At 60.4% G+C, this 109425-nt stretch carries 111 protein-coding genes (2 of these 111 running past the window's edge); 61 read left to right on the forward strand and 50 right to left on the reverse strand.

The window, feature by feature from the left end:
* Nucleotides 1-68: the beginning of a MarR family winged helix-turn-helix transcriptional regulator gene (locus tag GA0061103_RS09410; protein ID WP_092710032.1), read on the reverse strand. The gene continues 382 nt to the left of window position 1, outside the view; 68 of the gene's 450 nt are visible here — the first part of the coding sequence; its start codon is at nt 66-68; its stop codon lies beyond the left edge, outside the window.
* A 153-nt stretch (nt 69-221) separates the two neighbouring features.
* Between GA0061103_RS09410 and GA0061103_RS09415 the strand changes: the two genes are divergently transcribed.
* The 3 genes from GA0061103_RS09415 (at nt 222) to GA0061103_RS09425 (ending at nt 1895) form a co-directional block, all read left to right on the forward strand.
* A complete protein-coding gene (locus tag GA0061103_RS09415; RefSeq protein ID WP_069613858.1) occupies nt 222-644 on the forward strand; it encodes an organic hydroperoxide resistance protein in 423 nt (140 codons plus the stop codon).
* Between the two features lie 137 nt (nt 645-781).
* Nucleotides 782-1165 (forward strand): MbcA/ParS/Xre antitoxin family protein, encoded by a 384-nt coding sequence (locus GA0061103_RS09420; RefSeq protein ID WP_092710036.1) that lies wholly within the window; start codon nt 782-784, stop codon nt 1163-1165.
* Nucleotides 1125-1895 carry an RES family NAD+ phosphorylase gene (locus GA0061103_RS09425; protein WP_092710041.1) on the forward strand — a complete coding sequence of 257 codons (771 nt, stop codon included), beginning with the start codon at nt 1125-1127 and terminating at the stop codon, nt 1893-1895. Before GA0061103_RS09420 ends, GA0061103_RS09425 begins: the two co-directional genes overlap by 41 nt.
* On the opposite strand, the gene GA0061103_RS09430 is transcribed toward GA0061103_RS09425, so the two are convergent.
* Nucleotides 1882-2328 (reverse strand): MarR family winged helix-turn-helix transcriptional regulator, encoded by a 447-nt coding sequence (locus tag GA0061103_RS09430; RefSeq protein WP_092710047.1) that lies wholly within the window; start codon nt 2326-2328, stop codon nt 1882-1884. The genes GA0061103_RS09425 and GA0061103_RS09430 overlap by 14 nt on opposite strands.
* 71 nt (nt 2329-2399) lie before the next feature.
* Between GA0061103_RS09430 and GA0061103_RS09435 the strand changes: the two genes are divergently transcribed.
* Complete coding sequence (locus GA0061103_RS09435; RefSeq protein ID WP_092710052.1) at nt 2400-3125, forward strand: DUF899 domain-containing protein; 726 nt, start codon at nt 2400-2402, stop codon at nt 3123-3125.
* A 216-nt stretch (nt 3126-3341) separates the two neighbouring features.
* Nucleotides 3342-4118 (forward strand): VOC family protein, encoded by a 777-nt coding sequence (locus GA0061103_RS09440; RefSeq protein WP_092710056.1) that lies wholly within the window; start codon nt 3342-3344, stop codon nt 4116-4118.
* A 129-nt stretch (nt 4119-4247) separates the two neighbouring features.
* Here GA0061103_RS09440 and GA0061103_RS09445 read toward each other — a convergent pair whose 3' ends face one another.
* Nucleotides 4248-5759: a helicase HerA-like C-terminal domain-containing protein gene (locus GA0061103_RS09445; protein ID WP_092710059.1), complete on the reverse strand. Its 1512-nt coding sequence runs from the start codon at nt 5757-5759 to the stop codon at nt 4248-4250.
* Nucleotides 5760-6087: 328 nt separating this feature from the next.
* Here GA0061103_RS09445 and GA0061103_RS09450 point away from each other — a divergent pair, with 328 nt between their 5' ends.
* Nucleotides 6088-6486, forward strand: a complete 399-nt coding sequence (locus GA0061103_RS09450) for a hypothetical protein (protein ID WP_092710064.1) — start codon at nt 6088-6090, stop codon at nt 6484-6486.
* A gap of 258 nt (nt 6487-6744) precedes the next feature.
* Nucleotides 6745-8007, forward strand: coding sequence for a metallophosphoesterase family protein (locus GA0061103_RS09455; protein ID WP_245304714.1), 1263 nt, complete (start codon nt 6745-6747; stop codon nt 8005-8007).
* A 31-nt stretch (nt 8008-8038) separates the two neighbouring features.
* On the opposite strand, the gene zwf is transcribed toward GA0061103_RS09455, so the two are convergent.
* From zwf to GA0061103_RS09475, 4 genes are all read right to left on the reverse strand, one after another.
* The gene (gene zwf, locus GA0061103_RS09460) at nt 8039-9559 is read right to left on the reverse strand and encodes a glucose-6-phosphate dehydrogenase (RefSeq protein WP_092710073.1); all 1521 of its coding nucleotides are present in this window, start codon (nt 9557-9559) and stop codon (nt 8039-8041) included.
* Between the two features lie 274 nt (nt 9560-9833).
* A complete protein-coding gene (tam, locus tag GA0061103_RS09465; protein WP_092710076.1) occupies nt 9834-10604 on the reverse strand; it encodes a trans-aconitate 2-methyltransferase in 771 nt (256 codons plus the stop codon).
* Nucleotides 10605-10619: 15 nt separating this feature from the next.
* Nucleotides 10620-12179, reverse strand: coding sequence for a TerC family protein (locus tag GA0061103_RS09470; RefSeq protein ID WP_092710080.1), 1560 nt, complete (start codon nt 12177-12179; stop codon nt 10620-10622).
* A 335-nt stretch (nt 12180-12514) separates the two neighbouring features.
* Nucleotides 12515-13555: a zinc-dependent alcohol dehydrogenase family protein gene (locus GA0061103_RS09475; protein WP_092710083.1), complete on the reverse strand. Its 1041-nt coding sequence runs from the start codon at nt 13553-13555 to the stop codon at nt 12515-12517.
* 309 nt (nt 13556-13864) lie between these two features.
* Here GA0061103_RS09475 and GA0061103_RS09485 point away from each other — a divergent pair, with 309 nt between their 5' ends.
* Entirely contained in the window at nt 13865-14752 is an 888-nt protein-coding gene (locus GA0061103_RS09485; protein ID WP_092710089.1) for a branched-chain amino acid aminotransferase, read from the forward strand.
* Here the strand turns inward: GA0061103_RS09485 and GA0061103_RS09490 are convergent.
* Nucleotides 14710-15285 (reverse strand): GNAT family N-acetyltransferase, encoded by a 576-nt coding sequence (locus GA0061103_RS09490; RefSeq protein ID WP_092710092.1) that lies wholly within the window; start codon nt 15283-15285, stop codon nt 14710-14712. The genes GA0061103_RS09485 and GA0061103_RS09490 overlap by 43 nt on opposite strands.
* Nucleotides 15286-15427: 142 nt before the next feature.
* Here GA0061103_RS09490 and GA0061103_RS35560 point away from each other — a divergent pair, with 142 nt between their 5' ends.
* Both GA0061103_RS35560 and GA0061103_RS09495 read left to right on the forward strand, forming a co-directional pair.
* Entirely contained in the window at nt 15428-15550 is a 123-nt protein-coding gene (locus tag GA0061103_RS35560) for a hypothetical protein (protein ID WP_280949797.1), read from the forward strand.
* Between the two features lie 70 nt (nt 15551-15620).
* Nucleotides 15621-15872 (forward strand): DUF1488 family protein, encoded by a 252-nt coding sequence (locus tag GA0061103_RS09495; protein WP_092710095.1) that lies wholly within the window; start codon nt 15621-15623, stop codon nt 15870-15872.
* Nucleotides 15873-15877: 5 nt separating this feature from the next.
* On the opposite strand, the gene GA0061103_RS09500 is transcribed toward GA0061103_RS09495, so the two are convergent.
* From GA0061103_RS09500 to GA0061103_RS09510, 3 genes are all read right to left on the reverse strand, one after another.
* Complete coding sequence (locus tag GA0061103_RS09500) at nt 15878-17107, reverse strand: MFS transporter (RefSeq protein ID WP_092710098.1); 1230 nt, start codon at nt 17105-17107, stop codon at nt 15878-15880.
* Nucleotides 17104-17790: a YbhB/YbcL family Raf kinase inhibitor-like protein gene (locus tag GA0061103_RS09505; RefSeq protein WP_092710101.1), complete on the reverse strand. Its 687-nt coding sequence runs from the start codon at nt 17788-17790 to the stop codon at nt 17104-17106. The genes GA0061103_RS09500 and GA0061103_RS09505 overlap by 4 nt, the downstream gene beginning before the upstream one ends.
* A gap of 107 nt (nt 17791-17897) precedes the next feature.
* Nucleotides 17898-18713: a helix-turn-helix domain-containing protein gene (locus GA0061103_RS09510; RefSeq protein ID WP_092711216.1), complete on the reverse strand. Its 816-nt coding sequence runs from the start codon at nt 18711-18713 to the stop codon at nt 17898-17900.
* A 178-nt stretch (nt 18714-18891) separates the two neighbouring features.
* Between GA0061103_RS09510 and GA0061103_RS09515 the strand changes: the two genes are divergently transcribed.
* Nucleotides 18892-19236, forward strand: coding sequence for a nuclear transport factor 2 family protein (locus tag GA0061103_RS09515; protein ID WP_092711218.1), 345 nt, complete (start codon nt 18892-18894; stop codon nt 19234-19236).
* Between the two features lie 3 nt (nt 19237-19239).
* Here the strand turns inward: GA0061103_RS09515 and GA0061103_RS09520 are convergent, their stop codons facing one another.
* A complete protein-coding gene (locus tag GA0061103_RS09520; RefSeq protein ID WP_092710103.1) occupies nt 19240-19887 on the reverse strand; it encodes an aspartate/glutamate racemase family protein in 648 nt (215 codons plus the stop codon).
* Between the two features lie 270 nt (nt 19888-20157).
* On the opposite strand from GA0061103_RS09520, the gene GA0061103_RS09525 reads away from it, so the two are divergent.
* The 3 genes from GA0061103_RS09525 (at nt 20158) to GA0061103_RS09535 (ending at nt 22325) form a co-directional block, all read left to right on the forward strand.
* Nucleotides 20158-20760, forward strand: a complete 603-nt coding sequence (locus GA0061103_RS09525) for a superoxide dismutase (protein WP_047627512.1) — start codon at nt 20158-20160, stop codon at nt 20758-20760.
* Between the two features lie 127 nt (nt 20761-20887).
* Entirely contained in the window at nt 20888-21736 is an 849-nt protein-coding gene (locus tag GA0061103_RS09530) for a metallophosphoesterase (protein ID WP_092710106.1), read from the forward strand.
* An 82-nt stretch (nt 21737-21818) separates the two neighbouring features.
* Nucleotides 21819-22325, forward strand: coding sequence for an anthrone oxygenase family protein (locus GA0061103_RS09535; RefSeq protein ID WP_092710109.1), 507 nt, complete (start codon nt 21819-21821; stop codon nt 22323-22325).
* Nucleotides 22326-22354: 29 nt separating this feature from the next.
* Here the strand turns inward: GA0061103_RS09535 and GA0061103_RS09540 are convergent, their stop codons facing one another.
* The gene (locus GA0061103_RS09540) at nt 22355-23251 is read right to left on the reverse strand and encodes an AraC family transcriptional regulator (RefSeq protein ID WP_092710112.1); all 897 of its coding nucleotides are present in this window, start codon (nt 23249-23251) and stop codon (nt 22355-22357) included.
* A 163-nt stretch (nt 23252-23414) separates the two neighbouring features.
* On the opposite strand from GA0061103_RS09540, the gene GA0061103_RS09545 reads away from it, so the two are divergent.
* Nucleotides 23415-24197 carry an SDR family NAD(P)-dependent oxidoreductase gene (locus GA0061103_RS09545; protein ID WP_092710115.1) on the forward strand — a complete coding sequence of 261 codons (783 nt, stop codon included), beginning with the start codon at nt 23415-23417 and terminating at the stop codon, nt 24195-24197.
* Between the two features lie 34 nt (nt 24198-24231).
* Here the strand turns inward: GA0061103_RS09545 and GA0061103_RS09550 are convergent, their stop codons facing one another.
* Complete coding sequence (locus tag GA0061103_RS09550) at nt 24232-24933, reverse strand: helix-turn-helix transcriptional regulator (protein ID WP_092710118.1); 702 nt, start codon at nt 24931-24933, stop codon at nt 24232-24234.
* Between the two features lie 128 nt (nt 24934-25061).
* On the opposite strand from GA0061103_RS09550, the gene GA0061103_RS09555 reads away from it, so the two are divergent.
* The 3 genes from GA0061103_RS09555 (at nt 25062) to GA0061103_RS09565 (ending at nt 27411) form a co-directional block, all read left to right on the forward strand.
* Complete coding sequence (locus GA0061103_RS09555) at nt 25062-25697, forward strand: LysE family translocator (RefSeq protein ID WP_092710122.1); 636 nt, start codon at nt 25062-25064, stop codon at nt 25695-25697.
* A gap of 265 nt (nt 25698-25962) precedes the next feature.
* On the forward strand, nt 25963-26406 hold the full coding sequence (locus tag GA0061103_RS09560) for a c-type cytochrome (RefSeq protein WP_092710125.1): 444 nt from the start codon (nt 25963-25965) through the stop codon (nt 26404-26406).
* 90 nt (nt 26407-26496) lie between these two features.
* A complete protein-coding gene (locus GA0061103_RS09565) occupies nt 26497-27411 on the forward strand; it encodes a cytochrome c (RefSeq protein WP_092710130.1) in 915 nt (304 codons plus the stop codon).
* A 3-nt stretch (nt 27412-27414) separates the two neighbouring features.
* Here the strand turns inward: GA0061103_RS09565 and GA0061103_RS09570 are convergent, their stop codons facing one another.
* On the reverse strand, nt 27415-28194 hold the full coding sequence (locus GA0061103_RS09570; RefSeq protein WP_092710133.1) for a class I SAM-dependent methyltransferase: 780 nt from the start codon (nt 28192-28194) through the stop codon (nt 27415-27417).
* A gap of 75 nt (nt 28195-28269) precedes the next feature.
* Between GA0061103_RS09570 and GA0061103_RS09575 the strand changes: the two genes are divergently transcribed.
* Nucleotides 28270-28920 (forward strand): C39 family peptidase, encoded by a 651-nt coding sequence (locus GA0061103_RS09575; RefSeq protein ID WP_092710136.1) that lies wholly within the window; start codon nt 28270-28272, stop codon nt 28918-28920.
* Nucleotides 28921-28956: 36 nt separating this feature from the next.
* Here the strand turns inward: GA0061103_RS09575 and GA0061103_RS09580 are convergent, their stop codons facing one another.
* Complete coding sequence (locus tag GA0061103_RS09580) at nt 28957-29445, reverse strand: GNAT family N-acetyltransferase (RefSeq protein ID WP_069616046.1); 489 nt, start codon at nt 29443-29445, stop codon at nt 28957-28959.
* Between the two features lie 199 nt (nt 29446-29644).
* On the reverse strand, nt 29645-30058 hold the full coding sequence (locus tag GA0061103_RS09585) for a MerR family transcriptional regulator (RefSeq protein WP_092710140.1): 414 nt from the start codon (nt 30056-30058) through the stop codon (nt 29645-29647).
* 197 nt (nt 30059-30255) lie between these two features.
* Between GA0061103_RS09585 and dmeR the strand changes: the two genes are divergently transcribed.
* The 3 genes from dmeR (at nt 30256) to bla (ending at nt 32744) form a co-directional block, all read left to right on the forward strand.
* Complete coding sequence (dmeR, locus tag GA0061103_RS09590; protein ID WP_092710145.1) at nt 30256-30528, forward strand: Ni(II)/Co(II)-sensing transcriptional repressor DmeR; 273 nt, start codon at nt 30256-30258, stop codon at nt 30526-30528.
* A 139-nt stretch (nt 30529-30667) separates the two neighbouring features.
* Nucleotides 30668-31660, forward strand: a complete 993-nt coding sequence (gene dmeF, locus GA0061103_RS09595; RefSeq protein ID WP_092710149.1) for a CDF family Co(II)/Ni(II) efflux transporter DmeF — start codon at nt 30668-30670, stop codon at nt 31658-31660.
* 85 nt (nt 31661-31745) lie between these two features.
* Nucleotides 31746-32744, forward strand: a complete 999-nt coding sequence (gene bla, locus GA0061103_RS09600; RefSeq protein ID WP_092710152.1) for a class A beta-lactamase — start codon at nt 31746-31748, stop codon at nt 32742-32744.
* Between the two features lie 127 nt (nt 32745-32871).
* Here the strand turns inward: bla and GA0061103_RS09605 are convergent, their stop codons facing one another.
* Together GA0061103_RS09605 and GA0061103_RS09610 are read right to left on the reverse strand one after the other, a co-directional pair.
* Nucleotides 32872-33402 (reverse strand): hypothetical protein, encoded by a 531-nt coding sequence (locus tag GA0061103_RS09605; RefSeq protein WP_092710155.1) that lies wholly within the window; start codon nt 33400-33402, stop codon nt 32872-32874.
* 75 nt (nt 33403-33477) lie between these two features.
* On the reverse strand, nt 33478-34983 hold the full coding sequence (locus GA0061103_RS09610; RefSeq protein ID WP_092710159.1) for a protein adenylyltransferase SelO: 1506 nt from the start codon (nt 34981-34983) through the stop codon (nt 33478-33480).
* A gap of 95 nt (nt 34984-35078) precedes the next feature.
* Here GA0061103_RS09610 and GA0061103_RS09615 point away from each other — a divergent pair, with 95 nt between their 5' ends.
* Nucleotides 35079-35339 (forward strand): type II toxin-antitoxin system ParD family antitoxin, encoded by a 261-nt coding sequence (locus tag GA0061103_RS09615; protein WP_092710164.1) that lies wholly within the window; start codon nt 35079-35081, stop codon nt 35337-35339.
* Between the two features lie 4 nt (nt 35340-35343).
* A complete protein-coding gene (locus GA0061103_RS09620) occupies nt 35344-35655 on the forward strand; it encodes a type II toxin-antitoxin system RelE/ParE family toxin (protein ID WP_092710169.1) in 312 nt (103 codons plus the stop codon).
* On the opposite strand, the gene GA0061103_RS09625 is transcribed toward GA0061103_RS09620, so the two are convergent.
* Nucleotides 35652-36173, reverse strand: a complete 522-nt coding sequence (locus tag GA0061103_RS09625; RefSeq protein WP_092710172.1) for a DUF1697 domain-containing protein — start codon at nt 36171-36173, stop codon at nt 35652-35654. The genes GA0061103_RS09620 and GA0061103_RS09625 overlap by 4 nt on opposite strands.
* Nucleotides 36174-36194: 21 nt before the next feature.
* A complete protein-coding gene (locus tag GA0061103_RS09630; protein ID WP_092710176.1) occupies nt 36195-38288 on the reverse strand; it encodes a S9 family peptidase in 2094 nt (697 codons plus the stop codon).
* Between the two features lie 287 nt (nt 38289-38575).
* On the opposite strand from GA0061103_RS09630, the gene GA0061103_RS09635 reads away from it, so the two are divergent.
* Nucleotides 38576-38965 carry a DUF930 domain-containing protein gene (locus tag GA0061103_RS09635; RefSeq protein ID WP_092710180.1) on the forward strand — a complete coding sequence of 130 codons (390 nt, stop codon included), beginning with the start codon at nt 38576-38578 and terminating at the stop codon, nt 38963-38965.
* Between the two features lie 43 nt (nt 38966-39008).
* Here the strand turns inward: GA0061103_RS09635 and GA0061103_RS09640 are convergent, their stop codons facing one another.
* Both GA0061103_RS09640 and GA0061103_RS09645 read right to left on the reverse strand, forming a co-directional pair.
* A complete protein-coding gene (locus tag GA0061103_RS09640) occupies nt 39009-39341 on the reverse strand; it encodes a chaperone modulator CbpM (protein WP_092710185.1) in 333 nt (110 codons plus the stop codon).
* 3 nt (nt 39342-39344) lie between these two features.
* Nucleotides 39345-40256: a DnaJ C-terminal domain-containing protein gene (locus tag GA0061103_RS09645; protein WP_092710188.1), complete on the reverse strand. Its 912-nt coding sequence runs from the start codon at nt 40254-40256 to the stop codon at nt 39345-39347.
* A gap of 261 nt (nt 40257-40517) precedes the next feature.
* Here GA0061103_RS09645 and GA0061103_RS09650 point away from each other — a divergent pair, with 261 nt between their 5' ends.
* Nucleotides 40518-41318 carry a polysaccharide deacetylase family protein gene (locus tag GA0061103_RS09650; RefSeq protein WP_092711220.1) on the forward strand — a complete coding sequence of 267 codons (801 nt, stop codon included), beginning with the start codon at nt 40518-40520 and terminating at the stop codon, nt 41316-41318.
* 11 nt (nt 41319-41329) lie between these two features.
* Here GA0061103_RS09650 and GA0061103_RS09655 read toward each other — a convergent pair whose 3' ends face one another.
* Nucleotides 41330-42502 (reverse strand): AI-2E family transporter, encoded by a 1173-nt coding sequence (locus GA0061103_RS09655; protein WP_092710190.1) that lies wholly within the window; start codon nt 42500-42502, stop codon nt 41330-41332.
* Between the two features lie 104 nt (nt 42503-42606).
* Nucleotides 42607-43473 (reverse strand): VOC family protein, encoded by an 867-nt coding sequence (locus GA0061103_RS09660; protein ID WP_092710191.1) that lies wholly within the window; start codon nt 43471-43473, stop codon nt 42607-42609.
* A gap of 326 nt (nt 43474-43799) precedes the next feature.
* Here GA0061103_RS09660 and trhA point away from each other — a divergent pair, with 326 nt between their 5' ends.
* Nucleotides 43800-44468 carry a PAQR family membrane homeostasis protein TrhA gene (trhA, locus tag GA0061103_RS09665; protein WP_092710193.1) on the forward strand — a complete coding sequence of 223 codons (669 nt, stop codon included), beginning with the start codon at nt 43800-43802 and terminating at the stop codon, nt 44466-44468.
* Here trhA and GA0061103_RS09670 read toward each other — a convergent pair.
* Nucleotides 44443-44958: a hypothetical protein gene (locus GA0061103_RS09670; protein ID WP_092710197.1), complete on the reverse strand. Its 516-nt coding sequence runs from the start codon at nt 44956-44958 to the stop codon at nt 44443-44445. The genes trhA and GA0061103_RS09670 overlap by 26 nt on opposite strands.
* A 359-nt stretch (nt 44959-45317) precedes the next feature.
* Here GA0061103_RS09670 and GA0061103_RS09675 point away from each other — a divergent pair, with 359 nt between their 5' ends.
* The 8 genes from GA0061103_RS09675 to GA0061103_RS09710 all read left to right on the forward strand — a co-directional run bounded on the left by GA0061103_RS09675 (nt 45318) and on the right by GA0061103_RS09710 (nt 52225).
* On the forward strand, nt 45318-47696 hold the full coding sequence (locus GA0061103_RS09675) for a putative monovalent cation/H+ antiporter subunit A (RefSeq protein ID WP_092710201.1): 2379 nt from the start codon (nt 45318-45320) through the stop codon (nt 47694-47696).
* Nucleotides 47693-48112, forward strand: coding sequence for a Na+/H+ antiporter subunit B (locus GA0061103_RS09680; RefSeq protein WP_092710204.1), 420 nt, complete (start codon nt 47693-47695; stop codon nt 48110-48112). Before GA0061103_RS09675 ends, GA0061103_RS09680 begins: the two co-directional genes overlap by 4 nt.
* Nucleotides 48112-48489 carry a Na+/H+ antiporter subunit C gene (locus GA0061103_RS09685; protein WP_092710208.1) on the forward strand — a complete coding sequence of 126 codons (378 nt, stop codon included), beginning with the start codon at nt 48112-48114 and terminating at the stop codon, nt 48487-48489. The genes GA0061103_RS09680 and GA0061103_RS09685 overlap by 1 nt, the downstream gene beginning before the upstream one ends.
* 4 nt (nt 48490-48493) lie before the next feature.
* Entirely contained in the window at nt 48494-50056 is a 1563-nt protein-coding gene (locus tag GA0061103_RS09690) for a Na+/H+ antiporter subunit D (RefSeq protein WP_092710213.1), read from the forward strand.
* Nucleotides 50053-50526: a Na+/H+ antiporter subunit E gene (locus GA0061103_RS09695; protein ID WP_092710218.1), complete on the forward strand. Its 474-nt coding sequence runs from the start codon at nt 50053-50055 to the stop codon at nt 50524-50526. Before GA0061103_RS09690 ends, GA0061103_RS09695 begins: the two co-directional genes overlap by 4 nt.
* The gene (locus tag GA0061103_RS09700; protein ID WP_092710222.1) at nt 50523-50900 is read left to right on the forward strand and encodes a cation:proton antiporter; all 378 of its coding nucleotides are present in this window, start codon (nt 50523-50525) and stop codon (nt 50898-50900) included. The genes GA0061103_RS09695 and GA0061103_RS09700 overlap by 4 nt, the downstream gene beginning before the upstream one ends.
* Entirely contained in the window at nt 50900-51265 is a 366-nt protein-coding gene (gene mnhG / locus GA0061103_RS09705; RefSeq protein ID WP_092710226.1) for a monovalent cation/H(+) antiporter subunit G, read from the forward strand. Before GA0061103_RS09700 ends, mnhG begins: the two co-directional genes overlap by 1 nt.
* Before the next feature lie 531 nt (nt 51266-51796).
* Nucleotides 51797-52225, forward strand: coding sequence for a Ros/MucR family transcriptional regulator (locus tag GA0061103_RS09710; protein WP_069616071.1), 429 nt, complete (start codon nt 51797-51799; stop codon nt 52223-52225).
* A 71-nt stretch (nt 52226-52296) separates the two neighbouring features.
* On the opposite strand, the gene GA0061103_RS09715 is transcribed toward GA0061103_RS09710, so the two are convergent.
* Together GA0061103_RS09715 and GA0061103_RS09720 are read right to left on the reverse strand one after the other, a co-directional pair.
* Nucleotides 52297-52719, reverse strand: coding sequence for a SufE family protein (locus tag GA0061103_RS09715; protein WP_092710230.1), 423 nt, complete (start codon nt 52717-52719; stop codon nt 52297-52299).
* Between the two features lie 129 nt (nt 52720-52848).
* On the reverse strand, nt 52849-53313 hold the full coding sequence (locus GA0061103_RS09720) for a DUF5330 domain-containing protein (protein WP_092710234.1): 465 nt from the start codon (nt 53311-53313) through the stop codon (nt 52849-52851).
* Nucleotides 53314-53741: 428 nt separating this feature from the next.
* On the opposite strand from GA0061103_RS09720, the gene GA0061103_RS09725 reads away from it, so the two are divergent.
* The 3 genes from GA0061103_RS09725 (at nt 53742) to GA0061103_RS09735 (ending at nt 56786) form a co-directional block, all read left to right on the forward strand.
* Nucleotides 53742-55319: a sensor histidine kinase gene (locus tag GA0061103_RS09725; RefSeq protein ID WP_208603503.1), complete on the forward strand. Its 1578-nt coding sequence runs from the start codon at nt 53742-53744 to the stop codon at nt 55317-55319.
* A complete protein-coding gene (locus GA0061103_RS09730; protein ID WP_092710242.1) occupies nt 55291-56328 on the forward strand; it encodes a peptidoglycan-binding domain-containing protein in 1038 nt (345 codons plus the stop codon). Before GA0061103_RS09725 ends, GA0061103_RS09730 begins: the two co-directional genes overlap by 29 nt.
* Before the next feature lie 98 nt (nt 56329-56426).
* The gene (locus GA0061103_RS09735) at nt 56427-56786 is read left to right on the forward strand and encodes a DUF1491 family protein (protein ID WP_092711222.1); all 360 of its coding nucleotides are present in this window, start codon (nt 56427-56429) and stop codon (nt 56784-56786) included.
* 7 nt (nt 56787-56793) lie between these two features.
* Here GA0061103_RS09735 and GA0061103_RS09740 read toward each other — a convergent pair whose 3' ends face one another.
* Both GA0061103_RS09740 and GA0061103_RS09745 read right to left on the reverse strand, forming a co-directional pair.
* Nucleotides 56794-57801, reverse strand: a complete 1008-nt coding sequence (locus tag GA0061103_RS09740; protein ID WP_092711224.1) for a DUF2336 domain-containing protein — start codon at nt 57799-57801, stop codon at nt 56794-56796.
* Nucleotides 57802-58243: 442 nt separating this feature from the next.
* Nucleotides 58244-58450 carry a hypothetical protein gene (locus GA0061103_RS09745; protein WP_015339216.1) on the reverse strand — a complete coding sequence of 69 codons (207 nt, stop codon included), beginning with the start codon at nt 58448-58450 and terminating at the stop codon, nt 58244-58246.
* Between the two features lie 524 nt (nt 58451-58974).
* Between GA0061103_RS09745 and GA0061103_RS35005 the strand changes: the two genes are divergently transcribed.
* Nucleotides 58975-59142, forward strand: a complete 168-nt coding sequence (locus tag GA0061103_RS35005) for a hypothetical protein (protein ID WP_167078219.1) — start codon at nt 58975-58977, stop codon at nt 59140-59142.
* A 165-nt stretch (nt 59143-59307) separates the two neighbouring features.
* On the opposite strand, the gene GA0061103_RS09750 is transcribed toward GA0061103_RS35005, so the two are convergent.
* The 3 genes from GA0061103_RS09750 to GA0061103_RS09760 form a co-directional block, all read right to left on the reverse strand.
* Nucleotides 59308-59856 carry a DUF1254 domain-containing protein gene (locus GA0061103_RS09750; RefSeq protein ID WP_092710247.1) on the reverse strand — a complete coding sequence of 183 codons (549 nt, stop codon included), beginning with the start codon at nt 59854-59856 and terminating at the stop codon, nt 59308-59310.
* Nucleotides 59849-60436: a DUF1214 domain-containing protein gene (locus GA0061103_RS09755; RefSeq protein ID WP_092710250.1), complete on the reverse strand. Its 588-nt coding sequence runs from the start codon at nt 60434-60436 to the stop codon at nt 59849-59851. Before GA0061103_RS09755 ends, GA0061103_RS09750 begins: the two co-directional genes overlap by 8 nt.
* Before the next feature lie 215 nt (nt 60437-60651).
* A complete protein-coding gene (locus GA0061103_RS09760; protein WP_092710254.1) occupies nt 60652-62871 on the reverse strand; it encodes a transglycosylase domain-containing protein in 2220 nt (739 codons plus the stop codon).
* A gap of 167 nt (nt 62872-63038) precedes the next feature.
* Between GA0061103_RS09760 and GA0061103_RS09765 the strand changes: the two genes are divergently transcribed.
* Entirely contained in the window at nt 63039-63527 is a 489-nt protein-coding gene (locus GA0061103_RS09765) for a YcgN family cysteine cluster protein (RefSeq protein ID WP_092711226.1), read from the forward strand.
* Here GA0061103_RS09765 and GA0061103_RS09770 read toward each other — a convergent pair.
* Nucleotides 63505-63834 (reverse strand): MmcQ/YjbR family DNA-binding protein, encoded by a 330-nt coding sequence (locus GA0061103_RS09770; protein ID WP_162747758.1) that lies wholly within the window; start codon nt 63832-63834, stop codon nt 63505-63507. The genes GA0061103_RS09765 and GA0061103_RS09770 overlap by 23 nt on opposite strands.
* 155 nt (nt 63835-63989) lie before the next feature.
* Between GA0061103_RS09770 and GA0061103_RS09775 the strand changes: the two genes are divergently transcribed.
* The 13 genes from GA0061103_RS09775 to GA0061103_RS09835 all read left to right on the forward strand — a co-directional run bounded on the left by GA0061103_RS09775 (nt 63990) and on the right by GA0061103_RS09835 (nt 79200).
* Nucleotides 63990-64298, forward strand: a complete 309-nt coding sequence (locus GA0061103_RS09775; RefSeq protein WP_092710262.1) for a Dabb family protein — start codon at nt 63990-63992, stop codon at nt 64296-64298.
* Between the two features lie 556 nt (nt 64299-64854).
* Entirely contained in the window at nt 64855-65109 is a 255-nt protein-coding gene (locus GA0061103_RS09780) for a hypothetical protein (RefSeq protein ID WP_092710266.1), read from the forward strand.
* Between the two features lie 122 nt (nt 65110-65231).
* Nucleotides 65232-65903 (forward strand): response regulator transcription factor, encoded by a 672-nt coding sequence (locus tag GA0061103_RS09785; RefSeq protein WP_092710269.1) that lies wholly within the window; start codon nt 65232-65234, stop codon nt 65901-65903.
* Complete coding sequence (locus tag GA0061103_RS09790) at nt 65893-67290, forward strand: sensor histidine kinase (RefSeq protein ID WP_092710271.1); 1398 nt, start codon at nt 65893-65895, stop codon at nt 67288-67290. The genes GA0061103_RS09785 and GA0061103_RS09790 overlap by 11 nt, the downstream gene beginning before the upstream one ends.
* Nucleotides 67291-67381: 91 nt before the next feature.
* Nucleotides 67382-67813: a hypothetical protein gene (locus tag GA0061103_RS09795; RefSeq protein ID WP_092710274.1), complete on the forward strand. Its 432-nt coding sequence runs from the start codon at nt 67382-67384 to the stop codon at nt 67811-67813.
* Between the two features lie 196 nt (nt 67814-68009).
* Entirely contained in the window at nt 68010-69152 is a 1143-nt protein-coding gene (gene ccmI, locus GA0061103_RS09800) for a c-type cytochrome biogenesis protein CcmI (protein ID WP_092710276.1), read from the forward strand.
* A complete protein-coding gene (gene ccmE, locus GA0061103_RS09805; protein WP_092710277.1) occupies nt 69149-69598 on the forward strand; it encodes a cytochrome c maturation protein CcmE in 450 nt (149 codons plus the stop codon). The genes ccmI and ccmE overlap by 4 nt, the downstream gene beginning before the upstream one ends.
* Nucleotides 69595-71583 (forward strand): heme lyase CcmF/NrfE family subunit, encoded by a 1989-nt coding sequence (locus tag GA0061103_RS09810; RefSeq protein ID WP_092710280.1) that lies wholly within the window; start codon nt 69595-69597, stop codon nt 71581-71583. The genes ccmE and GA0061103_RS09810 overlap by 4 nt, the downstream gene beginning before the upstream one ends.
* On the forward strand, nt 71580-72086 hold the full coding sequence (locus tag GA0061103_RS09815; protein ID WP_092710282.1) for a cytochrome c-type biogenesis protein: 507 nt from the start codon (nt 71580-71582) through the stop codon (nt 72084-72086). The genes GA0061103_RS09810 and GA0061103_RS09815 overlap by 4 nt, the downstream gene beginning before the upstream one ends.
* A 168-nt stretch (nt 72087-72254) precedes the next feature.
* Complete coding sequence (locus GA0061103_RS09820) at nt 72255-73811, forward strand: Do family serine endopeptidase (protein ID WP_092710285.1); 1557 nt, start codon at nt 72255-72257, stop codon at nt 73809-73811.
* Between the two features lie 104 nt (nt 73812-73915).
* A complete protein-coding gene (locus tag GA0061103_RS09825; RefSeq protein ID WP_047627321.1) occupies nt 73916-74674 on the forward strand; it encodes a response regulator transcription factor in 759 nt (252 codons plus the stop codon).
* Nucleotides 74671-76086, forward strand: coding sequence for a sensor histidine kinase (locus GA0061103_RS09830; protein ID WP_092710286.1), 1416 nt, complete (start codon nt 74671-74673; stop codon nt 76084-76086). The genes GA0061103_RS09825 and GA0061103_RS09830 overlap by 4 nt, the downstream gene beginning before the upstream one ends.
* 153 nt (nt 76087-76239) lie before the next feature.
* Complete coding sequence (locus tag GA0061103_RS09835) at nt 76240-79200, forward strand: bifunctional [glutamine synthetase] adenylyltransferase/[glutamine synthetase]-adenylyl-L-tyrosine phosphorylase (RefSeq protein WP_092710289.1); 2961 nt, start codon at nt 76240-76242, stop codon at nt 79198-79200.
* Here the strand turns inward: GA0061103_RS09835 and GA0061103_RS09840 are convergent, their stop codons facing one another.
* Together GA0061103_RS09840 and pepN are read right to left on the reverse strand one after the other, a co-directional pair.
* A complete protein-coding gene (locus tag GA0061103_RS09840; protein WP_092710291.1) occupies nt 79201-81516 on the reverse strand; it encodes a PAS domain-containing sensor histidine kinase in 2316 nt (771 codons plus the stop codon).
* Between the two features lie 229 nt (nt 81517-81745).
* Nucleotides 81746-84394 (reverse strand): aminopeptidase N, encoded by a 2649-nt coding sequence (gene pepN, locus GA0061103_RS09845; protein ID WP_092710294.1) that lies wholly within the window; start codon nt 84392-84394, stop codon nt 81746-81748.
* 469 nt (nt 84395-84863) lie between these two features.
* On the opposite strand from pepN, the gene GA0061103_RS09850 reads away from it, so the two are divergent.
* Nucleotides 84864-85715, forward strand: a complete 852-nt coding sequence (locus GA0061103_RS09850) for a hypothetical protein (RefSeq protein ID WP_092710296.1) — start codon at nt 84864-84866, stop codon at nt 85713-85715.
* A 75-nt stretch (nt 85716-85790) separates the two neighbouring features.
* Here GA0061103_RS09850 and GA0061103_RS35010 read toward each other — a convergent pair whose 3' ends face one another.
* From GA0061103_RS35010 to GA0061103_RS09880, 7 genes are all read right to left on the reverse strand, one after another.
* On the reverse strand, nt 85791-85955 hold the full coding sequence (locus GA0061103_RS35010; protein ID WP_167376560.1) for a hypothetical protein: 165 nt from the start codon (nt 85953-85955) through the stop codon (nt 85791-85793).
* Between the two features lie 59 nt (nt 85956-86014).
* Nucleotides 86015-86206 carry a hypothetical protein gene (locus tag GA0061103_RS09855; RefSeq protein WP_092710297.1) on the reverse strand — a complete coding sequence of 64 codons (192 nt, stop codon included), beginning with the start codon at nt 86204-86206 and terminating at the stop codon, nt 86015-86017.
* A gap of 138 nt (nt 86207-86344) precedes the next feature.
* Complete coding sequence (locus GA0061103_RS09860) at nt 86345-87235, reverse strand: uracil-DNA glycosylase (RefSeq protein ID WP_092710300.1); 891 nt, start codon at nt 87233-87235, stop codon at nt 86345-86347.
* A gap of 55 nt (nt 87236-87290) precedes the next feature.
* Nucleotides 87291-88580: an Hsp70 family protein gene (locus GA0061103_RS09865; protein WP_092710302.1), complete on the reverse strand. Its 1290-nt coding sequence runs from the start codon at nt 88578-88580 to the stop codon at nt 87291-87293.
* A gap of 227 nt (nt 88581-88807) precedes the next feature.
* Nucleotides 88808-91927: an efflux RND transporter permease subunit gene (locus GA0061103_RS09870; RefSeq protein WP_092710305.1), complete on the reverse strand. Its 3120-nt coding sequence runs from the start codon at nt 91925-91927 to the stop codon at nt 88808-88810.
* Nucleotides 91924-93156 (reverse strand): efflux RND transporter periplasmic adaptor subunit, encoded by a 1233-nt coding sequence (locus GA0061103_RS09875; protein ID WP_092710307.1) that lies wholly within the window; start codon nt 93154-93156, stop codon nt 91924-91926. The genes GA0061103_RS09870 and GA0061103_RS09875 overlap by 4 nt, the downstream gene beginning before the upstream one ends.
* A 428-nt stretch (nt 93157-93584) precedes the next feature.
* Nucleotides 93585-94373 carry an SDR family oxidoreductase gene (locus GA0061103_RS09880; protein WP_092710310.1) on the reverse strand — a complete coding sequence of 263 codons (789 nt, stop codon included), beginning with the start codon at nt 94371-94373 and terminating at the stop codon, nt 93585-93587.
* Between the two features lie 292 nt (nt 94374-94665).
* Here GA0061103_RS09880 and GA0061103_RS09885 point away from each other — a divergent pair, with 292 nt between their 5' ends.
* Nucleotides 94666-96330, forward strand: a complete 1665-nt coding sequence (locus GA0061103_RS09885) for an electron transfer flavoprotein-ubiquinone oxidoreductase (protein ID WP_092710312.1) — start codon at nt 94666-94668, stop codon at nt 96328-96330.
* Between the two features lie 6 nt (nt 96331-96336).
* Nucleotides 96337-96864 carry a GNAT family N-acetyltransferase gene (locus GA0061103_RS09890; protein ID WP_092710315.1) on the forward strand — a complete coding sequence of 176 codons (528 nt, stop codon included), beginning with the start codon at nt 96337-96339 and terminating at the stop codon, nt 96862-96864.
* Nucleotides 96865-96936: 72 nt separating this feature from the next.
* Here the strand turns inward: GA0061103_RS09890 and GA0061103_RS09895 are convergent, their stop codons facing one another.
* Nucleotides 96937-97851, reverse strand: a complete 915-nt coding sequence (locus GA0061103_RS09895) for a DMT family transporter (RefSeq protein WP_092711230.1) — start codon at nt 97849-97851, stop codon at nt 96937-96939.
* Between the two features lie 96 nt (nt 97852-97947).
* On the opposite strand from GA0061103_RS09895, the gene GA0061103_RS09900 reads away from it, so the two are divergent.
* Nucleotides 97948-98469, forward strand: a complete 522-nt coding sequence (locus GA0061103_RS09900; protein WP_425349482.1) for an Lrp/AsnC family transcriptional regulator — start codon at nt 97948-97950, stop codon at nt 98467-98469.
* A gap of 66 nt (nt 98470-98535) precedes the next feature.
* On the opposite strand, the gene mgtE is transcribed toward GA0061103_RS09900, so the two are convergent.
* Together mgtE and GA0061103_RS09910 are read right to left on the reverse strand one after the other, a co-directional pair.
* Nucleotides 98536-99909 (reverse strand): magnesium transporter, encoded by a 1374-nt coding sequence (gene mgtE, locus GA0061103_RS09905; RefSeq protein ID WP_092710321.1) that lies wholly within the window; start codon nt 99907-99909, stop codon nt 98536-98538.
* Nucleotides 99910-100263: 354 nt separating this feature from the next.
* Nucleotides 100264-101277 (reverse strand): zinc-binding alcohol dehydrogenase family protein, encoded by a 1014-nt coding sequence (locus GA0061103_RS09910; protein ID WP_092710322.1) that lies wholly within the window; start codon nt 101275-101277, stop codon nt 100264-100266.
* A 104-nt stretch (nt 101278-101381) separates the two neighbouring features.
* Between GA0061103_RS09910 and GA0061103_RS09915 the strand changes: the two genes are divergently transcribed.
* On the forward strand, nt 101382-101783 hold the full coding sequence (locus GA0061103_RS09915) for a winged helix-turn-helix transcriptional regulator (protein ID WP_092710325.1): 402 nt from the start codon (nt 101382-101384) through the stop codon (nt 101781-101783).
* Here GA0061103_RS09915 and GA0061103_RS09920 read toward each other — a convergent pair.
* Nucleotides 101748-102965, reverse strand: coding sequence for an MFS transporter (locus tag GA0061103_RS09920; RefSeq protein ID WP_092710326.1), 1218 nt, complete (start codon nt 102963-102965; stop codon nt 101748-101750). The two genes, GA0061103_RS09915 and GA0061103_RS09920, sit on opposite strands and share 36 nt — an antisense overlap.
* 323 nt (nt 102966-103288) lie before the next feature.
* On the opposite strand from GA0061103_RS09920, the gene GA0061103_RS09925 reads away from it, so the two are divergent.
* Nucleotides 103289-104236, forward strand: a complete 948-nt coding sequence (locus GA0061103_RS09925; protein ID WP_092710329.1) for a diacylglycerol/lipid kinase family protein — start codon at nt 103289-103291, stop codon at nt 104234-104236.
* Nucleotides 104237-104241: 5 nt separating this feature from the next.
* Here GA0061103_RS09925 and GA0061103_RS09930 read toward each other — a convergent pair whose 3' ends face one another.
* Nucleotides 104242-105582: a glutamine synthetase family protein gene (locus GA0061103_RS09930; protein ID WP_092710330.1), complete on the reverse strand. Its 1341-nt coding sequence runs from the start codon at nt 105580-105582 to the stop codon at nt 104242-104244.
* Nucleotides 105583-105867: 285 nt separating this feature from the next.
* Here GA0061103_RS09930 and GA0061103_RS09935 point away from each other — a divergent pair, with 285 nt between their 5' ends.
* Nucleotides 105868-107235 (forward strand): aspartate aminotransferase family protein, encoded by a 1368-nt coding sequence (locus GA0061103_RS09935; protein WP_092710333.1) that lies wholly within the window; start codon nt 105868-105870, stop codon nt 107233-107235.
* Here GA0061103_RS09935 and GA0061103_RS09940 read toward each other — a convergent pair whose 3' ends face one another.
* Both GA0061103_RS09940 and GA0061103_RS09945 read right to left on the reverse strand, forming a co-directional pair.
* A complete protein-coding gene (locus tag GA0061103_RS09940; RefSeq protein WP_092710335.1) occupies nt 107236-107856 on the reverse strand; it encodes an NUDIX hydrolase in 621 nt (206 codons plus the stop codon).
* 48 nt (nt 107857-107904) lie between these two features.
* Nucleotides 107905-108924, reverse strand: a complete 1020-nt coding sequence (locus tag GA0061103_RS09945) for a glycosyltransferase family 2 protein (RefSeq protein WP_092711232.1) — start codon at nt 108922-108924, stop codon at nt 107905-107907.
* A 95-nt stretch (nt 108925-109019) separates the two neighbouring features.
* Between GA0061103_RS09945 and GA0061103_RS09950 the strand changes: the two genes are divergently transcribed.
* On the forward strand, nt 109020-109425 hold the beginning of the coding sequence (locus tag GA0061103_RS09950; RefSeq protein ID WP_092710338.1) for a lysylphosphatidylglycerol synthase domain-containing protein. Its footprint extends 563 nt past the window's final position; 406 of the gene's 969 nt are visible here — the first part of the coding sequence; it begins with the start codon at nt 109020-109022; its stop codon lies off the right edge, out of view.

Consider the following 109425-nt stretch of genomic DNA (forward strand, 5'->3'; position numbering starts at 1 on the left):
CTGTAGACGGCAAAGCAAAGCTGCCTTTCCAGCCGCTTTTCCTCATCGGGGGATCGTAGAGTTTCCATCCGCCTTGTCCGTCATCGCCAATTCGCATCCGCCATCTTCTTATTGGCGGCATTGTCACAAATTCACTTTTCGAAATCAAATCGCGAAATATCTATTGTGCACGATTAAATCGTGATGTATATAAAATCCATCCAACCGAAGGGAGACATGACATGCCTATTCTCTATACGACCAAAGCTTCCGCCACTGGTGGCCGCGCCGGCCATGCAGTTTCCGAAAATGGCGTGCTTGACGTCACGCTGACCGTGCCGAAGGAACTCGGCGGCGATGGCGCAACCGGCACCAATCCGGAGCAGCTCTTTGCAGCCGGCTATTCCGCTTGCTTCCTGGGCGCTTTGAAATTTGTCGCAGGCCAGCAGAAGGTCAAGATTCCGGAGGACGCAAAGGTTACCGCGACTGTCGGCATCGGCCCGCGCGCAGACGGCACCGGCTTCGGTATCGAAGTTTCGCTTGCTGTCCACATTCCCGGCATGGACAAGGCCGAGGCCGAAAAGCTCGCCGCCGCCGCCCATATCGTATGCCCCTACAGCCACGCCATGCGCACCTCGACCGAAGTGCCGGTTGCTGTTGTCTGACGCGAAACGTGCCACCGGTCGATTGAGGGCCGGATATGTGGAATATGAATATATCGAAAAGGAGCGGCAGTTTTATCTGTCGCTCCTTTTCTTTTGCAAGAAAAATGCTATATCTTTTCTTAGGAAAGGAAGTAGCCATGATAAAAGCCCAGGCAATAGGCCAGACGATGCCCGGCGAAGCACTCGTCATTACCAAGGCCGTCGTCAATGCTGCCGAGAGGCTGGGATTGAACGCCCGCATCCTCGCGGCCATCATCGGCGTGTCGGAGGCGACGGTATCGCGCATGAAGCGGCAGGATCATCTGCTGGAGCGCGATAGCAAGCCTTTCGAACTTGCCGTGCTCCTCGTTCGCCTCTTCCGTTCGCTCGACGCCATCGTCGGCGGCGACGAGGCTGTGGCTCGGCAATGGCTCCGCAACGGCAATCTCGCCTTTGGTGCAGCGCCGATCGACAAGATCGTCTCGATTTCTGGTTTGACCGATGTCCTTGCCTATCTGGACGCCCGCCGCGCTCTCGTCTGAGACAAGGGCTACCTTCGGCCAATATTGGCGGCTGGTGGAATCACAGCATCAGGTTTCGACGCTGAAGCTTGTCGATACGCTTGAAGAGCAGGCGCTTCTCGAAAGCGTGCTCGAGGAAAGCAAGCCGGTGCTGCCGCCGGAATGCGCCGGGCTCGACTATCTGCTCGCCACACCCTTCCGTTATGGGGCGATCTATCCCCATGGTTCCCGTTTTCGGCGCGCCGGCCGTACGCTCGGCGTCTTCTACGCCTCGGAGCAGGTGGAAACGGCGCTGGCGGAGATGAGCTTCTATCGGCTGCTCTTCTTCCGCGATTCTCCCGATACGCCGCTGCCCGCCAATGCCGCGGAATATACCGCCTTTGCTGCAGCGATTGCGACGAAAGCGGCGATCGATCTGACCGCGTCTCCCTTGGATCGCGATCGGCAGCTATGGACCGATCCTGTCGATTACGAGGCCTGCCAGTCGCTTGCGGAAGCAGCCCGAGCCGGCGGTATCGAGGCAATCCTCTATCGCTCCGTCCGGGACCCCAGGGGCGGCAGGAACATCGCGCTGCTCACAGCCAAGGCCTTCTCCGCCCGCGAACCGGTCGAGCGCCAGACCTGGCGCATCCGGCTGTCGCGCGTCGGCGTACAGGCGCTGTGCGAGTTTCCTCGCCGTCGCATCGGCTTCGAAAGGCAGGATTTCGACGGTGATCCGCGATTGTCTGAGCCGCAATTCAGAGCAGAATAGCAAGATCGCTGCGCAGGCGGTCGCCATTGCCGTCAGGCAGTCGTTCTTCCAGGGCCGCATGCGTCGTCCTCCAGATCGGCACAGCGGCGGCGAGCGTTGCCTTGCCTGATGGGGTGAGGCTGAGCAGGCGGGCGCGTCGATCTTTTGGGTTGGGCACGATGCTGACCCATCCCCGCCGTTCCAGCGGCTTTAAGGCGGCCGTCAGCGTCGTCTGATCTATTGCCAGAAGCGCTGTGACCGATCCCATGGACGCCGGCACCGGCCTGTTGAGCGACATCATCAGGGAGAACTGGCCGTTCGTTAGCCCAAACGGCCGCAATGCCTCGTCAAAGCGACGGGCAAGCGCGCGCGCCGCGCGCTGAACATGCAGGCATAGGCAGGTATCGCGTACTAACAGCGTGGTTTCAAAGGGGATTTCGACTGCGTTTGACATGATTCATTAATATTGATATCAATGTATTTGTCAAGATTTGGGAATGAAAACGCCGGAGGAGGGCGCGGACAATGAACCAGGTCGTTTCCAGGGAAGTATGGCTCGAGGCCCGCCGTCAACTGCTCGCCAGGGAGAAGGAGGCCACGCATCTTCGCGACCGCGTCAATGCGGAACGCCTAGCCTTGCCCTGGGTAAAGGTCGATAAAGACTATGTTTTCGACACGCCGGCCGGCAGGAAGACGCTTGCCGATCTATTTAACGGCCGCAGTCAGCTGATCGTCTATCATTTCATGCTCGGCCCGGATTGGGATGCCGGATGCACCGGCTGTTCCTTCCTTGCCGATCATTTCGACGGAGCCTTGCCGCATCTCAACAACCACGACGTCACGCTGGTCGCGGTGTCCCGCGCGCCACTGGAGAAGGTGGAAGCCTATAAGAAGCGCATGGGCTGGGGTTTCCCCTGGGTGTCGTCCTTCGCCAACGATTTCAACTTCGATTATCACGTCTCCTTCTCGAAGGAGGAGCTCGCCGGCGAAAAGGTCTTCTACAATTTCACGCCCATGGATGCGGCCGAGGGGTTTGACGAGCTTCCAGGTCTCAGTGCCTTCTACAAGGATGAGGCCGGCAATGTCTTCCATACCTATTCGAGCTATGCCCGCGGCCCGGAGGAATTGATCGGGACTTTGATGATCCTCGATCGCGCTCCGAAAGGGCGCAACGAAGACAGCACGATGAACTTCGTTCGCCGCCATGATGAATATGAAGATGCGGCGAAGGCGCAGTCCTGCTGCCATTGAGGCGACGGATGAGGCCTTGGAATTCACTCCTTGGGGAACAGGGGTCGAACTATTGCGTTTTGTGCCTAGGTAATACCTGACGCTTGCTTGCCGGGGAAACGGACGGACCAATCGAGGACCATCGCTTGATCGTCACTTTCATCGGCCATCATGTGCCTGCATCGACTCCGGCTCAGGACGAGACGGATGACAACAATCACAATAGGGAGAGAGGCAATGGCAGAGAAGGGATATTTTGTCTGGTACGAGTTGATGACGACGGACATGAAGGCAGCAGAAGCTTTCTATACCAAGGTCGTCGGCTGGGATGCAGCGGATGCTGGCATGCCTGAAGTCGGCATGGACTACACGCTGTTCAGCGCCGGTGCCGGCCCCGTTGCCGGTTTGATGATCCTGCCTGACGAGGCAAAGGCCATGGGCACGCCGCCCTGCTGGACCGGCTATATCGGCGTTCCCAATGTGGATGAAGCTACCAAGACCGTTGTCGCCAAGGGTGGTAAGACCTATCGCGAGCCCATGGATATCCCCGGCGTCGGCAGGTTCTCCGTTGTCTCCGATCCCTATGGCGCTGCCTTCTGCCTCTTCACGCCGCTGCCGGGCCAGGATTGGGAGCCGGCGGCTCCCGCGACGCCGGGCTATTTCGGCTGGCATGAGCTCTATTCCGGCGATGGCCCGAAGGCCTTCGATTTCTACAGCGAGATGTTCGGCTGGGAATTGAGCTCCGATTTCGATATGGGGCCAATGGGCAAGTATAAGATCTTCAAGATCGGTGATCGCGACTTCGGCGGCATCATGACCAAGCCGGCGGAAATGCCCATGGCTGCCTGGAATTTCTACATCAACGTTCCGGCGATCGACGCCGCCATCACTCGCATCACGGAAGGCGGCGGCAAGATCGTCAATGGACCGATGGAAGTCCCCGGCGGCAGCTGGATCGTCCAGGCGACCGACCCGCAGGGTGCGTTCTTCTCGCTGGTTGCGCCGGTGCGCTAGTCGTCACCCTCCCCTTGAGGGGGAGGGTCGGCCCGCAGGGCCGGGGTGGGGTGATCTCCAAGTTTGGGGGCATTTCACCCCCACCCGCGGCCTTGCCGCGACCTCCCCCCTCAGGGGGGAGGTGTTAATCTACCGCTTCAGACTGCCGAGGATGCCTCGCACAATCGCCCGCCCGACTTGCGTCGCCACCGTGCGCGCCATGCTTTTCATCGTCGCTTCCAGGATCGTCTCGCGCTGATAGCCCGACCGGCGACCGGTGGTTTTGCTGCTATCCCCGCCGAAGCCCGGCAGCGTCCAGCCGTCGCCGGCACTCTCGCTCTGCGGCGCGGCCGCCTTGCGCGCCCGCTCTGTCAGGATTTCGTAGGCGGATTCGCGGTCGATCGTCTGGTCATAGATGCCGGCAACCGGACTGCCGTTGATGATGGCCTGGCGCTCGCCATCCGTGACCGGGCCGATGCGGCCCGATGGCGGGCGGATCAGCGTGCGTTCGACGATGGAAGGCGCACCCTTGCCTTCGAGCATCGACACCAGCGCCTCGCCGGTGCCGAGCGTCGTGATGACCGTGGCGCAATCGAAAGCGGGATTGGGCCGGAAGGTCGAGGCCGCCGTCTGCACCGCCTTCTGCTCGCGCGGCGTATAGGCACGCAACGCATGCTGCACGCGGTTGCCAAGTTGCGCCAGCACCGTTTCGGGCACGTCGAGCGGATTTTGCGTCACGAAATAGACGCCGACGCCCTTGGAGCGGATCAGTCGCACGACCTGTTCGACGCGCTCGATCAGCACCTTCGGCGCGTCGTTGAAGAGCAGGTGCGCCTCGTCGAAGAAGAAGACCAGCTTCGGCTTTTCCGGATCGCCGACTTCCGGGAGTTCCTCGAACAGTTCCGATAGCAGCCACAGCAGGAAGGTGGCATAGAGGCGCGGGTTCATCATCAGCTTGTCGGCGGCGAGTACGGAAACCTGGCCATAGCCGTCATTGCTGACGCGCATGATGTCGGAGATTTTCAGCGCAGGCTCGCCGAAGAAGTTTTCCGCACCCTGCTGCTCCAGGACAAGCATGGCTCGCTGGATCGAGCCTACCGAGGATTTCGAGATCAGGCCGTATTTGGTGGAGAGCTCGCTGGCATTCTCGCCCATATAGTTCAGTAGCGCCTGCAGGTCCTTGAGATCGAGCAGCGCCAGGCCGTTTTCATCGGCGATCTTGAAAGCGATGTTGAGCACGCCCTCCTGCGCCTCGGACGCATCCATCAAGCGTGCCAGCAGCAGCGGCCCCATCTCCGCGATGGTCGTGCGTACGCGATGGCCCTTTTCGCCATAGAGATCCCAGAAGATGACCGGGAACTGATCGAATTCGTAGGGTGACAGGCCGATTTCCTCGGCCCGCTTCAGCAGGAAATCCTTGGGCTCACCCTTGACGGCAATGCCGGAAAGGTCGCCCTTGATGTCGGCGCAGAACACGGGCACGCCGGCCTTGGAAAACCCTTCCGCCAGCACTTGCAGCGTCACCGTCTTGCCGGTGCCGGTGGCACCGGTGACAAGGCCGTGGCGATTGCCGAATTTCAGCGTCAGGAACTCGTCCTTGTTGATGCTTTCATCCGGATTGCGGCTCGCGCCGACGAAAATCTGTCCATCCTGCTGCGGCATGGTGTCGTCTCCCTGAGAGCATGATACCGAAAAGTGTCACTGGTTTTCGGGCGACATCATGCTCTACCTATTTGATTCTAGTACCGGATGATTTTGGATCGAATCGATCCAAAATCATCCGGTACTGGGCGGCGGCACAGCAACCTTTTTCGGGCTGCCAGGGCCATTCATCGATTTGTCCTGACACTGTTATAAGAACTCGCGTGAAGAGGGACAACCATTCGCGTCAAGGTTCCGCTTCTGGTAGAATGTTGACCTCCGACGCGGCTTGTGTCGGTTGCTTCATTCAGTTACGTTGACGTTAACGTCGTAAAGGCAGGAGGCCACAGTGAACGAAGTTATTGATCAGATCGCGACCAAAGCCGGCATCGCTCCAGACCTCGCGGAGAAGGCCGTCGGCATGATTCTCAGCTTCCTGCAACGCGAAGCTCCGGATGGCCCCGTCACCAAGATGATTGAGTCGTTTCCCGGTGCAACTGATCTCGTCGCCCAATATGGCGGCGATCAGGGAGCAGGCGGTGGCGGCCTCCTCGGCGGCCTGCTGAGCGCAGTCGGCGCCGGCGGCGGTATCATGGGCCTTGGCCAGCAGCTGATGAGTAGCGGCCTCAGCATGGGCGACATTTCTTCGCTGGCTAAGGAAACGGTCGCGACCGCCCGGCAATATGCCGGCAACGAGGTCGTGGACGAGGTGGTGAATTCCGTTCCGGGCCTGAGCCAGTTCGTTTAAGCTCGGGAAGCAGCCCCTCGGCGACGGGAGGGCTAATCGGCCGACTGGACGTGGCTTCTACGCGGAATTCGCGCGTGTCGTCCGGAAGTGCGGGCAGTAATCCAGTTAATCTCTCGGCCTTCGCCCAGTGGGCGAGGGCCGTCGCTTTTCAGGGGATCGCTACCTATGTCCGTCGCTCCTATCAGGTCGCTTTTGCCGCAAGGGACCGGTCATCAATTTGTTCTTTATGGCGATTCCTGTTCAGGTGTCCCGAGTGCGTTGCATGAATGGACGTTTGCTGAAGTCAATGCGGTGCTGCGCCGGCTTGATCCACCACCGGAGTTCATTCTGTTTCCGGGTGATGAGATCATCGGACTGACGACTGACCCGGACGAGCTACGGGCTCAATGGCGAAATTGGTTCGAGCATGAGATGGCATGGCTCGATCGCGAGAAGACGCCGCTTTGGCACACGACAGGCAATCACACGACCTACGACGAAATGAGCGAGCGGATTTTCCGCGAGGTGCTTCAGCTGCCGCAAAACGGGCCGCCGGGACAGGAGGGACTATCCTACTGGGTTCGCCGTGGCGATCTGCTGCTCGTCTTCGTGCATACGCTATGGACCGGCCTTGGCGGCGAAGGGCATGTCGAGACCGCATGGCTGGAGGCGACGTTGAAGGCGCATGCCGATGCCAGGCATAAAATCGTTCTCGGCCATCATCCTGTCTTTCCGGTCAATGGCTATTCCGGCACATATCAGCGCGAAATCGGCCACGAATATGCCAAGCCATTCTGGGACATCCTCGTCGGAGCCGATGTTCTTGCTTACGTCTGTAGTCACATGCTGGTCTTCGATGTGCAGGTTCATCAAGGCGTTCTGCAGCTTTGCACGGCAGGGGCGGGCACTGCCCATCGGATGCCGGAGGGTGTCGAATATCTCCATTGTATCCAGGCAGCGCTGGATGCGGAGGGCTTGCGCTATCAGGTGTTGGACACGGCCGGTCTCGTTCGCGAGAGGCTGCAATGGCCCTTCAAACCAGCTGATACCTGGCGAAGCCTGTCGTCCGGATTACATGATGCCGATTTCGGCGGTCTGAAGGGTGCCGACTACAGCATTCATCTCAGAATCACGGGCAATACGGCCGACAAGGCACACGCCCCAGCGCAAACTCTGTTTTCCGCCTTCGATCCTCAGGGCATCGCCCCGATATGGCTCGGCTTGCGCGGTCCACGCCAGACACTGACTTTGATCCTTGGCCGCGATCCCGGTCGCAGCCCATATTACTGGTTCGGGCCTGATCTTCTGCCAGACCAGCCATTCGAGATCGACATCGCCCTGCATCCCGGTATGGGGCCTGGTGGGGTTCTCTATCGCAGGCCGACCGACCGTGGATGGAGCTCGTTCAAAGGTGCCGCGGCAACCGGCCTTGAACGTATCGTCTGGCCGCGACAGCTGAGCGTCGGGCATGGGCAGGGCGGCACTTACGACCGCCCCTTTGTGGGCAAGGATTTGGCCATTCGGCTGGCGATATGGGCGTAATTGCTCCTACCGCAAGCGAAAGCTTTCAGTCCTAAACCCTCTTGCCGCTCGATCCGCCGTCGATCTGATGCCATTTGCGGCCGTCGCGTTCGATGAGTTCGTCGGCGGAGGCGGGGCCTGTGCTGCCGGGAGCGTAAGGGTCTGGCTTGCCGCCCTCGGCCCAGAGGTCGAGGAAGGGCTGTACGGCAGCCCAGCCGGCTTCGATGCCGTCGGCGCGCTGGAACAGTGTCTGGTCGCCGACGAAGAGTTCGTAGAACAGGCTCTCATAACCGGTCTGCTTGCCGATGTCGAAATTGTCAGCATAGCGGAAGTCGAGCGAAACCGGCGCGGTTTTCAACACCAGACCCGGTTTCTTGATCGAGATCTCCATGTCGAGCCCCTCATCGGGCTGCACCTGGATGATGAGCCTGTTCGGCGGCAGTTCGGGCTGGGTGCCATGGCGCGGGAATTGCGCGAAGGGCACCTGGCGGAAGGTGATGACCACTTCCGTATCGCGTGCCTTCATCGCCTTGCCGGTGCGCAGATAGAAGGGCACGCCGGCCCAGCGCCAGGTATCGACGAAGAGTTTTAGCGCCACGAAGGTTTCGGTATTGCTGTCGGGCGAGACATCGGCCGTCTGGGTAAAGGCCGGCAGATCGCGGCCGGAGATCGGGCCGGCCGTATAGGCGCCGCGCACGCCGTTCCTGGCCGCGTCTTCGCGCGAATAGGTGCGCAAGGCTTTCAGCACCTTGCCTTTTTCATTGCGGACTGATTCCGCGTCAAAACTGTTCGGCGGCTCCATCGCCACCATCGCCAGCAACTGGAAGAGATGGTTCGGCACCATGTCACGCAACGCGCCGGTCGCATCATAGAATTTGCCGCGCGTGCCGACATCCACAAGTTCGGCCGCCGTGATCTGCACATGGTCGATGTAATTGTTGTTCCACAGCGCCTCGATCATCATGTTGGCGAAGCGCGTCGTCATGATGTTCTGGACAGTTTCCTTGCCGAGGAAATGGTCGATACGGTAGATTTGGCTTTCGTGGGTGTGGTTCAGCAGCCGCGCGTTCAACGCCTGTGCCGAGGCGAGATCGTGGCCGAAAGGCTTTTCGATCGCAATGCGGCGGAAGGCGCCGGTTGCCTCGTTCATCAACCCGTTTTCGGAAAGCTTCTCGGCGATGTCGCCGAAGAATTGCGGCGGCACGGCGAAATAGAAGGCCGCATTGGCGCTCGGCGCATGCGAGAGATAATCCGAAATCTCCTTGTAGACGCCGTTCTGGGTGAAGTCGCCGGAAATGTAGCTGATGCGCTTGCGCAGGCTCTGCCACGCCGCCTCTCGTGCCGGATCCTCCATGTCGCCGGAGGTTTTCAGGAACGATTCCAGTCGCTCCAGCAGCATCTCGACGCCGCCGGTCTCGATGCCGATGCCGAGGATATGCAGATCATCTCCAACAAGCCCGCTGCGGGTCATGTTGATCAGCGTCGGGATCAGCAGGCGCCGAGTGAGATCACCGGCAGCACCGAAGATCACGAATGTCAGCGGCGGAGCCGGTGCGACGTCGGGGGTGGTCATGCGCGGATCTCCTTCTGGCGGCCATACTCGGGGCTTCTGGACGACATCGACTATCTCCTCGGAGCGATTGCTGTTTCAGCTTTGGCTATGGGTGTTCTACTGCATAATTCCTTAAATCGGAATCGATTTAAGGTAAAATTATGCAGCAGATTTAAAGTGTTACAGCGACCTTTGCGCGCCATATTGGCGCGCGGCGCTGTAGCGCGGCCTGACGCCGGTTGTCGATGGGATCGACGCACCGCCGTCAGCCAGTATTTCAGGGCTGATAAATAACCTATTTCTTCACCGCGACCAGGAAGAGCCGCGGGAAGCGCAACAGCACCTTGCCGTCGATCAGCGGCGGATAGGCTTTCTCGATATGCTTCAGATATTCGGCGGTGAACGCATCGCGATGCTCGGCGCCGGCATGGTCGAGATAGGGACGCAAGCCCGTGCCCTTCACCCATTCCACGATGGCTGCTGCGTTTTCCAGCGCATGATTGTAGTTCGTGTGCCAGATGTCGACGCGAGCCGATTTGCCGATCAGCCTGTTGTAATAGACCGAGGGCGAAGGCAGCGGATTGCGGCGTACGCTCTTTTTCGCAAAGGCCTCGCTCCAAGGGCCGGTCTTGCCGGTTTCTTCCATCATCAGATGGCTCTGTTCGGTCAGATTGTCGGGCATCTGCACGGCAAGCACGCCGCCGGGCTTCAGCCCGTCCATAAGCTGGTCGAGAATATCGAGATGGTTGGGCAGCCATTGAAATACGGCATTGGCAAAAAGCAGGTCTACGGACGCTTCCGGCCGCCATGTCGCGAGATCGGCCTTTTCAAAGTGCGTGCCGGGCATGCGCTTGCGGGCTGCCTCCAGCATGTTGTCGTCGCTGTCGAGACCGGAGACGCCGGCGGCGCCATAGCGCTCGACGATCAGCTCGGTCGAATTGCCGGGGCCGCAACCAAGGTCGATCGCTCGCTCGACATGCTGCAGCGGCACTTGAGCCAGCAGATCGCGCGCCGGGCGCGTGCGTTCATCCTCGAATTTCACATATTGGCCGGCAGACCATGCCATGAGCGTTTCCTCTTCCTAGATTGCATATTCCAGCGGTTGAATCCGGACCTTGTCAATATTTCGGCCATTGAGCTTGACCACTTCGAAGGCGAGTCGGCCAGAGTTGAAGCGCTCGCCCTCATGCGGCAGATGGCCAAGGCCCCACAGGATGAAACCGGCCAGCGTCGAATAACGATCCGTCTCATCGACAAGATCGATGCCGACCAGCTTCGAGAGATGGCGAATGTCGATCCAGCCGTCGACGGTCAGCGATCCGTCTTCACCCTTGTCGATCGTCAGCGGCTCGTTGTCCTCGTCGGGGAAATCGCCGGCGATCGCCTCGAAGAGGTCCGTCGTGGTCACCAGCCCTTCGATCTCGCCATATTCGTCGAGCACAAGCGCCATGGCCTGGTTTGCCTGCCGCAGCCGCTCCATCAGCTTCAGCACGTTTATGCTCTCATGCACGGCGAGAGGCTGGCGGATGGAGCGCTGCAGGTCGATCTCGCCCTTCTGCATCAGGTCGCGCATGACGTCGCGCGCACTGGCGATACCGACGAAATCGTTGAGGCTGCCGCGCACGACCGGAAAGCGCGAATGGCCCATCTCGATGACGCGGTGCTGCTGCTCCTCGCGTGGCTTGTCGAGATCGAGCCAGACGATATCGGTGCGCGGCGTCATGATCGAGCGGACAGAACGATCCGCAAGCGTAAGAACGCCGTGGATCATGTCTTTTTCCTCGGCGGAGAAGACCTCTTCGCTGATGGTTTCCTTCGTGCTCTTCTCGGCGGCTTCGCCATGCGCGCCCTGCGGCCGTTTCGCACCGAGCAGGCCAAGGACGGCATCGGCGGTGCGATTGCGGATGTTGGTTGGCGTGATCAGCCGTTCCTTGTTGCGCCGGGCAAGCTGGTTCAGTGTTTCGATGATGATCGAGAAGCCGATGGCCGCATAGAGATAGCCCTTCGGCACATGGAAGCCGAAGCCTTCGACGACAAGCGAGAAGCCGATCATCATCAGGAAGCCAAGGCAGAGGATGACGACGGTCGGATGTTTCGAGACGAAGGCCATCAGCGGCTTCGACAGGAACAGCATGACGCCAACGGCGAAGATGACCGCAACCATCATCACCGAAAGCTCCTGCACCATGCCGACGGCGGTAATGACGCTGTCGAGCGAGAAGATGGCGTCGAGTACGACGATCTGGACGATCACCTGCCAGAAGACCGCATGGACGAGCTTCTTTTCGCCTTGTGCTTCATGTCCCTCCAGCCGTTCGTGCAGTTCCATCGTGCCCTTGAACAAGAGGAACAGGCCGCCGAAGATCAGGATGAGGTCGCGGCCGGACAGGCTGAAGCCCCAGATTGAGATCAGCGGCGCCGTCAATGTCACGACCCAGGCAATGGAGGCAAGCAGCGCCAGGCGGATGATGAGGGCCAGTGCCAGGCCGATCATGCGCGCCGCGTCGCGCTGATGCGGCGGCAGCTTGTCGGCCAGAATCGCGATGAAGACGAGATTGTCGATGCCGAGAACAATCTCGAGAACGATCAGGGTAGCAAGACCGATCCAGGCGGAAGGGTCGGATAGCCAGTCGAAGATCATCAATATGCAAGTTTGGCGCCGGCCGTGACGGGCCTGCCAATTCTTTCCTTCTGTTTGTCGGGTGAGATGCCGCGCGCCAACATTACCGCGCGGCTCATACAGCCGTCGCTATCCGGATCGCTATTTGTCGGGCCGGTTTTCCTGGAGCAGGAACTATAAGGCTCGCTTTCGGGCATGGGCGGCAATCTGGACACGAAATGAGATTTGCGCAAGGGCTTCGGATAAATCAGTCTATCCGGATTGCATGACACTTTTTCGAAAATGTCTCTGCACCGCCCGGTTGAGGCGAGCGGTGCGGGCAACTATCGGGATTTCTTCGTTGAGGCTGCCAGAGTTCAAAATTTCGTGATGACGCTGATGCCCTTGCCCTCGGCCTTATCAAGCGTCATCAGCGCCGGCACCGCCTCTTCCAGGCTGATCCGGCGGCCGATGAGCTTCTGCGGCGCGATCTTGCCGGCGGCGAGCATGTCGAGCATGGCGTCGTAGCGCCAGGCCTGCATGCCGTGGCTGCCATAGATTTCCAGCTCGTGGCCGATGACCTGCGCCATCGGGATCTGCGGCGTCGCGTAGTCGCCGAGCATGAGGCCGACCTGCACGTGCCGGCCGCGCCGGCGCAGGTTCTTGATGGAGTTGAAGCAGGTGGCGGGGTGTCCGAGCGCGTCGATCGAGACATGGGCGCCGCCCTTGGTGATTTCGCGCACGGCCTCGGCCACATCGGCGACCTCAGCCGCATTGATGGTCGCGACCGCGCCGCACTCGCGGGCGAAGGCGAGCTTCTCGTCGGAAATGTCGATGGCGATGGCATTGGCGCCGAGCGCACTGGCAATCATGATCGCCGACAGGCCGACGCCGCCGCAGCCATGCACGGCAATCCATTCGCCGGGCCGCGTCTTTGCCTGATCGGCAACGGCGCGGAAGGAGGTGGCGAAGCGGCAACCGAGGCTTGCCGCCGTCGCATCGTCGACCGTCTCGGGCAGGTGCACGAGATTGGTGTCGGCATAATCGATGGCGACATATTCGGCGAATGAGCCCCAGTGGGTGAAGCCGGGCTGGAATTGGCTGGGGCAGACCTGCTGGTTGCCGGAATGGCATTCGGCGCAATGGCCGCAGCCGGAAACGAAGGGAACGGTGACGCGATCGCCGACCTTGAAACGAACGACGCCGCGCCCGGTCGCGACCACCTTGCCGGCCAGCTCGTGGCCCGGCACATGCGGCAGCTTGATATCGGGATCATGACCCATCCAGCCATGCCAATCGCTGCGGCAGAGCCCGGTCGCGCCGACGGCGATGACCACGCCGTCTTCGCCGGGTGTCGGGTCGGGCAGGGTGCGGATTTCGGGCGTCGCCTCGAAGGCCTCGTAATACATCGCTTTCATGGGAGTTCTCCCTCTCTCCTGACGATCCGTTCCACCCATCATTTTTCCTGATGGACCTATTCGTCAAGTTGTTGTTTCGACGCATGAAAATTGCGCTATGAATGCGGTATCGGGCGCTTTGTTGCAAATGGATTTTGCTGCGCAGTTTCCGCTTGACCCTCGGGTTGCACGGTTATTTGCTCTTCGCCACCCAGAGCAATTCCAGCAAAAGTGCAAAGCCGTTTTGCGTCTGGAATTGCGAGAAAACAAAAAGATAGAGCGGTTCAGAGATTCCCTGAAAAGCTGAAGTGCCCTAGGAGAGGAAACACCATGTCCGTCGATACGTCGCCCCGCACCGCCACCTGGACCTATGTCGAGGGAGAATGGCTCTCCGGCAATCCGCCGCTGATCGGGCCTACCTCGCATGCCATGTGGCTTGGCTCGACCGTGTTCGACGGCGCACGCTGGTTCGATGGCATCGCACCCGACCTCGATCTTCATTGCCAGCGCATCAACCGCTCGGCCGTTGCCATGGGGCTGAAACCGATCAAGACCTCCGAGGAGATCGAGAAGCTCGCCTGGGAAGGCATCAAGAAATTCGACGGCAAGACGCCGATCTACATCAAGCCGATGTATTGGGGCGAGCATGGTTCGCCGGGCAGCGTCGTCGCCGTCGATGCGGAATCGACGCGCTTTGCCCTCTGCCTGTTCGAAGCGCCGCTTGGCGGCACCGGCGGCATCACGCTGACGGTCTCGCCCTTCCGCCGCCCGTCTCCGGAAACGGCGATGACCGACGCCAAGGCCGGCTCGCTCTATCCGAACAGCGGCCGCATGATCCTGGAGGCGAGGGGCCGCGGTTTTAACAATGCGCTGGTGCGCGACATGAACGGCAATGTCGTCGAGACGGCGTCGTCGAACGTCTTCATGGTCAAGGACGGCATCGTCTATACGCCGGTCGCCAACCGCACTTTCCTTGCCGGCATCACCCGCGCCCGTGTCATCGGCCTGCTGCGTCAGGAAGGCTTCGACGTGCGCGAGGAGACGCTCTCCGTCGAGCAGTTCATGGCTGCCGATGAGATCTTCACGACCGGCAACTATTCCAAGGTCGTCAGCGTCAATCGCCTCGATGGCCGCGAATTCCAGGAGGGACCGGTCGCTCGCAAGGCGCTGGAGCTTTACATGGATTGGGCACACGGCCGCAGCGCCAGCGAAGAGTGAGCCGCCGTCAGCTCAGCCTCGAAGGCAACCCTCGTCATGCTGTAGGAGGCAAAGGGCTCGTCGTGATAGGTGGTCTTGCGCGGCTGCGACAGCCCGAGCTTTTGCGCGACGCGGATGGATGCCGCATTTCCAGGGGCGATGTCGGCGGTTACACGATCGAGTTCAAGTGTCTGGAAGGCGTGGGCGAGGATAGGCTTTGCCGCCTCCGTCGCATAGCCCTTGCCCCAGGCAAGCCTGTTCAGCCGCCACCCGATCTCGATGTCAGGCCCGATGGCATCGGCGGGTATCAGCAATATCCAGCCGAGGAATTGCTTGACGTTATCCTTGGCGCGGATCGACCAATAACCCAGGCCATCGCCGAAGTCCGCCTCGATGCGGCCTTTCACGAAGGTTCGATGCGCGACCACATCGTGCCACGGGCCGGGAATGAATTTCGTCACCTCCGGATCGCGATCCATGGCCAGGCAATCGTCGATATCGTTCATAACGCGTGGGCGCAGGATCAGGCGGTCGGTTTCAAAAGTCGGAAGCACCGCGTTTCTCCACTACTGTCGAGACAAAGGCAAAGATCCAAATCGGCAATATTTAAGCGTGAACTCAATCCGAAATAAACGGCGTAAAAGCCGTTTCTGTGCTATTCTGAACATGGTCGGCATAACCACTAAGGAGGCCGCCATGAAAATTCCTCTTCCTGCTTCCGTCTATCTTTTCGACTACTACGGGCTGTTTTTGCAGCTCTGCGTCGTCGCGGCGATTGGCTTCGTCATCTATTCGATGCTGTTCGGATTGACCTGGTGACATCGGAAGCGATCGAAGCCGTCGGCCTTCATCGGGCCGCCGGATTTGTTTTGTCGTGAGGTTGTTGACGATGAGCCTGAGCTTTCCCAACCGCAGTCGCAGTTACGACGCCTCGACAAACCGTATTCGCTTCATCGGCCACGATGGCATGTTCGAGGTTCCGTTCCTCGTCGATGCGGATGTCTTTCCGGGTGCCAGCACCGAAGCGGCCTATCTTGCCGCCTTCGATGCCGGACGCGATGTTATCCAGAGGGCCGCAGCGAAAGCCTATGGCTACACGCGGCGGCGCCTCTATATCCTGACGGCCAGCGATTTTCGCTGACGAGATTATTCCGTCTCTTTCTTCGGGCTGACCCACCAGCAATAGACGGCTCCGACCGCCAGCAACACGCAGGTGCCGAGGAACGCGGCGCGCATGCCGACATGCCCGCCGACGAAGCCACCCATGACCGGGCCTGCCACCTGGCCGACATATTGCGAGGAAATCGACAGCCCGAGGATGCTGCCTGTCGCCGCATCCGGAACATTGTGCCGGATGACGGCGGTGATGCAGGGCAAAAGGCCACCGAGCGCCACGCCCATCAGGAAACGCAAGCCGATCAATTGCCAGGCCGAGGTCACGAAAGCCTGCGGTATCAACAGCAGTGCCGCAACGGCAAGCGCCGCCGTGATGACGCTCCAGTAGCCGATACGGTCGGCGAGCTTGCCGAGCCAGGAGGATGACAGGATGCTGCCGAGCGCCGCAGCGGCCATGACGACGCCCGAGATCATCGTCACATTAGCGTCCGTGACGAACTGCGCGACGTAGACTGTTATGATCGGCTCGATCGACATGTTGGCCAGCATCAGCAGCAGGCCGAGCGACAGCATGGCGACGACCGGGCGCTTGTCCGGAATCGAGGCCCAGCTACCGCTGGCCTTCGCGGCCTTCTTGCGTGCCGTGGATTTCTCCTCCTTGATGAGGAAGGTCGTCGCCAGGAAGGTGATGAAGATCACGCCGCCGGCCAGCAGGAATGTGCCGCGAATGCCGATGATCGGCGGCAGCGCCCCGCCGATCAATGGTCCCACGAGGTTACCGGCCATGATGCCGGCGGACAGCGTGCCCAGCGCCCAGGCCGAGCGATGCTTCGGCGTTTGCGCGGCCACCAGCACCATCGATCCCGAGGCATAGCCGCCGGCAAGGCCGGTAAAAAGGCGCAGCGCCACCAGCTGCCAGACATTGCCGGCCATGCCCATCAGCGAGATGGCGACCGTCATGCCGAGACTGGCGCGGATCAGCATCAGCTTGCGGCCGTAGATATCGCCGAGCCGCCCCCAGAGTGGCGCGACGAAGGCGGCGGCAAAGAAGGTGGCGCCATAGGCGATGCCGGACCATTGCACGATCGCGGCTTTATCGGCGACGCCGAGTTCCTCGACATAAAGTGGCAGGAAGGGGAGCAGCAGCGTCATCGCCACGATCGTCGTGAACGAGCCGACGAGGCAAATCATCAGGTTCCGCATCCAGTGAGCGGTTTCCGGCTCGGCCGGTGCTGCTGCATCCCATCTCGTCTCGGTCATTTCTCGGCCTTTGCATTCAATGTGTAAAACAGTTCCCGGCTGCCCGATGCCAGGATGTGACCCTTCGCCGCGGCGATGAGGTCGGCGCGGGTGAAGAGGTCCGGAAGGTTCAGCCTGTCGACGTCGAGCGCATAGACGGTGACGTGGTAGCTGTGGACACGCGCGTCATTCCAGGGCGGGCAGGCGCCCATGTAACCGCCATGCGGCCCATCCTTCAAGTTGCCGCCGCCGGCGCCATTCTGGCCGCGCCGTCCATAGGCGGTGCGCTCGAGCGGCAGGCCATTGGCCGAGGGGCCGTTTCCGTCCGTGCCTTCGGCAAGCCTGGTGCGCGACGCCGGGATATCGGCCAGAACCCAGTGAACGAATTCCATCCGCTTGAAATCCTTCGGAATGGTCTTGTCCGCCTTGTTGAACAGCGAGAAATCCGTGGGCACATCGGGATCGACCATCGTCAGCGCATAGGAGCGCGTTCCCTTCGGCCCCTTCGACCAGGAGACGGCCAGGCTCTTGTTGGGGCCGGGCGCGGATTTGTCTGACGATGTCGAAATACAGGAGGCGTTTTCCGGCAGCAGCATCCGGCCATCGCTCTTTGGAAGCGTTACCTTGAGATCGGCCGACAGGGCGGGCGTGGCGACGGCTGCTGCGATGATGGTGGCGTTCAGAATATCGAGCACGGTTTTCATGATGTTGCCCTTTCGCGTTGCGGCTCCTGTGAGCCTTCGAGAGCAGGTCTAACAAATCTGGGTCGAGCGTCGGCGCACGCAAACGCTCAAAATGCTGTCGCAAACGCTCACGCGCTGCGAAGTCGGTCGGCAAAGCGTCGTGGCGAGCGATAGCCTGTCGCAAGCGCGGCTTCACGCAGCGACAGCCCGTCTTCGGCAAGAAGGGTCGTTGCCAGCGCCACGCGCTCGCTGGCCAGCACCTCTCGCAGGGAAGCGCCCTCTCGTGACAACCGTCGCCGCAGCGTCGCGTTGCTGGTGCCGAGCTCGGCGGCGATGAGATCTGCCGTCCATGACCGATCCGGTTGCCAGCGCACCAGCGCCCGCACCGCTTCGGCTGTTGTTTCCGGCGAACCGGGCAGGGCGCCGCGCATGCCGAGCACCATGAGGATTTCGAGAAGCCTGTGTTCGATCAAGGGGATCGGCATGTTGCCGCCGGCAATGCCTTCGCCCGCATGGTTGATGGCAGCGGCGAGCAGTGGATCGAGCGGCAGGTCTGCCTGGGAAGCCATTTGGGCAGGCGGAAAGGCCTTGGCCGCGCGCCGTGTCAGCTCCTCGGGGAAGGTAATGAAGATTGCCCGGTAGACGCCAGTCTGCGGATCGGGATCGTTGACCACATCGCCACTCCAGCCGGCCGGCAGCACAAGCACCGTACCGGCCGCAAAGTGTCGCTGCCGCCCCATGCTGACGATTTCCTTGGAACCTTCAAGGATGGCGACGATTGAAGCCTGTGAGAAGGCCGAGCCGGCAATGCGCTCGCGTTCGCGCGTGACGAAGGTGAAAAGCGTGCAATAGCTGCCGATGCCGGTCGGCGCGACCGCCGGACGATTGTCCTTGGCCGCCAGGCGGCGCAGCTTTTCCAACATCTGATGATGAGCCTCGGACACGATGATGGCTTCCTGCTGATTGGGGATATTGTGGAGTTTGGACCACGCGGGCAGCAATGCCAAGTCCGCGAAGCGCCTTGTCGGTTCGCTCGCCTCATGTTATAAACCGATTGCATTTTGCAATCAGATTGAGATTGGCGGATTGAAGATCGCCCTGATACAAAGGAGGAGGCAGATGATGAGCTCTCTCGAAAATACGCGCTGTGATATGGTCAGGCGCCTGTTTGCAGCCTATATCGCGCAGCATCCCGATCTTGTTGATCCCTTGCTCACCCAGGACTTCACCTTCTCCAGCCCGCGCGACGATCATCTTGATAAGAAACGGTATTTCGAGCATTGCTGGCCGAAGGAGAAGGCTTTTCGCGCCATTCACATCGAACATCTGGTCGCCGACGGTGACGACGTGATCGTCGGCTACCGCGCCGAGAAGATGGATGGCGGCAGCTTTCGCAATGTCGAGCTGATCCGCTTTGCTGGCGATCGCATCGCCGAGGTTAATGTCTATTTTGGCCGGAACGTGTAACGGCTAGCTGCTGGCTTTCGCCATTGCCGCCGCAAGCGCAGTGGTCGGGCCGGTCATCGGTTGCGGGTGACCTTCCGGAAGGAGGTGCCCGGCATCGGTCATGGACGCCTGCGCGAAAGCGATCGTAACATGGCCCTCGTCATGAGCAGCCTTCGCGGCATTGGCAATGGCGGCGAGATAGGCGGACAGATCGCCTGCGCGAAAATGTGCCCATGCACCGGGAACCAGCCGAACCTCGATCTTGGCACCTGTCGCCTTAGCCGCTGCTTCGAAAAGTGCAGTCGTTGGCGCGATTGTCGTTTCGACCGTGCAGAGGACGATGACCTTGTCACCGCTCCTCACGGCCTTTTCGGCCAGCATCGCATCAGCCCGGATGATCGGGGCTCCAGCACCGGTCGTGATCTTCGACACTGCCGGGCCGAGCGTCGAGCAGTTGAGCACGACGGCATCGGCATCCTCCGCCAGATGCCAGAGAAGCGCTGCTGTTTCTGCTGAAATCTCATCCGTCAGGCGCCCCACCTTTTCGGCGGCGAGGAGAAGGTCGGCCCGGACATGATGACGCAGCGTGCCATCAGGCAGCCCGAGCGCCTTCGCCGCCGCCTCATAGACGGCGATGTTGCTTTCGGCGGTGTGCAGGCAGGCGATCGTCATGGGGTTCCTACCAGAGCTGAATATCCGTGAACCTAGCCACGGCAGCCTCTTTTGTCGACGTTTTGTCGCGGCATTCCGCCCTGTATCGAAACATCATTATATGCAATAAGATAAATTTCTAAGTCGGTGCTATACCTAATTGAAAAATAGGGCAATTTTTGCTCCCGCGTGCAACTTTTTTGGCATGTCGCCGGTTGCTCTTCCGGGCGACCGCTCCTATGTTCCGGTTCACCTGCCGACCGCAATTTTTTGCCAAGAGGAGATATGACCATGGCTTTCGAATTGCCTGCACTTCCTTATGATTACGACGCCCTTTCGCCTTTCATGTCGCGTGAGACGCTCGAGTATCACCACGACAAGCACCACAAGGCCTATGTCGACAACGGCAACAAGCTTGCTGCCGAAGCGGGTCTTTCCGATCTGTCGCTCGAAGAGATCGTGAAGAAGTCTTTCGGCACCAATGCAGGCCTCTTCAACAATGCAGCCCAGCACTACAACCACATCCATTTCTGGAAGTGGATGAAGAAGGGCGGCGGCGGCAACAAGCTGCCGGGCAAGCTCGAAGCAGCCTTCGCCTCCGATCTCGGCGGCTACGACAAGTTCAAGGCCGATTTCGCCGCTGCCGGTGCAACGCAGTTCGGCTCCGGCTGGGCATGGGTTTCCGTCAAGAACGGCAAGCTCGAAATCTCCAAAACCCCGAATGGCGAAAACCCGCTCGTTCATGGTGCAGACCCGATCCTCGGCGTCGACGTCTGGGAGCACTCCTATTACATCGACTATCGCAACCTGCGTCCGAAGTACCTCGAAGCCTTCATCGACAGCCTGATCAACTGGGACTACGTCCTGGAGCGCTACGAAGCCGCTACGAAGTAAGGTTTGCCGTATAGGCTGGCTTTCGCACCCGGCGTCTTCCTGGCGTCGGGTGTTTTCCTATGAGCAGCCCTATTGATCTATCCGTGCGCCGCATGGCGGCCCCGGGGAGACCGCCCAAGGAGGCTGAATGCCATCAGCACCGCTCTTCCGCTTTGGTGTCATTGCCGATCCGCAATATGCAGATCTTGAGCCCAATCTAACGCTCAATCGCTATCCGGCGAAAAGCCTCGACAAGCTTCGCGAGGCAATTGAGGAGTTCAATCGGCACGATCTCGCCTTCGTGGTGACCCTCGGCGATATCATCGATCGCGAATGGAAGAGCTTCGACGCCATTTTGGCCGTCTACGAAGCCCTGCGCCATCCCAAGCATTTCCTCCTCGGCAATCACGATTTCGCCGTGGCATCGCAACATCTCGGCGGCGTATCCGCCCGTGTGGGCATACCCTCGGCCTATTACGATTTCGATCATTCCGGCTATCGCTTCATCGCGCTCGACGGCAATGAAATCAGCGTTTTTGCCCCGCCGGAAGGCGATCCGCGCCGGCAGGAGGCGAAGGAATTGATGAAGCGCCTGGGGGATTCGGGCGCAACGAACGGCCAGCGTTGGAACGCAGCCATTGGTGAGGCGCAATTCGACTGGCTTGCCGCAAAGCTGCGGGAGACGAAGACGGTGGGCGAGAAGGTCATTATCCTGAACCATTATCCGGTCTTTCCGGAGAATGCCCACAACGCCTTGAACAGCGACCGCATGCTTTCGCTTCTGGCTAAACACGACCATGTCGTCGCCTATCTCAATGGCCACAATCACGCCGGCAATTTTGGAGTGTCGGGCGGCACATACTTCGTCAACTTCAAGGGCATGGTCGATACCGAAGATACGAGCGCCTATGCGATCGTTGCCGTCTACAATGATCGGCTGGAGGTTACGGGCTTCGGACGCGAGGATAGCCGGGTGCTGGTGCTGCCGGGCGCTTGATGAATCCCCTGTGTGGTTTGACATGGGGAACGATCCGCACCGTTGAAAGTTTAGGAACGGAGGCTGCTGTGAGGCGGAGCCGATGTTTCCGACACTGCAAATTCTGACAATCCTAGTCGTGGCAGTCGCCATGGCACTGGCGCTGGCGCATCTGCTGGAGCTGCCGGGCAAAATGCGACTGTCGAGAGAAGACTATATGACGGTTCAGCGGATTTATTATCCCGGATTTACGATCGGCGGCGTTGCCGAGCCGATCGGCATTCTTTTGCTTCTGCTTCTCCTGTTCCTGACGCCAGCCAACATCATCGCGTTCTGGCTGTTTGCCGCCGCCTTTGCTGCCATGGCTGCCATGCACGCAGTCTTTTGGTTGCTGATACAGCCGGTAAACAATTTCTGGCTCAAGGATGCCGAGCTGAAAGGGTTGGGCGCTGGGTTCTTTTCCCATGATCCGGTCGGTGGCCATCGGATCGAGACCGATGCCGAGGCGGACTGGACCATGCTGCGTGATCTCTGGGAATGGTCGCATGCCGCACGCGCTGTCTTGGGATTACTGGCTTTCATTCTGTTGGTGACTGCGATTGCTCTATAGCGGTGCGCAAACCGAGAGTTGATCTGTTATTACTCCGCTGCCATCCGCATCTCGGTCACATCCCTTTTCGGCGGCGTGCCGAACATGCGCGTATATTCGCGGCTGAACTGCGAGGCGCTTTCGTAGCCGACCCGATAGGCGGCTGTCTCGACATTGGCATGGCCGGCAGCCATCAGACGGCGGGCTTCGAGCAGCCGCATCTGCTTCTGGTATTGCAGCGGGGTCATCGAGGTCAGCGTCTTGAAATGCTGGTGGAAGGAAGAGGGGCTCATGCGCGCGACAGCGGCCAGCTGCTCGATCCGCACCGGCTCCGCGAAATTGTCACGCAACAGGCGGATGGCATCGGCGATGCGCCGGGTCTGTCCGTCCGGCAGCACCAGCTTGCAGACCTCGCCGCCATTGGGGCCGGTCAGCAGCCAGAAGCAGATTTCCCGCATGATTACCGGATAGAGCACTGGAATAGCGCTTGGCGTCGAGAGCAGGCGAGTCAATCGCACAAGGCAGTCGGCCAATTGCTCACTCAGATCCTCGACGAATATGCCGAGATGAGCGCCGCCTGTCGGTCTCGGCGGCCTGTCGAGCTGCTCCATCACTTCGCGCATCATGCCGACATCGAATTCGAGGGAGATGGCGATATAGGGCTTCTCGACGCTCGCTTGGATCACCCTGCCGGCTGCGGGCAATTCGATGCTGATGATCAGCGCCTGCATTTCGGCATAATCGATCACCCTCTCATTCAGCATCAATTGCTTGGCGCCCTGGAGAATGACGCAAAGCGCCGGTCGATAGATCATCGAATGCGGCATTTTCGGCTCGGTCGAGCACATGACGTGCAGGCCATCGATGGCGGTTGAAAACACTCTGCTATCGCCGCCGCCATTGGCTTTCATGAATTGCATGATCGCATCTTTAAGGGCCGACGACATAGGCGGTCTCCAGGACAAGGGGCTATTGCATCATCATAGCAGTGGCATGCCAGCGAACAAGGCAGTTGGAGGAATAGGCAAGAAATTCGCGAGTTCCGGCATTCAAGGAAATGGCCTTGAGGGCGTAATTTTCTGTCATCAGGCATTCCTTGGAGACGCTGCAATGACGACTGAAAATATCGATAAATCAAAGAGAAAGATCGCGATCATCACTGGCGGCAGCCGCGGTCTCGGCCGCAACACCGCCATTCACCTCGCCCGGCGTGGCGTCGATACCATCCTGACCTACAATGCAAATAAGGCAGAAGCCGATAGCGCCGTCGGCGAGATCGAAGCTCTCGGTCAAAGGGCCGTGGCGTTGAAGCTCGATGCCGGCAATGTCGCGTCCTTTGACACTTTCGTTGCCGAAGCCCGCCACGCACTGCAGCAGGGCTGGGGCCGCGATCGCTTCGACTTCCTCGTCAACAATGCCGGCACCTCCTATCACGCCTCCATCGCCGAAACGACGGAAGCCGAGTTCGACAAGCTCTACAACGTCCATCTCAAGGGCGTGTTCTTCTTGACGCAAAAGCTGCTGCCCTTCCTTGATGACGGCGGTCGCATCATCAACATTTCTTCCGGCCTTGCCCGTTTCAGCAATCCGGGCTCGTCCGCCTACGCGGCCATGAAGGGCGCGGTCGAAGTGCTGACGCGCTATTTTGCCAAAGAGTTCGGCCCGCGCGGCATCACGGTCAACACGGTGGCGCCCGGCGCGATCCAGACGGATTTCAGCGGCGGTATCGTCCGCGACAATCCCGAGGTCAACAAGATGGTCGCTTCCATGACGGCGCTCGGCCGCGCCGGCCTGCCCGATGATATCGGCCCGATGATCGCCTCGCTGCTGTCGGACGACAATCGCTGGGTCAATGGCCAGCGCATCGAAGCCTCGGGCGGCATGATCCTTTAGTTAGCAATGGTAGATCTGTGGAATCTGCAACACCTCAGCCGGCAGCGGCTGGGGTGTTTATCTGCCAGCCATTCACCCAGATCTGCCTGAGGCTATCGCCTTCGCCCTTGAACCAGAGGCCGGTCGGCTGGCAATCCTCGATCCGGTCGCTGCGGAAATTGCGGATTGCCTGGCGCAATTCGCACCAGGCGACGATATTGGCGGTTTCGGCATAATAGATCAGCGCGATCGGCCGGATGATGCGCTCACTGGCACGGCCGAGCTCATCGCGATAGGCAAGGTCCAGCTTTTCCTCGTCGCGAATGGCGCGTCGCACCAGGGCCAGATCGATCGCCGAGGCAGAAGGTGCGGCAAAGCCCCAGGCATGCAGCGCATTGGCGTCGAGCGTCTGGCGCAATGGCGCCGGCACGGCGCCGGCGATCTTCGCGGTCACGCGCTTGGCCGCCTGCTTCAACTCGGCGTCGCCCGTGCGTTCCAGCAGCGCCAGCGACAGAACGATCGCCTCCATTTCCTCGATCGAGAACATCAGCGGCGGCAGGTCGAAACCGGGCCTGAGGATATAGCCGATGCCGCGCTCGCCCTCGATCGGCACCCGCATCGCCTGTAATGCCGCGATATCGCGATAGACTGAGCGTACCGTCACCTCAAGACGGTCGGCAATGTCGGCCCCCGTCACCGGCTTCTTGGCCAGCCGCAGGATCTGGATGATCTCGAACAGGCGCGACGCCTTGCGCATTTCTTGCCTCGAAGATGAAGGCTACTGACAATACATCGTCAGTTGGCTCGCTTTATATGACTGTCTATCGACTTGAAAATCAACCATTTCCTCTCCTGATTTCGCGGAGAGGGCGATAGGCAACTGACATGGGTTACGCAGAAAATCTCTGGCTCTTCTTCATCCTTCTCTTGGGCATCATCATCGTGCCGGGCATGGACATGCTGTTCGTGCTCGCCAATTCGCTCACCGGCGGCAGCAATCGCGGACTTGCCGCAACGGGCGGCATCATGCTCGGCGGTGCGGTGCACTCGCTGAACGGCGCTATCGGCATTGGGCTGCTGATGCATTTCGTGCCCGTTCTCTTCAATCCGCTGCTTGTCATCGGCGGAGCCTACATGGCTTACATCGGCTATACGCTGATGCGCAGCTCCATCACCGTGGGAGGCGAGGGGCCGGCCGGCAGCCGTTCCGCCTGGAAAGCCTTCCGGCAGGGGGCGGTCACTTGCCTCATCAATCCCAAGGCCTATCTCTTCATCTTCGCCGTCTATCCGCAGTTCCTGAAGCCGGATTACGGCCCGATGTGGATACAGGCCGTCATCATGGGAGCCATGACCATCGCGACGCAATTTGCCATTTACGGCGGACTTGCCATCACTGCCGGGCGCAGCCGCGACCTGCTGGTCGCCAATCCCAAGGCAACCGCATTTGCAGGCCGCGCGGCCGGGCTGCTGCTGGTCGCGGTTTCGGCATTTACGGTCTGGGAGGGCCTGAAATTGGCGTGAGGGCTGATGCGCCGAATGTGTGTGTCGATTGCATGACACTGATTTTACCAAGAGCATTTCCAGGAAAAGTGCGCAGCGGTTTTCCGTCCGGAATGCGTAAAAGCGAAAAGATAGAGCGTTGTCGCGATTCAAAGAAACGCGGAAACGCTCTGTCTCTCACCACTTTGTGACTTCATTGCCGGAAGGGAAACCGGCAAACATGTCGCCGTAATCATGCGCCGGGCCGCACGCGCGGTCTTGAACACCCGAGAGCTAGGAGAACGAAATGAAGTGGAAAGCGATTGTGATGGCGACGGCTCTGGCCGGCATCGCACTGGGTTCGGTCGTCGCAGCCGACGGCACGCATGATTCCCGCATCGGGATGATGAAGAAGATCGGCGGCGCCACAGGGGCTCTCGGCGCGATTGCCAAGGGCGACAAGCCTTATGATGCCGATATCGTCAAGGCATCACTGACCACGATCGCCGAAACCGCCAAGGTTTTCCCGGACCAGTTCAATCCGCAGAGCGACAAGACTGACGCCGAGGTCAACCCGAAGATCTGGGATAACCTTGATGACTTCAAGGCGCACGCCGCCAAGCTTTCCACCGATGCCGAGACGGCACTCGCCCAGCTCCCGGCAGACAAGGCCGGCGTCGGCGCGACGTTGAAGACACTCGGCGGCAGCTGCGGCGCCTGTCATCAGGCCTACCGCATCAAGAAAGACTAAGCGGTAGGTCAGTCTCGTCTAAAATAAGATCTAGCATCCGCATCGGTCCTGCCGGTGCGGAGCTTTTTGGCTTTAAAGCTTGGGGGTAACGTGATGGCGCGGTTTGTCCGGTGGTTGCTTTGTCTGTTCGGCGTCATCATCCTTGGCTGTGGCGCCTTCTATGTTATCACCGCGCCATCGCCCTTGCCGGCGAGCCATTGGGCCAATCTCGGCGATCCAGACGTCAAGAACGGTGGGATGGTCTTCTGGGCGGGCGGCTGTACGAGCTGCCACGCTGCTCCTGGTGCGCAAGGCGATGCCAAGCTGGTGCTTTCGGGAGGCCTGGCACTGACAAGCCCTTTCGGTACTTTCCACGTGCCGAATATCTCGCCGGATGAGAAGTCCGGGCTCGGTAGCTGGACGCTTGCCGATTTTGGCAATGCCATGAAGCGCGGCGTCGGAAAGAACGGCGAGCATCTCTACCCGTCCTTTCCATACGGCTCTTACACTCGCATGAGCGACAAGGACATCAACGATCTCTGGGCGTTCCTGAAGACGCTGCCGAAGAGCGACAATGTCGCCCCGCCGCATGAGCTGCCCTTTCCCTTCGATATCAGGCTGGCGCTCGGAGCCTGGAAATTCCTCTATCTCAACGACCAGCCGCGCGTCGTGCTTGCCAATGCCGACGAGAAGATCAAGCGCGGGCAATATCTCGTCGAAGGGCCGGGACATTGCGGTGAATGCCACACCCCGCGCGACAGCCTGGGTGGCTTCGTGAGCGGCCAATGGCTGGCGGGAGCGCCCAATCCGGAGGGCAAGGGCCAGATCCCGGATATTACGCCCGGCTCCAAGGCGATCGGCAGCTGGAGCGCCGGCGACATCGCCAACTACCTCGAAACCGGCTTCACCCCGGATTACGATTCCGCCGGCGGCTCGATGGCCGAAGTCCAGCAGAACATCGCCCACCTGCCGGCAACCGACCGCGAGGCGATCGCGGCCTATCTGAAGGCGCTGCCGGCGAAATGATGCTCAAGCGGCGCTTGCGCGCTTGGCGAGATAGAGATGCGTCTCGTAATGCAGCTCGAATGCGCCGCCATGCACGTTGATGGCGTCAGCAAGCTCGGCAAGCAAAGCTTCTCTTCGATCCTCGGTCAAAAGCCGGTAACTCGAGAGCGTACGCAAAAGGTCGGTATAGCTCTGCGCCGTGTGCGATCGGCTCCAGGGATAGCAATGATGCATCGGAGCTTCGAAATAGTCGGACTGCTGGAGCTCCCGAGCAAAAGGGCCGTCGGGTAGATACCAGGCCTCCACAGGCGGGCCAGCAAGCTGCGGGGCATGGCGGGCATAGATCTCGGCAAACTTTTTGGATAGCGGCGGTTCCGGCCTAATCGGCACATTGCCGAAGACCGCGAGTGTGCCTTCCGGCGCGAGGAGGGCGGTGGTCCTGGTAAAGCGCAGTTCTGGCGAAACCCAATGGAAGGATTGTGCCGCGAATATCAGCCTGAAGCTCTCCGGCTTGCCTGGCCATGCTTCGAAGGTGGTTTGCTCGAATCGCACTCGCGGAAATTCCGCCAATCTTTCCTGGGCAATTCCAATCAATTCCGCGCCGGGATCAAGCGCGAGGATGGAGAAGCCACGGCGCGCAAAGCCCTCGGTCGCCTGTCCGGTGCCGCAGCCGATTTCGAGAATCTGATCCTTGGCTTCCAGCCCGGCAAAATCGATGACATCGGCAAAAAGCGCATCGGGATAGAGCGGGCGGGAAGTGTTATAGAGGCTGGCGACACCATCGAATGTGAACCGCTGTTCCAAGTCGCACCTCCAGTTGCAGATCGAAGCTGACAGCCATTTTTCTAGCGCATTTCCGGTCAAGCTTGTAGCCACGGGATTCGGCAACAGGAGAGGGTGGTCGTGGACGCAAGGGTGGCGCGGAAGGTTCCTTATTTCAGCCAATGGGAAACGCCTGACATGACACTGGCTGTTGTGGCCGAGGGTGCACAATCGGCCTTGCTCAGGGATCCGCTTTGGGCGTCATCCGGCGCAAGCAGCGTCGAGGATTATGCCCGCTGGGCCGGCAATCTTTGCGGCATGGCCTGCCTGAAGATGGTGCTCGCCGCCCGCACCGGCGAAACCATTCCGATCATGGAGCTGGCCATGGGCTGCCGGGAGTATGGCGGCTATGTCGAGGCGGCTGATGGCCGGATCAAAGGCTTGATCTATGCGCCGTTCGTCCCCTTCGTCCGGGATCGCTTCGATCTGGCTGCCCGCGTCGTCACCGGGATTGCCGTCGCTGATATCGCCGATATCCTCACGCAGTCGGAGTTTTTCATCGCGTCGGTGCATCACTCGATCCGCTGGCCCGAGACCGAGCCGCCGGTCAAGGGCGGCCATCTCGTACTTGTGACGTCTATAGACGGAAACAGCATCCGCTTCCATAATCCCTCCGGTCACATCGATGCGACGCGCGAGAACGCGGAGATGCCACTGGAGGTGTTCGAGAGGTTTTTTGCAGGCCGCGGGATCGCCATCGATCGTTAAATCAATATCGGATGGCGATCCTGTTAAAGGCCGGCATCAGGCCAGAGCCTGCAGGTAGCGCATGCCGGTGACCGGACGCGGCTTGAAATCCATGTTTTCGTAGAAGCGGTGAGCCTGGAAATTGCCCGTGGCGGCGCCGACCGAAAGGTAGCTGCAGCCGGCCTTGCGGGCGATATCGCGAGCGCGGTCGACGAGATGCTGCCCGACGCCATGGCCGCGATGGCCGTCACGCACGAAGAGATGATGCAAATCCATGCCGCGCTGGCCTTCCTGCGCCTTGTAGAGCGGCACGAGGATAGCGTAGCCGATCAGCCCCTGCTCGCCTTCGGCGACAAGCGCCGTGATCCAGGGCACAGGACCGAAGAGATCACGCTCCAGCTGCTCTGGCGTCGTGCCGGAGGGGTCGCCGTGATGGGCGGCGAGCAGCCGGATCATATCGTTGAGCTCAGGCAGATCGCGCGGCTGCGCGTTGCGGATGGTCAGCACCGGTGGGCGAAGAAGTGAGATGTCGCTATCGTCTAGCATGGCATTTTGCGTCCTTGTTTTTCAAATGAGCCGTCAGGACGCTGCCGATACAACAAAGCCGCCTGACGGCGGCTTGTTGACATTATGATCTGTCTTGGCCGCCCGTTACAGGTACAGCCAAAAATACGAGCAGTTGTGGAGTGCGTGCGTGATCATGGGCGCATCAATGATCCGGTTCAGCGCGTTTGTCAATGGGGGCTTAATGCTCGTGTTCGCATAGTCCGTGATCGGAGAGCGCGCGGATCACATAGCAGTCTTCGATGCTGTGACCATCGCAATGCGAGACGATGCGCTCCAGCTCATGCTCAAGCCGCTTCAGCTGTGCGATCTTGATGCGCACATCCTCGAGATGCTCCTTGGCGATGCGATCGGCGCCGACGCAAGGACGGTCCGGATGCTGGCTGAGCGAGATCAGCTCCTTGATGGCGTCGATCGTCAGGCCGAGATCGCGGCCATGGCGGATGAAGGCGAGGCGCTCCAGATCCGTCTTGGAGTAGCGTCGCTGATTGCCTTCGCTGCGCTCGGGCTCCGAGATCAGCCCCATCTGCTCGTAATAACGGATCGTCGGCACCTTCACGCCGGTGCGCCTGGATAGATCGCCGATCGTCAGCATTGCATGGCCTCCAACACCTCTAGTCTCTAGAGCAATATATGCGACCGTCAGCGCAAAATTGCAAGATCAGGTAAGAGGCATGACCGGCTCCGGATAGTCCTCCGGCTTTCTCATTGCCCAGCCCGGCTCCGCAAGAAGATGCTTCCAATCTACCGTCATAAATAGTATACCCCCCTATACTATAAATCGAGGCCGTAATGTCCCATACCGTTCATCAGCAAGCCAAGCTCCTCTCACGCGTCCGCCGCCTCAAGGGGCAGATGGAAGCAGTGGAGCGGGCGCTCGAGGCCGAGCGCCCCTGCGGGGAAATCTTGCAGTTGCTCGCCTCCATTCGCGGCGCCCTGACGGGGCTGACCGGAGAGGTTCTGGAAGACCATCTGCAGGAGCATGTGCTGCATGCCGAAAGCGACGAGGCCCGCCGACAGGCGATCGATGAGATCGCCGACGTGCTGAAGACCTATTTGCGGTGACCAAAGCATGTCGCGCAAAAGTGTGCGGCGGTTTTGCGATAACGACATGCGAAAAATCGAAGGCATAAAACGCCAGGAGTACATCTGAAAGATCGCGACGCGTTTTATGATTTCAGGCATTCAACGAGAGACTAATGTCATGAGTATTTCCCCCGAAATTGGCCACAGCCACGTCTTTCTGGGCTCCGATCATCAGCGCAACGAACGTCGCATCTGGCTCGTCATCGCCTTGACGGCGGTCATGATGGTGGTCGAGATCGGTGCTGGCACGATCTATGGCTCGATGGCACTGCTTGCCGACGGCTGGCATATGTCGACCCATGTCAGCGCCATGCTGATCTCGGCGCTCGCCTATCTCTATGCGCGCCGGCATGCGCACAATGCGCGCTTCACCTTCGGCACCGGCAAGTTCGGCGATCTCGCAGGCTTTGCCAGCGCCATCGTGCTGGCGCTGATTGCGCTGATCATGGGCTGGGAGAGCATTTTGAGATTGCTCGATCCGGTGGCGATCAATTTCCGCGAGGCCATAGCAATTGCCGTTGTCGGCCTCGTCGTCAATCTCGTCAGCGCCTGGTTGCTGCGCGACGATCACAGCCATCATCACCACGGCCATGCCGGTCACGGGCACAGCCATGGCTACGCCCATGAGCATGACCATGACGACGATCATCACCACCACGACGACCATGGCCAGAAAGGCGGCAGGGACAACAATCTGCGCTCCGTTTATGTCCATGTCATTGCCGATGCGATGACATCGGTTCTCGCCATCGTTGCCCTGCTGCTCGGGAGCCGTTTCGGCTGGACCTTCCTCGATCCCGTCATGGGTATCGTTGGCGGCCTGGTGATCCTGCAATGGGCATGGAGCCTGCTGCGCGCTTCCGGCGCCGTTCTCCTCGATTTCATTCCGCATGGCGAGGATCTGCCGGATGAGATCCGCGAGGCGATCGAGACGGACGAGGACCGCATCACCGATCTGCATGTATGGCAGGTCGGCCCGGGGCATCATGCCGCCATCGTCGCCGTCGCAACGCCCGTTTCACGCGATCCGTCCTTCTACAAGGCGCGGCTTGCCGAGATCCACGAGCTCTCGCACGTGACGGTCGAAGTTACCGTCGACAAGGCGGCATAGAATCCGCTAGCAATCGGTCAGGTCAGAGGCTCGACATATTCCTCGCATAGCCTAAGACCTGCCGATTCTGCTGGAGGCCCCTCGCATGCCCACATTGCTCACCCGCCGCCGCCTGTTGGCGGGCTCGGCGTTGCTTCTTCCCGCGCTGACACTCGGCCCAGATAGGCTTTTCGCGCAGGATAACACACCGCCGCAGACTCCGTCCGCAACGGACAATCCTGCAATGCCCGACGCCGGCGGCCAGAGCCCGCAAGGCGACAGCGGAGCGCAGGACAATTCGCAACTTTCCGATGATGTCGACAAGCAGCTCGTCGATCTGGAAAAAAAGACCGGCGGTCGGCTTGGCGTCTCCGTGCTCGACACCGAAACCAATATCTCCCTCGGTCATCGTGAGGAGGAGCGCTTCCCGCTCTGCAGCACCTACAAGGCGCTCGCCGCCGGCTTCGTGCTGGCGCGTGTCGACCAGGGTACTGAAAAGCTCGACCGTCGTATCACCTACGGCAAGGATAAGGTCGTCACCTATTCGCCGGAAACAGAAAAGCACGCCGACGGCGATGGCATGACCATTGCCGAGCTCTGCGCAGCCGCGATCACGCTGAGCGACAATACGGCCGGCAATCTTCTGCTCGAAAGCTTCGGCGGGCCTGCCGCGTTGACCTCGTGGCTGCGCACGACGGGCGATACCGAAACCCGCCTCGACCGCAACGAGCCCGACGTCAATCAGGCCGTCAAGGACGACCCGCGCGACACCACGACGCCGGATGCGATGCTGGATACGATCGGACTTCTGACGCTCGGCAATACGCTGTCGGAAACATCGAGGGATCAGCTGGTCAACTGGCTGGTCGCCAACACCACGGGCAACAATCGACTGCGGGCTGGCCTGCCGAAAGAGTGGAAGGTCGGCGATAAGACCGGCACGGGCAATAATGGTTCCTATGCCGATATCGCCGTCATCTGGCCGCCGGAACGTGGTCCCGTTCTGGTCACGACCTTCGTTGCCGAGGCAACGGCGGCTGCAAAAGACGTGGAGGCCGTTTTTGCCGAGGTCAGCAAGATCATCGTGGATATGGTCGGGCAATAGCGGAATAGAAGCAGTAAAAACAAGACGATACGATCGTGACCTGAATCAGGATCGTATCGTCTTCATGCAATCTGGTAATTTGCCCGTTGCGCATAACTACGCGGTAGCTTTGCGATAGCGTCGGACCTTAGACCATAGACAATGCCGAGGCTGCGCTGTCCGTTTCCTGATCGTTATCACCATCGGCGTTGCCAGCGCCGAGCTTCTGCTTGATCTCATCGGCAATCTGGTCGTTGATCGCCTTCTGCTGATCGGCCGACAGAGACTTGAAAGAATCTTCCGTCAGGCCATGCGCTTCCAGATATTGCGCCCGGATCTTCTGGGCAGGCGTCATATTTGCCCATTTGGCAAACTCGTCCAGAATATCCTGATCGGACTGCGCGCTTGATGACGTCGTGCTGTTGGAAGCACTCGCGCCAGACTGATCGTCAGCGGAGCCCGATGTCGAAGACGAGGAATCACCGAACTGGCTGAGCCATAGGCCGGATGAAATGGAGGAGGGAACGCCGCTGGACGAGATGGAAGGCCCTTGCGAATCGTCCTGCTGGTCGCTGCTGTCGCCCGGCAACGAGAAGAGCGTGCTGTCGTCGCTGTCGCTGCTCTGCTGGCTGCGGATCGGCGTACTGAAATAGTTTTGGGTGCTGCTGTGCACTTTCATCGTCATATCTCCCGGTGGGTGTTGCGGGGACGATGACTCTGCAAGCCTGTCTGGGGCTTGTCCGCTCAAGCTTCCTCAGGTGCCGCAGAAGGTCTGAAGCACCCGTTCTGCTGGCAATGGCGGTTCCGCATAGGGCGCAAAGGCTGGCTGATCCTCGTATGGGGTCGAGAGCACCTTCAGCAACGCCTCGAACAGTGAGAAATCACCATCCTCGACCGCCGCCTCGATAGCCTGCTCGATTCGATGATTGCGGGGAATGAAGGCCGGATTGATCTTGCGCATCGCCGCCGCCCGTGCTGCCGGCGTCTGCGGATCGCGAGCGAGCCGCTGGCGCCAGCGTTCGAGCCAAGGTGCGGCTGATTGCGGATCGTTGAACGTAGCGGCAAAATCGGTCACGTCTTCATCTGCGGCGAGTGTCGCAAGCCGGCGGAAGGTGAGGGTGAAATCCGCGCCTTGCTGCTGCATCGTCGCCAACAGCGACTGGATCAGATCGAGGTCGCCGTCTTCCTCACTCGTAAGTCCAATCTTGGCACGCATGCCGCCAAGCCAATAGGATTGAAAACGCTCGCCATAGGCCTTGATGACGACATTTGCCATCTCGATCGCCGTATCGACGGAGGGGTCGATCAGTGGAATCAGCGTCTCGCCGAGGCGCGCCAGATTCCATTGGCCGATAGCTGGCTGGTTGGCATAGGCATAGCGGCCGTTGCGGTCGATGGACGAGAAGACGGTCGCCGGATCATAGGCATCCATGAAGGCGCAGGGACCGAAATCGATCGTCTCGCCCGATACGGTCATATTGTCGGTGTTCATCACGCCATGGATGAAGCCGACATGCAGCCAACGGGCGATCAGCGCCGCCTGCCGATCCGCCACGGCTTCCAGCAGCGCGAGATAGGGGTTCTTACGGTCTCGGATCTCGGGGTAGTGCCGGGCTATGACATAATCCGCCAGAGTCCGCACGCTCTCCGTATCGCCCCGCGCCGCAAAGAACTGGAAGGTGCCGACGCGGATATGGCTTGCCGCGACACGCGTAAACACGGCGCCCGGCTGTATTTCCTCGCGATAGACTGGCTCTCCCGTCGTCACGGCCGCAAGCGCCCGCGTCGTCGGGATGCCGAGTGCGTGCATCGCCTCGCTGACGATATATTCGCGCAGAACCGGGCCGAGTGCTGCGCGCCCATCACCGCGGCGGGAGAATGGCGTCGGTCCAGAACCCTTGAGCTGGATGTCTCGGCGCTTGCCGCTGCGATCCTTCACCTCGCCGAGCAAGATCGCGCGTCCGTCGCCAAGCTGCGGCACGAAATTGCCGAACTGGTGCCCGGCATAGGCCATGGCGATCGGCCGCGATCCCGGCAACAGCTCGTTGCCGGAAAAGATCGCCGCTGCATTCTGCCGTAACGCATCCACGTCGAGCCCCAGTTCCCGCGCCAGCGCCTCGTTGAATTTGATGAGTATCGGTGCGGCAACGGACGTCGGCGCCTGATCCGCAAAAAACTGCGGCGGCAGGCGTGCGTAGCTGTTGTCGAAGGCGACCGTCGGCGCCCGAAGCGCGGTATCATCGTGAAGAGGAGAGCTCATGCTCCTAAGGTAGGGCCGGCAGGGAGGCGGCGCAAGGTGCTTGCCCCGGGTGGGAAATCATCCTACTTTATCCTACCGGATATGAGGAATTTGCGATGAACGAGAAACTGAGCATTTCGCTCCCCAGTGAAATGGTGGCTGCGATCAAGGCTCGCGTCGATGCGGGCAGCTATGCCTCCGCGAGCGAAGTGTTGCGCGCCGCCGTGAGGGTTTGGCTGCGGGAAGAAGAGGAATATCAGCAGCGGATCGCAGCGATCAGACAGAAAGTGAAAATATCGCTTGATGATCCTAGGCCGGATCTGAGCATGGAGGATGTTGATAACTGGATCGAGACGCTGGCTGCGGAAAAACAGTAACCGCATGAAACGATACTCTGTCGTATTTCGCGAAACGGCTAAAGGCGATCTTCAGTCGATATTCAGCTACGTGCTGGACCAAAGCAAAAGCAGAGATACAGCGCTCGCCTATATCAGGCGCATCCGGAATAAATGCGCAAAAATCGGCGATGTGCCTCTCGGCGGCGTTGCTCGCCCTGATCTTGGCGCTGGAATAAGGATGGCCGTCTTCGAGCGGAGCGTCGTCATTCTCTATGTTATCGAAGAGGAACGTGTGCGCGTCACCAACATCTTCTTCGGAAGCAGAGATTACGCAGCCCTCGTGACGCGTCCTTAGTCGCTTTCCAGCTCCCGCGCCATCTCCGCAAGCTTGCGCACCGTGTTGAGATTTCTCGATGTTCCCGCTTTCAGCGCTGGCAGTTTGAGCTTCGAGCGCCCCGAGCCATCGGGATAATGCACATAGATCTCCCTACCGGCGATATGCACCTCTTCGCCACTGGGCGCGACGAGCTTCTCCAGCGCATCCTTCGGTGCTGCCTCTTGCAGGAAGGTCACAAGCAGATAGTTCGGCTTGGCGTGCGGAAAGGGCGAATTTTCGGCCACCCTTTCCAGAGCCTGACGGCTGCGCAGGATCACGCCGGGGGATTTGCCCATCTTGGCGGCCAGCGCTTCTTCCAGTCGAGCCTGCACCGTCGCTTCATCCGCTTCGGCGCGGAAGACTACATTGCCGCTCTGGATGTAGGTGCGCACGTCCGTGAAGCCGATTGCCTCGCAGAGTGCCTTGAGATCGGCCATGGGTAGCAGGCCGGTGCCGCCGACATTGACGGCACGCAGCAGGGCGATGAAGACGGTCATGATTTCCTCCCGCCGTTCGGCTTACATCCTGCCGGCAACCTTGACGGCGAAGGAATATTCGAACGCCACTTCCTCAAGACGCTGGAAGCGGCCGGAAGCGCCGCCATGGCCGGCATCCATATTGGTCTTCAGAAGGATGGGCGCTTCACTCGTCGTCTTGTCACGCAGCCTGGCGACCCACTTTGCCGGCTCCCAATAGGTGACGCGCGGGTCGGTGAGGCCGCCGAGCGCAAGGATCGGCGGGTAGGGCTTCTCGCCGACATTGTCGTAGGGGCTATAGGCAGCGATCTGTTCGTACTCTTCCTTGCTCTCGATCGGATTGCCCCATTCCGGCCATTCCGGCGGCGTCAGCGGCAGGGTGTCGTCGAGCATGGTGTTGAGCACGTCGACGAAGGGCACGGCGGCAATGATGCCAGCGAATTTCTCGGGCGCCATGTTGGCGACGGCGCCCATCAGCATGCCGCCGGCTGAGCCGCCCTCGGCGATGATCTTCGCGTAGGAGGTGAACTTCTCTTGATTCAAATAGTCGGCAGCCGAGATGAAGTCCTTGAACGTATTGGTCTTCTTTTCCATCTTGCCGTCTTCGTACCAGGCAAAGCCCTTGTCCTTGCCGCCGCGGATATGGGCGATGGCGTAGACGAAGCCGCGATCGGCAAGCGACAAGCAATTGGTGTTGAAGCCGGCCGGGATGGTGACGCCATAGGCGCCGTAGCCATAGAGCAGGCAGGGTGCGGAGCCGTCGAGAGGCGTGTCCTTGCGATAAAGCAGCGTCACCGGCACTTTCTCGCCGTCCCAGGCCGGCGCGAAGACGCGGCGGGTAATGTAGTCGTCTGGATTGTGGCCAGACGGCACTTCCTGCGTTTTCAATAGGGTGCGCTCGCGCGTCACCATGTTGTAGTCGTAGAGCTGGCTCGGCGTCGTCATCGAGGAGTAGGAGAAGCGGATGACATCCGTGTCGTATTCCGCCGCACCCTGCAGGCCGAGCGCATACGCCTCCTCCTCGAAGGCGATCGCATGCTCCTCGCCACTGCGGCGGTCGCGGATGATGATGCGAGGCAGGCCATCCTTGCGCTCCAGCCAGAGGAGATGGCGGGCATAGGCAAGGTGGCTGAGGATCAGCGTGCCCGGCTTGTGAGGTACGACCTCTCGCCAGTTCTCCTTGCCCGGCTCCTTCACCGGCGCCTCCATGATCTTGAAATCCTTGGCGTCGCCGTCATTGGTGAGGATGTAGAAGACGTCGCCGCCCTCGGTGATCTCATACTCGATCTCCGTTTCGCGCTCGGCCACGATCTTGGGCTCGGCGGTGAGATCCGAGGTCGGGATGATGCGATATTCGCTGGTCTCGTGATCGTGGATATCGATGAAGATATAATCGTCCAGCAGCGAGCCGCCGACGCCCATGAAGAAGCCCGGATCCTCCTCCTCATAGACAAGCCGGTCGTCCGATTGCGGCGTGCCGATGATGTGATGGAAGATCTGCGAGGGGCGATGGTTCTCGTCCTGCAGCGTGTAGAAGAAGCTCTTGCCATCAGGCGCCCAGACGGCATCGCCGCCGGTATTCTCGATCACGTCGGGCAGATCTTCTCCTGTCTCGAAGTTGCGGATCTTAAGCGTGAAATATTCCGAGCCCTTGTCGTCGTAGCCCCAGATGCCATGGCTGTGATCGGAGGAATGGTCGAGACCCGACAGACGGAAATAGGACTTGCCCTCGTTTTCCTTGTCGCCGTTCAAAAGCAGCTTGCGTTCGCCGCCGTTGCGCGGCTCGCGGAAGAAGTGGGGCTGCTCGCCGCCGGTGATGAAGAGCGTGCCGTAGGCGTATGGGCCATCCTTCATCGGTATCGAGCTGTCGTCTTCCTTGATACGACCTTTCATCTCGCCGAAGAGAACCTTCTGCAGCTCTTTCGTGTCCGCCATTGCGGCGTTCATGTAGACGTTCTCGGCTTCCAGATGCGACCGGATTTCCGGCGCCAGGATCGATGGGTCCTTGAACATCGCCTGCCAGTTGTCGGCCCGCAGCCAGGCGTAGTCGTCGGTGCGGGTAATGCCGTGGCGTGTATCCGTGAGCGGCTTTTTCGGGGCGGCGGGCGGGGTAGGGAGATTCTTGAAAACTGACACGAGGAACGCTTTCTCTGGTGTGAAAGTCGGATGTGAAGTGAAGAGAGAAATAGAGGGCAGCGACGTGAGGTTCAAGCGGCAAGTCCGTTCCTCAAGCTTCATGCAAGCAGCCGATATTAGTCTCGCTAGAACAGGCAGCTTGCGGAAGGCCGCATTAGAGGGCTGCCTTGATGAGACCACATTCTTTACCGAAGTCGGCATACAGTGCGTCGACACGAAGGCGGTCAAGGCCTTCCCTGATGGAGCGAACGCACTCAAATCCAAAACAATGCAAGGGACCGGTCTTCATGCTGAAACTCTTCGCCATCCTGATTCCATTGGCTTGCGTCGCCACCTCTGCTTTCGCCGTCGATCCGGCCATGAAGAAGCAGTTGGAGAAACTCGATCCGTCGGAGCGGATGGAGCAGGCGTGTGACGCGGAGGCCATGAAGCGCATCGGCACGGACAAGACGGGTTTCAAACCGGACAAGGTGATTGCCTATACATTCGGCGATCCCGCCATGAACCCGGATTCGATGGATGCGCCCGGCGCGGTCTTCCGCAGCAAGGGCGACTGGTATCATCTCTCCTACACCTGCGTGACCGGGCCGCAGCATATCCACGTGCGGGATCTGAGCTATCAGATCGGCGACAAGGTGCCGCGCGATGCCTGGCAGGAACATTATCTCTACGACTGAGCGATCCGGGTTGTCCGAGTTGCCTATACCGGGGCCTTGGGACCTATCGTCGTTTCAGCGATTCCACACGCGTCAGCTCCGAGAGGATGTGATCCTGCACATCCGAGGGCTGGCGGCAGACAGCATCGGTCAGGTCGCGCAATGTCGCCCTGAGGCTGTGAAGCTGATCCACCAGGTCCATGACCACATCGACGCCTGGCTCATTCACGCCCATCGTGCTGCTGAGATCGAGGATGAGCCGGCCGCGCGCAATGTCGGCGTCACGGAAGTTGCGGCCTTGATCGGTGACTTCGGGCACAACCCAGCCCTGGGATATCCAGACTTCCAGCACTGTGGTTTCGATCCGGAGGTGCAGTCGAAACTCGCTCTCGTTCATCGCTTATCCTCCCATCGTCTTTCTGGGATCCTGTGCCTTGCCCGCCTCCCAATCGGAAACGAAGCGCGTCAGCTCAGGATCCGGCGTATCCGGCAGGACGATCTTCAGCGAGACATAGGCATCGCCATTGTCCTTACCACGCACGGGGGCACCCTTGCCCTTCAGGCGCAGCACCTTACCCGTATTGGAGTTCGGCGGCAGCGTGACGGTGACTGCGCCGGAAGGTGTGGGAACCCGGATCTTGCCGCCGAGCACAGCTTCGGCCAGCGAGATCGGCACTTCCAACCGGATATCGTCGCCATCGCGTGTGTAGAAACGGTGCGGCCGGACATGCACCGCGATCAGCGCGTCTCCGGGTTTCCCGCCGTTGAAGCCGGGATCGCCCTTACCTTTCAGACGCAGCGTCTGCCCGTCGCGCGTTCCTGGTGGAATCTGGACGTCGAGCGCCGGCCCCTCGGGCAGGCTGATCTGCTTCTTCGCGCCATTGATGGCGTCCAGAAAGTCGACCTCCATCGTATAGTGACGGTCTTGACCCTGCATCTGGGATTGGCCTCGGCTGCGACGCGAGAAGAAGCTGGAAAATATATCGTCGGCATCGCCGAAATCGGCAAAGCCGCCCGTATTCTGATAGGGGCCGCGCTGGCCTTCCTGGGCAGCATAATCGCGGTAGTAATTGCGCGGCGCCTGTTCCGCACCGCTGCTGTCGATCTCGCCGCGATCGAACCGTCCGCGCTTCTCCTCGTCGCCGAGAATGCCGTAGGCGGCCGAGACTTCCTTGAACTTGTCCTCGGCCTGCTTGTCACCCGGGTTGAGATCGGGGTGCAGCCTCTTGGCAAGCTTGCGATAGGCGCTTTGAATATCCTTTTGCGGGGCGTCCCGCTTTACGCCCAAAATTTCATAGGGATCGCGACTCATACATGTCTCTCTTTGGGAGCACGGAAAGATACGCAGATAGTGCTAGGATAGGCTCATATCAATCGTATCATAGACGCGGTCAGGTTGAAGCCTGCACTTTGCAGCTTTCATCTCTGCCGCCGTTATGATGTGAAATGGGCGCTGTTGCCGCCGCTTTGCCATATTTCCGGCGTCTTGCCGGATAATGGCGAGCAGTGTGGTTGGGCCAGCGATCGCGTGCCCGCCGAATTTTGTTTGCCTGATCCACCCGGTGGCCGTCCGATGAAACGCCTATTGCTTGCTTCCTCACTCGTTCTTGCCGCGTCAGCTGCCTTTGCCGCGCAGCCGGAGCAGCCGGAGCAGCCGCCTGCCGGCTGGCCGCAACTGCCGCCGAAAGCGCCGGTTTCGAAGATCAAGCTTGTGGAGCCGCATCTGCACGTCGATCGCGCGGGCAAGGGAGCGCCGCGCATCGCGCTTACCTTCGATGCCTGCATGGGCAAGACCGATCCGCGCATTCTGAGCACCCTTGTCGATCAACGCATCCCGGCGACGATCTTCGTCACGGCGCGCTGGCTGCGCACAAACCCGGACGCATTGAAGGTCTTCCTCGACCATCCCGATCTTTTCGAGCTGGAAAATCACGGGCAGAATCATATCCCCGCCGTCGATGCCCCGACCAAGGTTTACGGTATCGCTGCCGCCGGCTCGCCGCAGGCAGTCGCCCAGGAGGTGAAAGGCGGTGCGGACGCCATGATCGCAGCCGGCATTCCGCAGCCGCGCTGGTTCCGCGGTGCAACCGCGAAATACACGCCTGCCGCCATCATGCAGATCCGGGGCATGGGCTATCGGATCGCCGGTTATTCGGTGAATGGCGATAGCGGTTCGCTTCTGCCGGCCAAGATGGTGGAAAAGCAATACGCTTCCGCGAGGGATGGTGATGTCATCATCTCCCACATCAACCAGCCGACGCATGCGGCAGGCGAGGGGGTCGCTGCCAGCATCCTCGCGCTGAAGGCCAAGGGCGTCGATTTCGTTCGTCTGCAGGATATCCCCGAAAAGGGCGACGACGACACGACCAACTGAGCGCTTGGGTGCTAGCCCGGCAGTTGCGGCTGGGCTTTTTCCTCGATGAAGAGCTCGTCGATGATGGCCATGACGATCAGCGACAGCGGCAGCGCCAGCATGGCGCCGACCGCCCCCCACATCCATGTCCAGAAGATGATGGCGAGAAAGACGACGAAGGGATTGAGCTCCCATTGGCGGCCCATGACTGCGGGAAAGACGAGGTTCTCCACCGCCATATGCACTGCGAAGAACGCGACGGCGGGCGCGAGGCCGAAAATGATGTCCGAATGCGTGATGATGCCGGCGATCGCAAGCGCGATCGTCATGGTCGTGACGCCGAGGAACGGGATGAAACTGGATACAAAGGCGAAAACGCCCCACAGCACCGGCACGCTCATTCCGCCGACATAGGCGATCAAGGTCATCGCGAGGCCGATCCCGGCATAGATCAGCGAAGCCGTCGCGAAATAGAAGCCGAGCACCCGCTCCACGGCATTGATGATGCGGATGGCGTTCAGTCGAGATGTCCTCGTGGAAAAGGTCATGATGATCGTCTTGCGCAGGCTTAGCCTGCCGGCAAGGAACAGCAGCAGGGCCGCAAAGAAGATCAGGATTTGCACGATGGCCGGCGTCAGGCTGGTGGACACGACATGCAGCACGTTGCCGCTGTTCTCCAGCAGGGTGCTGATCGACATCGAGCTGCCTTGAAAGGTTTCGGATGAAATGTGCAGCCATTTGAACCGGTCAAGATAGGGCATCAGCCGGTCGGATGTGCGCTGGAAGAAGTCGGGTGCCTGCTGTGCGAGCTTGGCGACCGGTCCGGCGAGCGCATTGATGATGAGGAAGATCACCAGCGCAACGCCGGATGAAAGAATGACGGCATTCAGAACGCGGGGAATGCCAAGCTTGCTGAGCCTTTCGGCTGCCAAGCCGAGGATCATCCCGACGACGACGGCAAGCGTCACCGGAATGAGGATCAGCGACATCGTGTAGACGGCGGTGAAGGCCAGCATCAGGAAGATGCCGATCGTGGCCCAGGAGGCGGCAATGTCGAGCTTGTCGCGGCCCCGCCGGTGGGAGAGACCGAAAATTTCCGTTTCGTCCTCTTGTGCATGGGATGCGTTGCGATCGATTCCCGGACCGGCATCCTGCGTCGCGGTTGCTGCATCCGATCGGCCGGCGGCGATTTTGTCGAATTCCATCCCCAGAAAGTTCCCCGAAGGCAGGATCGCCTCACTACTCCAACGCGAAAAGCCCGCCGCGGTTCCGCAACGGGCCTCCTTCTGAAGCATATTTGAAGCCGGTATCAGGCGATCAGGTTGAGCCCGATACCCCATGGGTCGCGCAGCGATACGCCGCCGTCGCGCTTCTGCGTCTTGATTTCATGCTGTTCCAGGGCGGCGACGGCCTTGTCCAAGGCCGCCTTGTCGTTGAAGCGTAGCGTATAGTCGGAAAGGCCGGTCATATGCTCGCTGCGCACGCCGGCGCCGCGGCTGTTCCAGGTATTGGCGCCGAGATGATGGTGATAGCCGCCGGTCGCAAGAAAAGTCGCGCCGGGATAGCGTGCGGCCATGACCTTCATGCCGAGGACGTCGCGATAGAAGGCGTTGGCTTCGGCGACATCGCCAACCTGTAGATGGATATGGCCGATGGCCGACCCTTCGGCCATGCCGTCCCAGCGATCCTGCGGCGCGCTTTCGTAAAGCTTCTGCAGATCAAGCCGGAGCGTTGCCATCTCGACTGTGCCGTCGTCATGGAACGTCCATTCCTCATGCGGGCGATCGGCGTAGATTTCGATGCCGTTGCCTTCGGGGTCTGACAGGTAAATGGCTTCGCTGACGATATGGTCCGAAGCACCTTCCAGCACCACATTCTCATGGGCGGCATGCCGGAGCCAGCGTGCAAGTTCCTGGCGGCTCGGCAACAGGAAGGCGGTATGGAACAGGCCGGCCGCCGTCTCTGGTGCGCGCACAGCCGCCCGATCGGTCGTCAGCGTCAGAAGGGGAAGACCGGCGACACCGAGGACTTCGCCGCTGGCCGTCTTCTCGATCACCCTGAGGCCGAGCATGTCCTGATAGAAGCGGGATACCAGCCCCACGTCGGTAACGACGAGGTGCGACTGGCCGACATAGGCGGGACGGGTCAGGGCGTAGGAGGGGGCAGTTTCGGTCATGGTGTCAGTTCCAACCTTGGGATGGGGTCTTGAAAAGGCAACCGGCGTCGGCGGCAATGGCCGCCGGTGGCGGACGGGAGGGTTTCGCCGTTTGATATGCCTTTTTGATCCCCTGGTCCGCTGTACTTGCATATTCATATGGCGGATTTCGATTGTTCACAGAAGACCATAAATTGCGGATTGAGCGTTCGCTTTCCATTGACAAGCGACGAGCAGGCCTATGGCAAGCCGTTCACGAAGATTGATCGATGTGCGCGTTTGGCGCAGTTGTCTCCTCCTGTTTCTAGTGCAAGGATCGGTCTCGAACGAAAACGGAACCGGATGAAATGACCGAATACAGAGGCATCCGCTGGGCCTATGATCGCTATGAGATCATCGCAGACGGCATCGTCAATGGTGTCGGCGTGGTCTTCGCGCTGATCGGTGCCACCGTATTGATCTTCTATGCGACGGTTTGGAGCTCCTACGGCGAAATTGCCGCCGCCTGGATCTATGGCGTCGGCCTGGTGCTGACGCTCGGAATGTCCTTCACCTATAATCTATGGCCCGTATCCAGGACGAAATGGTTTCTGCGCCGCTTCGACCACTCTTTCATCTATGTCCTGATCGCCGCTACCTACACGCCCTTTCTGGAGCGGGGATCCGAGGACCCGTTGCTGCTTGGCGTGCTGATAGCCGTCTGGGTTTTTGCGGCGTTCGGCATCGTCCTGAAAGTCCTTTTTCCGGGACGCTTCGACCGGCTGGCAATCCTGCTCTACCTTGTAATGGGCTGGAGCGGCATCCTCGTCGCCAAGCCGGTTTCCACGCATATCCCCTTTGCCTCGATGCTGCTCATCGTCATCGGCGGCGTCATCTATTCGCTTGGCGTGATCTTTCACGTCTGGGAAAAACTGCGCTTCCAGAACGCCATCTGGCACGGTTTCGTCGTTGCCGCCGCCGCCGTGCACTATTCTGCGGTGCTGACCTGCTTCAGCCTGTCGCCGGAAAACTTTTGACGATCTCTGCCGTCGGCGTGCATTTCTTCGTCGAGCGCAGGCTGCGCACCAGGCGCATGACGATGGCATCGTAGCGCTGCATATCGGCCTTCGAATAATCCATCTGGAAGAAGGCGGCGGCACCGTTGCAGAGCGCAACCCCACGCACGTAGACGATGCGTCCCTGCCTGGTGCCGGAAAAGCTGATGCCGCGCGAGTTCGATTTCGAATAGGAAATCTTCCAGCCCTGGTCTCTGGCGAGCGCCACGCGTCCATTCGCTTCCGATGCAAAATCGCCGTTTGCGATCATCGTGCCGAAGACCTGTAGCGAAGCGGAGCGATCTGCCGGCGACAGCGATAGCCGATCGGTATCCTCGGAAGAGGCGGCAAGATGGAATTCCGGCGGCAGCTCGATCGCGTAGCCGAAGCCTGCATTGTCATAGGACCACCAGTCCGCGGCAAAGGCCGAGACGGGGGAAAGAAGCAGGATGGCAATCAGGCGGGCGAGCATTGCGGTTTCCGGGGGGCAGGATCTGCAAACCGGTCAAGAATAGCGCATTTTTGGGCGCGAATTCCATAGCGATTCACGAAATGCCGATAAATTAGCGCCAATTCATTACAGCTTCATTGCGAGCCATGCAGGATCGGCAGGGTAATCTGCGGCACTGCGAGGTCCAGGTGGCATCACGAACCTCCGAAAAGTCCGCAATGTCGTGCAACCCCTGCGGTCATTGACATGGAAAATCGATTTCGGTGGTTTACGTCCGGTTTTCCCTTGTCAGGGCTTGAGGCGATCTGTCCTTTCGCCTATCCCTTCAAGACCGCTCCGGCTTTGCCGGATTCTGCATGAACGTTCAGTTAGGGGGGAGCATGGCCGCCGCCACCGCGGGCCTGACATTCCTGGCTCTATGCCTGCCCTTTCTTGGTGCGCTGATCGCACCGGTTGTCGTTCGGCGTTTGGGCCACAATGCGGCGTGGCTCCTGGCGCTGCTTCCCGCTCTCGCCTTTCTGCATTTTTTGGGTTTCCTTCCCGCCGTGGCAGCCGGCGGCGTCCAACTTGGCGGTTTCGATTGGGTACCGAGCCTTGATCTGCGCTTCTCCTGGCTGATTGACGGCCTGTCGCTGACCTTTGCGCTGCTCATCACCGGCATCGGCACGCTGATCGTCCTCTATGCCGGCGGCTATCTGAAGGGGCATGTCGATCTCGGCCGCTTCTTCTCCTTCATCTTCCTCTTCATGGGCTCGATGCTCGGCTTCGTCGTCTCGGACAGCTTCCTGACGCTGTTCGTCTTCTGGGAGCTGACCTCGATCACCTCTTTCCTGCTGATCGGCTTCGACCATCAAAGAGAGGCTTCGCGGCGGGCGGCGCTGCAGGCGCTTGTCGTGACCGGCGGCGGCGGGCTGCTGTTGCTGGCGGGCCTGTTGTTGATCTGGCAGATCACCGGCATCGGCGCGATGTCCGATCTCCTGAAGGCTGGCGATGTCCTGCGCGCAAGCCCGCTCTATCTGGCGGCCCTGATCCTGGTGCTTGGCGGCGCCTTCACCAAATCGGCGCAGTTTCCCTTTCATTTCTGGCTGCCGAACGCCATGGAGGCGCCGACCCCAGTCTCGGCCTATCTGCACTCGGCAACCATGGTGAAGGCGGGCGTCTATCTTGTGATGCGGCTCAATCCGGCCATGGGCGGGACGATGGCCTGGCAGACGATCCTGCCGGTCTTCGGCGCCGCCACGCTGCTGGTCGGAACCCTGCTTGCGATCCGCCAGACCGACTTGAAGCTGAAGCTCGCCTATACGACGGTTTCCTCGCTCGGACTGCTCGTCATGCTCACTGGTTTCGGCACCGATTATGCCGTCGAGGCCGCCGTCCTCTATCTGGTGGCGCATTCGCTGTTCAAGGGCGCCCTGTTCATGGTCGCCGGTATCGTCGATCATGAAACGGGGACGCGCGATATCACCCGGCTAGGTGGCTTGCACTCGGCCATGCCGCTGACCTTTGCCGCAGCCTTGGTCGCTGCCGTGTCGATGGGTGGCCTGCCGCCGGCCTTCGGCTTTCTTGCCAAGGAAGAGATCTATGCCGCGTTGGCACAGGCATCGCCCGCTGCGATCATCCTCACCATCATCGCCGTAGCCGGCAATGCGCTGATGTTTGCCATCGCCTTTGCCGTGGCGCTGAAGCCCTTCATCGGTCCGCTGACCGAAACGCCTCACCAGCCGCATGAGGCGCCGCCATTGCTCTGGCTCGGACCGGTGGTGCTCGCGATCCTCGGCCTCCTTTCCGCGTTGTTTTCAGGCCTTTGGCACGAGTATGTCTCTTCGCCGATGGCAAGCGCGGTCGGCGGCAAGGGATTGGAGATTTCGGTCTCCTTGATCCCGCATATTGGTGTACCTCTGGCGCTTTCGCTGGTCACCGTGCTGATCGGCGTCATCGTCTACTGGCAGCTCGATCGCGCCCGCTTCCTGATGTCGGTCGTCCTGCGTGCCCTTGGGCCGGGACCGGATCGCGGTTTCGATGGGTTTATCTCCGGCCTGGTGCGATTGTCGCATGCCGTCTCGCGGCTGTTGCAGCCTGGCCGACTGGAAATCTACGTCACCGTCACCTTCCTCTGCCTGGCGGCAATGTTGCTGATCCCTCTCGCTGCTCATGGCGAGTTGCCCGCCATGCCAGCCTGGCCGAACCTACAATGGCATGAGGCGACGATCTTTCTGATTGCCATCATTGGCGTCGCCGCTGTCGTCTTTGCGCGGGACCGGCTGACGGCAATCGTCTCGCTTGGCATTCAGGGTTTTGCCGTGGCGGTTATCTTCCTGCTGTTCGGCGCACCGGATCTCTCGTTCACGCAGTTCATGGTCGAGACGCTTGCGGTCGTGATCCTGGCACTTGTCATGACGCGGCTGCGGCTTTCGCCGTCCGATCGCCGGCCGCCTTTAGCGCGGATTATCCATGCCGTCCTCGCGATTGCCTGTGGCACCGGCTTTGCGCTCCTGCTGCTGAAGGCGACCGAGGCGCCGTTCGATCTGACGCTGACCGCCTTCTTCAATCAATATTCGAAGCTGATCGCGCATGGCGATAATGTGGTGAACGTCATCATCGTCGACTTCCGCGGCACCGACACGCTGGGCGAAATCGCCGTCGTCGCTATGACCGGGCTTGCCATCTTGGCACTGATCCGCATCCGCGCCGGAGGTGAGCGCAAGCTGGCTGCCAACGATCCCGATCTTGAAGAGAAGATGGAGGCCGAGCGCTCATGAATACGCTGATCTTCCGCACCGCCGCACCATTTTTGACGGCCCTGATGCTGCTCTTCTCTGTCTTCGTGCTGTTGCGCGGCCACAATGAACCTGGCGGCGGCTTCATCGGCGGCTTGATCGCCGCCTCGGCTTTCGCGATCTATGGCATCGCCTGCGGCGTGACGGCCGTTCGGTGCGCGATCATCTTTCATCCGCTGGCGATTGCCGGTTTCGGCCTGCTCGCCTCGACCCTTGCCGGTATTGTCTCCGTTTTCGCCGGCGTGCCGTTCATGACAGGGCTCTGGATCTATCCGCACTTGTTCGGCGTCGAGGTGGCGCTTTCCACCGTCATGCTCTTCGATATCGGCGTCTATTTCGTTGTTGTCGGAGCCTTTACCTCGATCGCGCTGGCGCTCGAAGAGCGGGAGGTGGAGTGATGGAGGCTGTCTTCGCCGTCGTCGTCGGCATCTTCTTCACCGCTGCGATCTATCTGATGCTGTCGAAATTCTCGATCCGCATCATGCTGGGCATCGCGATTCTCGGCAATGCCGTTAACCTTCTGCTGTTCACGGCCGGCCGGGTCACACCCGAAGTGCCGCCCATCATTCAGAAGGGTGCGGCTACGCTCGATCTTGCCGCCGCCAATCCGCTGCCGCAGGCCTTGATCCTGACAGCGATTGTCATCTCCTTCTCGTTCCTGGCTTTTCTGCTTGTCCTGACCTATCGGGCCTATCAGGCCTTGAAGACCGACAACACGGGCGAGATGCGGCTCGCCGAACCGGAGGAGCGGCCGCTGCCGCCCCTGGGGTACTGACGCCATGGCTGGACCCACGGATACCGCAGTTGATCTTTCCCACGCGCTGGTTGCCGCGCCGATACCGATGGAAGATTGGCTGGTCATATCGCCGGTCGCATTGTGCATCGGGCTCGGTGCGCTCCTTCTGATGCTGCGCAACCGCACGGAATGGCACGCGGCGATCGCCGTTCCCGGCCTTGTATTGCTGGTTCTGGTCGATGCCGCATTGCTCTATAGGGTGGTCAGCGACGGCGCCGTGACCATGGTCATGGGGCGATGGTTGCCGCCCTTCGGCATTGCCTTCACCGTCGATATTTTCGGCGCGCTCATGGCTTTGACGGCGGCAGTCGTTGCACTCGCGGCAAGTTTCTATTCGCTCGGCGAAATCACCGTAAGCGGTCGGCGATACGGTTTCTTTCCATTTCTGATGCTGCTGCTCGCCGGCGTCAGCGGCGCTTTCCTGACAGGCGATGTCTTCAATCTCTATGTCTGGTTCGAGGTGCTGCTGATCTCGTCCTTTGGCCTGCTGATCCTCGGCTCCGAGCCGGAGCAGATCGACGGCGCGCTGAAATATGCCGTCCTCAACCTGATTGCCACGACGCTGTTCCTTGTCTCCGTCGGCTATCTCTATGCCGTCTTCGGCACGCTCAACATGGCCGATATCGCGATGAAGGCGAGGGCGGGTGACAGCAACGCACCGCTGATGACGCTGGCCGGCCTGTTCCTGCTGGCCTTCGGCATGAAGGCCGCTGCCTTTCCGGTCAATTTCTGGCTTCCGGCCTCCTATCACACACCGCGTATCACCGTTTCGGCGATTTTCGCCGGTCTGCTGACCAAGGTCGGTGTCTATGCGCTCATCCGGGTGCTGGTCATGCTGCTGCCCGTCGAGCGCGCAGGACTTGGTCCGCTCGTCACAGTCGTCGCCATCGCCACCATGCTTGTCGGTGTCGTCGGAGCGCTTGGGGCAAACGATGTGAGGCGCATGCTTGGCTATATCGTCATCTCGGGCATCGGCACGATGCTGGCCGGCGTCGCCCTCGGCAATGCCGACGGTCTCAGCGGGGCGATCTTCTATGCGCTGCATTCGATGGTGCTGATGACCGCGCTTTATCTGATCGCGGGGCAGGCGGCGCGGCTTGGCGGCAGCTTTTCCTTGAGTGCCCTCGGAGGCCTCTATCGCCGCAGTGGCTGGTTTGCCGGCGTGTCGCTGGTGCTGTTCTTCGCCATCAGTGGCCTGCCGCCCTTTTCCGGCTTCTGGCCCAAGGTCGTACTCGTGAAGGCGGCGCTTGCGACGGGCGCATGGTGGCTTGCGGCAACAATCCTTTTGGCCGGTTTCCTGACGACGATCGTCTTCGGGCGGGTATTTCTCCTGGCTTATTGGCGCCCCGCGGCGACAGATGGGATCGCAGTCGAGCCGATTGCATGGCAGGCAGCGCTGCCGCTCCTTGCGCTTTCGCTGCTTGTCGTTGGCTTCGGCCTGTTTCCGGAATCGCTTCTGCGCCTGACACACGCCGCTGCCGCTGGCCTTGAACAGCCATCGGCCTATCTACATTCAGTCTTCCCCGCGGCAGGAGGCGCACCATGATCCTGTTCGTCTTCAACCTGCTGCTCGCGATCGTCTGGGTCGCCATCACCGGCAGCGCTTCCTTCATCAATCTGGTCTTCGGATTCGTCCTTGCGGCAATCGCACTCGCGATCGTCCGCTCGTCCTATGGCGGCGTGCTTTATCTCGGCCGTATCAGGCGTATCCTCGTGCTCTTGCTGGTATTCGTGTGCGAGCTTGCCAAGTCGGTCTGGGCGGTTGCCGTCGCCGTCATGAGCCCCAGAATGGATGTGAAACCCGGCATTTTCGCCTTTCCCTTGACGGTCGACCGCGATTTCGAAATCACGCTGCTTGCCAATCTCATCACCCTGACGCCGGGCACGCTCTCCGTCGACGTCTCCGATGATCGCAAGACGCTCTACGTCCATGCGCTCGATTGCTCCGACCCGGAAACGATCCGGCGCGGCATCGCCGATGGCTTCGAACGCCGGATCATGGAGGCTTTCCGATGATCGCCGCATCCGTCGTTTCAGCCGCCGCAATGGTGGCGCTCGGCATTCTGAGCATTGCCTTCCTGCTTACGGTCTATCGTGTGGTGGCCGGCCCGACCTTGCCGGACCGGGTTCTCGCGCTCGACATGCTGGTGGCGATCGCCATTGGCTTCATCGCCGTCATCGCCGTCAAGACCGGTTTCACGCTCTATATCGATATTGCCATCTCGCTCGGCCTCGTCGGCTTTCTCGCGACCGTCGCCTTCGCACGGTTCATCCTGACACAGGCGCAATCGAATGCTGTGCAACGGGCCGACGCAGGGCCGGATGAGAGTATCGCTGTCGAAGGCAAAAAGATGCGTAGACACCGCGGGCGGAAGAAGGGAGGGAGATAGTGGATCTGCTTTGGGCCATCATAGTAACCGCGCTTCTACTTTCGGGTGCGCTGTTCTCGCTCATCGCTGCGATTGGCATCGTGCGTCTTCCCGATCTCTACAGTCGCATGCATGCTGCGTCGAAGGCGGGGACGGTCGGGTCCGGCCTGCTGCTACTTGCAGTCGGTATCCACTCGCAGGACATATCGGTCCTGGCAAGAGCGTTGGCCGGCTTCGTCTTTTTCGTGCTGACGGCGCCGATTGCGGCACATCTTCTCGCACGCGCGGCACACAAGGCCGGACATCGGCTGACACCGCCTTCCGTGCGGGATGAACTGCTGGCGAAGGAGCAGATCACCAAAAACGCGTATAGAAAGAAGGGCTAACAAACGTGGAAATTGTTCAGGAAGGAATAGCTATTCGCGTTATTAGTTATCTGTTTTTTAGTAGATGAATTTTTTGCGAAGAAATGTAGGGATTAAAAACTGGACATTTGGATAAAGAGTGCTAATTCAGATTCAAGTAGAGTTCTGATGTTGAGTTAGTCTCGACCGGGTTTAAGCTCTCGATGCTTTTATCTTTCTTTGATGAAAAGCTGAGCAAAACTTTCTTCCGGTAAGCGATTAAAGATCGCTATCGCGGTCGCTAATTCTGATATCAGGCGGCAAGGGGCGGTTTTCTCTCGTATGAGGTCTAGGGGTGGATTTCATGCGGAAAGAAATTCGGTTTTATCCACCGTTTTCTTGCTGGTGACTGCTACGAATACGAGCAATGCGTTCGCACGGATTGCTCGGCGCTGGGACATAGCGAAATCAACAGATTTCCGTAGCCAAGCGCAAATTATATAGCAACGTTGTGCCCTGCGTGCTCTCCGGAGGCGCGGACGCAGCAGGCAAGCCGATGAACAGGAGAACACAATGACAGATGCGGCCCTTGGCAACGGGCAGGAGTTACTGGTTGAACTGACTGCCGACATTGTTGCGGCCTATGTCAGCAACCATGTCGTACCGGTCAGCGACCTTCCGAATTTGATTTCCGACGTACATTCCGCCTTGAGCAGCACCTCGGCTCCGGCACCTGCCGTAACCGTGGTCGAAAAGCAGAAGCCGGCCGTATCCGTTCGCAAATCCGTGCAGGATGACCAGATCACCTGCCTGGAATGTGGTGGCAGCTTCAAGTCTTTGAAGCGCCATCTCATGACTCATCATGGTCTTTCGCCGGAAGAGTATCGCGAAAAGTGGGATCTCGCTGCCGATTATCCGATGGTAGCGCCAGCCTATGCGGAAGCCCGTTCGCGCCTGGCAAAAGAAATGGGCCTCGGCCAGCGTCGCAAGCGCGGCCGCTGAGAGTCCCATAACGAGCTTGAAGATAACCCGGCTTTTGGGCCGGGTTATCCCCATGTTGGCAGCAGCGGGGGCTATGCTGCGGCCCTGACACGAGCCTCTTCGCGAATGCGTTTGATCATCGAGCGCAGCCCGTTGGCGCGCTGCGAAGAGAGATGCTCCACCAGCCCGATCTTCCCGAAGACGTCGAGTGCGTCGAGAGCCGCGATTTCCGAAGCTGGCTTGCCGGAATAGGTGGCAAGCACGATGGCCACCAGCCCGCGCACGATATGAGCGTCTGAATCGCCTTCAAAGGTCAATATCGGATTGTCCGGATCGCCAGATGCGTGCGTGACGAGCCAGACCTGGCTCGCACAGCCCTGCACCTTGTTTTCCAGCGTCCGCTTTTCCTCCGGCAGATCGGGCAGCGCCTTGCCGAGCTCGATCACAAAGCGATAGCGATCCTCCCATTCGTCCAGGAAGGAAAAGTCTTCGATGATCTTCTCAAGCGGTGTCATTGCAGCAGTCCAGATTGTCCATTGTCTTGGATATAGGCGAAATGGTGCCCGATTTGAACCCGCGACGACAAAGAACGCCGCTGACCATAAAAGATCAGCGGCGCTGAAGTTGGGGCCAACGAAAAAATGTCAGATGTGCGGGCGCGGCATCGGCAGCGGAATGGAGGACGGCAGCTTGACCGTGCCGGTAACGACGACGTCGGTCGTTTCAGTGCCGCCGATGCGCTTGGCCGGCATCGGCTGCGCCATGGCGGCAATTTGATCGATGCCCGTATGAGCCGTTGCGGCAGCCGCCAGCGGATTTGCGGGCTGATCCTTGAAGTGACGGCCAAGCATGTCGTAGGCGACGCGAGCGCCGTCGCCGACCTGGTAGCCGAGCGCCGTCAGCGTTTCGCCGCCCTTGGCACAGACATCCGGCTTCTCGTTGCACATGGCGCCGACATATTGAACGACGCCCGATGCAGCCGAAATCGCATCGGAAACCTGTACCGTCGGCTCGCCGCCCGGCCGAGGCCCGCCTTCGGGCTTTGCAAAGATCGGCAGGAACATGAGAACCAGCGAAAACCAGAACCCTGCTCTAATCAGAAACCACATCGCCTAGCCCATCCTCTCTGTCGCTCGGCTCGAGCGCCGATTCGGACTTGCCCGTCCGATCTGGTTCGAACCCTATCCGGCAGAGGACAACAGCGCTTTTCAAAACTCGGCAGCATTTTCTGCAATTTTGATTCAAATTTTAGCTTTCCGGTTTTGAACAGCATTTGGTTCAAATTGTAGCGATTGCTGTTAAGCATGTCTCGCCCTATCCGCCTGATATGCAGGGCTTTGCGGATGCAAGCCTTGCCACAAAAGTTAACACGCGGCGGAAATACGAATAAAATCCGTTGCTTACCCGCTGTTAACCACAAAAAACAAAGGTCCCTCATTCTGCGTCAAAACGGGATTTTGGAGCCTTTTCGGCCGTCCTGCGTGTTCCGTCTTTATTCTTTCCTTAAGTCGGCGGGGCCTATTGTGCAGTCCGATAAATGACCGTTTTGACGGGTTGTAGTGTGCGCGTATTGAGTGACATTTCTGTCGGGGCCGTAGCCCTCGTGGACCGGGTAGGCCGAAGCTGGCTCTCCCGGACGAGCGGGGATGGCGAAGTCCGTGGGCAGGAACTGGCGATCCTGCGCCGGCTTGCGCTTGCTTCTTCCGTTGCGCTGTTTGCCGTTCCGGCTGGCCTCTCCCTCGTCACCAGCCCGGCCGTGGCGCTGCCTGCCGGCGTGGCCACGGTCTGCGCCGCCTTCCTCTTTTCGGCCGTCGGCAGTATCGCGCTGTCGCGTCAGCGGCCTGCTCTCCATCCGGCAGAGGCTGTCGTCGTCGAGCACCGCGATCTGATGCTGGAGTCGGCCTTCGGCCTCGTTTTGCTGCTTGATCCCCAGGGCAATGTGACTACAGTCGGTGGCCGCGACCGCGCGGAATTCCTGAGCTGGATGCGCGACCCCACCGGGCGTGGCTTCGTCGAGCAGATCCATGTCTCAGACAGAATTGTCTTCCTGCAGGCGATCGATGTGCTGCGCCAGGGCAGGGATGCCCATGGCGCCGATTTGCGCCTGGAACGCTCCGCGGTTGTCGGCGGTGATGATCAGTTCGTCCATATGCGCATGGAGCTGACTGCCCGCCGCGATGGCGAGGGGCGCCTGACGGCAATCGTCAGCCAGCTGCGCGATATCTCTCAGGACCAGCAGCTCCGCGAGGATGCGGCGCGCAAGACGGCCGAGGCGGAATCGGCCAATGATGCCAAGTCGCGCTTCCTGGCTGCCGTCAGCCATGAACTGCGTACCCCGCTCAACGCGATCCTGGGCTTTTCCGATATTCTCAGCGGCGAATATTTCGGCAAGCTGGAAAACGATCGCCAGCGCGAATATGTCGGCCTGATCCGTCAGTCGGGCGCGCATCTTCTGTCGGTCGTCAACACCATGCTCGATATGAGCAAGATCGAGGCCGGCCGCTATGAGCTGCTACTCGAATCCTTCGCGATCGAAGACACCATCGCGACATGCGAAGCAATGCTCGGGCTGCAAGCGAAGGAAAAGGGCCTGACGCTCACGAGCCGCATCCAGCGCGGTCTCGGCGAGATCGTCGCCGACCAGCGGGCGATCCAGCAGATTCTCATCAACCTCGTCGGCAATGCCATCAAGTTCACCGATGCGGGCGGCGCAATCACCATCGATGCGGCCTTGGCCGATGGCATGTTGAAGCTGTCGATCGGCGATACGGGCATCGGCATTGCCAGCGAAAGGCTGGCGTCGCTCGGCCAGCCTTTCGTGCAGATCCAGAACGACTACACGCGTCGCTATGCCGGCACCGGCCTCGGCCTGTCCCTAGTCAAGGGCCTCGTTGGGTTGCACGGCGGAAACTTCTCGATTGCCAGCGCGCCGGGTGAGGGCACGGTCATTACCATCCTCATTCCGTTCGACGGCTCCGGTGTCGTGACGATGCAGCAGCCTGTGGATGTTAATCGTCCTGTCGATTTTCCGCCGCGCCTGAAACATACTGTGGAGATAGATGAAGGGCGAAACAAGGAACTGATGAATGGCCCCGCAAAAGCGAAAATCGCCTAAGGGAAGAGGAAAGGGCAAGCGCAAGCAGCCCGGCCTGGCTTCCCGTGGTGCGGTTGCTCTAGGCAGCCTGAGCCTGCGCGGCAGCACCGCGCTGGGCGGCCTTGGCCTTCGCGGTGCGGGAGCGCTCGCCGCTCTGATCGGCAGCGCAGTCGGCCGTCATCCCGCCGTTGCCGGCGGCGTCGCGCTCTTCTTCGGGGTTTTCGGTTTCGTCACCGCCAACGCGCTCTGGTATCAGACGGGTGCGCATCCATCGCCTATATTGCGCACTCGCGATCCGGCGTCTCCCTACCAGATCCCTGGCCGCAAATCCTTCCTGCACGCGCAGCAGGCCGATGCCGGCAACGTCACCACCTTTCGGATAGAAAGGCAGGATTCGGCTTCCGATCCTGCCACGCCATCCTCAACCGGGCAGGCAGCAAGCGCCGCCACAGCACAGTCGTCCAGCGCGCCGTCGAAACTCATCGCCGATATACAGGCGGAGCTCATCCGTCACGGCCTCTATGATGGCGCCGCCAATGGAACGCCGGGATCGCGCACGACATCGGCCATCCTCTTCTTCCAGGAGGCGTCCGGCCTTGCGCAGACCGGCACGCCGACACCGGAACTTCTGGCGGCCCTCAAGGCCAGCAATGCCGCCGCTGCACAGCCGGCCGGCGGCAGGGCGAATGCGGCGGCCGCCGTCCCCGCCGAGCGCCCTGTCAATGTTTCCGCCACGGCGGATGCGATCGATCCGGTCGCTGCCGCCATCCAGAATGCCGAGAAGAACATCAGGACCGGTGCCGTTGTCGCCAAGGCAACACCAGGCGATGCGGTCAACAAGGTGAATATGGTCATGCAGATCCAGAAGGGCCTGAGCAATATCGCCTATAGCAATGTCAGCATCGACGGGGTTGCCGGCGAGCAGACGAAGGCAGCTATCCGCCGCTTTCAGAAGCACTATCGCCTGCCGGAGACCGGGGAGCCGAACATGGCGGTTCTCAAGAAGCTGCAGGATATCGGCGCGCTCTGACGCTTTGCCGCACAAGCCTCTGCCGCAAACCTGGTGACGACTACGCGCTGTAGGTGGCTTCAATTGCCTTGGCGGGCCTGCACCGCTATAGCTCGGGCATGAGATTGCGCAGCGACATCTTTGTTTCCGCTCTTGTCCGCCGCGTGTTTGCCCGTGGCGATTTTGCCGCTGTCGAGCACAAGGGCGAGGAGCACGCGGGCGCGATCTTCATCCGCCAACGCTTCCGCGATGGATCGGAAACCCTCTATGCGCCGGCACCGCAGAGCCTGTTCGATGAGGAGGAGAGCGGGACGCGACTCTTCGAGATCCGTATTGAGCGGAAGGAGCTGCAGGAAATCCGCGAAACCCTTGATCGCGAGCTGAAATTCGATCCTGATTTGTGGATCGTCGAACTGGAAACGGACGATATCGGCGATATCGTCCCCTTAGCCGGTTTCCGCGCCAATCCGCTGGATTGAGCCGTCTTTACCGACGGTTTGCCACCCGCAACTCGCGGAGAGGACCTGATTTTGCCCCGAACAACGGCGCTGCAGGACGCTGCGCCGGCTTTTCCTCCGGCAGATAGGTGTAGCTGTCGGCGCGGCGCCATGCCTCGACGCGCGCCTGGCTCTCTTCCGCATCGATATCGTCGAGCACCAGCCATGCCCGGCTGACGCTGCCATGCCGTTCGGCCAGATGCGGATAGAAGCGCTCGAGCGAGTAGACGGCATCGGCGATGCCCATGCCGAGGCTGACCAGCGTGACGGCAAGTTGTTGTCCCGAAGTGTCGAGCAGGATGCGTTCCGCAAGCCAGTAGCTGGAAGAAAGCGTGTCAGCGAGCGTCGTTGCAAATTGCACTGCATCGCGCTCGCGCGCAAAGCGGACGAGCAATGCTTCCTGCGTCTCGCTGAGGCTGCGCAGACCGAGCCGGTCGCTGTCGTCGCGGGTCAGATGGCGCGCAGCCTGCTTGATCTGCTGGCGCAAGATTTCTTCGCGTGACTGCCGTTCGGTTTCCGCCGTCTCGGTTTGAGATGAAGCGACAGCCGCTGGCTGCTCTGGCACCGTCATGCCACGTTCCGGCTCGGCCTGATGCAGGCCGACGAGCGCGTCGATGACCTTGGGGGAAAGGGACGAGCGGCGGACGATCGCCCGCGCATGAGCGGCCCCTTGCGTGCGGGCGATGGTGATGAGCGTATCGTCGTCGATCGCCTGCGAACTCGTGAGGAACGGAGCGGCGATGGCGATCGGCTGACAGCCGATGAACAAGGCAACGGCCTGAGGCACGGTTTCACATTGGGAGAGGGCGGCAACCGCCTGCCGCTTCGCCTCGTCCGAAGATGCCTGGAAAACGGGGGTGAAAAGCTCGGCAAACTGGCGAAGTTCCGATTTGGACGGATGGCCCATGCCTTCGAAGCTGGTGATCGTCGCCATCAGAACCACGTCCTTCTTGCGGACAGTCGCAGGCTCTTCAAGATCTCGAAACCGATCACGCACGCCAACACCCATACTGATACGCTGAACAAAAAAGCAGGGAGCCCGATGGCTGACCATGGCTCTCGTTTCGCCTCACTCCTGCCGAACCGGACGGCTCTTTCGATAAAGAGGGCGTCCTCGGCGGTGGTTGTCGAAACGGATATGGACACGGTCGTCCTTGTCTGGCTTTCGCGAAAGACTAAGGCCGGCAGGGTTAATGGTTCGTGAAAACTTTATTAAAATCCGAATAAAAATTGCGCGTTAAGCTTGCGCGAGGGGTGCAGCCGCATTTTGTCCGCATGGACGGCAGTTTGGGGCGCAAGCATGCCTGTGGAAAACCTTTCTGGGCATAGACGCCCGCAGACAAATTCAACCTATGAGTGCTTCGGTTGTGGAGATAGTCAAAAGCGACGTCACCCGCTGCGAAAGCAGAGATCCGGCCTCTTGATGCAGATGGGATTCTTCAGATGCCCTTATGCTCGCGCAAGGCTGCGAGCAGCTTTTCCGAAGTGTTGTAGCCGGATTGAAAGAGGCCGATTGCCGCCGTGGCCGCGAACTGGGCCTCCGTACTTTTAATATCGATCCGCTTTTCCAGGCACCACCCGTCCAGCGCATTGCGCAGGACGGTGACATCCTCCGGTGAAAAGACGGAACTGCCCGTCGCAAACATTGATTGCCCTCGAATTACGGCCTTACATTACGTTAATTTTTCGTGAGCGCAAATAATATTTGCGTGACGCTTTTCTGCAACGTGGCATTCGCGCTTTCCATTTGCCTGCCGGATCATCTTTTTATTTAAGAGTATGATATTGCTCGATTTCATGGCGAAAACGCGTTCTGCAATTTTTCAATGGCCGATGAAACCAAAGCCGCCGTCACGGCGTTAATAGAGTATGACGAGTGATGCCGAGAATGACGAGCGACGAGAATTAGCATTCTGTTAACTGCGATATGTCTGAATTCCGATTGAAAGCAGCCATTGGCAGAATGTGATCGAGTGTAAAGACAGCATGGAAGCCGAAAATCGGTGCTCATGCCACGGTGTAAGGGAAATGCCGTGAGAAGGCGCGGATGCCTCCATTGAAGCCCAAAGACAAGGGCTGGAATGGAGGGGAGCGCTAGCCCGCTTCAGTGGCGGGCAGGGTGAAATCAAGTCGCAGGTTCATCCGTCTCGAGACGTTAATGGAGACGAGAATGGCAAAGATCATATCTCTTTCGGATTGGCGATTGCGCCTGCCGCCGCGCGCCCAGAAAGAGCCGGTGGAGGCAAAGATACTGTTGTTCACCGGCGTGCGTTACGAGCATCTTGATACGCCAACGCATCGCCCCGGGACGGGACCGAAGCGGGCAAAGGGAAAGTAAGCGCTTCAAGATATGCAAGCGTACGGCGAGTTCGCACGCGCCTGCCAGTTGCCGCCGCAATCCAGGCGGATAGCGCTTGCTGGCGGCTCTCGCCACGGGTCAGCCGGTTCCAGCCGCGCAATTCTCGATCCGAGGTTTTCAGCCCAAGATCTCGGCCCCAAGATCTCAGCCATTGTCGAATTCGTCGCAGCCGGCCTGGGAGAGAAATTCTCGCGCCGCATCGTCGAAACTTGCCTGCGGCGCCATGGTGCGCAGCACCGCATAGCCTTGAGCCCGCGGCACTTCCACCAGGATCGATTGGGCAAGGGTGGGAGGTAGTGCCTTGCGTATACCAGTCAGCTGGACAGGCGATGCAAGCAGCAAATCAAGCGTTCCGCCGACCGACGTGCGGTCGCTCATGCTGAACACTTCATTGGATGCCGCATCATAAATGGCAAGCGACCAGAAGGGCACCTTGCCCTTGGCTGTCAAATGAACGGGCGTATCCTCGATGTCGAAAGCGCAGACGGCGGTGCGGATATAGGGATCGGTGTTGGAAAGCCCGGCATCGTCGTCCTTGTTGTCGAGCATGTAGAAATGGTTCTCGTCACCCTCGTCCGATACACGCGTATAGGCGTCCCGGTCGGAGAAATGCGGCAGCGACAGAATGACGATGATATGCAGCAGTACCGCACCGAATACGCCGGTCAGGATCGCGAAGACGAATCTAAACATTGCCGCATCCGATCTTCTCAAGTTTCGGCATGCCGAGATCGATCAGGCCGGAATTGCTGGCCGCGGGCGAATCCAGAAGTGTCCATACCAGGCGGAAATTGCCAGACGGCGGCAAGGCGAGCCAATTGCCCGCCTGGGCATTGGATGAAACTGTGATGCTGAAGGTTGAATCCGGCTTGCGCAGCACCACCCAGGAATTGATGGTGGAAGGGCGACCGGCGGCGTCTTCGATCGGCCGGCCGTCATTGCCGGCGATGAAGAGGGTCCAGAGCCTTGCTGGCGGCGTCTGGCCGCTGATGCGGTAGGTGCAGCTCGCCGTCAATCTGGCGCCGCCATCGTCATCCGAAGCGGTGAATACCAGCCCTTCGGCAGTGCCGTAAAGCAGCCGTCCCGCACGTGCTCTATGCGATTTCGCATAAGGGTCCGCATCCGCCGTCTGCATTTCGGGGAATGCCTGCCAGGCGCCAAGCTTGATCGCGCCGAAGCCGGAGGTGGCATCCAGCGCCAGAAGCGTGAACACGATACCGCCGCCAAAGGCGATGACAAGCGAAAGCGCAACAAGAAGGGGAACTCGGAACACCCTAGGATCGTCCTCGTGACAAATCAGTGTCGATTTATTCCTGATTCTGCCGGTAGGGGGAAGGGCAAGCCACCATTTACGGCTGTCTTGAGAACAATGGCGAAGATCGGGAGCGGCAGCGGGCATTCAAAACACCGGCTTCCGTCCCCCGATTCGACGGCAGGTTTGCCGCCGTCATCTGCATCGCGCCGCGGCGCATTTTCCGGGGGAGTTGGTCACTCAGGCGCCGTCGTGCTGCGATGCTCCGCCGTCGCCACCTTCTGCGCCCCGAGCGGTGTCGCGGCCTTCAGCCTTTCGCCGATATCGCGCAGGATATTCGTGGAGTCCACCGAAAGCGAGCGCGGACGCACCAGCGGCGGCAGGGCGCTACTGGCGGGGTCGGCGGGCTTCTTGGCCGCAACGGTTTGCGGTTTCTGTACCGGGAACGGATTGGCGATGCCGGGGATCGGCTTCAGCACGATGCCTTGATTGGCGTAATCCATGATCTTCTTGAAGGTCATGGCCGGCAGGGTGCCGCCCGTCATGTTGTTCGTTGAGGTATAGTCGTCATTGCCGAACCAGACGGCGCAGGTGTAATTGCCGGTAAAGCCGATGAACCACGCGTCGCGATAGGCCTGCGTGGTGCCGGTCTTGCCGCCGACCACGATGCCGTTGTCGAGAGCTGCCTTGCGGCCGGTGCCGATCACCGGAACCTGCGTCAGCATCTGGTTCATGTAAGACGTGGCTTTTTCGCTCAGAACCCGCTTGGCTGGCGCTTCGTCACGGCCGAAATCGTAGAGCACCTTGCCGTCATAGCCGGTGATCTGCTCGATGCCGTGGCGGCGCGACTGCATGCCGTTGGCCGGGAAGACCGCATAGGCCGTCGCCTGATCGAGCACCGTCACTTCCGAAGTGCCGATCGGAATGGTCTTGTCGTTGCGGATCGGTGTTTCCACGCCCATGGCCTTGGCCATGTTGCGGATGGGCTGAATGCCGAATTTCTCCTTGGCGAGCCGCACGGGGATGGTGTTGATCGACTGCGTCAGCGCCTGGGTGAGCGTCACCTTGCCTTCGTAGCGGTTCTCGTAATTGTGCGGGCTCCAGTTGCCCCAGCTGATCGGCGCATCGACGATGGTGGAGGTCGGCGTCATCCCGTTTTCCATCGCGACCGAGTACGTATAGATCTTGAAGGATGAACCCGGCTGGCGCAGTGCCTTGGTCGCGCGATTGAACTGGCTTTCGCCATAGTCGCTGCCGCCGACCATGGCGCGTACCGCGCCGCCGCTCTCGATGACGACCGAAGCGCCTTGTTTGGCCTTATAGCGCTCTCCGAACTCCATCAGGCTGGATTGAACCGAATCCTCTGCCGCCTTCTGCAGCCCCATATCGATGGTGGTGCGCACCATCAGCGACCGCTCGGGGAACCGCGTAGCAAGCCGCTGCACTTCATCAAAGGCCCAGTCGAGGAAATAATCCGGGGATTCGATCTGGGCGCGGTCAACCACCGAAGCTGGGTTGCGCCGCGCGGCGATCACCTGTCCCTCGGTCATCAGCCCGCTTTGCACGAGATTGGACAGCACGTCGTTGGCGCGGGCGCGTGCCGCCGGCAGATTGACGTGCGGCGCATATTTCGCCGGTGCCTTGAAGAGCCCGGCGAGCATGGCGGCTTCCGCCAGGTTGACGTCGGTGATGCTCTTGCCGAAATAGAATTGCGCTGCTGCCGCTGCGCCGAAGGTGCCGCCGCCCATATAGGTGCGGTCGAGATAGAGGCTCAGGATCTCCTTCTTGGAGAGATTGGCCTCAAGCCAGATCGCCAGGAAGGCTTCCTTGACCTTGCGCTCGATGGAGCGCTCATTGCTGAGGAAGATGTTCTTGGCAAGCTGCTGCGTCAGCGTCGAGCCACCCTGGACGACACCGCCGGCCTGCGCGTTGACCGTCACCGCGCGGAACAGGCCGATCACGTCGATGCCGAAATGGTCGAAGAAGCGCCGGTCCTCGGTCGCCAGCACCGCCTTGATGAAATAGTCCGGCAGCTGGTCGACCGGCACGGAATTCTCGTGAATGATGCCGCGATGACCGATGACATTGCCGTAGCGGTCGAGGAAGGTGACGGCGAAATTGCCGCGGTTGCGCCAGTCGCCCTGGGTCGCTTCGAAGGCAGGCATGGCGAGCATGAGCATGACAACGGAGCCGGCTGTTCCGAGCGTCAGTCCCTCGCCGAGAAGTTCGAAAAATATGCGTTTCCAGCCGCGTACGCGGAAACGACGGAAGAAGATGGTGATCTCCTCCCATGCCTCGGCGAGACCGAAACCGGCATTCCACAAAGTGGAGTCGATCCATGAATCGAGGCGCAAAAAGAAATAGCGCTTCCGACGCCGCGGCTTTTCGGCCCCGTTACCCTTTGGCGTCTCGGGCTCCATCTTCGGCCCGTTTTCTGGATTGGATGGGTCTTCCACGCTCTACTTCCCGACCACATTACTGCCGCGTGTCTCCTTGTGGGACACGCAAAGCCCATTATCTCATAGAACGGCTAATTGAATAATTGGTTGATTTAGAGAAAAGAACAAGAGACATGCATGCCGCAGCCCGAATTCCCCTTTGTCGGGTGGCGAGGACGACGATGATGACAGACGAAATACCCTTCTGGAAAAGCAAGACCCTGGCGGAGATGAGCCCGTCGGAATGGGAAAGCCTTTGCGACGGCTGTGGCCTCTGTTGTCTCAACAAGCTCGAGGAGTGGGATAGCGGCGACGTCTATTTCACCTCGATCCGCTGCAAGCTCATGGATGGCGAAAGCTGTCGTTGCACCAGCTACCCGAACCGCTGGGATTTCGTGCCCGACTGCGTGCAACTGACGCCGGAGAAGGTTCCGGAGCTGGAGTGGCTGCCGCCCACCTGCGCATATCGCCTCGTCAATGACGGCCGCGATCTCTATTGGTGGCATCCGCTGATCTCGGGCGATCCGGAAACGGTGCATATTGCGGGTGTTTCCGCCCGAGGGCGCACCGTCAGCGAGAACGATGTCGATCTCGACGATTTCGAGGATTACGTTGTCGACTGGCCGCTAACGGTCGAGGATGACATGCTGCCTAATCCTCCGGCAAAGCCATAGATTTCGGCGCCACGTTCCGCCATGCGCGCTGAATCAGCGTCTCGATCGCATCATGATCGGCGTCGTGATGAAACAGCCGCGTAAAGCCCTTCAGGCCCCAGCCACCCGGCACGGCCATGATGTCGTCCGGCATGGTTGCCAATGCCATTTGCTGCTGGTCGGGTGTTAGTTTGACGACGCAGAAATCTGGGCTCGGAAGGGTCATGAAGATCTTGCCGCGAACACGAAAGTCGCGGGTTCCGAAGTGCGAGCTGTCTGCTACCTCCGGCAGGCCAAGGGCAAGGGATATAAGGTCCTCGTCGGTCATGGCCGCAATGATAGCATGCCTCGCCGCCATCGGGTAAATGGGCGCCTGCATGACCTGCGACGAAACGGTCCGGAAAGCGAAGAGCCGGTTTATTGAATTGCTCCCATACGCATGGTATCGCGCGATGCCCTCGCATATGCACAAGGAGCCGCCGCGTGATCCGTCATATCGTCTTCTTCACCGTTCCCGATCGCGCCAAGCTCGAGGAGGTCCGTTCCGGCCTCTCGATTCTGACGGCCATTCCGCATGCGCGGCTTTTGGAGATCGGCACGAACGTCAAGACCGATCAGCTCGGAACCGAAGTCGATCTGGTAGTCTACGGCGAATTCGACGACGAGGCGGCACTGGCGGCTTACAAGGCCCATCCGAATTACCAGCGCTCCATCGAGCGCGTTCGTCCGTTGCGTGAGATGCGCATTGCGGCAGACTACGAGACGGTGACGGCCATCCGCGAACCCTTCTGAACCTCGGGCGCAGGGCAGAACCATTTCCCGTCAGTCCTTCCAACGGATTGAGCACGCGAGCGGAATCGGATTGTCGGCAACCGGATTCTCGGCTTGAGGTTCTTGAAGCAACTTTTGAAGCTCCGGACTCAACTTGAGAGGAAATCGCGGCAAGCGATTCAAAGGACTCAACGAAATCGTCACGCCTTATGCCGATAAGGCGTCTCCAGGCCGGTTGCATTGGCCACGGTAGGGCGCCGCCCACATGAACCAATGATAAGCGAGAATGATTAAAAATGGCTAAGCCTGCGGCTCCCGGCGTGGTGCCCGCGAAGGCGGACACGCATCGATTCACGCATATCGCCGATAGATTGTATCGGCGATATGCTCTGGAACGACAGTCGGTTGCCATTGTCACGCCGCTATGGATTCGAATTGAATAATTTCAAAGGCTTAGTGTATTAGCTGAGCGATCTCCACGCCCAGCCGGCTGAAAATTACAGCCCATTCATTTGCCATTCAGACGTGTTTAGGTAAATAATCGGCCAAGTTAATATCCCTGTGGGAAGTCCGAAGCATGGCCTCATTCTCAAGCATAGCAGCAGCGGCCCTCGTTCTGGCCGGCTCGTCTGTTCTGCCGGCGCCAGCGCCGACGTCGACCCTGGTCGCTCGCGCCAACAGCGATTGCAGCGAGGCTGCGGCCGAGGTCGTCGAGAAGACCGGCGGCCAGCTTCTTTCCGCACAACCGTCCGGCGACAGCTGCATCATCACCGTTCTCGTGCAGGGTAACGGGCAGCGTCCGCGCAAGGTGACGATGAAGGTGCCGATGTGAAGCAAGGCATTTTGGCGCCAACCTAAAGCCTTGAATCTCACACAAAATCTTATTGTTTCCGTGATTCCACTGCAGCGTGATTTACAGTACTGTTTCTCGAACCGGGGAAATTGGATTCAGACATGCGCATTCTCATAGTCGAAGACGATATCAACTTGAACCGCCAGCTTGCCGAGGCCTTGAAGGAGGCGGGCTACGTGGTCGATACGGCCTTTGATGGCGAGGAGGGACATTTCCTCGGCGATACCGAACCTTACGACGCGATCATCCTGGATATCGGCCTGCCTGAAATGGATGGCATCACCATGCTTGAAAAATGGCGCGGCGCCGGACGCACCGTGCCGGTGCTGATCCTGACCGCCCGCGACCGCTGGAGCGACAAGGTGGCAGGCATAGATGCCGGCGCGGACGACTATGTCGCCAAGCCTTTCCATGTCGAGGAAGTGCTCGCCCGTATCCGCGCGCTCATCCGCCGCGCCGCCGGCCACGCCTCTTCGGAAATCGTCTGCGGCCCGGTGCGCCTCGACACCAAGAGCTCGAAGGCGAGCGTCGACGGCAAGCCGCTCAAGCTTACGTCTCATGAATACCGCTTGCTTGCCTATCTCATGCATCACAAGGGCGAGGTCGTCTCGCGCACCGAGCTGGTCGAGCACATGTATGATCAGGATTTCGACCGGGATTCCAATACGATTGAAGTTTTTGTCGGACGCCTTCGCAAGAAGATGGGCGTCGATCTGATTGAAACGGTCCGTGGCCTTGGTTACCGCATCCAAGCTCCGACCAATGCGAATTAAGTCGCTCACCGCTCGCGTCCTGCTGCTGACCACGCTTTGGTCGGCGGTGGCGCTGGTAGTGATCGGGCTCGTCATTTCCAATATCTATCGCAAGAGTGCCGAACGCGGCTTTCAGGACCTGTTGCGCGCCCAGCTCTATAACGTGATCAATTCGGTGACGATCGGCGATCAGGGCGCCTTGGCCGGCAGCCCACAGCTCGGCGATCTGCGGTTCGCCCAGCCGAAGACTGGCTGGTACTGGATGGTCGAGCCGCTCGGCACCTATACGGCGACGCCGCTGGTCTCGCCGTCGCTCGGCGCCTCGAACCTGCCTGTCCTCTCGGTGCTGGAAGCGCCCTTCGACAAGAATTACGAGCGCTATTACATCGTCACCGATGCCTTCGGAAACCGCGTTCAGGTGGCCGAAACCGAAGTCGTGCTCGACACGGACGGCCGCGCCGCGCGTTTCCGCGTGACCGGCAATGTCGCCGTGGTCGAGGATGACGTCCGCAATTTCTCCCACAGTCTCTATTTCGCGCTCGTCGGCTTCGGCGTCGGAAGCTTGATCGTCAATGCGCTCGCCATTCTCTATGGCCTGAAGCCGCTCGATAAGGCGCGGGCGGCGCTGGAGCGCATCCGTGCCGGCGAAAGCGAACGACTGCAGGGCGATTTTCCGCGCGAGATCCTGCCGCTTGCCAATGAGATCAATGCGCTGATCGACAGCAACCGGCGTATCGTCGAGCGCGCCCGCATGCAGGTGGGCAATCTCGCACATTCGCTGAAAACGCCGATCGCGGTGTTGCTCAACGAATCCCGCGTCCTGGAGCGTTCGCATGGCGATCTGGTGAAGAACCAGGCAGAAGCCATGCAGGGGCAGGTGCAATCCTATCTCAATCGCGCCCGCATCGCCGCCCAGCGTGAATCCGTGTTGGCGCGCACCGAGGCCGAGCCGGCGCTGGAGCGGCTTGTCCGTGTCATGCGGCGGCTGAACGCCGACAAGGAGTTCGAACTTTCCGTCTCGCCCAATCTGGCGCTCGCCATGGAGCAGCAGGATCTGGAGGAGACGGTCGGCAATCTCCTCGAAAATGCCGCCCGTTTTGCTGAACATAAGGTGCGCCTGGTTGCAAACGAGGCGCCGGCCGAGATCAGGGGCATTGATCCGGCGCGGCGCCATTGGGTGGAACTGGTGGTTGAGGACGATGGCCCCGGTCTCGAGCCGGATCAGATCCGCGAAGCCATGAAGCGCGGACGCAGGCTGGACGAGAGCAAGCCCGGCACCGGTCTCGGCCTGTCGATCGTCAGCGAGATCACGAATGAATATCAAGGCCGTTTCGAGCTTTCCCGGGGCACCTGGGGCGGGCTTCGCGCGAGCCTAATTTTGCCGGGTCTGACGAAGGATGTTGCGTGAGGAACGGCATGATGCCAAAAAGGCGCTGTGGGTCATGATGATACCGCAGCGCAGTACCTATGGTTTTGCTTTTTGATACTGGTTCGGTTGTATGAAGCTTCGTACCTTTTTTCTGGTTGTCCCCTCTCTTTTCGCCGCGATTGCGCTTTCTGGTTGCTCGACGACGGGCGGCCTGGGGGGCGGCAAGAGCCTATTTTCGTCTGCGAAGCCTCCGGCCTCCGCAACCTTCATCAATGCTCTTGATGGTGGCATCGTCGAGCGCACCGGCGTCAAGCTCAGCGACAACGACAAGCAGCGCGCGCTGGAAGCCGAATATCGGGCGCTTGAGACCTCGCCTCTTGGCCAGCCTGTGGCATGGAAGGGCAGGAGTGCAAGCGGCGAGGTTGTTCCCGCCGCGCCCTACCAGGTCGGCTCTCAGAACTGCCGGCAATATACCCACACCGTCACTGTCGACGGTAAGCCGACGACGGCAAGGGGCGCGGCCTGCCGCAATGACGATGGCACCTGGACGCCGCTCGATTAAAGCAATTTCAGGAAAAGTGCGCAGCGGTTTCCCGTCCGGAATTGCGTAAAAATAAAAAGATGGGGCATTTCGCGATTCGAAGAAAAGCGGAAAGGCTCCAGGTTTCCGCGCCGAAAGGCGCGGCCAAACGCCTCAAATCTTCGTCAGATCGCCTTTCCCGGTTGGAATAAGCGCCCCGTTAAAGTATTGGGCGTCTATGCTGTTCTGGATTCTCGTGGCCGTTCTTACGGCGGTTGTCGGCGCTGTGTTGCTCTATCCTCTTCTGCGTGGTGCGAAGAAGGCGGAGGACTGTCGTTCCGGCGAGGCCGAGGTCTATCGTGATCAGCTTCGCGAATTGGAGCGCGATCTTGCCGGCGGTCTCATTTCCGTGCAGGAGGCCGGCTACGCCCGCGCCGAAATCGGACGGCGCCTCATCGCTGCTGCCAAGGATGAGAAGACGGCAGTGAAATCGCCCGCGCATGGCAGCTATCGTCTTGCCCAGGCCTTCATCATCGTCCTTCTTCCGGCCGTTGGTCTCTGTCTCTATCTCGTCAATGGCGATCCCGGCCTGCCGGCGCAGCCGCTGGAAGCGCGGCTGGAGAAGCCAGGAAATGATCTCGCCATTTCGATCGTCAAGATCGAACAACATCTGGCCAAGAACCCGGATGATGCCAAGGGCTGGGAGGTTCTGGCGCCGATCTATTTCAAGACCAACCGCATCGGCGATGCCGAGCTTGCCTATCGCAATGTCATCCGCCTGCTGGGACCGAACGCGATCCGGCTTGGCGATCTGGGCGAAGTGCTGGTCGTCAAGGCCAATGGCATTGTGACGGCGGAGGCGCGCAGCGTGCTGCAGCAATCGCTGGCGCTCGATGCCACCAATCCGCGCACGCTTTTCTATCTGGCGCTGGCATTGGAGCAGGAGGGCAAGGCGGCCGATGCGAAAACTGCCTTCGAGGCCCTGGCGAAACAATCGCCGCCGGATGCGCCATGGCTTGCAGCTGTCGACGAGCATATCGTTAAGAATGGCGGCCAGCAGACCGCCTCCGCGAACGCCAACGCGCCCGGCAATCCGACCGCGGAGGACGTCGCTGCGGCGAATGCGCTGAGCAGCGGCGATCGCCAGCAGATGATCCGCGGCATGGTCGACAGCCTCGATGCCAAGCTCAAGGAAGATCCGAAGAATTTCGAAGGCTGGATGCGGTTGATCCGCTCCTATGCGGTGCTGAATGATCGGGAGCGCGCAGCGGATGCGTTGAAGCGCGGTCTCGCGGCCTTTCCGGCCGATGGAGGGGAGGGCCAGCAGCTTCTGGCGCTGGCGAAGGAATTGGGCCTGCCGACGGAGGTAACACAGCAATGACCCGCAAGCAGAAACGACTGGCTGTGATCGCCGGCGGCATGGGTTTCATCGCCGTTGCCGTGCTGCTTGTCCTCTTCGCCTTCAGCCAGTCGGTCGCCTATTTCTACATGCCGGCCGATCTTGCGAAGACACCGGTCAATGCCGGCACGCTGATCCGCCTCGGCGGGCTTGTGGGGGAGGGTTCGATCGTGCGTGGTCAGGGCACCCAGGTTCAATTCTCGGTCACCGACGGCACCGACACGATCAAGGTCAGGTATGATGGCATCCTGCCGGATCTGTTCCGCGAGGGGCAGGGCGTGGTGACCGAAGGCAAGTTCGAGCCGGGCAGCGACGTTTTCGTTGCCGATAGTGTGCTCGCCAAGCATGATGAGCGCTACATGCCGAAACAGGTCGCCGACAAGCTGAAGGCCGATGGCGTGTGGAAGGGCGAGGAGGCCAGCCAATGATCATCGAGCTCGGACATTATGCCCTGGTGCTGGCGCTTGCGACCGCGCTGATCGTCTCCATCCTGCCTGTTGTCGGCGCCCGGCGCGGCGATGTCTCGATGATGGATATCGCCCCTGTGGGATCCATCGTCATGTTTCTGCTGGTCGCCTTCTCCTTCGGTGTGCTGACCTATGCTTATGTCGCCTCCGATTTCTCCGTCCTCAACGTCTGGGCCAATTCCCATTCGCTGATGCCGCTGATCTTCAAGATCTCCGGCGTCTGGGGCAATCACGAGGGATCGATGATGCTCTGGCTGCTGATCCTGGCGCTCTTCAGCGCGCTGGTGGCGCTGTTCGGGCGCAATCTGCCCGATGTGCTGCGCGCCAATGTGCTCGCCGTGCAGGCCTGGATCTCCTCGGCCTTTCTGGTCTTCATCCTGCTGACCTCCAATCCCTTCATCCGGCTTAACCCGGCGCCGGCCGAGGGCAAGGATCTCAACCCGATCCTCCAGGATATTGGCCTCGCGATCCATCCGCCGCTGCTCTATCTCGGCTATGTCGGCTTCTCCGTCTGCTTCTCCTTTGCCGTTGCGGCACTTCTGGAAGGACGCATCGATGCCGCCTGGGCGCGCTGGGTCCGTCCCTGGACGCTCGCGGCCTGGAGCTTCCTGACGCTCGGCATCGCCATGGGTTCTTATTGGGCCTATTACGAACTCGGCTGGGGCGGCTGGTGGTTCTGGGACCCGGTTGAAAACGCCTCCTTCATGCCCTGGCTTGCCGGCACGGCGCTGCTGCATTCGGCGCTCGTCATGGAAAAGCGCGATGCCCTGAAGATCTGGACGGTGCTGCTGGCGATCCTCACCTTCTCGCTGTCGCTGCTCGGCACCTTCCTCGTCCGCTCCGGTGTGTTGACCTCGGTCCATTCCTTCGCCAGCGATCCGACACGCGGCATTTTCATCCTCTGCATTCTCCTGATCTTCATCGGTGGGGCGCTCTCGCTGTTCGCGTTGCGTGCGCCAAAACTTGCCGCCGGCGGCTTGTTCGCGCCGATCTCGCGCGAAGGGGCGCTGGTGCTGAACAACCTGATCCTGACCGTCGCCTGCGGCACGGTGTTGACCGGCACGCTCTATCCGCTAGCGCTCGAAACGCTGACCGGCGACAAGATTTCCGTCGGGCCGCCCTTCTTCAACATGACCTTCGGGCTGTTGATGACCCCGATCCTCGTCGCCGTGCCGTTCGGTCCGCTGCTCGCCTGGAAGCGCGGGGATTTGCTCGGCGCGCTGCAGAGGCTTTATGTCGTGGCAGGTGTGGCCTTCCTGGCCGGCCTTGTCCTGTTCTATGTCGAGCACGGCGGACCGGTGCTGGCCGCTCTCGGCCTTATGGCCGGCTTCTTTCTGGTCTTCGGCGCCTTAGCCGATCTCTGGTATCGCGCTGGCGTCGGCAAGGTGGCGACAGGTGTCGCCTGGCGCCGTCTGAGCGGGCTGCCGCGCTCCGCTTTCGGCACGGCTCTTGCCCATGCGGGCCTCGGCATCACTGTCCTCGGCATCGTCGCGGTGACGACCTTCGAGGGAGAACACATTACCAGCATGAAGCCGGGCGAGACCGCCGAGCTTGGCGGCTACAGCTTGCGTTTCGATGGAGTGCAGCCGGGTGTCGGCCCCAATTTTACCGAAGACCGGGCTCGCTTCACTGTCAGCCGTGGCGGGGTTGCTTTCGCCCAGATGTCTTCCTCCAAGCGCGTCTTTACCGCGAGCCGCACGGCGACCACCGAATCCGGCATTCTCACGCTCGGCCTAAACCAGCTCTATGTGTCGGTCGGCGACGCCGGCAAGGATGGCGGCATGGTCGTGCGCATCTGGTGGAAGCCGTTCATTCTCTGCATATGGATGGGCGCGCTCGTCATGGCAGTCGGCGGCTTCGTGTCGCTCAGCGATCGTCGTCTGCGCGTCGGCGCCCCGAGCCGCAAGGCAAAACCGGTTCGCCCGGCGATGGAGCCGGCTGAATGAACAGCTATCGGCCGACATCGCGCTTTGCCGGCGTCCACAGTCTTGGGGGCGCCATACGGCTGATTCTTTGCCTTGTTGCGCTTCTGGCACCGATGAGCGCCTTGGCCGTCAATCCCGACGAAGTCCTCTCCGATCCGGCCTTGGAGGCACGGGCGCGCACGATCTCGGCCGAATTGCGCTGTATGGTCTGCCAGAACCAATCCATCGATGATTCCAATGCCGATCTCGCGCGTGACCTGCGCTTGCTCGTACGCAAGCGGCTCACCGATGGCGACACCGATCAGCAGGTGCTCGATTACATCGTCTCCCGTTACGGTGAGTTCGTGCTGCTCAAGCCGCGCCTGAGCGAGAAGACCTATATTCTCTGGGGCGCGCCAATTGTGCTCTTCGTAGCAGGCGGACTGGCCCTTGCCGTCTATGCGCGTCGCCGTACCGGCAAGTCCACCGGCAGCCCCCTGAGCGCCGATGAAGAGGCGCAGTTGAAAGACATCCTGGGGAAGTGACGCAGCCGTCATCTTCCGTCGTGACATTGCAACGATTTCCTTACATTACGAATTTTTCATGGGGCGGACAGTTCGTTGTAAGGTGCCGTGCCCTATATCTCTACCATGACGAACCATAGCCGGTCCTGCCGGCGTCAATCCGACGAGAAAAGAGAAGGTAACTCGCATATGTTCAGGAATATCAAGGACACCTTGTCCCGCAGCACTGCTATGAAGGCTTCCGTCGTCGCCGGCCTCGCTGTCGCTGCCCTGGCAACGGGTGTTCCGGCTGTGGTCACCGGTGCCTATGCCGATGCCGTCAATGTTCAGGCACCGCAGGTTCCGAGCTTCGCCAATGTAGTGGATGCCGTTTCGCCGGCCGTCGTTTCAGTCCGCGTCGAATCCCGTGTCAATCCGGTTGCCGATGAAGATGATTCCTTCGGTCTCGGCCGCGGCTTCGACGATCTCCCCGACGACCATCCGCTGAAGAAGTTCTTCCGTCAGTTCGAACAGCAACAGGGTCGTGGCCAGCAGCATGGCCAGAACCAGCAGAAGAATTCCGACGACAAGGGCCGCCTGCGCCCGGTCGCTCAAGGGTCGGGCTTCTTCGTCTCGGAAGACGGCTATATCGTCACCAACAATCACGTCGTTTCCGATGGAGCAGCCTTCGTTGTTGTCCTCAATGACGGCACCGAACTCGACGCCAAACTCGTCGGCAAGGATAGCCGCACCGATCTGGCCGTCTTGAAGGTCGATCCCAAGGGCAAGAAGTTTACTTATGTCGGCTGGGCCGATGATTCCAAGGTCCGCGTCGGCGATTGGGTCGTTGCCGTCGGCAATCCCTTCGGCCTCGGCGGCACCGTCACGGCCGGTATCGTCTCGGCTCGCGGCCGCGACATTCATTCCGGCCCCTATGACGATTACATCCAGATCGATGCGCCGGTGAACAAGGGCAATTCCGGCGGCCCGACCTTCAACCTTAACGGCCAGGTGGTCGGCATCAACACCGCCATCTTCTCGCAGTCGGGCGGCAGCGTCGGCATCGCCTTCGCAATTCCGGCGACCACCGCCAAGGACGTCGTGACCGACCTCATCAAGACCGGCACGGTTTCGCGTGGTTGGCTCGGCGTCCAGATCCAGCCCGTTACCAAGGATATCGCCGAGTCGCTCGGCCTGTCCGAGGCGAGCGGCGCCCTGGTCGTTTCCCCGCAGGATGGCTCGCCGGGCCAGAAGGCCGGCATCAAGAACGGCGACGTCGTGACGGCAGTCAACGGCGATCCGGTCAAGGATCCGCGCGATCTGGCTCGCCGCATCGGCGCTATGCAGCCGGGCTCCAAGGTCGAGGTTTCGCTGTGGCGCGGCGGCAAGTCGCAGTCTGTCACGGTCGAACTCGGCACCTTGCCTGCCGATCAGAATCAGGCCTCCAATGACGACTCGCAGCCGGATCAGCAGCCACAGCAGCCGTCGTCTGAAAAGGCGCTGGCTGACCTCGGCCTCACCGTCGGTCCTTCCGACGATGGCAAGGGTGTCGCGATCACCGCCGTCGACCCGGATTCCGATGCTGCCGACAAGGGCGTAAAGGAAGGCGAGAAGATTACCTCGGTCAACAACCAGCAGGTTTCGAGCGCTGGCGACATCGCCAAGGTCATCGAGCAGGCGAAGAAGGACGGCCGCACGCGCGCCCTGTTCCAGATTCAGTCCGGCGACGGCAGCCGTTTCGTCGCTCTGCCGATCAACGCCGGTTGATCCTTTAAGCGGATGAAATGAATCAGGAAGCCGCGCAGGCCACGGCTTGCGCGGCTTCCTTTTTAGAATATGTCAAAGATGACTGGCTCCAAGGCAGGTGAAAGATGACAACCGCTGGCCAACATGCCGTGAACTCCTCCGATTCTGGTTGTGCCGAGGCTGCCTCGGCAGGTAATGTCGCTCACATGAAGATTCTGATCATCGAAGACGATCTCGAAGCGGCGGCTTACCTCACCAAGGCGTTTCGCGAAGCCGGCATCATTGCCGATCACGCAAGCGACGGCGAGAGTGGCCTCTTCATGGGCACCGAGAACACCTACGATGTTGCCATCATAGACCGCATGCTGCCGCGCCGCGACGGCCTCTCTGTCATCAGCGAGCTGCGTCGCAAGGGCGTGCATACGCCAGTTCTGATCCTGTCCGCGCTCGGCCAGGTCGATGACCGCGTCACCGGCCTGCGTGCCGGCGGCGATGATTACCTGCCGAAGCCCTATGCCTTCAGCGAACTTCTGGCGCGCGTCGAAGTGCTCGGCCGCCGCAAGGGCACGCCGGAGCAGGATGTCCTCTACCGCGTCGGCGATCTCGAGCTCGACCGCCTCTCGCATGAGGTACGCCGCGGCGGCAAGGAAATCCTGCTGCAGCCGCGCGAATTCCGCCTGCTGGAATATCTGATGAAGAATGCCGGCCAGGTCGTGACCCGCACCATGCTGCTCGAAAATGTCTGGGATTATCATTTCGATCCCCAGACGAACGTCATCGACGTCCACGTTTCGCGCCTGCGCTCCAAGATCGAGAAGGATTTCAGCCAGCCGCTGCTGAAGACGATCCGCGGCGCCGGCTACATGATCAAGGACGAGGGATGAGTCGCTTCCGCGTCCTCTTCAAGTCTACCGCAGTCCGACTTTCAGCTCTCTACATCCTTCTTTTTGCGCTCTGCGCCGCAACGCTGGTCTTCTATGTCACGGCCATGTCGGAACGGCTACTGACGGGACAGATCCGCGATGCCGTCCAGCAGGAGGTCAATCAGGTCAAGCGCGCCTATGACATCGGCGGGCTGAACCTGCTTCTGCGCACCATGGAGCGCCGCGCCCGCCAGCCGGGTGCCAATCTCTATGTCATTGCCGGTCCTTCCGGCGATATCCTGGCCGGCAACGTCGCGTCCGTACAGCCCGGAGTGCTCGGTGCTGCTGGCTGGACGGAGCTTCCTTTCGTCTACGAGCGCTATACCGACGCCTCCAATGATCCGGAACGCCGGCATCTGGCAATTGCCAACATTTTCATTCTCGACAACGGGCTGCGCATCCTGATCGGCCGCGACCTGGGCGAGCCGGAGCGCTTCCGCGTGCTGGTCCGCCAGGCTCTGATGCTTGCGCTTGCGATCATGGGCCTCGGCGCGCTGGTCATCTGGTTCGGTATCGGCCGCAATGCACTCAAGCGCATCGACCGCATGACGGATGCCAGCCGCAAGATCATGGCCGGTGACCTCTCGCAGCGCCTGCCCGTCGGCGGTTCCGGCGATGAGTTCGACCGCATGTCCGCCTCGCTGAATGCCATGCTGGGGCGCATCGAGAAATTGAACGAGGGGCTGCGGCAGGTCTCCGACAATATCGCGCATGACCTCAAAACCCCGCTGACACGCTTGCGCAACAAGGCAGCCGATGCGCTCGACAGTGCCGACAGCGAGGGGCGCCGCACGGCGTTGGAGGGCATCATCGGCGAATCCGATCAGCTGATCCGCACCTTCAATGCCCTCCTGATGATTTCTCGCGTCGAGGCGGGGTCGGTGGCGGCCGAAATGACTGGTGTCGATCTCTCCTCCATCGTCGCTGATACCGCCGAACTTTATGAGCCGGTTGCTGAAGAGGCGGGTCTGACGCTGACGGCCGATATCGAGCCGAATGTCGAAATTCAGGGCAATCGCGAGCTGATCGGTCAAGCACTCTTCAATCTCATCGACAATGCCCTCAAATATGCGACGGGCTGCCATGGCGAGCAGACGATCACCTTCAAGCTGGCGCGCACCAGCGACGCGGTGACGCTCGCGGTCGCCGATCATGGGCCGGGCATTCCCGCCCATCAGCGTGCTGATGTGGTCAAGCGTTTCTTCCGTCTGGACGAAAGCCGCTCCAAGCCGGGAACCGGCCTAGGCCTTGCGCTCGTGGAGGCCGTCATGGAGCTGCATGGCGGCCGGTTGGAGCTTTCCGACACCGTCCCCGACAGTCCCGATGCCAAGGGATTAACGGTCACCATGATCTTCCCCATGCAGAAACAATAGGTTAATCCTGCACTAGAGCCGGATGATTTTAGGTCGAAACGACCTAAAATCTGAATCCGCTCTAGCGTCAAAGAAGTAGAGCATGACGTTGTCCGAAAACCGCTCACACTTTTCGGCATCATGCTCTATCCGCTTGCTGTTGGGGAGAACTGCATGACGACGACGCAAAGCGATTTGCTGCGGGATGTTCCGGCCGGGCGGCTGCGACCGTTGAACCAGACGGAGACGAAGTCTGCGCTTGCCGATCTCAAGCAGATCGCGGGAACAGAGCCGGTCGTTGCCGATCTTCTTGCGGGCGAGAGTGCGTTGCGGGATTTCATCGTCGCTGCCCTGACCCTCTCTCCTCATTTGCGTGAAATCGCCAATCTCGAACCGTCGCTCCTCGTCGCCGCCATCGAGAAGCCGCTGTCGCCACAGATCGAAGGGCTGGTGGAAGAGGCTCGGCGTGCCTGGCTGCCTGCGGATGGAGGCGGTGCCTCCCCGTCCGAATCCGAGGTGATGAGCCGCCTGCGCATCGCTAAGCGCCGCGCAGCCTTCCTCGTGGCTCTTGCCGATCTCGCACGCATCTATGATGGGAGGGTGACGACCCGCTGGTTGAGCAGGCTTGCGGAAGCCTCCATTTCGGCGGCGATAGACCATTTGTTGCTGTCATCGCACGAGGCCGGCAAGATCGTGGTTCCCGATCCCGCCGCCCCGAGCTGGAAATCGGGGCTGATCGTCCTCGGCATGGGCAAGCTGGGTGCTGAAGAGCTGAACTATTCCTCCGATATTGATCTGGTCGTCTTTTTTGACGAAACGGCAGGCATCGTGCCCGATCCCGATGATGCCATCGATATCTTCCCACGGCTGATGCGCCGGCTGGTGCGCATCCTGCAGGAGCGGACGGCGGATGGCTATGTCTTCCGCACCGACCTCCGCCTGCGCCCCGATCCCGGCTCGACGCCGCTGGCGATCCCGGTGGACGCCGCGATGATCTACTATGAGGGCAGGGGGCAGAACTGGGAGCGTGCCGCCTTCATCAAGGCGCGGCCCGTCGGCGGCGATATCGCGGCCGGCCAGGCCTTCATCCGCGATCTCGTGCCCTTCGTCTTCCGCAAATATCTCGATTATGCCGCGATATCAGACATTCACTCCATCAAGCGGCAGATCCACGCGCATAAGGGACACGGCGCGATCGCGGTGAAAGGCCACAATGTCAAGCTTGGCCGAGGCGGCATTCGCGAGATCGAGTTCTTCGTGCAGACGCAGCAGCTCATTGCGGGCGGCCGCATGCCGGCATTGCGCAGCCGATCGACGGAGGAAACGCTTTCCGAACTGACCGAGGCGAAGTGGATCGATGCGGAAACGCGCGATGAGCTGGCGGCGGCCTATTGGTTCCTGCGCGACGTCGAGCATCGTATCCAGATGGTGCGCGACGAGCAGACGCATCTGCTGCCGGAAACCGATGCCGAACTCCGGCGCATCGCCTACATGATGGGTTTTGCCGACGTGTCGGCTTTTTCCGAAGCGCTGGTGACGACGTTGAAGACCGTCGAGCGTCGCTATGCGCGCCTGTTCGAACAGGAAACCAAGCTGTCGAGCGAAACCGGCAATCTTGTCTTTACCGGCCAGGGCGACGATCCCGACACGCTGGAGACGCTGCGTCGCCTGGGCTTCGAAAGGCCGTCCGACATCGCCAATGTCATCCGCACCTGGCATTACGGCCGATATCGCGCGACGCAATCGGTAGAGGCGCGAGAACGGTTGACGGAACTGACGCCGGAGCTGCTGCGCGTTTTCGGCGAAAGCAAGCGTGCCGACAAGGCATTGCTGCGCTTCGACAGCTTCATTTCCGGCCTGCCGGCGGGCATCCAGCTCTTCTCGCTGCTCGGGACCAATCCGGCGTTGCTCTCGTTGATCGTCAACATCATGTCGTCGGCACCACGCCTTGCCGAGATCATTGCGGCCAAGCCGCATGTCTTTGATGGCATGCTGGATCCTAGGCTCATGGCCGAACTGCCGACGCGCGACTATCTGGCCGAGCGTCTCAAGAGTTTCCTTGCCCCGGCAAGGCATTATGAAGAGACGCTCGACCTCTTGCGCATTTTCGCATCCGAACAGCGCTTCCTGATCGGTATTCGCCTGTTGACGGGCGCGATCGGCGGGGTCATGGCCGCTCGTGCTTTCACCTACCTTGCCGATCTGATCGTCGAAGCGGCACTGGATGCCGTCATGAAGGAAATCCGGGCAGCACATGGCGAGTATCCCGGCGGTCGCATTGCCGTCGTCGGCATGGGCAAGCTCGGCAGTTTCGAGCTCTCGGCCGGCTCCGACATCGATATCATCCTGCTTTACGATTACGACGACACGGCCGGCGAATCCGATGGTCAGAAGCCGCTCGATGCCACGCGCTATTTCACCCGCATCACGCAGCGGCTGATCGCAGCCCTTTCGGCACCGACGGCTGAGGGCGTGCTCTACGAGGTGGACATGCGCTTGCGTCCCTCGGGCAACAAAGGCCCGGTTGCCACGCGCATCAACTCCTTCGAGAAATACCAGCGCGAGGAAGCCTGGACCTGGGAACATATGGCGCTTTCGCGGGCTCGCCTGATCTGCGGTGACGAGGAATTGGTGAACGATGCGGAGCGGGTGATCGGCGAGGTTCTTTCGACAAAGAGAGATGTCGCCAAGATCGCTAAAGATGTTCGTGAGATGCGCGCCCTGATCGAGCAGGAGAAGCCGCCGGAGAGCATTTGGGATCTGAAGCTGATCCCCGGCGGCCTGATCGATATCGAATTCATTGCGCAATATCTGCGGCTGATCGCGTCGGTCCGCGGCGTCGGCATCGACGCAAATGGCCTCAGCACAGCCGAAGCGTTGAAACTGCTCGGCGGCAGCCTGATGGATCGCAATGATCTGGACGTCTGCCTTGAGACCCTGCAGCTCTATACGGAGGTGTCGCAGCTGATCCGTCTTTGCATCGACGGCACATTCGATCCGAAAAACACGCCTTCGGGGCTGATCGAGCTGGTTTGCCGCGCCGGCGATTGCCCGGACATCCGCACGCTGGAAGCGGAGCTGAAGCGCCTGTCGAAGGCGGTGCGAAAGGTATTCCAGGCAACGGTCGGAAGCTGATCAGCTCTGATCCGGGATGCGGATTGCGATCACCGTGCCGATGCCTTCGCGCGAGCGGATCCGCATGCGGCCATGATGCAGCGCCGTCAGCGATCTCGAAATGGCAAGCCCCAGGCCGGAGCCTCCCTTGCTCTTCGCATATTGGCTCTGCACCTGCTCGAAGGGCTGGCCGATCTTGCTGAGCGCCGATTTCGGAATGCCGATGCCGGTATCGGCGATGACGAGCATGACGGCATCGTCGACCCTGCGTGTGCGAACCGCGATGCGACCGCCATCATTGGTGAATTTCACCGCATTGGAGAGCAGGTTGAGCACGATCTGTTTCATCGCCCGCCGATCGGCATTGAGCTTGATTTCGGAGGAAATGTCCTGCTCGACCAGAATGTTCTTCTGCGCGGCCGGAATGCGGGTGAAGCGCAGGCATTCCTCGATGAGCGGCGCGAGATTGATCCGCTCGCGGGAGAGCTTCATGTGCCCGGCTTCGATCTTGGACATGTCGAGAATGTCGTTGATGACATTGAGCAGATGCTTGCCGCTGTCGTGAATGTCCTTGGCATATTCATTGTAGCGGGCGGAGCCGAGCGGACCGAACATCTGGTCCTGCAGGATTTCGGAGAAGCCGAGAATGGCGTTGAGCGGCGTGCGCAACTCGTGCGACATGTTGGCGAGGAATTCCGATTTGGCCCTGTTGGCTGCTTCGGCGCGCTCCTTCTCGGCGAGATAGTTGGTGTTGGCGGTTGAAAGCTCCGCCTTCTGCTTCTCCAGGATCTGCCGCGATGCAGAGAGATCGTTGATCGTCGCCATCAGCCGGCGCTCGGACTCGCGAAGGCGCTCCTGGTTGCGCTTGAGCTGGGTGATGTCGGTGCCGACGGAGACGAGGCCGCCGTCGCGGGTGCGCCGTTCGTTGATCTGCAGCCAGCGCTCGTCGGCGAGCTGCACCTCGGTCGTCTGCGAATGATTGGAGCGGCCGGGATCGACAATGCGGCGCTCGATGACCGGTCGCGCCGCAGCGGCATTGACGACGGCGCGCTCGGTGCCGGGAACGAGCACGTTGTCGGGCAGGCCATAGGCCTGCTGAAAATGCGCATTGCACATGACCAGGCGATCGTTCTTGTCCCACAGCACGAAGGCTTCGGAGGTGCATTCGATAGCATCGGCCAGCCGCTGGTCGGCCTCGGCATAGCGCTGCGCCAGCCGGTGCTGTTCGGTCACGTCCATGGCGATGCCGATCATGTGCACGCGGCCGGAATTGGTGCGGATCACCTGGGCGCGGGCGCGCATCCAGACATAATGCCCCTTGGCGTGGCGAATGCGCAGAATCTGGTCCACCTGGCCGGCATTGCCGCGGGTGACTGTGCGGGCAAGCATATGCAGGCTGTTGTCGTCCGGATGCATCAGCCGCGCCGCATCCGTGAAAGCGAGCGGCTTGTCGGCAACCGGCAGCCCGAGCATGTCGTACATCGACCGCGACCAGAAGAACTGGCGGCTGGTGAAATCGAAATCCCAGAGGCCACAGCGCCCGCGCGATAGTGCCGTCTCGACCCGCAGGTTGGATTCGAGGAAGATTTCGTCCGCGTCCCGGGCGCGTTTCACCTGCGTATAATAGGCATAGAGGATGACGAGCAGGATGGAGGATATGCCGGCAAACAGCGTGACGTTCAGTGTCAGCTCGTCGCGCCAGAGCTTGTCGATCTGATCCATCGATGCGGCCGACAAGATGAAATCACCTTTGTCGCCGATCAGGGAAATCGCCGCATAATAGGGCTCGCCGCCGATCATGGTCTCGATCACGCCGGCATGGTCGCCAAAACTGCGGGTGGCCGACACTTCTGGGAAGAAGTCGGAAATCAGCATGCCGATATAGCCGGAGCCGGCAGCCGACGAGCCGAACACCCGGCCGCTCGCCTGCACCAACAGCACGAAAGCGCCGGTATCCAGTCGATCCTGCGGCAGATAGGAGGCCAGTTTCCGTTCTGCGCCGCTGCGGTCCCCGGTCTGGAACAGGCTGGCGTCATTCGAAAAGGCGGCGGATGCGGCAGCGATGGAAAGCGAGGTGGTGCGGCGGGCGGAAGCCGCCATCCGGCTATGTTCCGTGATCATGCCGAAGAAATGCGAGGCGGCGACGACCATCAGGAAGGAAACGATGAGGACGGGAATGATGCGCTTGAGAATATGCTCCGTCTGCGGAAAACGACGCGAAATCGTCTCCACCCGCACTCCGGTTCGATCGGTAACGCCGCTATGCCAGGATTTCAGACCGTCGAAATTAACACGCAGCCGTCCATCGGCCGCGGTTGCCCGCCGCACGTCCACCATCGCTTTAGCCTTGTCCCTCGTGTGATTCGCTGCGCCGCTCGCCCGAATCTGCCCTAATGAATCATTCGTGATTCGGCTTGTCCAGAGGGCGCGGTAAAACTTTCTTAACCATCTGCGATTTCAGCATATTTTACACACGCAGCGGTAAGTTGCGTGCGTTCGGGACTCGTTGAAGCTGAAAAGGCCGATGCAAATCAGCCTTTGAAATCGGCATGCTGAGCGATCGAAATCACTCCTTGAGGATGCGATCGACGATGTCGCGCACGTCGGTCGAAAGACCGCCCGCGCGCTCGATCCGCATCAGCGCCGATCGGGCGTGGTCGGCACGCACTGGCTCCAGCAGGCGCCAGGAACGCATCGAAGTCAGGATGCGTGCCGCAAGCTGCGGGTTGCGCTGATCGATCTCGAGGATCTCGTCGGCCAGGAAATTATATCCGGCACCATCTGCGCGGCCGAAGCCGGTGGGGTTGGCGAAGGCGAAGGTGCCGATCAGCGCACGCACACGGTTCGGATTGGTGTGCTTGAACAGCGGTGTCTCCATGAGCAGCCGAATGCGTTCCAGCGCACCGGCGCCGGGAATCGCTGCCTGAATGGCGAGCCACTTGTCGATGACGAGCGCATTGTCCGCGAAGCGGTCGCGGAAATGCGCAAGCGCTGCCGCCGTCTCAGCAGTATCGGGGAATTGCTGCGCTAGAATGGTCAGCGCCGCACTGAGATCGGTCATGTTGTTCGCAGCATCATAGGCCGCTTTGGCTCGAGCCGGCGTCTCGTCCGACTGCGACAGATAGCTCAGAGCCGCATTGCGCAAGGCGCGACGCCCGGCGCTTGCGGCATCCGGGGTGAAGCGACCCGGCGTTTGCATGCCGTCATAGAGTGCGGTGAACACACCCTGTCCAGCTACAGCGATCCGCTTGATGATTGTCTGGCGTGCGGCATGAATGGCATCCGGGTCGTTATTGCCGCCGAGTTCGCGGGCAATGTCGGATTCGCTCGGCAAGGTAAGGACCTGAGCGCGGAAAGCCGGCTCCAGACTGTCGTCGGCGGCAGCTGCGAGCAGTGCGTTGGTGAAGGCCGGATCACAGGTGATCTCGACGCCTTGGCGTGCATCGCGGGCGGCTTGCAGGAGGTTTGGCAGGCCGAGGTCGATCAGCGCCTGCCAGCGGGCGAAATGATCGGTCTCGTAACGGGCGATCAGAGCGAGATCGCCGGCGCTCTGGCTGAATTGCAGGTTGATCGGCGTCGAGAAGCTGCGATTGAGCGACAGGACCGGCCGCTGGGAAATACCGTGGAACGTCGCCGTCTGCGTCTGCTTCGTCAGGTGCAATACGTCGTCAACAAGCTCGGCCCCACTGGCGGATGCCGGCGTGATGACGGCGCCATCTTCGGCAAGCAAGCCCATGCGCAGCGGAATATGCATTGGCTTCTTGGCCGTCTGGCCCGGCGTTGCTGGCACCATCTGCTCGAGCGACAGGGTGAACGTCTTGGCGTCGGCATCATAAGCGCCGGAGGCAGTGACGAGGGGCGTGCCGGCCTGATGATACCATAGCGAGAATTGCGAGAGATCGCGGCCGCTGACATCTTCGAAGCATCTGACGAAATCCTCGATCGTGACAGCCTGTCCGTCATGCCGATCGAAATAGAGGTCCATGCCCTGCTTGAAGAGATCGCGGCCGAGCAGGGTTGCGATCATGCGCGTGACTTCGCTGCCCTTCTCATAGACCGTGGTCGTGTAGAAATTGTTGATTTCGCGGTATTTCGTCGGGCGTACGGGATGGGCGAGGGGACCGCTATCTTCCGGAAACTGCTCCGATTTCAGATGCCGAACTTCGGCGATGCGCTTGACCGGGCGCGAGCGCTGGTCTGCAGAAAACTCGTGATCGCGATAGACGGTCAGGCCTTCCTTGAGGCAGAGCTGGAACCAGTCTCGGCAGGTGATGCGATTGCCCGTCCAGTTGTGGAAGTATTCGTGCGCGATGATGGCTTCGATATTGGCGTAGTCGGCATCGGTTGCCGTCTCGGGATCGGCGAGCACATATTTGTCGTTGAAGACGTTGAGACCCTTGTTCTCCATCGCCCCCATGTTGAAGTCCGACACGGCGACGATCATGAAGATGTCGAGATCGTATTCGCGGCCGAACCGCTCCTCGTCCCACTTCATCGAGCGCTTCAGCGCATCCATGGCATAGACCGCACGCGGCTCCTTGCCGTGCTCGACATAGATCTTCAGCGCCACTTCGCGGCCGGATAGGGTGGTGAACGTGTCCTCGACGACACCAAGATCGCCGGCGACCAGCGCGAAGAGATAGCTCGGCTTCGGATGCGGATCGAACCAGGCGGCAAAATGCTTGCCCTCACCATAGCCGGCGCCGCCGAGGAAATTGCCGTTCGACAGCAGCAGCGGATTGGCGGCCTTGTCGGCGATGATATTGACCGTATAGGGCGCGAGAACATCCGGCCGGTCGGGGAAATAGGTGATGCGGCGGAAGCCTTCGGCCTCGCACTGCGTGCAATAAATGCCGCCGGTGCGATAGAGACCCATCAGCTGCGTGTTGGCTTCCGGGTTGATGACGGTCGTGATCGTCAGCTCGAAAGGCGTGCTTTCCGGCAGATCACGAACCGTGAGGCTCTCGGGCGTGGCGTCATATTGCGCGGCAGGCAGCTCCGTCTGATCGAGCAGTAGGCCGGAGAGGGCCAGTTCGTCGCCATCCAGCACCAGGGGTGCCTTGGGATCGATACCCTCACGGCGATGGAAGATTAGCCGTGCCTCCACCTTGGTCTCGGTCGGATGCAGATCGAAGGTGAGGTCCACGCGTTCCAGAACGAAGTTGGTGGGGCGATAGTCTGCCAGATTGACGATCTGGCCGGTGTCTGTACGCATGGTCTATCCTGATCAGGCTATGCTGTGGCGGGCACAGTCCGAAGCCCTCCTCCGGACTGAAGTGCCGCATCATTACACCGAAATCTGAACCAAAGTTAAAGTCATATCGCAATGCCGATATGTTTTGTTACGGCACAATAAGTATTCGCTCGCCGTGCCGCTCTCAATTCAGCTATTCGAATGAAAAGTGGCAGCTCTGCGCCTGCATTTGCAGACCGGCAGTACAATTGCTACCATAACGTTCAGGTGGATCATCATGACTGCGTTGCCGTTAGATGCAGGCCGTTACGGTTGGGAAACAATAATTTAAAGTAAATTATTTGTTTAACTCCTTGCGATATAAAGGCGCTTGCATAACTATAGCATGCTATTAGATGTCGGAATTATGATCGATTCCGATGATTTCGTTCACAAAAATGAAACATCCACTTTCTGTTGCTTTTTAAGAAGGGCACCCCAGGAGGCCCGATTGAATTTTCCCATCGAGCAGCTTGCTCGTCATCCCAAGTTCGTAGCATCCTTGAGCTTTCTCTCCGAGACATTGCGTAACCGTTATGACAGCGGCCCAAGGGTTGCGCGCATGCTCGCCTCACACCAGCGCTGGCTTCTGACCCAGGCCGCCTATGCGCTGCATCTTGAATATGATCCGGGGATTCCGGGCTCAGGACTGACCGCCGTTGCCCTGCGCAATCTCATCACGCATTACCGCATCGCCAGCCGCAATACCGTCCTGAGTTTCATTGAGGAACTGCTGACCTATCGCTTCCTGGAGCTTGCTCCGGGACCCGCACGCCGTCCGCGCCGCTACGTACCGACCGAAATCAGCTACACGGCGATGTTTGGATGGTATCTCGCCAATCTGGCCGCGCTCGATCTTCTTGATGCTGGTAGCCGCGCCGCTGCGCTTGTCGCGTCGCCGATGCTGATGGATCTGGCACAGCCGCGCATGACCCGCAATTGTCTGGCGGCCGACATCTGGCGCGAACCACCGGAAAGCGTCGGCCTGTTTCTTTGGACGGAATCCGGCGGTCTTGTTGTCGATCATATCATGTCCAGGCTCGACCTCGGCGGAGAAGCCGGCGATCGAATCGACATCGGCCATGTCGATGCCCGCGCTCTGGCGGCGCATTTCATGATATCGCGCACCCATTTGCAGCGTCTCCTGCGCAAATCTGCCGATCGCGGAGACATCGGTTGGCACGACGAAGCCAAGAAGACGCGTATGTGGATATCGCGCAATTTTCTCGAACAGTATTGCGGATGGCAGGCCGTGAAATTGGCGGCAGTCGACGAGGCCTTCGCCTGGGCGCGGTCCGCCTAGAGGGCAAGGGCTCTCTCGGATCTGCCCGTTCGGCTCGAACGGAAGATCAGGCAGCGTAATTCTGCCCGTGAAATCTCAAAGTGGAATGCTTGTCTCGACGATCCGGGCAGCACTTGTGCTGCGGCATTCGTCCTTATGAAAATTGCGTGCGCGCTCGAATTCCTCGGCGGCCCGCACCGCGGAGCCGATATGGCCGACGGAATCGAGCAGAGCGATGAATGAACGCAAACCCGAAGACATGATGGAAATCCTGATACTTGAACGTTACGCTGGATCGCCCGGCAAGTCGCGCCCGCAGGTTAGCAGGCGCGGAAATCGGCGAAAATGGCCGTCGGGCGGCTGATGCGAGCCGAGATGCCGGTGCCTCGCGCGGTCATCTGCTCATTGGCAGCGATGCCGAGATTGCGATGGCCGTTTATGGCGCGCACGGGCTCGATGGCGCGGCGCAGGGTATCAAACCCGCAGTGAATAGGGCGAAAACGTGCAGTCATTGCCTTGGTTCCTTTCGAATTCCTCCCAAGACAACCCATATATTGCAGTGCAGCATAGATTCTGCAATGCACAACAAAAGAAGACTGCCATGCCGAAAATGCATGACTAGTGTCATTCTCCGTTAATACCTGTTGGAATTAGCCTATTATTTCAGCGGCGATATAATTCTTGAAGGCCAGAAGATCGCTCCAGGAGAGGCGTTTATTGATCGGCGCGGTCAGCAATTCTTGCGGATGCAGGCTGGCAATAGCGGGGACGCTTCGGCCGAGAATGCTGATTTCCCGCCATTGTCCGCGCAATCCATGGATGGTTTCGCCACCGCCGAAAAAGTGGCGGGCGGTGAAATTGCCGAGCAGAAGCACAGCTTTCGGCTCAGCAAGCGCAATCTGCCGTTCTATGAACGGCCGGCATATCTCGATTTCCGGCGGGGAAGGGGCGCGGTTGCCCGGCGGCCGCCATGGAATGACGTTGGTGAGCAGGATCGAATCGCGCTGCAGGCCGATGGCGGCGAGCATCCTGTCGAGCAACTGTCCTGCGCGGCCGGCAAACGGCGCCCCCTCGCGATCATCGTCGGCGCTCGGCATCGGGCCGATCACCATGATCCGGCCTTCCGGAGTTCCGCTGGCAAAGATCGTCGAGCGGGCGCTGTTCTTGAGATTGCAGCCATTGAAGGCTTCGATCGCAGTCTTCAGTTCGCTCAGCGATCGCGCACTCTCGGCCGCGAATCGGGCCTGTTCCACGGCTTGCTCGTCGGGAATGGCCGGTGTTGCGCGCGGCGGTGCTGCTGCGGCAGGCGTCGCCGGCTTTGCGGCCTGGCGGCGCTCGGGCTGCGGCCGTGTGGCGGGTGCTGGCGCTTCGGCCCGTGGCGGCGGCGCTGTTCTCGCCCCTTGCCGCGCGGCGCGCATCGTCTCGAATTCGGCAAACCGATCCACCGGCTGCTCTTCCAGCAGCCAATCAACGCCGGCATCCGCATGGAAATGCAGAAGGGCGGCAAGCTCGGCCGGTGTGAGGTCGCTGGCGGAAATCATGGGCGAACTCTAACCAAAGCGGCGCAGGAACGAAAGGGCAGGGTGGTCGACTATCTCAAGCCGTCCACTGGGCGATATCGTCGCGCTCGCCGATCAGGGCAAGACCGTGGGCGATCGACAACAGTTCGCCGCCCGTTTCGATCCGCTCCTGACCAAAGCGCTCCGTGAAGATACGGCGCACGGCTGGCACGAAAGAGGTGCCGCCTGTCAGGAACACCTTGTCGATCGCATCGGGCGATGTGTTCGTCGTTGTCAGCACATCGTCGAGAGCGCCTTCGATGCGGGCGAGGTCTTCCGCAATCCACGTCTCGAAATCGGCGCGGCGCACATGCTTGCGGCCGGCCTTGCCGAGCGGTGGGAAGTTGAATTCGGCTTCTTCTTCGCTCGAAAGCGCCATCTTCGTTGCCGATACGGCCTGATAGAGCGGGTAGCCTTCGTCATGCTCGACGAGCTCGATGAAGGTCTCCAGCTTCTCCGGCTCCAGGCTGCTGCGCACCAGCGTCTTCAGGTCGGCATATTCGCGCGAGGTCTTGAAGATCGAAAGCTGGTTCCAGCGGCCGAAATTAGCGTAGTACGAGGTCGGAACTTCCAAGAGCTTGTCGAAGCTCTTGAAGAAGCTGCCCTTGCCGATCGCCGGCGAGACGATGTTGTCGATCATCCGGAAGTCGAAATGATCGCCGGCAATGCCCACACCGGAATGGCCGATGGGCTTTGCCGTCAGCTTGCCGCCGTGGGTCTCGAAACGGATGAGCGAATAATCGGTCGTACCGCCGCCGAAGTCGGCGACCAGTACGGTCGCATCCTTCTTCAGATGCTGGGCGAAATAGAAGGCCGCCGCGACCGGCTCGTAGACATAATGGATCTCCGGGAAGCCGAACCGCGCAAGGGCGGCATTGTAGCGCTCCGTGGCAAGGGCAGGGTTCGGATTGGCGCCGGCAAAATGCACCGGTCGTCCGGTGACGATGCGCGAAACATTTTCCGGCCAGCCCTCTCCGGCATAGGCGCGCAGGCGGCGCACGAAGATCTCCATCAGATCCTCGAAGCTGTGCCGCTTGGCGAAGATCAGCGTGCCCTGGAAGAGCGCGCTTGCCGCAAAGGTCTTGATCGACTGCAGGAAGCGACAGTCGCCGGGATTGTCGATGAACTGCCGGATTGCCGCATGCCCGGCTTCGACCTTGAGCGCGGCCGCACCCAGCCCCGGATCCTTCATGAAGGACAGCGCGGTGCGCATGCTGTCGGCGGTGCCGGCAGCGCTGTTGAAGGCGACCGATTGTGTCGCGGGTCCATCGGCCATCGCCAGAACCGTGTTCGTCGTGCCGAAGTCGAAACCAAGCGCCCGAGCCATGCCCGCACTCCTTTCCGTCGAAATTGTCTGGATTGGGGCCAAGCCCCTGATGGGACGCATGACGCGCCCTGTCGCAAAGAGGGCGCGTCATGACATGGCTGGACGTCAAGTTCAAGACGGGGAGGCGGTTTTATTTTGTGCCGCCGCCGCATCGCCGGCAGTGTTTCACCGGCGATGCGTTTCGCTTTGCCTGGAAAGGAACGGGCGCCTTTCGGCGCCCGCTCTTGTCATTCCGCGGCAATCGCCGAAGGCGGTTCCTTTTGGTGCGGGTCGCCATCCTTGCTTCGGCCGAAACGCCCGAGGAAGTCGCTCAGGCGGTTCATCTCAAGGAAGATGACCGGCGTGATGAACAAGGTCAGAAGCTGCGAAACCACGAGGCCGCCAACCACGGCGATACCGAGTGGCTGGCGCAGCTCGGAGCTTGCGCCGCCGCCGACCGCGATCGGCAGAGCACCGAGCAGGGCGCAGAAGGTGGTCATCATGATCGGGCGGAAACGGCGTACGCAGGCTTCGTGGATCGCTTCCGCCGCCGACATGCCTGTACTTGAACGCAAGGTTTCCAGCGCCACGTCGATCATCATGATCGCGTTTTTCTTGACGATACCGATCAGCATCAGCAAGCCGATGAGTGCGATGACCGACAGGTCGAAGCCGAAGATCTTCAGAGCCAGCAGTGCGCCGAGAGCAGCGGCCGGCAGACCGGACAGAATGGTCAGCGGGTGGATGAAGCTCTCGTAGAGAACGCCGAGAACCATATAGATCGTCAGCACCGCAGCGAGGATCAGGTAGGGTGTGCTGCCCTGCGACTGCTGGAAGATCTGCGCCGTACCGCCATAGGACGTGAAGATGTCCGCCGGCATGTTGATGTCCTTCTTGATCTGTTCGATCTGTGCCGTGGCGTCGCCAAGCGCTTCGCCGGCCGGCAGGTTGAAGGATACCGTGGTCGAGACGAGCTGGCCGGTCTGGTTGATGGTCACCGGACCGGTGTTGCGCTCGATATGGGCGAAGGCCGATAACGGAACCTGCTGGCCGCTCGAAGACGTCACATGGATACGCGACAGTTTCTGGTCGTCCCAGGGCTGGTTCGCGTCATACTCGATGATCACGTCGTAGCTGTCGCCGGTCGACTGAATCTGTGCGGCGGCATAGTCGCTGAAGGCCTCTTCAAGCGTGGTGCGCAGCAGGTTATTGTTGACGCCGTAGGCGGCAGCCTTCTCCGTATCGACCACGATATTGGCCTGCAATGCGTTATATTGCGCGTCGGTGGTCACGTCGGTGAAACGTGGATCCTTGCGCATTTCCTGCAGCATCTTGTTGGCCCATTGGTTCGTCAGATCGGCGTTGAGTGCCTGGACGACGAGCTGATACTGGCTGGCCGTCTGGCGTCCGCCGAAGCGAAGGCTTTGCTGAGGGTTGATGAAGACCTGTATGCCCGGGATCTTGGCGACGGCGGCGCGCATTTCGCGCAAAGTCTGGTCGAGTGGCGGACGATCCTTCTTATCCTTCAGCTGAGCGTAGATCGTACCATTGTTGAGTGTCTGGCGAGCGCTGGCGCCGACAACCGACATCACGTGCTCGACGGCAGGATTCGCCTTGATCGCCGCAGCGGCCTGGTTCTGCAGGTCACGCATCGCCGGATAGGAGATATCCTGGCGGGCGCGCGTTGAAATCTGCAGCCGGCCGATGTCTTCCTGCGGGAAGAAGCTGGCTGGCAGTGTCAGGAAGAGATAGGCCGAGAGCGCGACCGAAGCGAGGAAGCTTCCAAGCACGATGTAGCGATGGCGAATACACCATTCCACGCCCTTGCCGTAGTTGACCTCGGTCCAGTTGAAGCCCTTGTTGAAAAGGCGCACCGGCAGGGGAGGATGGCTGTGGGCGTTGGAGAGACGTGAGCCGAGCATCGGCGTGACGGTCAGCGAGACCACGGCGGACGAAACGATGGCAATGGCCACCACCATGCCGAATTCGTTGAAGATGCGGCCGACGACGCCACCCATCAGCAGGATAGGGATGAACACGGCGATCAGCGAGATAGACATGGAGATAATCGTATAGCTGACTTCGCCCGCGCCCTTGATGGCCGCCTGCAGCGCCGGCATACCTTCTTCCATGTGCCGCAGAATGTTCTCCAGCATCACGATGGCGTCGTCCACCACGAGACCGACCGCGATCGTCAATCCGAGCAGTGAGATATTGTCGACGCTATAGCCGAGCACATACATCATGCCGAAGGTCGATATCAGTGAAAGAGGCACGGCGAGGCCGGGAATAATCGTTGCCGTCACGTGGCCCGTGAACAGGTAAATGACGAGAACGACGAGGCCGATGGTCAGCAGCAGGGTAAACTTGACGTCCGAGATGGCCTCGCGGATCGGCTGGGCCGAGTCGTTCATGACGGTCATCTTGACGGAAGCCGGCATTTCGGCCTGCAGTTTCGGCAGTGTCTTGTTGACGGCATCGACGACGTCGACGGTATTGGCATCGGGCTGGCGTTGAATAGCCAGAATGATCGCCCGCTGGCCATCATACCAGCTGCCGATATTCTGGTTTTCGACGCTGTCCTGCACGTCGGCGACGTCGCCGAGGTGAATTGGCTTGCCGTTGGGATTGGCAATCACAAGTGTGCGAAACTCGTCGGCGTTGACGCGCTGCGTATCCGCATTGATCGTCATGCTCTGCGCCGAGTCTTGCAACGTGCCGACCGGGACCTGGTTGTTGGCGTTGACAACGGCTGTATTGACCGTGTCGATGCCGATGCCGCGATCCAGAAGCTTGTTGGGATCGACGTCGATACGCACCGCGTAGGTCTGCGCTCCGTTTACGGTCACTTCAGCGACGCCAGGTAGTGTCGAGATCGATGGAGAGATGATGTTCTCGGCGATATCGTCGAGCTTGCTGCGCTGCAAGGTGTCGCTTTGTACGGCGATCAGCATGACAGGCGCATCGGCCGGGTTGGTCTTCCTGTAGCTTGGCGGGGTGGTCAGGTTGTTGGGAAGTTTTCTTTGCGCGGTCGAGATCGCCGCCTGCACGTCACCGGCGGCCGCATCGATGTTGCGGTCGAGATTGAACTGCAGCACGATGCTGGTATTGCCGAGCGAGTTTGTCGAAGAAATTTCGCTGATGCCGGGGATCGTCTCGAACTGCTTGATCAGCGGCGTGGCGACAGATGTCGCCATTGTCTGTGGTGAGGCGCCCGTCAGCTGGGCCGAGACGTTGATCGTCGGGAAGTCCACCTGCGGCACCGCCGCGACGGGGATGAGCTGATAGCCGGCGAGACCGGCAAGAACCACACCGATCGCAAGAAGCGTAGTCGCGACCGGACGCTGGATACAGAAGGTCGGGATCATTGTTGCGCTCCAACGGCGATGGTTTCAGTTTTTCCATCATCAGCGGAAGCGACTTTCTCGTTCGGATTGTCGCTGAACTGTTCCTTGACTTCGGTGCCGTTGTTCAATTGCGACTGGCCTTCGACAACGACATGATCGCCGACCGAAAGGCCCGTGGCGACGGCTGTGCGACCGCCATTGGCACGAGCAATTGTCACCGGCGTGATCTTGACCTTGTTGTCCTTCACCACAAAGGCGATATAGCCGTCCGGCCCCGGGCTGACGGCAACGGTCGGCACGACGATAAGCTGCTCATTGTCGGCAAAGTGAACCATGACGTTCGCGGAGCGTCCCGGCCACAGGGCGCCGTTGGCATTTTCGAAGGTTGCCTTCACAGCGATCGTTCCGGAAGCCTGGTCGACTGTGTTGTCATAAAAGGTGATCGTTCCGGTGCGGGGCTTGCCCTGTGCGGAACGAGGAACAGTGGTCACCTGGACAGGACCCGCAGCCATCTGCTCCTGCAGTTCGCGCAGGTTGTTTTCCTGCAAGGTGAACTTGATGTATGCCGGATTATATTTGGCAATCGTGACGATTGACGTGCCGGCGCTGACATAAGCACCCAGGCTCAATTGAACATCTCCAAGCCGGCCATCATAGGGTGCCCGTATGTCGGTGTTTCCGAGCAGAACCTGATCCGAGGCAAGCTGTGCCTGGTCCGCGCTGAGCGTGGCAATGGCGGCGTCGCGGGTCGCACGCGCTTCGTCGGCAGTCGCCTGAGTGCCGGCGCTGCTCGTGAGCAGGCTATTGGCACGGGTGAGCGCGGTCTCCGCTTGGGCAAGGTTTGCCTGGTCTTTCGTAATGTTCGCCTGGTCCTTGTTGACAGCAGCCTGTGCCGTACGAGGATCGAGCTTTGCGATCAGATCGCCGGCTTTGACCGTCGCGCCATCTTTCACCGCAATCTGCGTGATCAGCCCGGCTTCCTGCGCGGCGATCGTCGTTGAATCGATCGGCACGACCCAGCCGGTCGCGGGGACATCCATGGGAAGCGCAGTTTTGACGGCGGCAACCGTCTTTACGGCGATTGGGCCTGCCTGACGCTTGCTGCCGGCCTGCGCCGCCTTGCTAGCGTCTTTGGTCTCTGCCGAAGCCCGGTCGATGAATGTTGAAAGAAAAGGAATGCGGTCGCGATAACCCCAGGCAACAAGGGCTGCGACGACGAGAAGGCCGAGGGGAAGCCAGAATTTTTTCATACTTAAAGAACCAGTCGGGGCTTGTTGCAGGAAACGCGGTGACGTTGAAGTGTATTTATTGCGTCGCACAACAAAGACGAGCTTCGCCGCAATCCATACATCGCCGTTACCGCTAACGTTCGGTAATTCTGTCCCTTTAACGCGAATTCATGAACGCTGATGCTCTGCAATCTACCACAGTTCCGCACGACGAAAAATTAAAGCTTGGAAAGCTTTGGAATTGCTTCGACTTGTGCAGTGCAACAAATGGTCAAATGACTATTTTTTGGTTGCCGTTACGTAATGATTGGCCGGCTCGGCGGCGCAATGCGGCATTTATAGTGAAAGGCGTGTTGCAAACCTCATGATGGCTGCTGTCGCCGTTCACGCAATTGTGTTGTCGGCCCCTTTGCTTGCAAGGGGCCGATCATTGCTTGCTCTTAATGACTTTAAAGAGAGCGGGCCGCTCCGCCATCGCAACGGACCAGCGTTCCTGTCACGTAGCTTGCCGGTTCGCTACATAGAAATGCGGCCGTCGCCGCGAATTCCTCGACCTGGCCATAGCGGCCGGCGGGAATGCGCTGCTGGCGCTCGGCGCTGACGTCTTCCAGGCTCCGGCCGCCGCGTTTGGCTGCTGCCGTATCCAGCTCAGCCAGCCGGTCGGTCGCGATGCTGCCAGGCAGAAGCATGTTCACTGTAATGCCATGTGCCGCCACCTCGCTGGCCAGCGTCTTGCTCCAGCCCACAAGCGCCGGGCGCAGCGTGTTGGAAAGCGCAAGATTAGGAATGGGCTCGATGACGCCGGAGGAGGCGACGGTGAGGATGCGTCCCCAGCCCTGTGCCTTCATGCCCGGTAAGAGAGCATTGGTGAGCGTAATGATCCGCGACACCATGGAGATGAAATAGGTCTCCAGCCGGTCGGCGATCATATCTTCCGTCGTGCCGGGCGTCGGGCCGCCGCTGTTGTTGACGAGAATGTCGATGCCACCCAATTTCTCGGTCGCGGCCTTGGTGACGACATCCACGAAGTTTTCGTCGTTGAGGTCGGCCCAGATCCAGTCGGCTCGGCCTTTGCCTTCGGCATTGATGGCCTTGCAATTGCTTTCAAGCCTTTCGCCGCTGCGGCCGCAGAGTAGGACGTTCACACCCTCGCGGGCGAGCGCCACGGCGATGCCATGGCCCAGCCCCTTCGATGAGGCGAGCACCAGTGCGCGCTTTCCGCCAATACGAAGATCCATCTTAATCACCCTTCATGCTATTCGGATTGTCTGATCGGCATTTATAGAGGGCCATCGGGCGACTATGGAAGGTGCGCTTCACAACTGACAGCAAATACCATCAGAATATTGACGTTAACGTAAGGGTAATTTAACTTGTTTTCCGTGTTGGGCAAATTGGAGGATTGCCTGTCGCTTCCCGGCTCGACAATCCCCTCCCATTTTGACAAGAGATAACCGAAGCGGGGAAGACGCCCAAGGGGACAAGGCTGCGATCCGAGATGATTGGACGCCGGCCAAGCGGAGAAGATGAATGACTGACGCGAACGAGCTGCCGGAACGCGAGAGCATGGAATTCGACGTCGTGATCGTCGGCGCAGGCCCTGCGGGCTTGTCGGCCGCGATCCGGTTGAAGCAGATCAATCCGGATCTGACCGTCGTCGTGCTCGAGAAGGGCGCCGAAGTCGGCGCGCATATTCTGTCGGGCGCTGTCGTCGATCCGATCGGCATCGACCGCCTGTTGCCTGACTGGCGCGAAGAGGAGGGGCATCCCTTCAAGACAAAAGTCACGTCGGATCACTTCCTGTTCCTCGGCCCCGCCGGCTCGATCCGCCTGCCGAACTTCCTGATGCCGCCGCTGATGAACAATCACGGCAACTACATCGTCTCGCTCGGCAACGTCTGTCGTTGGCTGGCCGAAAAGGCCGAAGCCCTCGGCGTCGAAATCTATCCCGGCTTTGCCGCGACCGAAGTGCTTTATAATGACGAGGGTGCCGTCATCGGTGTCGCCACCGGCGACATGGGCATCGAGAAGAACGGCGAACCCGGCCCGAACTACACACGCGGCATGGCGCTTCTCGGCAAATATGTGCTGATCGGCGAAGGCGTTCGCGGTTCGCTCGCCAAGCAGCTGATCGCAAAGTTCGATCTGGCTCGGGACAGCGACGTGCCGAAGTTCGGCATCGGCATCAAGGAACTCTGGGAAGTCAAGCGCGAGAACCACAAGAAAGGCCTCGTGCAGCATTCCTTCGGCTGGCCGCTGGGCATGAAGACGGGTGGCGGCTCTTTCCTCTATCATCTGGAGGACAATCTGGTCGCCGTCGGCTTCGTCGTCCATTTGAACTACAAGAACCCCTATCTCTTCCCCTTCGAGGAATTCCAGCGTTTCAAGACGCATCCGGCGATCCGCGGCACTTTCGAGGGCGGCAAGCGTATCTCCTATGGCGCCCGCGCCATCACCGAGGGCGGCTGGCAGTCCGTACCGAAGCTCACTTTCCCTGGCGGCGCGTTGATCGGCTGCTCCGCCGGCTTCGTCAATGTTCCCCGCATCAAGGGCAGCCACAATGCAGTGCTCTCAGGCATCCTGGCGGCAGACAAGATTGCCGATGCGATCGCCGCTGGCCGCGGCAATGATGAAGTGATCGAGATCGAGAACGAATGGCGCCAGACGGATATCGGCAAGGATCTGAAGCGCGTCCGCAACGTCAAGCCGCTCTGGTCGAAGTTCGGCACGGCGATCGGCGTCACGCTTGGCGGCCTCGACATGTGGACGAACCAGCTGTTCGGCTTCTCCTTCTTCGGCACGCTGAAACATGGCAAGACGGATGCGGCCTCGCTGGAGCCAGCGGCCCAGCATCAGAAGATCGACTATCCGAAGCCGGATGGCGTCTTGACCTTCGACCGGCTGTCCTCGGTGTTCCTGTCGAACACCAACCATGAGGAAGACCAGCCGGTGCATCTGAGGGTTGGCGACATGGCGCTGCAGGTCTCGTCGGAGCACGACGTCTTTGCCGGGCCGTCGACGCGCTACTGTCCGGCAGGCGTCTACGAGTGGGTGGAGAAGGATGGCAAGGAAACCTTTGTCATCAACGCCCAGAACTGTGTTCACTGCAAGACCTGCGATATCAAGGACCCCAACCAGAACATCAACTGGGTGCCGCCGCAGGGCGGCGAGGGACCTGTCTATCCCAATATGTGAGATGGAATGACCGAGATCGATCAAAGCGCCTGGACGATCCGTTCGGCCAGGGCCGATGAGCTGCATCTGCTCGCGGCCATAGAGATCGATGCCTTCTGGGCTCTGCATGAGGCCGGCGCGGTCGCCTGCGAGCCGACGTCGCTGCCGCTCGATGTCCTGCAACAATCCCTGACGGAGCAATTGCTGTTCGTTGCCGTCGACGGTGAAGATCGGCCATTCGGTTTTTTGGCCGGCATTATGAAGGATGGCTCGGTTCACATCGCCGAAATCGATGTCGTCAGGCGCCGGCAGAAGCAGGGCGTCGGACGACGGCTGATGGAAGCTGCGATCGAAGCGGCGAGAGCGCAAGAGGCCGCAGGCGTCACTCTGACTACGGATCGGCAGGTGGCTTTTAACGCGCCATTTTATGCCTCGGTGGGGTTTCGCATCCTGGGTGACGAGGAACGGCCGGCGGTTCTCACGCAGATCCTGGAAAATGAAGTCGCGCATGGTGCGGATCCAGCGAGACGCGTGGCAATGGCCCTTCGATTTTGATCCTGGTTTTAAGAATAAAAAACAGCGGCTCAGCATTTCGCCGAACCGTTCCTTATTTCCGTAAGATGTAAATCAATGCTGGGCAGGCTTGCGAGCGAGCAGGCCGGTGGAAAGGGCAACGCCGGCGCCGGTGACGATCGCAGCTGCAATGCCGGCCATTCCGATTTCTTCACCGAGCAGGAAGCCGCCGCCGATTGTGGCTAGGACGGGGGTGATGGCGGTGAAGGCTGCGGCCTGGGTGCCGCCGAGAGCCTGGACGGCAAGGCCATAGGCCAGCGTGGCGGCAAGGCCGGAGAGCAGGCCCTGGCTGACGATCTGCAGGCCGATTTCCGGCAGCGGCACCGAAGTCAGCGAGCTGCCGAAAACAGCGGCCAGGCCGAGATGGATCAGGAACGACCAGGCGGCGATGATGGCGCTGGACTGCACGGCGTTCAGCCCGGAGCGGCGGAAGGCGTGGGTATAGCTTGCCCAGAGCACCGCCGACAGCGGCAGCAGCGTAAAGCCTTCCCAGGAGATCTGCACGCCATAGAGGCTGCGTGCCAGGAGGATCACGACGCCGGCAACGATGCCGCCAAGGCCGAGCCAGCGGGTGATATCAAGCCGTTCGCGAAACAGCAGCACGCCGATCAGGGCGGTTGCCAGCGGCATGGAGCCGCCGAGCAGGATGCCGGCCGACGAGGCAGGTGTGAACTGGATGGCGAAGGTGGTCAGCTGGAAGAAGAGGGCGCCGGAGCCGCAGACCATCAGTGCCAGCAGCTTCAGCGGTACGCCCTTCGGCAGCAGGCCTGTCTTCCACCAGACGGGTGCCAGCACCAACGCCGGCACGCCATAGCGGATCAGGCCGAGATCGATGGTGCTCATCTGCGTTTCGGCGGTGTGGCGGGTTGCAAGAATCCAGTTCGCCCAGATCAAGACGGTAACGACGGCGCCGGCATAGCCGACCATGGTGGGGGTTGCCTTGCGGGTGGAGAGAGACAAAGCGGTCATCGACATATCCTTTCCAACGATCCGGTTCTCTTTCGAATGAAGAGAAGATAGCGCCGAAGGCCGAGGCATGTCCTTGCTAGTTATGGCTCAAAAATCATGCTATCAGCAATAATCTGCCAATATAGGCAACTGGATTTCTCAGATATGCTAAAACTGGATAAATTCGATATTGCGATCCTCAACTGCCTGCAGGAGGATGCGCGCGCCACCAATGTCGAGATTGCCGAGCGGGTGAACCTCTCGCCGTCCCCCTGCCTCAGGCGCATTCGAAATCTGGAAAAATCCGGGCTCCTGCGCGGCTACCGCGCTGATATCGATCGCAAGGAAGCCGGTCTCGGCCTGACGGTCTTCGTGGAGCTGAAGGTCGGCCATCACTCGAAGGAGAACTCCGAAATGCAGCAGGCAGCATTGCTCGCCATTCCGGAGGTCGTCGCCTGCCATCTGATCTCGGGCACGGCCGATTTCCTGGCGGAGGTCGTAGTGGAGGATCTTGCCGCCTATGAGAAGGTCCTGTCGGAAAAGCTTTTGGTCCTTCCCGGCGTGGTCGATCTGCGCTCTAATTTCGCGATCCGCACCATCAAGACCAATGGGCCGCTGAAATTGCCACAGCCTGAATGAAGCAGCCGGACCGGAAATGAAAAAGGGGCCGTTGCCGGCCCCTTCGCGATAGGAATTTGATTATCCTCAAAGCATCGTGCCGCTGAGGATCAGCAGCGCGACCGAGAAGTAGATCACCAGGCCCGTGACATCGACCAGCGTCGCGACAAAAGGCGCTGAGGCGCTGGCCGGGTCGAGGCGCAGCTTCTGCAAGACGAACGGCAGCATCGAGCCGGCGAGCGAGCCGAAGGTGACGATGCCGATCAACGCCGCAAAGACGGTCAAGGCGACCAGCTGCCAGTGCGGGCCGTAATCGAACAGGCCGATGGTCTGCCAGAGGATGATTCGGGCAAAGCCGACGAGGCCGAGGATCGCGCCGAGCACGATGCCTGTGGGAAGTTCGCGCAATGCCACGCGCCACCAGTCCGAAAGCTTGAGTTCGCCAAGCGCCAGCGCCCGGATGATCAGCGAGGTTGCCTGCGAGCCGGAATTGCCGCCCGAGCTCATGATCAGCGGAATGAAGAGCGTCAGCACGACGGCCTTTTCCAACTCGCCCTCGAAGTGCTGCATGGCGCTTGCCGTCAGCATTTCGCCAAGGAAAAGGGCGGCGAGCCAGCCGGCGCGTTTGCGGATCATGCCGGCGAAGCTGATCTTCATGTAGGGCTGGCCGAGAGCTTCCATGCCGCCGAACTTCTGAGCGTCTTCCGTGGTATCGGCGATCATCGTGTCGATGACGTCGTCGACGGTAACGATCCCGAGCATATGGCCCTTGTCGTCGACAACGGGCAGTGCAAGCAGATCGTGGCGGCGGATGAGGCGGGCGACATCTTCCTGCTTCATTAGCGGCGGCGCGGTGACCGGCGTGCCCTTCTGGGCAACCGTCAGGATACAGGCATCGGGCTCACCGGTGATGAGGCGGCGCAGCGTCACGACATGCAGCAGCACATGCGTCTCGTCATCGAGCACATAGATGGCATAGACCGTCTCGCGGGAGCGCTCGACCTGGCGAACGTGATCGAGCGTCTGCGCAACCGTCCAGCTTGCGAGCACGCTGACGAATTCCGTCGTCATGATGCCGCCAGCCGTGCGCGGCGGGTAGCCCATCAGGCCTTGGATCGCCTGCCTTGCATGCTCGTCAAAGGTGGCGAAGAGCCGGGCACGCGTGTCGATATCCATCTCGAGCAGCACGTCGGCGACGCGGTCGTTGGACATGCCATGCAGTAGCCGCGAGGCGTCCGCATTGCCCATGACTTCGAGAATGGCGTGCGCGTTGCGCAGTTCCGGTCGGTCGAGAATGCGCACGGCACGCTCTTCCGGCATTTTGGCGAGGATGCGGGCAGCCTCTGCCACATCTGTTGCGTTCAGAGCCTCGACGCGTTCCGCAATGGTGACGGCGCGATTGTTATTGATGAATGCACGAGCGGCATTGCCGGCCCGCGCGGGAAAGCTGTTGATGTTCATTATAGCTCGCCTTTCCGGTCGATCCGCCGTCGTAGCGGATCGTGGCGAGCCGACAGGAGTCGGTTAATGCACGAATGCTACTGACGGCAAAGGCAATCGACTACTACTGTCGCTAGGCATCGAAAGATGGCTCCGGTTAATCGGTATGGAAAACGCTGTTCCCCACGTGCGGAGAAGTCGCGCCGAAGGCATAAAAAGTCAAGAGGCCGAAGAGCCTAAACGCTCGATCCTGCGATAAAAATTTGTTTAGGCGGCTGCAAATTTTTGCGATGCAACAAAACCTGGTGCAAATGCGTTGAAACAATGCAGCCGGACGCCATGCGCCCGACCATATTTATCGTGAATTTTATGTCTTCAGAAGCCGGCCAGAACGACCTTGCCCTTCATCTTGCCGGTCTCGACGAGAGCATGCGCCTTCTTGAGATTAGCGGCGTTGATCGTACCCGTGGTCTCCGTCAGCGTTGACCTGATCTTGCCCGCATCCACCAGTTCGGCGACCTTCGTCAAGAGCTTGTGCTGCTCGATCATGTCGGCGGTGTTGAAGAGGGGGCGGGTGAACATCAACTCCCAATGGGTCGATACCGCCTTGCGCTTGAAGGGAACGACATCGAGCGTTTTCGGGTCGTCGATCAGGGCGAACCGGCCCTGTGGCGCAATGGCCTCGACGATCGAGCCGATATGGTCCGACGTGTTGGTCGTCGAGAAGACGAAGGCCGGCGCACCGATGCCGAGCGCCTCGATCTGCGGCGCAAGCGGCCTGGAATGGTCGATGACGTGATGGGCACCCAGTTCCTTCACCCAGGCCTGCGTTTCCGGCCGAGATGCCGTGGCGATGATGGTGAGATCGGTCAGTGCGCCGGCAATCTGGATGGCGATCGATCCGACCCCGCCGGCTCCGCCAATGATAAGGATAGCATTGGCGGCGCCGGGAACCGGATCCTGCACCTTCAGCCGATCGAACAGTGTCTCGTAGGCCGTGATCGAGGTCAGTGGCAGCGCGGCGGCGGCTGGAAAATCCAAGCTCTTCGGTTTCGCGCCGACGATGCGCTCGTCGACAAGCTGGAATTCGGCATTCGATCCATCGCGGCTGATAGAACCTGCATAGAAGACCTCATCGCCTGGCTTGAATATGGTGACATCGGGGCCAACCGCCTTGACGATGCCGGCGGCATCCCAGCCGAGGATCTTATAGGCGCCTTCGCTCGGAGTGACGTTGGCACGGACCTTGACGTCGACCGGGTTGACGGAAACGGCATTCACTTCGACCAGCAGATCATGCCCCCTTGCCTCGGGCGTCGGCAGCTCGACGTCGATCAGGGATGTTTCGACTGAGATGGGCTGTGGTTGCTTGTAGGCGACTGCGCGCATGGGAGAAGCTCCTGGGTTGGTTGCACAGAGGCTAGATGCGCATTATCCTCAAAAGGCGCAAGAATGCACAAATTCTGTACGTAGGTACAAAAAGGATACTGTCGATGTCGGCTCCCCGCTCCAAGCTTGTCAGGAATTTCCCCGGATGCCCGGTCGAGGCGACACTGAGCCTGCTCGACGGCAAATGGAAAGGCGTGATCCTGTTTCACCTGATGGAGGGAACGCTGCGCTTCAACGAAATCCGCCGCAAGCTGCCGTCGGTGACGCAGCGCATGCTGACCAAGCAATTGCGGGAGCTGGAGGAATCCGGGCTGGTATCACGCACCGTCTTTCCGGTCGTGCCGCCGCGCGTCGACTACGCGCTGACGCCGCTTGGCGCCAGCCTCGGGCCGATCATCAAGGCGATGGCCGTATGGGGCGAGGAGAATGTATTTTGCCACAACGGCCGGCAGGAACTGGCCGCGCCGCCGTCACGCGTGTCCGGTGCGGCGCTCCAGGCCAACTGACACGGCGAAGACTGCAAGACCACCGACCGAGAGCACTGCGCCGACATAGCCGGTCGCAGCCGCGGTAAAGCCCCAGGAAATCACCAGGCCGCCGAGCCAGGCGCCGAGCGCATTGGCGATGTTGAAGGCCGAGTGATTGGAGGCGGCGGCCAGCGTCTGCGCATCCGCGGCCACATCCATCAGGCGCGTCTGCACGGCAGGGCAGGCGGCAAAGCCGCAGCCGATCAGGAAGACGCAGATGCAGAGCATGACGGGATTGGCAGCTGTCAGCGAGAAGAGTGTCATGATGACGATATTGAAGACCATCATGCCGCCGATCGTTCCCTTGATCGAGATGTCGCCAAGGCGCGAGCCGACGATATTGCCGACATTCATGCCGATGCCGAAGAGGGCAAGCACGACCGGCACCATGGCGGTGCCGAGGCCTGCAACGTCGGTCGTCGTCGTTGCGACATAGCTGAAGATCGAGAACATGCCGCCGAAGCCGACGGCAGCGACCCCGAGCGTCAGCCAGACCTGAATGCGCTTCAGCGCACCGAGCTCGCGCGTGATGCTGGCGCCTTCCTCGACCCTATCCTTCGGCAGGAAGAGGGCGATCAGCAGCATGGTCGCAAGGCCGATGGCGCCAACCATCATGAAGGCCGCCCGCCAATTCAGAAGCTGTCCGAGGAAAGTCGCGATGGGCGTACCGATCAGCGTCGCGATCGTGAGGCCAAGCATGACCTGACCGACGGCACGGACGCGGCGATGGACCGGCACCATGGACGCGGCAACGAGTGCTGCCACGCCGAAATAGGCACCATGCGGCAGGCCGGTGATGAAGCGCAGCGCCGTAAAGCTTTCGAAGGTTGGCGCAAAGGCGCTGGAAATATTGCCGGCGGCAAAGATCGCCATCATCAAGAGGAGCAGCGTGCGGCGCGCCATCTTGGCGGCGAGCACGGCAATGATCGGCGCACCGACCACGACGCCGAGCGCGTAGGCGCTGATCACATGACCGGCTTCCGGTGTCGTCACGCCAAAGGTGTCGGCTACGTTAGGCAGCAGTCCCATGATGACGAATTCGCCCGTACCGATACCGAAGCTGCCGACAGCCAGCGCCAAAGTCACCAGTGCGATCGCGGTGCGCGACGGCGCCTCCAGGGCGGTTTGGGTATCGAGGACCTCGGCGGTAATATCGCTCACGAAAACTCCTTGGGCGGCACATGAAGATCAAGCGCCGCGAATCAGACTGCAAACTCCGGTTATGCCGCGTTCAGTGCATCAAACTGGGATATGGGACTGGCGAGGCACGGACATGCCTCCGTTGATACTATCAATGACGATAGTGCGTCTGTCGCGTGCATTTTTTGCAGTGCAGCATGTCGGAGCATGCATAAGTGCGCTGCGGCGATCGGGCGAAGCGGCCGCAATGCTTGAAATCCTTCCATCCAAAACCATCTGAGAAGAAGCGCACGGGGGCTTCAGCCCCTCAAAGACACAATTTGCGGGAAGACCGAGAGCCCCCGATGAAGTTGATCGGCTTTTTCAATCGCGATGGCGGTACGTTCCGTACGACCGACATGGCTGCCTACGAGCAGAGAGCGGAACAGGTCTTCCGCGACGCCGGTCACGATTTCGAAGCTGTGGTCGTAGAGGGGCGTAACATCGTGTCGGCCATGGAGCGGGCGGCGCGGCGTGACGATATCGACGGCATTGTCGCTGGCGGCGGCGATGGCACGATTTCGGCCGCTGCCGCCATTGCCTGGAAGAATGGCGTTGCGCTCGGCGTCATTCCGGCCGGCACCATGAATCTGTTTGCCCGTTCGCTGCGACTGCCGCTCGACATCTGGCAGACGCTCAGCGTGCTCGCGACAGGTGAGGTCGACAATGTAGACATCGGCAGCGCCAATGGCCGTGCCTTCGTGCATCAGTTTTCCGCCGGCCTGCATGCCCGCCTGGTGCGCTATCGCAATGGCTATACCTACCGCTCGCGGCTCGGGAAAATGTCGGCCAGCACGCGGGCCGCCTTTGGCGTCATTGCCAATCCGCCGGAATTCGATGTCGACTTCGAGGCCGGCGACATTCGCGAGCGCCGGCATGTTTCGGCAATTTCTGTCTCCAACAATCCTTTCGGCGCTAACGCGCTGCTCTATGCCGACAGCTTGCGCAGCGGCGAATTGGGTTTCTACACGGCAAAGCCCCTGCGCTCGCTTGGTGTCGCCCGACTCGCCATCGACATGCTGCGCGGCCGCGTTCGCGACAACGCCGATGTCATGGTCATGCACGCGCCGGAGGTGAATCTGCATTTCCCAAAACTGCGCCAGCTCGCAAACTGCGTTATGGATGGCGAGCTGCTGCCGCTTGAGCGCGACGTGACGCTCAAAGTGCACCCCGGCGAGCTCAAGGTGATGGTGCGGGAAGGGACTGCCGCTCGTGTCGAGAGCGAAGGGGCGGCCGATAGCCTCGCGGTCTGACGCGATCAGAGGCGCGGCAGATAGGTACGATAGTCGAAGTCGGAGACGGTGCGCAGATAGCGGATCGCTTCCTTGTGCTTCGTATCGCCATAGAGCTTCTGATACCGCGCGCCGAAGACATCGGCGATGAACGCCGAGGCGCGGAAGCGCTCCACGGCCGTCAGGAAATCATGCGTCAGTTTGGGCGCATCGGCGGGGACATAAGCGGGCGTCGATTCCTCGCCTGGATCGAGGTCGTTCTGCAGGCCGAGCAGCATGCCGCCGAGGATAGCGGCCAGCATGAGATAGGGATTGGCATCGGCACCGGCGACGCGGTGCTCGACGCGTGCGCCCGGCCCATCCTTTTCGGGAATGCGCACGGCCGTGCCGCGATGACCAAAACCCCAGGTCAGATCGACGGGAGCAAACGAGCCAGGCTGGAAGCGACGATAGGAATTGGCATAGGGCGCAAAGATCAGCTGCGCATCCTGCAAGGTCTGGAGCAGCCCCGCGCAGATCGACTTCAGCCTCTTCGGCTCGCCGCCTGCCGCATCGAGGATGTTGCGGCCCTGAGCGTCGATGATGCTGGCATGGACATGCAGCCCCGAACCGGCATGATCCGTATAGGGCTTGGCCATGCAGGTCGATTTCAGCCCATGCTTGCGAGCGGCCTGCTCGGCCACACGCTTCAGCATGATGCAATCGTCGGCAGCCGCCAGCGCATCCGGGCGGTGCAGCAGATTGACCTCGAACTGGCCGGGGCCGAATTCCGCCGTCGTCGCATCCGCCGGCAGGCCTTGCGCCCGCGCATAGGCGCGCAAGGTTTCCAGATAATCATCGAGAAGATCGGCGGCATCCATGTCGTAGAGCTGAAAGCCGTTCGGTTCGCCCTGATAGGTCAGGGCAGCTGGCGGGGAGGGGATGCCTCTGTCGCGCCAATCGCCTGCCAGCAGGTAGAATTCCAGCTCGGTCGCGATGACGGGTGTCAGGCCGAGTAACTTGTAGCGGTCGACCACGGCCGAAAGAATGGCGCGGGGATCCTGGAAGCTGGGGCTGCCATCGAGTTCATGCATGGTCGCGAGCACCTGCTTCGACCCCGCCGGCGCCCAGGGCATGTCGGCGAGGGTGCGCTGGTCGGCGACGCAGGTGCCGTCGGGATCGCCGATCGTCAGCGACAGGCCGGTAATATCGTCATTGTCGTCGCCCCAGATGTCGAGCGATTGCGTCGAGGTCGGCAGCCGCACGGCGCCGGACCAGACTTTCTTTTCGGCCGCAATCGGGATCTGTTTGCCTCGGAGGCGACCGTTCATGTCCGAGATCAGCACCTCGATGCGCGCGTTACCTTCGGTTGCGTTGTCGGCCGCCATGCTCTTGAAAATCCCCCATGCTCACGGCATGGTCGTAAACCAAGATAGCTTTCAGTCAAGTCTGGCTGCGTTGCAGTCTGGAGCTTAGCCCCTCACCCTAGCCCTCTCCCCGCATCGCGGGGAGAGGGGACGCATCAGCCTCCGTTCGCATGAAAGCAGCTGATTTGGTGCGAAAGCTCCTCTCCCCGTTCCACGGGGAGAGGGCCGGGGTGAGGGGCCATGCACATAATGGCGGCGTCGGAAGACTTGCCTGACAAGCACAAATCTAAACGGGGGTACTTCACCATGTCCGACACACCAAGCCGCTCCAATCTCGCCGCCCTCGATGCCGCCCATCACCTCCATCCATTCGCGGACATGAAGAAGCTGAACGCAGATGGTGCACGCATCATTCAGCGCGGCGAAGGCGTTCATATTTTCGATGCGGAAGGGCGGAAGTATCTGGATGGCTTTGCCGGCCTCTGGTGCGTGAACATCGGCTACGGCCGCACCGAAATTGCCGACGCAGTTTTCAGGCAAATGAACGAGCTGCCCTATTACAATACCTTCTTCGGCACGACGACGACGCCTGCGACGCTGCTTGCCGAAAAGGTCTGCGCCCATGCCGGGCCGCAGTTCAACCATGTCTTTTTCACCAATTCCGGCTCCGAGGCCAATGACACCTGGTTCCGCATGGCGAGAGTTTACTGGGGGGCGGTGGGCAAGCCGACCAAGAAGGCCATCATTGCCCGCAGGAACGGCTATCACGGCTCGACCGTTGCCGGCGCTAGCATGGGTGGCATGAAATACATGCATGAGCAGGGCGACCTGCCGATCCCGGGCGTCGTCCATATCGGCCAGCCCTATTGGTATGCCGAGGGCGGCGATCTCTCGCCGGAAGAGTTCGGCCTCAAGGCCGCCCGCGAACTCGAAGCCAAGATCGATGAACTGGGTGAGGACAATGTCGCAGCCTTCGTCGCCGAGCCGGTTCAGGGCGCCGGCGGCGTCATCATCCCGCCGTCCACCTACTGGCCCGAGATCGCCCGCATCTGCAAAGCAAGGAACATCCTGCTGGTCTGCGACGAAGTCATCTGCGGCTTCGGCCGCCTCGGCGCATGGTTCGGCCATCAGCATTTCGGTGTCGAGCCCGATCTCGTCCCGATCGCCAAGGGACTGTCGTCAGGCTACCTGCCGATCGGCGGCGTGCTTGTCAGCGACCGCATCGCCGATGTGTTCATCAACGAAGTCGGCGAATTCAATCATGGCTTCACCTATTCGGGCCACCCGGTCTGCGCGGCCGCTGCCCTCGAAAATCTGAGGATCATCGAGGAGGAAAGGCTGGTCGAGCGCGTGCGCGACGATATCGGTCCTTATTTCGCGAGCGCCTGGGGCGGTCTCGCCGATCACGATATGGTCGGCGAGACCGTCAGCATCGGCCTCATGGGCGGCCTGCAGCTCGCTGCCGACAAATCCACCCGCCGCCGCTTCGAAAAGCCGGATGCGATTGGCTCGGCCGTGCGCAACCATGCCCTTGCCAACGGCCTGGTACTGCGCGCGACCGGCGACCGCATGCTAGCCTCACCCCCGCTTGTCATCAGCCATGCGGAGGTGGACACCATGGTGCGCATCACGCGGGCGGCCCTCGATGCCGTCTGGGCCGAGGTGAAGTCCTAATCAGGGCTTGAGCGCTGGTGCCGGCACGTTCCATTTCCCGGCCTTGTGAAGGGCAAGGGTCAGTGCGGCAACGTGGATGACCTGGATCATCTTGCCTTCCAGCGCCAGCTCGATCGCCTGCCAGATCGGCATGCGGATCAGGCGGATGCGTTCGGTAGGATCATCCGCCGGCTTGCTGGCCAGCTCGACATTGCGGGCGATGACGATGTGCGCAAGATTGGTATGTGTGGCTGGATTGGGCGCAAGCTTGCCGACATAATCCCAATCCGTGGATGAGAGTCCGGTTTCCTCGCGCAACTCGCGTGCTGCTGCCTCGATGGGGTTTGCATCGCTCGCATCAATGGCTCCGCCGGGAAGCTCGAGCGCCACGACACCCAATCCGTGACGGTATTGCTGGACGAGATAGATGTGATCCTCGGCATCAAGGGCGATGATCTCAACCCAATCGGGATATTCCAGCACATAGTAGGGCGCAATCTCCACGCCCTCGGCCGTCACGCAATTGTCGGCACGAACCTTCAGCCAGCGATCATGAATCAGGTGCGTTGAACTCGCCACCCGCCAAGGCGGCAGATCCGCCGTGTCGGACAGCAGGCTTGCAATGTCGTCTTTCTCGCTCACGGGCGGTTCGGCTCCTGTTTCAGATAGACCCGCGCGGGCGAAAGATGCCTATGCGTCCTGATTGCTACGATCGAAGATCTTGCGCACGATGTAGTTCGGCGAGAGATCGTCGCGATAATAGATGCGGGCGATCATTTCGGCGAGAATGCCTGTCGTGATCATCTGCACCGACGATAGCAGCAGCACGACGCCGACCATCAGCAGCGGGCGGCTGCCGATATCGTCGCCAAAGATGAACTTGTCGATGAAGAGCCAGAACAGGATAATCGCTGCGAGAGCGCCGAGGCCAAGGCCGAGCGAGCCGAAGAAATGCCCCGGCCGTGCCTTGTAGCGCATGAAGAACATCACGGAGAGCAGATCGAGGATGACGCGGAAGGTGCGCGAAATCCCGTATTTCGACGTGCCGTGCTGGCGGGCATGGTGGGTGACCGGCACTTCGCCGATCCGCGAGCTCGGCACGACGCCGGCGACCCAGGCAGGGATGAAACGATGCATCTCGCCCATCAGCTTCACCTGCTTGATGATCGAGGCGCGGTAAATCTTCAGGCTGCAGCCATAATCGTGCAGCTTGACGCCGGTGATGCGGCCGATCAGGTAGTTGGCGCACCAGGAGGGGATCTTGCGCAGGAGAAGGCCGTCCTGCCGGTTCTTGCGCCAGCCGACGAGCAGGTCGAGCTGCCGCCGTTCCAGTTCCTCGACCATCGAAGGAATATCCTTCGGGTCGTTCTGCAGGTCGCCGTCCATGGTGGCGATGAGGCGGCCGTTGGCGGCGTCGATGCCGGCCTGCATGGCGGCCGTCTGGCCGAAATTGCGCTGGAGTTCGACGATGCGCAGCGTCAGCCCTTCCTGCGAAAGCGACCGGCGGGCATTGGCGAGCGTCGCATCCGTGCTGCCGTCATCGACAAGGATCAGCTCCCAAGACTTGGCATAGCCAGCCATGGCGGAACAGATGCGTTCGATCAGCGGTCCGACGCTTTCTTCCTCGTTGAAGACGGGCACGACCAGCGAAAGCTCGAGAGGGCTTGCCGGATCGGCCTGGGGGAGGGTCGACTCTGCCGTTGTCTGCAACACTTGTTTCTCCTAAAAGACCGACAGTACCTGCCGGACGGAACGAGCAAGAAGTCCGGTTTTAGCCTCCGCTCGCATTTGGGTGCCCTAACTACATGAAGACTCCGACGGTTGCCAGCCGACAGAATTGGTTTATTCGCAACCGAATGACGCTGCTGACGCTGGCTGTCGTGCTGGCCTATGCGGCCTTTATCGAATGGTTCTGGGGCTGGAGTTCGATCCTGGCGCAATGGGGCAAGGTCGGCGCACTGCCGATCCTTCTGGCGCTGGCGCTCCTGACGAGCACCTATTTCCTACGCACCTGGCGCATCTACGATTATTTCCCGAAGGAAACCTCGGGCCATTTCGCGGCGCTGTTCCGCGTGACGCAGGTCCATAACCTGCTGAATATCATGATGCCCTTTCGCACCGGAGAGACCAGCTTCCCGGTGCTGATGCGCTCCGAATTCGGCATCCCGCTGGCCCGCGGCACATCGGCGCTGTTCGTCATGCGGCTGCTCG

Origin of the sequence: Martinezella multihospitum, from assembly GCF_900094585.1 — a bacterium.
GTDB lineage: Bacteria > Pseudomonadota > Alphaproteobacteria > Rhizobiales > Rhizobiaceae > Rhizobium > Rhizobium multihospitium.

Excerpts from the sequence above, each read along its gene's own strand:
- GA0061103_RS09915 (WP_092710325.1), top strand. The coding sequence starts at position 101,382 with ATGTCGGCTCCCCGCTCCAAGCTTGTCAGGAATTTCCCCGGATGCCCG.
- GA0061103_RS09835 (WP_092710289.1), top strand. The coding sequence starts at position 76,240 with ATGACGACGACGCAAAGCGATTTGCTGCGGGATGTTCCGGCCGGGCGG.
- GA0061103_RS09645 (WP_092710188.1), bottom strand. The coding sequence starts at position 40,256 with ATGAGTCGCGATCCCTATGAAATTTTGGGCGTAAAGCGGGACGCCCCG.
- GA0061103_RS09620 (WP_092710169.1), top strand. The coding sequence starts at position 35,344 with ATGAAACGATACTCTGTCGTATTTCGCGAAACGGCTAAAGGCGATCTT.
- GA0061103_RS09555 (WP_092710122.1), top strand. The coding sequence starts at position 25,062 with ATGGGTTACGCAGAAAATCTCTGGCTCTTCTTCATCCTTCTCTTGGGC.
- GA0061103_RS09865 (WP_092710302.1), bottom strand. The coding sequence starts at position 88,580 with ATGGCTCGGGCGCTTGGTTTCGACTTCGGCACGACGAACACGGTTCTG.
- GA0061103_RS09685 (WP_092710208.1), top strand. The coding sequence starts at position 48,112 with ATGGAGGCTGTCTTCGCCGTCGTCGTCGGCATCTTCTTCACCGCTGCG.
- bla (WP_092710152.1), top strand. The coding sequence starts at position 31,746 with ATGCCCACATTGCTCACCCGCCGCCGCCTGTTGGCGGGCTCGGCGTTG.
- GA0061103_RS35560 (WP_280949797.1), top strand. The coding sequence starts at position 15,428 with ATGAAAATTCCTCTTCCTGCTTCCGTCTATCTTTTCGACTACTACGGG.
- GA0061103_RS35010 (WP_167376560.1), bottom strand. The coding sequence starts at position 85,955 with ATGTCTTCGGGTTTGCGTTCATTCATCGCTCTGCTCGATTCCGTCGGC.
- zwf (WP_092710073.1), bottom strand. The coding sequence starts at position 9,559 with ATGACCACCCCCGACGTCGCACCGGCTCCGCCGCTGACATTCGTGATC.
- GA0061103_RS35005 (WP_167078219.1), top strand. The coding sequence starts at position 58,975 with ATGGCAAAGATCATATCTCTTTCGGATTGGCGATTGCGCCTGCCGCCG.
- GA0061103_RS09650 (WP_092711220.1), top strand. The coding sequence starts at position 40,518 with ATGAAACGCCTATTGCTTGCTTCCTCACTCGTTCTTGCCGCGTCAGCT.
- GA0061103_RS09640 (WP_092710185.1), bottom strand. The coding sequence starts at position 39,341 with ATGAACGAGAGCGAGTTTCGACTGCACCTCCGGATCGAAACCACAGTG.
- GA0061103_RS09430 (WP_092710047.1), bottom strand. The coding sequence starts at position 2,328 with ATGTCAAACGCAGTCGAAATCCCCTTTGAAACCACGCTGTTAGTACGC.
- GA0061103_RS09525 (WP_047627512.1), top strand. The coding sequence starts at position 20,158 with ATGGCTTTCGAATTGCCTGCACTTCCTTATGATTACGACGCCCTTTCG.
- GA0061103_RS09635 (WP_092710180.1), top strand. The coding sequence starts at position 38,576 with ATGCTGAAACTCTTCGCCATCCTGATTCCATTGGCTTGCGTCGCCACC.
- GA0061103_RS09725 (WP_208603503.1), top strand. The coding sequence starts at position 53,742 with ATGACCGTTTTGACGGGTTGTAGTGTGCGCGTATTGAGTGACATTTCT.
- GA0061103_RS09910 (WP_092710322.1), bottom strand. The coding sequence starts at position 101,277 with ATGCGCGCAGTCGCCTACAAGCAACCACAGCCCATCTCAGTCGAAACA.
- GA0061103_RS09415 (WP_069613858.1), top strand. The coding sequence starts at position 222 with ATGCCTATTCTCTATACGACCAAAGCTTCCGCCACTGGTGGCCGCGCC.
- GA0061103_RS09550 (WP_092710118.1), bottom strand. The coding sequence starts at position 24,933 with ATGCGCAAGGCGTCGCGCCTGTTCGAGATCATCCAGATCCTGCGGCTG.
- GA0061103_RS09860 (WP_092710300.1), bottom strand. The coding sequence starts at position 87,235 with ATGATTTCCGCCAGCGACCTCACACCGGCCGAGCTTGCCGCCCTTCTG.
- GA0061103_RS09710 (WP_069616071.1), top strand. The coding sequence starts at position 51,797 with ATGACAGATGCGGCCCTTGGCAACGGGCAGGAGTTACTGGTTGAACTG.
- GA0061103_RS09470 (WP_092710080.1), bottom strand. The coding sequence starts at position 12,179 with ATGATCTTCGACTGGCTATCCGACCCTTCCGCCTGGATCGGTCTTGCT.
- GA0061103_RS09770 (WP_162747758.1), bottom strand. The coding sequence starts at position 63,834 with ATGACCGACGAGGACCTTATATCCCTTGCCCTTGGCCTGCCGGAGGTA.
- GA0061103_RS09785 (WP_092710269.1), top strand. The coding sequence starts at position 65,232 with ATGCGCATTCTCATAGTCGAAGACGATATCAACTTGAACCGCCAGCTT.
- GA0061103_RS09735 (WP_092711222.1), top strand. The coding sequence starts at position 56,427 with ATGAGATTGCGCAGCGACATCTTTGTTTCCGCTCTTGTCCGCCGCGTG.
- GA0061103_RS09780 (WP_092710266.1), top strand. The coding sequence starts at position 64,855 with ATGGCCTCATTCTCAAGCATAGCAGCAGCGGCCCTCGTTCTGGCCGGC.
- GA0061103_RS09445 (WP_092710059.1), bottom strand. The coding sequence starts at position 5,759 with ATGCCGCAGCAGGATGGACAGATTTTCGTCGGCGCGAGCCGCAATCCG.
- dmeF (WP_092710149.1), top strand. The coding sequence starts at position 30,668 with ATGAGTATTTCCCCCGAAATTGGCCACAGCCACGTCTTTCTGGGCTCC.
- GA0061103_RS09680 (WP_092710204.1), top strand. The coding sequence starts at position 47,693 with ATGAATACGCTGATCTTCCGCACCGCCGCACCATTTTTGACGGCCCTG.
- GA0061103_RS09745 (WP_015339216.1), bottom strand. The coding sequence starts at position 58,450 with ATGTTTGCGACGGGCAGTTCCGTCTTTTCACCGGAGGATGTCACCGTC.
- GA0061103_RS09615 (WP_092710164.1), top strand. The coding sequence starts at position 35,079 with ATGAACGAGAAACTGAGCATTTCGCTCCCCAGTGAAATGGTGGCTGCG.
- GA0061103_RS09660 (WP_092710191.1), bottom strand. The coding sequence starts at position 43,473 with ATGACCGAAACTGCCCCCTCCTACGCCCTGACCCGTCCCGCCTATGTC.
- GA0061103_RS09655 (WP_092710190.1), bottom strand. The coding sequence starts at position 42,502 with ATGGAATTCGACAAAATCGCCGCCGGCCGATCGGATGCAGCAACCGCG.
- GA0061103_RS09830 (WP_092710286.1), top strand. The coding sequence starts at position 74,671 with ATGAGTCGCTTCCGCGTCCTCTTCAAGTCTACCGCAGTCCGACTTTCA.
- GA0061103_RS09815 (WP_092710282.1), top strand. The coding sequence starts at position 71,580 with ATGAACAGCTATCGGCCGACATCGCGCTTTGCCGGCGTCCACAGTCTT.
- GA0061103_RS09690 (WP_092710213.1), top strand. The coding sequence starts at position 48,494 with ATGGCTGGACCCACGGATACCGCAGTTGATCTTTCCCACGCGCTGGTT.
- GA0061103_RS09895 (WP_092711230.1), bottom strand. The coding sequence starts at position 97,851 with ATGACCGCTTTGTCTCTCTCCACCCGCAAGGCAACCCCCACCATGGTC.
- GA0061103_RS09885 (WP_092710312.1), top strand. The coding sequence starts at position 94,666 with ATGACTGACGCGAACGAGCTGCCGGAACGCGAGAGCATGGAATTCGAC.
- GA0061103_RS09700 (WP_092710222.1), top strand. The coding sequence starts at position 50,523 with ATGATCGCCGCATCCGTCGTTTCAGCCGCCGCAATGGTGGCGCTCGGC.
- pepN (WP_092710294.1), bottom strand. The coding sequence starts at position 84,394 with ATGCGTACAGACACCGGCCAGATCGTCAATCTGGCAGACTATCGCCCC.
- GA0061103_RS09520 (WP_092710103.1), bottom strand. The coding sequence starts at position 19,887 with ATGACGATCGCCTGCCTGCACACCGCCGAAAGCAACATCGCCGTCTAT.
- GA0061103_RS09625 (WP_092710172.1), bottom strand. The coding sequence starts at position 36,173 with ATGACCGTCTTCATCGCCCTGCTGCGTGCCGTCAATGTCGGCGGCACC.
- GA0061103_RS09515 (WP_092711218.1), top strand. The coding sequence starts at position 18,892 with ATGAGCTCTCTCGAAAATACGCGCTGTGATATGGTCAGGCGCCTGTTT.
- trhA (WP_092710193.1), top strand. The coding sequence starts at position 43,800 with ATGACCGAATACAGAGGCATCCGCTGGGCCTATGATCGCTATGAGATC.
- mgtE (WP_092710321.1), bottom strand. The coding sequence starts at position 99,909 with ATGAACATCAACAGCTTTCCCGCGCGGGCCGGCAATGCCGCTCGTGCA.
- GA0061103_RS09610 (WP_092710159.1), bottom strand. The coding sequence starts at position 34,983 with ATGAGCTCTCCTCTTCACGATGATACCGCGCTTCGGGCGCCGACGGTC.
- GA0061103_RS09675 (WP_092710201.1), top strand. The coding sequence starts at position 45,318 with ATGGCCGCCGCCACCGCGGGCCTGACATTCCTGGCTCTATGCCTGCCC.
- GA0061103_RS09840 (WP_092710291.1), bottom strand. The coding sequence starts at position 81,516 with ATGGTGGACGTGCGGCGGGCAACCGCGGCCGATGGACGGCTGCGTGTT.
- GA0061103_RS09425 (WP_092710041.1), top strand. The coding sequence starts at position 1,125 with ATGTCCTTGCCTATCTGGACGCCCGCCGCGCTCTCGTCTGAGACAAGG.
- ccmE (WP_092710277.1), top strand. The coding sequence starts at position 69,149 with ATGACCCGCAAGCAGAAACGACTGGCTGTGATCGCCGGCGGCATGGGT.
- GA0061103_RS09750 (WP_092710247.1), bottom strand. The coding sequence starts at position 59,856 with ATGTTTAGATTCGTCTTCGCGATCCTGACCGGCGTATTCGGTGCGGTA.
- GA0061103_RS09930 (WP_092710330.1), bottom strand. The coding sequence starts at position 105,582 with ATGGCGGCCGACAACGCAACCGAAGGTAACGCGCGCATCGAGGTGCTG.
- GA0061103_RS09715 (WP_092710230.1), bottom strand. The coding sequence starts at position 52,719 with ATGACACCGCTTGAGAAGATCATCGAAGACTTTTCCTTCCTGGACGAA.
- GA0061103_RS09440 (WP_092710056.1), top strand. The coding sequence starts at position 3,342 with ATGGCAGAGAAGGGATATTTTGTCTGGTACGAGTTGATGACGACGGAC.
- GA0061103_RS09505 (WP_092710101.1), bottom strand. The coding sequence starts at position 17,790 with ATGAAAACCGTGCTCGATATTCTGAACGCCACCATCATCGCAGCAGCC.
- GA0061103_RS09870 (WP_092710305.1), bottom strand. The coding sequence starts at position 91,927 with ATGATCCCGACCTTCTGTATCCAGCGTCCGGTCGCGACTACGCTTCTT.
- GA0061103_RS09485 (WP_092710089.1), top strand. The coding sequence starts at position 13,865 with ATGTCCGTCGATACGTCGCCCCGCACCGCCACCTGGACCTATGTCGAG.
- GA0061103_RS09530 (WP_092710106.1), top strand. The coding sequence starts at position 20,888 with ATGCCATCAGCACCGCTCTTCCGCTTTGGTGTCATTGCCGATCCGCAA.
- GA0061103_RS09420 (WP_092710036.1), top strand. The coding sequence starts at position 782 with ATGATAAAAGCCCAGGCAATAGGCCAGACGATGCCCGGCGAAGCACTC.
- dmeR (WP_092710145.1), top strand. The coding sequence starts at position 30,256 with ATGTCCCATACCGTTCATCAGCAAGCCAAGCTCCTCTCACGCGTCCGC.
- GA0061103_RS09545 (WP_092710115.1), top strand. The coding sequence starts at position 23,415 with ATGACGACTGAAAATATCGATAAATCAAAGAGAAAGATCGCGATCATC.
- GA0061103_RS09790 (WP_092710271.1), top strand. The coding sequence starts at position 65,893 with ATGCGAATTAAGTCGCTCACCGCTCGCGTCCTGCTGCTGACCACGCTT.
- GA0061103_RS09695 (WP_092710218.1), top strand. The coding sequence starts at position 50,053 with ATGATCCTGTTCGTCTTCAACCTGCTGCTCGCGATCGTCTGGGTCGCC.
- GA0061103_RS09765 (WP_092711226.1), top strand. The coding sequence starts at position 63,039 with ATGACAGACGAAATACCCTTCTGGAAAAGCAAGACCCTGGCGGAGATG.
- GA0061103_RS09900 (WP_425349482.1), top strand. The coding sequence starts at position 97,948 with ATGCTATCAGCAATAATCTGCCAATATAGGCAACTGGATTTCTCAGAT.
- GA0061103_RS09585 (WP_092710140.1), bottom strand. The coding sequence starts at position 30,058 with ATGCTGACGATCGGCGATCTATCCAGGCGCACCGGCGTGAAGGTGCCG.
- GA0061103_RS09670 (WP_092710197.1), bottom strand. The coding sequence starts at position 44,958 with ATGCTCGCCCGCCTGATTGCCATCCTGCTTCTTTCCCCCGTCTCGGCC.
- GA0061103_RS09820 (WP_092710285.1), top strand. The coding sequence starts at position 72,255 with ATGTTCAGGAATATCAAGGACACCTTGTCCCGCAGCACTGCTATGAAG.
- GA0061103_RS09720 (WP_092710234.1), bottom strand. The coding sequence starts at position 53,313 with ATGTGGTTTCTGATTAGAGCAGGGTTCTGGTTTTCGCTGGTTCTCATG.
- tam (WP_092710076.1), bottom strand. The coding sequence starts at position 10,604 with ATGGCATGGTCTGCCGGCCAATATGTGAAATTCGAGGATGAACGCACG.
- GA0061103_RS09875 (WP_092710307.1), bottom strand. The coding sequence starts at position 93,156 with ATGAAAAAATTCTGGCTTCCCCTCGGCCTTCTCGTCGTCGCAGCCCTT.
- GA0061103_RS09540 (WP_092710112.1), bottom strand. The coding sequence starts at position 23,251 with ATGTCGTCGGCCCTTAAAGATGCGATCATGCAATTCATGAAAGCCAAT.
- GA0061103_RS09825 (WP_047627321.1), top strand. The coding sequence starts at position 73,916 with ATGACAACCGCTGGCCAACATGCCGTGAACTCCTCCGATTCTGGTTGT.
- GA0061103_RS09605 (WP_092710155.1), bottom strand. The coding sequence starts at position 33,402 with ATGAAAGTGCACAGCAGCACCCAAAACTATTTCAGTACGCCGATCCGC.
- GA0061103_RS09560 (WP_092710125.1), top strand. The coding sequence starts at position 25,963 with ATGAAGTGGAAAGCGATTGTGATGGCGACGGCTCTGGCCGGCATCGCA.
- GA0061103_RS09810 (WP_092710280.1), top strand. The coding sequence starts at position 69,595 with ATGATCATCGAGCTCGGACATTATGCCCTGGTGCTGGCGCTTGCGACC.
- GA0061103_RS09435 (WP_092710052.1), top strand. The coding sequence starts at position 2,400 with ATGAACCAGGTCGTTTCCAGGGAAGTATGGCTCGAGGCCCGCCGTCAA.
- GA0061103_RS09500 (WP_092710098.1), bottom strand. The coding sequence starts at position 17,107 with ATGACCGAGACGAGATGGGATGCAGCAGCACCGGCCGAGCCGGAAACC.
- GA0061103_RS09475 (WP_092710083.1), bottom strand. The coding sequence starts at position 13,555 with ATGAAAGCGATGTATTACGAGGCCTTCGAGGCGACGCCCGAAATCCGC.
- GA0061103_RS09580 (WP_069616046.1), bottom strand. The coding sequence starts at position 29,445 with ATGCTAGACGATAGCGACATCTCACTTCTTCGCCCACCGGTGCTGACC.
- GA0061103_RS09855 (WP_092710297.1), bottom strand. The coding sequence starts at position 86,206 with ATGACTGCACGTTTTCGCCCTATTCACTGCGGGTTTGATACCCTGCGC.
- GA0061103_RS09935 (WP_092710333.1), top strand. The coding sequence starts at position 105,868 with ATGTCCGACACACCAAGCCGCTCCAATCTCGCCGCCCTCGATGCCGCC.
- GA0061103_RS09795 (WP_092710274.1), top strand. The coding sequence starts at position 67,382 with ATGAAGCTTCGTACCTTTTTTCTGGTTGTCCCCTCTCTTTTCGCCGCG.
- GA0061103_RS09880 (WP_092710310.1), bottom strand. The coding sequence starts at position 94,373 with ATGGATCTTCGTATTGGCGGAAAGCGCGCACTGGTGCTCGCCTCATCG.
- GA0061103_RS09535 (WP_092710109.1), top strand. The coding sequence starts at position 21,819 with ATGTTTCCGACACTGCAAATTCTGACAATCCTAGTCGTGGCAGTCGCC.
- GA0061103_RS09495 (WP_092710095.1), top strand. The coding sequence starts at position 15,621 with ATGAGCCTGAGCTTTCCCAACCGCAGTCGCAGTTACGACGCCTCGACA.
- GA0061103_RS09890 (WP_092710315.1), top strand. The coding sequence starts at position 96,337 with ATGACCGAGATCGATCAAAGCGCCTGGACGATCCGTTCGGCCAGGGCC.
- GA0061103_RS09730 (WP_092710242.1), top strand. The coding sequence starts at position 55,291 with ATGGCCCCGCAAAAGCGAAAATCGCCTAAGGGAAGAGGAAAGGGCAAG.
- GA0061103_RS09925 (WP_092710329.1), top strand. The coding sequence starts at position 103,289 with ATGAAGTTGATCGGCTTTTTCAATCGCGATGGCGGTACGTTCCGTACG.
- ccmI (WP_092710276.1), top strand. The coding sequence starts at position 68,010 with ATGCTGTTCTGGATTCTCGTGGCCGTTCTTACGGCGGTTGTCGGCGCT.